Annotated in this window: 116 protein-coding genes, 1 tRNA gene and 1 riboswitch (2 of these 118 cut by a window edge); of the genes, 53 read left to right on the top strand and 64 right to left on the bottom strand. The window is 57.9% G+C overall.

Annotated features, from left to right (window positions below; translation table 11 throughout):
• From bamC to KVQ82_RS22820, 4 genes are all read left to right on the top strand, one after another.
• A protein-coding gene (gene bamC / locus KVQ82_RS22835; protein ID WP_041070366.1) for an outer membrane protein assembly factor BamC crosses the window boundary here: on the top strand, positions 1-512 show its end. The gene continues 604 nt to the left of window position 1, outside the view; 512 of the gene's 1116 nt are visible here — the last part of the coding sequence; the start codon falls outside the window, past its left edge; it ends in the stop codon at positions 510-512.
• Between the two features lie 4 nt (positions 513-516).
• A complete protein-coding gene (locus tag KVQ82_RS22830; RefSeq protein WP_041070364.1) occupies positions 517-1278 on the top strand; it encodes an MBL fold metallo-hydrolase in 762 nt (253 codons plus the stop codon).
• Positions 1279-1306: 28 nt separating this feature from the next.
• A complete protein-coding gene (gene purC, locus KVQ82_RS22825; protein ID WP_007963288.1) occupies positions 1307-2020 on the top strand; it encodes a phosphoribosylaminoimidazolesuccinocarboxamide synthase in 714 nt (237 codons plus the stop codon).
• Positions 2021-2104: 84 nt separating this feature from the next.
• Positions 2105-2194, top strand: a tRNA-Ser gene (locus tag KVQ82_RS22820).
• A 351-nt stretch (positions 2195-2545) separates the two neighbouring features.
• On the opposite strand, the gene KVQ82_RS22815 is transcribed toward KVQ82_RS22820, so the two are convergent.
• From KVQ82_RS22815 to KVQ82_RS22775, 9 genes are all read right to left on the bottom strand, one after another.
• On the bottom strand, positions 2546-4102 hold the full coding sequence (locus KVQ82_RS22815) for a glycosyltransferase family 39 protein (RefSeq protein ID WP_222016031.1): 1557 nt from the start codon (positions 4100-4102) through the stop codon (positions 2546-2548).
• Positions 4096-5226 carry a dTDP-4-amino-4,6-dideoxygalactose transaminase gene (gene rffA, locus KVQ82_RS22810; protein WP_222016029.1) on the bottom strand — a complete coding sequence of 377 codons (1131 nt, stop codon included), beginning with the start codon at positions 5224-5226 and terminating at the stop codon, positions 4096-4098. The genes KVQ82_RS22815 and rffA overlap by 7 nt, the downstream gene beginning before the upstream one ends.
• Positions 5227-5316: 90 nt before the next feature.
• Positions 5317-5691, bottom strand: coding sequence for an EamA family transporter (locus KVQ82_RS22805; protein ID WP_222016028.1), 375 nt, complete (start codon positions 5689-5691; stop codon positions 5317-5319).
• Positions 5691-6614: a hypothetical protein gene (locus KVQ82_RS22800; RefSeq protein WP_222016025.1), complete on the bottom strand. Its 924-nt coding sequence runs from the start codon at positions 6612-6614 to the stop codon at positions 5691-5693. The genes KVQ82_RS22805 and KVQ82_RS22800 overlap by 1 nt, the downstream gene beginning before the upstream one ends.
• Positions 6611-7276, bottom strand: a complete 666-nt coding sequence (locus tag KVQ82_RS22795) for an acetyltransferase (RefSeq protein WP_222016023.1) — start codon at positions 7274-7276, stop codon at positions 6611-6613. The genes KVQ82_RS22800 and KVQ82_RS22795 overlap by 4 nt, the downstream gene beginning before the upstream one ends.
• On the bottom strand, positions 7276-7908 hold the full coding sequence (locus KVQ82_RS22790) for a class I SAM-dependent methyltransferase (RefSeq protein WP_222016021.1): 633 nt from the start codon (positions 7906-7908) through the stop codon (positions 7276-7278). The genes KVQ82_RS22795 and KVQ82_RS22790 overlap by 1 nt, the downstream gene beginning before the upstream one ends.
• Complete coding sequence (locus KVQ82_RS22785) at positions 7889-8818, bottom strand: glycosyltransferase family 2 protein (protein WP_222016019.1); 930 nt, start codon at positions 8816-8818, stop codon at positions 7889-7891. The genes KVQ82_RS22790 and KVQ82_RS22785 overlap by 20 nt, the downstream gene beginning before the upstream one ends.
• Positions 8818-9510: a WbqC family protein gene (locus KVQ82_RS22780; protein WP_222016017.1), complete on the bottom strand. Its 693-nt coding sequence runs from the start codon at positions 9508-9510 to the stop codon at positions 8818-8820. The genes KVQ82_RS22785 and KVQ82_RS22780 overlap by 1 nt, the downstream gene beginning before the upstream one ends.
• 586 nt (positions 9511-10096) lie before the next feature.
• Positions 10097-10288: a DUF1508 domain-containing protein gene (locus KVQ82_RS22775; RefSeq protein WP_041070360.1), complete on the bottom strand. Its 192-nt coding sequence runs from the start codon at positions 10286-10288 to the stop codon at positions 10097-10099.
• 276 nt (positions 10289-10564) lie between these two features.
• Between KVQ82_RS22775 and KVQ82_RS22770 the strand changes: the two genes are divergently transcribed.
• The 6 genes from KVQ82_RS22770 (at position 10565) to KVQ82_RS22745 (ending at position 16253) form a co-directional block, all read left to right on the top strand.
• Positions 10565-11530, top strand: coding sequence for a glycosyltransferase family 2 protein (locus KVQ82_RS22770; RefSeq protein ID WP_222016015.1), 966 nt, complete (start codon positions 10565-10567; stop codon positions 11528-11530).
• A gap of 3 nt (positions 11531-11533) precedes the next feature.
• The gene (locus tag KVQ82_RS22765; RefSeq protein ID WP_222016014.1) at positions 11534-12244 is read left to right on the top strand and encodes a bifunctional 2-polyprenyl-6-hydroxyphenol methylase/3-demethylubiquinol 3-O-methyltransferase UbiG; all 711 of its coding nucleotides are present in this window, start codon (positions 11534-11536) and stop codon (positions 12242-12244) included.
• Positions 12241-12627 carry a GtrA family protein gene (locus tag KVQ82_RS22760; protein WP_108184368.1) on the top strand — a complete coding sequence of 129 codons (387 nt, stop codon included), beginning with the start codon at positions 12241-12243 and terminating at the stop codon, positions 12625-12627. Before KVQ82_RS22765 ends, KVQ82_RS22760 begins: the two co-directional genes overlap by 4 nt.
• The gene (locus KVQ82_RS22755; RefSeq protein WP_222016012.1) at positions 12624-14708 is read left to right on the top strand and encodes a DUF6311 domain-containing protein; all 2085 of its coding nucleotides are present in this window, start codon (positions 12624-12626) and stop codon (positions 14706-14708) included. The genes KVQ82_RS22760 and KVQ82_RS22755 overlap by 4 nt, the downstream gene beginning before the upstream one ends.
• A gap of 88 nt (positions 14709-14796) precedes the next feature.
• Positions 14797-15717, top strand: coding sequence for a LysR substrate-binding domain-containing protein (locus KVQ82_RS22750; RefSeq protein WP_041070352.1), 921 nt, complete (start codon positions 14797-14799; stop codon positions 15715-15717).
• 170 nt (positions 15718-15887) lie between these two features.
• Positions 15888-16253, top strand: a complete 366-nt coding sequence (locus tag KVQ82_RS22745) for a 5-carboxymethyl-2-hydroxymuconate Delta-isomerase (RefSeq protein ID WP_222016010.1) — start codon at positions 15888-15890, stop codon at positions 16251-16253.
• A gap of 3 nt (positions 16254-16256) precedes the next feature.
• On the opposite strand, the gene KVQ82_RS22740 is transcribed toward KVQ82_RS22745, so the two are convergent.
• Both KVQ82_RS22740 and KVQ82_RS22735 read right to left on the bottom strand, forming a co-directional pair.
• Positions 16257-17192 carry a LysR family transcriptional regulator gene (locus KVQ82_RS22740; protein ID WP_086792009.1) on the bottom strand — a complete coding sequence of 312 codons (936 nt, stop codon included), beginning with the start codon at positions 17190-17192 and terminating at the stop codon, positions 16257-16259.
• Between the two features lie 200 nt (positions 17193-17392).
• Positions 17393-18574: a cyanate transporter gene (locus tag KVQ82_RS22735; RefSeq protein ID WP_222016008.1), complete on the bottom strand. Its 1182-nt coding sequence runs from the start codon at positions 18572-18574 to the stop codon at positions 17393-17395.
• A gap of 269 nt (positions 18575-18843) precedes the next feature.
• On the opposite strand from KVQ82_RS22735, the gene rnd reads away from it, so the two are divergent.
• The 3 genes from rnd (at position 18844) to KVQ82_RS22720 (ending at position 21318) form a co-directional block, all read left to right on the top strand.
• On the top strand, positions 18844-19977 hold the full coding sequence (rnd, locus tag KVQ82_RS22730) for a ribonuclease D (RefSeq protein WP_041070344.1): 1134 nt from the start codon (positions 18844-18846) through the stop codon (positions 19975-19977).
• The gene (locus KVQ82_RS22725) at positions 19974-20267 is read left to right on the top strand and encodes a YcgL domain-containing protein (RefSeq protein ID WP_003222599.1); all 294 of its coding nucleotides are present in this window, start codon (positions 19974-19976) and stop codon (positions 20265-20267) included. The genes rnd and KVQ82_RS22725 overlap by 4 nt, the downstream gene beginning before the upstream one ends.
• A 118-nt stretch (positions 20268-20385) precedes the next feature.
• Positions 20386-21318 (top strand): D-2-hydroxyacid dehydrogenase, encoded by a 933-nt coding sequence (locus KVQ82_RS22720; RefSeq protein WP_041070342.1) that lies wholly within the window; start codon positions 20386-20388, stop codon positions 21316-21318.
• A gap of 81 nt (positions 21319-21399) precedes the next feature.
• Here KVQ82_RS22720 and KVQ82_RS22715 read toward each other — a convergent pair whose 3' ends face one another.
• Positions 21400-21993 (bottom strand): nitroreductase family protein, encoded by a 594-nt coding sequence (locus tag KVQ82_RS22715; RefSeq protein ID WP_047292309.1) that lies wholly within the window; start codon positions 21991-21993, stop codon positions 21400-21402.
• Positions 21994-22158: 165 nt separating this feature from the next.
• Between KVQ82_RS22715 and KVQ82_RS22710 the strand changes: the two genes are divergently transcribed.
• A complete protein-coding gene (locus KVQ82_RS22710; RefSeq protein WP_086792005.1) occupies positions 22159-22608 on the top strand; it encodes a YcgN family cysteine cluster protein in 450 nt (149 codons plus the stop codon).
• Positions 22609-22644: 36 nt separating this feature from the next.
• The gene (locus KVQ82_RS22705) at positions 22645-23874 is read left to right on the top strand and encodes a hypothetical protein (RefSeq protein WP_222016005.1); all 1230 of its coding nucleotides are present in this window, start codon (positions 22645-22647) and stop codon (positions 23872-23874) included.
• 87 nt (positions 23875-23961) lie between these two features.
• On the opposite strand, the gene KVQ82_RS22700 is transcribed toward KVQ82_RS22705, so the two are convergent.
• The 4 genes from KVQ82_RS22700 to KVQ82_RS22685 all read right to left on the bottom strand — a co-directional run bounded on the left by KVQ82_RS22700 (position 23962) and on the right by KVQ82_RS22685 (position 26205).
• Positions 23962-24339 (bottom strand): DUF2892 domain-containing protein, encoded by a 378-nt coding sequence (locus KVQ82_RS22700; RefSeq protein ID WP_222016002.1) that lies wholly within the window; start codon positions 24337-24339, stop codon positions 23962-23964.
• An 82-nt stretch (positions 24340-24421) separates the two neighbouring features.
• On the bottom strand, positions 24422-24892 hold the full coding sequence (locus KVQ82_RS22695) for an RNA methyltransferase (RefSeq protein ID WP_007911337.1): 471 nt from the start codon (positions 24890-24892) through the stop codon (positions 24422-24424).
• A 205-nt stretch (positions 24893-25097) separates the two neighbouring features.
• Complete coding sequence (locus tag KVQ82_RS22690; RefSeq protein ID WP_003222612.1) at positions 25098-25469, bottom strand: YajD family HNH nuclease; 372 nt, start codon at positions 25467-25469, stop codon at positions 25098-25100.
• Positions 25470-25518: 49 nt separating this feature from the next.
• Positions 25519-26205 (bottom strand): spermidine synthase, encoded by a 687-nt coding sequence (locus KVQ82_RS22685; RefSeq protein WP_041070327.1) that lies wholly within the window; start codon positions 26203-26205, stop codon positions 25519-25521.
• An 81-nt stretch (positions 26206-26286) separates the two neighbouring features.
• Between KVQ82_RS22685 and KVQ82_RS22680 the strand changes: the two genes are divergently transcribed.
• Positions 26287-26571 (top strand): hypothetical protein, encoded by a 285-nt coding sequence (locus KVQ82_RS22680; protein ID WP_041070325.1) that lies wholly within the window; start codon positions 26287-26289, stop codon positions 26569-26571.
• On the opposite strand, the gene KVQ82_RS22675 is transcribed toward KVQ82_RS22680, so the two are convergent.
• Positions 26568-27041: a cyclic nucleotide-binding domain-containing protein gene (locus tag KVQ82_RS22675; RefSeq protein WP_041070525.1), complete on the bottom strand. Its 474-nt coding sequence runs from the start codon at positions 27039-27041 to the stop codon at positions 26568-26570. The two genes, KVQ82_RS22680 and KVQ82_RS22675, sit on opposite strands and share 4 nt — an antisense overlap.
• 206 nt (positions 27042-27247) lie before the next feature.
• Positions 27248-29302 (bottom strand): S9 family peptidase, encoded by a 2055-nt coding sequence (locus KVQ82_RS22670; protein ID WP_222016000.1) that lies wholly within the window; start codon positions 29300-29302, stop codon positions 27248-27250.
• A 1286-nt stretch (positions 29303-30588) separates the two neighbouring features.
• Between KVQ82_RS22670 and ltrA the strand changes: the two genes are divergently transcribed.
• The 4 genes from ltrA to KVQ82_RS22650 all read left to right on the top strand — a co-directional run bounded on the left by ltrA (position 30589) and on the right by KVQ82_RS22650 (position 34229).
• Positions 30589-32286: a group II intron reverse transcriptase/maturase gene (gene ltrA / locus KVQ82_RS22665; protein WP_222015997.1), complete on the top strand. Its 1698-nt coding sequence runs from the start codon at positions 30589-30591 to the stop codon at positions 32284-32286.
• A gap of 95 nt (positions 32287-32381) precedes the next feature.
• Positions 32382-32879, top strand: a complete 498-nt coding sequence (locus tag KVQ82_RS22660) for an MFS transporter (protein WP_086791999.1) — start codon at positions 32382-32384, stop codon at positions 32877-32879.
• 16 nt (positions 32880-32895) lie between these two features.
• Entirely contained in the window at positions 32896-33672 is a 777-nt protein-coding gene (locus KVQ82_RS22655) for a class II glutamine amidotransferase (RefSeq protein WP_007969599.1), read from the top strand.
• Between the two features lie 14 nt (positions 33673-33686).
• The gene (locus tag KVQ82_RS22650; RefSeq protein ID WP_007969600.1) at positions 33687-34229 is read left to right on the top strand and encodes a DUF2937 family protein; all 543 of its coding nucleotides are present in this window, start codon (positions 33687-33689) and stop codon (positions 34227-34229) included.
• A 145-nt stretch (positions 34230-34374) separates the two neighbouring features.
• Here KVQ82_RS22650 and KVQ82_RS22645 read toward each other — a convergent pair whose 3' ends face one another.
• The gene (locus KVQ82_RS22645; RefSeq protein ID WP_222015995.1) at positions 34375-35289 is read right to left on the bottom strand and encodes a LysR family transcriptional regulator; all 915 of its coding nucleotides are present in this window, start codon (positions 35287-35289) and stop codon (positions 34375-34377) included.
• Between the two features lie 158 nt (positions 35290-35447).
• Between KVQ82_RS22645 and KVQ82_RS22640 the strand changes: the two genes are divergently transcribed.
• The 4 genes from KVQ82_RS22640 to KVQ82_RS22625 all read left to right on the top strand — a co-directional run bounded on the left by KVQ82_RS22640 (position 35448) and on the right by KVQ82_RS22625 (position 39165).
• Positions 35448-36734, top strand: a complete 1287-nt coding sequence (locus KVQ82_RS22640) for an MFS transporter (protein WP_222015993.1) — start codon at positions 35448-35450, stop codon at positions 36732-36734.
• Positions 36735-36797: 63 nt separating this feature from the next.
• The gene (locus tag KVQ82_RS22635; protein ID WP_222015991.1) at positions 36798-37550 is read left to right on the top strand and encodes a 5-oxoprolinase subunit PxpA; all 753 of its coding nucleotides are present in this window, start codon (positions 36798-36800) and stop codon (positions 37548-37550) included.
• Positions 37547-38251: a 5-oxoprolinase subunit PxpB gene (pxpB, locus tag KVQ82_RS22630; protein ID WP_222015989.1), complete on the top strand. Its 705-nt coding sequence runs from the start codon at positions 37547-37549 to the stop codon at positions 38249-38251. The genes KVQ82_RS22635 and pxpB overlap by 4 nt, the downstream gene beginning before the upstream one ends.
• On the top strand, positions 38248-39165 hold the full coding sequence (locus KVQ82_RS22625; RefSeq protein WP_222015987.1) for a biotin-dependent carboxyltransferase family protein: 918 nt from the start codon (positions 38248-38250) through the stop codon (positions 39163-39165). The genes pxpB and KVQ82_RS22625 overlap by 4 nt, the downstream gene beginning before the upstream one ends.
• 88 nt (positions 39166-39253) lie before the next feature.
• Here the strand turns inward: KVQ82_RS22625 and KVQ82_RS22620 are convergent, their stop codons facing one another.
• Both KVQ82_RS22620 and KVQ82_RS22615 read right to left on the bottom strand, forming a co-directional pair.
• Positions 39254-40432 (bottom strand): VWA domain-containing protein, encoded by a 1179-nt coding sequence (locus KVQ82_RS22620; RefSeq protein ID WP_027614532.1) that lies wholly within the window; start codon positions 40430-40432, stop codon positions 39254-39256.
• A gap of 12 nt (positions 40433-40444) precedes the next feature.
• Positions 40445-41290, bottom strand: coding sequence for a MoxR family ATPase (locus tag KVQ82_RS22615; protein ID WP_003222636.1), 846 nt, complete (start codon positions 41288-41290; stop codon positions 40445-40447).
• A gap of 202 nt (positions 41291-41492) precedes the next feature.
• Between KVQ82_RS22615 and KVQ82_RS22610 the strand changes: the two genes are divergently transcribed.
• Positions 41493-41723 (top strand): DUF4160 domain-containing protein, encoded by a 231-nt coding sequence (locus KVQ82_RS22610; protein WP_097086717.1) that lies wholly within the window; start codon positions 41493-41495, stop codon positions 41721-41723.
• Positions 41711-42208, top strand: coding sequence for a helix-turn-helix domain-containing protein (locus KVQ82_RS22605; RefSeq protein WP_041070304.1), 498 nt, complete (start codon positions 41711-41713; stop codon positions 42206-42208). The genes KVQ82_RS22610 and KVQ82_RS22605 overlap by 13 nt, the downstream gene beginning before the upstream one ends.
• Here KVQ82_RS22605 and KVQ82_RS22600 read toward each other — a convergent pair.
• Complete coding sequence (locus KVQ82_RS22600; RefSeq protein WP_108181972.1) at positions 42205-43281, bottom strand: DUF748 domain-containing protein; 1077 nt, start codon at positions 43279-43281, stop codon at positions 42205-42207. The two genes, KVQ82_RS22605 and KVQ82_RS22600, sit on opposite strands and share 4 nt — an antisense overlap.
• A gap of 127 nt (positions 43282-43408) precedes the next feature.
• On the opposite strand from KVQ82_RS22600, the gene cysK reads away from it, so the two are divergent.
• Positions 43409-44383: a cysteine synthase A gene (gene cysK / locus KVQ82_RS22595; RefSeq protein WP_041070300.1), complete on the top strand. Its 975-nt coding sequence runs from the start codon at positions 43409-43411 to the stop codon at positions 44381-44383.
• A 184-nt stretch (positions 44384-44567) separates the two neighbouring features.
• A complete protein-coding gene (locus tag KVQ82_RS22590; protein ID WP_047292347.1) occupies positions 44568-45506 on the top strand; it encodes an aspartyl/asparaginyl beta-hydroxylase domain-containing protein in 939 nt (312 codons plus the stop codon).
• A 260-nt stretch (positions 45507-45766) separates the two neighbouring features.
• On the opposite strand, the gene KVQ82_RS22585 is transcribed toward KVQ82_RS22590, so the two are convergent.
• Positions 45767-46291: a hypothetical protein gene (locus tag KVQ82_RS22585; protein ID WP_313902811.1), complete on the bottom strand. Its 525-nt coding sequence runs from the start codon at positions 46289-46291 to the stop codon at positions 45767-45769.
• A gap of 473 nt (positions 46292-46764) precedes the next feature.
• Here KVQ82_RS22585 and KVQ82_RS22580 point away from each other — a divergent pair, with 473 nt between their 5' ends.
• On the top strand, positions 46765-47628 hold the full coding sequence (locus KVQ82_RS22580) for a DMT family transporter (RefSeq protein WP_222015985.1): 864 nt from the start codon (positions 46765-46767) through the stop codon (positions 47626-47628).
• A 135-nt stretch (positions 47629-47763) separates the two neighbouring features.
• On the opposite strand, the gene KVQ82_RS22575 is transcribed toward KVQ82_RS22580, so the two are convergent.
• Positions 47764-48657 carry a DMT family transporter gene (locus tag KVQ82_RS22575; RefSeq protein WP_086791982.1) on the bottom strand — a complete coding sequence of 298 codons (894 nt, stop codon included), beginning with the start codon at positions 48655-48657 and terminating at the stop codon, positions 47764-47766.
• A 219-nt stretch (positions 48658-48876) separates the two neighbouring features.
• Here KVQ82_RS22575 and aceK point away from each other — a divergent pair, with 219 nt between their 5' ends.
• The 5 genes from aceK (at position 48877) to KVQ82_RS22550 (ending at position 57085) form a co-directional block, all read left to right on the top strand.
• The gene (gene aceK / locus KVQ82_RS22570) at positions 48877-50598 is read left to right on the top strand and encodes a bifunctional isocitrate dehydrogenase kinase/phosphatase (protein ID WP_222015983.1); all 1722 of its coding nucleotides are present in this window, start codon (positions 48877-48879) and stop codon (positions 50596-50598) included.
• A 180-nt stretch (positions 50599-50778) separates the two neighbouring features.
• Positions 50779-54690 carry an ATP-dependent RNA helicase HrpA gene (hrpA, locus tag KVQ82_RS22565; protein ID WP_222015981.1) on the top strand — a complete coding sequence of 1304 codons (3912 nt, stop codon included), beginning with the start codon at positions 50779-50781 and terminating at the stop codon, positions 54688-54690.
• A gap of 319 nt (positions 54691-55009) precedes the next feature.
• Positions 55010-56131 (top strand): beta-ketoacyl-ACP synthase III, encoded by a 1122-nt coding sequence (locus tag KVQ82_RS22560; protein WP_222015979.1) that lies wholly within the window; start codon positions 55010-55012, stop codon positions 56129-56131.
• A 106-nt stretch (positions 56132-56237) separates the two neighbouring features.
• The gene (locus tag KVQ82_RS22555) at positions 56238-56852 is read left to right on the top strand and encodes an RNA polymerase sigma factor (RefSeq protein WP_086791978.1); all 615 of its coding nucleotides are present in this window, start codon (positions 56238-56240) and stop codon (positions 56850-56852) included.
• Positions 56846-57085, top strand: a complete 240-nt coding sequence (locus tag KVQ82_RS22550) for an anti-sigma factor (protein ID WP_222015977.1) — start codon at positions 56846-56848, stop codon at positions 57083-57085. Before KVQ82_RS22555 ends, KVQ82_RS22550 begins: the two co-directional genes overlap by 7 nt.
• Positions 57086-57253: 168 nt before the next feature.
• On the opposite strand, the gene KVQ82_RS22545 is transcribed toward KVQ82_RS22550, so the two are convergent.
• Positions 57254-58576 carry a putative porin gene (locus tag KVQ82_RS22545; RefSeq protein ID WP_007966005.1) on the bottom strand — a complete coding sequence of 441 codons (1323 nt, stop codon included), beginning with the start codon at positions 58574-58576 and terminating at the stop codon, positions 57254-57256.
• Positions 58577-58854: 278 nt separating this feature from the next.
• Between KVQ82_RS22545 and KVQ82_RS22540 the strand changes: the two genes are divergently transcribed.
• Complete coding sequence (locus KVQ82_RS22540) at positions 58855-59979, top strand: GNAT family N-acetyltransferase (RefSeq protein WP_222015975.1); 1125 nt, start codon at positions 58855-58857, stop codon at positions 59977-59979.
• A gap of 106 nt (positions 59980-60085) precedes the next feature.
• Here the strand turns inward: KVQ82_RS22540 and aqpZ are convergent, their stop codons facing one another.
• The 5 genes from aqpZ to KVQ82_RS22515 form a co-directional block, all read right to left on the bottom strand.
• Positions 60086-60781: an aquaporin Z gene (gene aqpZ / locus KVQ82_RS22535; RefSeq protein ID WP_041070268.1), complete on the bottom strand. Its 696-nt coding sequence runs from the start codon at positions 60779-60781 to the stop codon at positions 60086-60088.
• 349 nt (positions 60782-61130) lie between these two features.
• A complete protein-coding gene (locus KVQ82_RS22530) occupies positions 61131-62963 on the bottom strand; it encodes an ABC transporter ATP-binding protein (protein ID WP_047292369.1) in 1833 nt (610 codons plus the stop codon).
• Between the two features lie 88 nt (positions 62964-63051).
• On the bottom strand, positions 63052-63609 hold the full coding sequence (locus KVQ82_RS22525) for a peptidylprolyl isomerase (protein WP_041070262.1): 558 nt from the start codon (positions 63607-63609) through the stop codon (positions 63052-63054).
• A gap of 3 nt (positions 63610-63612) precedes the next feature.
• A complete protein-coding gene (locus KVQ82_RS22520) occupies positions 63613-64416 on the bottom strand; it encodes an alpha/beta fold hydrolase (RefSeq protein WP_108181979.1) in 804 nt (267 codons plus the stop codon).
• A 14-nt stretch (positions 64417-64430) separates the two neighbouring features.
• Positions 64431-65354: a LysR family transcriptional regulator gene (locus tag KVQ82_RS22515; RefSeq protein ID WP_041070257.1), complete on the bottom strand. Its 924-nt coding sequence runs from the start codon at positions 65352-65354 to the stop codon at positions 64431-64433.
• A gap of 49 nt (positions 65355-65403) precedes the next feature.
• On the opposite strand from KVQ82_RS22515, the gene KVQ82_RS22510 reads away from it, so the two are divergent.
• The 3 genes from KVQ82_RS22510 to KVQ82_RS22500 all read left to right on the top strand — a co-directional run bounded on the left by KVQ82_RS22510 (position 65404) and on the right by KVQ82_RS22500 (position 67732).
• Positions 65404-65718 carry a 3-phosphoglycerate kinase gene (locus tag KVQ82_RS22510; RefSeq protein WP_222015973.1) on the top strand — a complete coding sequence of 105 codons (315 nt, stop codon included), beginning with the start codon at positions 65404-65406 and terminating at the stop codon, positions 65716-65718.
• Between the two features lie 231 nt (positions 65719-65949).
• Positions 65950-66549: an FMN-dependent NADH-azoreductase gene (locus KVQ82_RS22505; protein ID WP_047292378.1), complete on the top strand. Its 600-nt coding sequence runs from the start codon at positions 65950-65952 to the stop codon at positions 66547-66549.
• A gap of 325 nt (positions 66550-66874) precedes the next feature.
• Positions 66875-67732 (top strand): carboxylate/amino acid/amine transporter, encoded by an 858-nt coding sequence (locus tag KVQ82_RS22500; protein WP_095667226.1) that lies wholly within the window; start codon positions 66875-66877, stop codon positions 67730-67732.
• Between the two features lie 89 nt (positions 67733-67821).
• Here the strand turns inward: KVQ82_RS22500 and KVQ82_RS22495 are convergent, their stop codons facing one another.
• Positions 67822-69120 carry a mechanosensitive ion channel family protein gene (locus tag KVQ82_RS22495; RefSeq protein WP_095667225.1) on the bottom strand — a complete coding sequence of 433 codons (1299 nt, stop codon included), beginning with the start codon at positions 69118-69120 and terminating at the stop codon, positions 67822-67824.
• A 191-nt stretch (positions 69121-69311) separates the two neighbouring features.
• On the opposite strand from KVQ82_RS22495, the gene KVQ82_RS22490 reads away from it, so the two are divergent.
• Positions 69312-70664, top strand: coding sequence for a DEAD/DEAH box helicase (locus tag KVQ82_RS22490; protein ID WP_222015971.1), 1353 nt, complete (start codon positions 69312-69314; stop codon positions 70662-70664).
• A 62-nt stretch (positions 70665-70726) separates the two neighbouring features.
• Here KVQ82_RS22490 and KVQ82_RS22485 read toward each other — a convergent pair whose 3' ends face one another.
• The 4 genes from KVQ82_RS22485 to KVQ82_RS31685 all read right to left on the bottom strand — a co-directional run bounded on the left by KVQ82_RS22485 (position 70727) and on the right by KVQ82_RS31685 (position 73703).
• Positions 70727-71326, bottom strand: coding sequence for a hypothetical protein (locus tag KVQ82_RS22485; protein ID WP_222015969.1), 600 nt, complete (start codon positions 71324-71326; stop codon positions 70727-70729).
• A gap of 12 nt (positions 71327-71338) precedes the next feature.
• Positions 71339-71923: a papain-like cysteine protease family protein gene (locus tag KVQ82_RS22480; RefSeq protein WP_222015967.1), complete on the bottom strand. Its 585-nt coding sequence runs from the start codon at positions 71921-71923 to the stop codon at positions 71339-71341.
• 264 nt (positions 71924-72187) lie between these two features.
• Positions 72188-72463 carry a hypothetical protein gene (locus KVQ82_RS22475; protein WP_222015965.1) on the bottom strand — a complete coding sequence of 92 codons (276 nt, stop codon included), beginning with the start codon at positions 72461-72463 and terminating at the stop codon, positions 72188-72190.
• 199 nt (positions 72464-72662) lie between these two features.
• Positions 72663-73703 (bottom strand): hypothetical protein, encoded by a 1041-nt coding sequence (locus tag KVQ82_RS31685; protein WP_012723149.1) that lies wholly within the window; start codon positions 73701-73703, stop codon positions 72663-72665.
• A 112-nt stretch (positions 73704-73815) separates the two neighbouring features.
• On the opposite strand from KVQ82_RS31685, the gene KVQ82_RS22465 reads away from it, so the two are divergent.
• The 3 genes from KVQ82_RS22465 (at position 73816) to istB (ending at position 76615) form a co-directional block, all read left to right on the top strand.
• Positions 73816-74079, top strand: coding sequence for a hypothetical protein (locus tag KVQ82_RS22465; protein WP_012723150.1), 264 nt, complete (start codon positions 73816-73818; stop codon positions 74077-74079).
• 239 nt (positions 74080-74318) lie between these two features.
• Positions 74319-75869, top strand: coding sequence for an IS21 family transposase (istA, locus tag KVQ82_RS22460; RefSeq protein WP_032657045.1), 1551 nt, complete (start codon positions 74319-74321; stop codon positions 75867-75869).
• Positions 75866-76615, top strand: a complete 750-nt coding sequence (istB, locus tag KVQ82_RS22455) for an IS21-like element helper ATPase IstB (RefSeq protein ID WP_012723152.1) — start codon at positions 75866-75868, stop codon at positions 76613-76615. The genes istA and istB overlap by 4 nt, the downstream gene beginning before the upstream one ends.
• Positions 76616-76819: 204 nt before the next feature.
• On the opposite strand, the gene KVQ82_RS31880 is transcribed toward istB, so the two are convergent.
• The 10 genes from KVQ82_RS31880 to KVQ82_RS22405 all read right to left on the bottom strand — a co-directional run bounded on the left by KVQ82_RS31880 (position 76820) and on the right by KVQ82_RS22405 (position 84731).
• A complete protein-coding gene (locus KVQ82_RS31880) occupies positions 76820-76879 on the bottom strand; it encodes a hypothetical protein (RefSeq protein ID WP_369426617.1) in 60 nt (19 codons plus the stop codon).
• A 199-nt stretch (positions 76880-77078) separates the two neighbouring features.
• Complete coding sequence (locus tag KVQ82_RS22445; RefSeq protein ID WP_012723153.1) at positions 77079-77459, bottom strand: hypothetical protein; 381 nt, start codon at positions 77457-77459, stop codon at positions 77079-77081.
• A gap of 121 nt (positions 77460-77580) precedes the next feature.
• Positions 77581-77775 carry a hypothetical protein gene (locus KVQ82_RS22440; protein ID WP_032657047.1) on the bottom strand — a complete coding sequence of 65 codons (195 nt, stop codon included), beginning with the start codon at positions 77773-77775 and terminating at the stop codon, positions 77581-77583.
• Between the two features lie 3 nt (positions 77776-77778).
• On the bottom strand, positions 77779-79068 hold the full coding sequence (locus tag KVQ82_RS22435; protein ID WP_012723154.1) for a cbb3-type cytochrome c oxidase subunit II: 1290 nt from the start codon (positions 79066-79068) through the stop codon (positions 77779-77781).
• A 3-nt stretch (positions 79069-79071) separates the two neighbouring features.
• Positions 79072-80529 carry a cbb3-type cytochrome c oxidase subunit I gene (locus KVQ82_RS22430; protein WP_260687726.1) on the bottom strand — a complete coding sequence of 486 codons (1458 nt, stop codon included), beginning with the start codon at positions 80527-80529 and terminating at the stop codon, positions 79072-79074.
• Positions 80522-81028 carry a hypothetical protein gene (locus KVQ82_RS22425; protein WP_012723156.1) on the bottom strand — a complete coding sequence of 169 codons (507 nt, stop codon included), beginning with the start codon at positions 81026-81028 and terminating at the stop codon, positions 80522-80524. The genes KVQ82_RS22430 and KVQ82_RS22425 overlap by 8 nt, the downstream gene beginning before the upstream one ends.
• Positions 81025-81387, bottom strand: a complete 363-nt coding sequence (locus KVQ82_RS22420; RefSeq protein ID WP_224265906.1) for a hypothetical protein — start codon at positions 81385-81387, stop codon at positions 81025-81027. The genes KVQ82_RS22425 and KVQ82_RS22420 overlap by 4 nt, the downstream gene beginning before the upstream one ends.
• Position 81388: 1 nt before the next feature.
• Positions 81389-82624 (bottom strand): molybdopterin-dependent oxidoreductase, encoded by a 1236-nt coding sequence (locus tag KVQ82_RS22415; protein WP_103388956.1) that lies wholly within the window; start codon positions 82622-82624, stop codon positions 81389-81391.
• A gap of 59 nt (positions 82625-82683) precedes the next feature.
• Positions 82684-83676 (bottom strand): beta-propeller fold lactonase family protein, encoded by a 993-nt coding sequence (locus KVQ82_RS22410; protein WP_012723159.1) that lies wholly within the window; start codon positions 83674-83676, stop codon positions 82684-82686.
• Between the two features lie 158 nt (positions 83677-83834).
• The gene (locus KVQ82_RS22405; RefSeq protein WP_222015963.1) at positions 83835-84731 is read right to left on the bottom strand and encodes a LysR family transcriptional regulator; all 897 of its coding nucleotides are present in this window, start codon (positions 84729-84731) and stop codon (positions 83835-83837) included.
• Between the two features lie 115 nt (positions 84732-84846).
• Between KVQ82_RS22405 and KVQ82_RS22400 the strand changes: the two genes are divergently transcribed.
• A complete protein-coding gene (locus tag KVQ82_RS22400) occupies positions 84847-86016 on the top strand; it encodes a TDT family transporter (protein WP_012723161.1) in 1170 nt (389 codons plus the stop codon).
• Positions 86017-86024: 8 nt separating this feature from the next.
• Here KVQ82_RS22400 and KVQ82_RS22395 read toward each other — a convergent pair whose 3' ends face one another.
• Positions 86025-86627 carry a uracil-DNA glycosylase gene (locus KVQ82_RS22395; RefSeq protein WP_032657055.1) on the bottom strand — a complete coding sequence of 201 codons (603 nt, stop codon included), beginning with the start codon at positions 86625-86627 and terminating at the stop codon, positions 86025-86027.
• Positions 86628-86678: 51 nt separating this feature from the next.
• Here KVQ82_RS22395 and KVQ82_RS22390 point away from each other — a divergent pair, with 51 nt between their 5' ends.
• Both KVQ82_RS22390 and cydB read left to right on the top strand, forming a co-directional pair.
• Positions 86679-88106, top strand: a complete 1428-nt coding sequence (locus KVQ82_RS22390) for a cytochrome ubiquinol oxidase subunit I (protein ID WP_012723163.1) — start codon at positions 86679-86681, stop codon at positions 88104-88106.
• A gap of 3 nt (positions 88107-88109) precedes the next feature.
• Positions 88110-89117, top strand: coding sequence for a cytochrome d ubiquinol oxidase subunit II (gene cydB / locus KVQ82_RS22385; RefSeq protein WP_012723164.1), 1008 nt, complete (start codon positions 88110-88112; stop codon positions 89115-89117).
• Positions 89118-89248: 131 nt separating this feature from the next.
• Here the strand turns inward: cydB and ppa are convergent, their stop codons facing one another.
• From ppa to KVQ82_RS22345, 8 genes are all read right to left on the bottom strand, one after another.
• Positions 89249-89800 carry an inorganic diphosphatase gene (gene ppa / locus KVQ82_RS22380; protein ID WP_012723165.1) on the bottom strand — a complete coding sequence of 184 codons (552 nt, stop codon included), beginning with the start codon at positions 89798-89800 and terminating at the stop codon, positions 89249-89251.
• 114 nt (positions 89801-89914) lie between these two features.
• Complete coding sequence (gene eno / locus KVQ82_RS22375) at positions 89915-91198, bottom strand: phosphopyruvate hydratase (RefSeq protein WP_012723166.1); 1284 nt, start codon at positions 91196-91198, stop codon at positions 89915-89917.
• A gap of 73 nt (positions 91199-91271) precedes the next feature.
• A complete protein-coding gene (locus KVQ82_RS22370) occupies positions 91272-91613 on the bottom strand; it encodes a hypothetical protein (RefSeq protein ID WP_032657050.1) in 342 nt (113 codons plus the stop codon).
• A 103-nt stretch (positions 91614-91716) separates the two neighbouring features.
• Positions 91717-91983, bottom strand: coding sequence for a hypothetical protein (locus KVQ82_RS22365; protein ID WP_012723168.1), 267 nt, complete (start codon positions 91981-91983; stop codon positions 91717-91719).
• Positions 91984-92025: 42 nt separating this feature from the next.
• Positions 92026-92349, bottom strand: a complete 324-nt coding sequence (locus tag KVQ82_RS22360; protein WP_012723169.1) for a DUF190 domain-containing protein — start codon at positions 92347-92349, stop codon at positions 92026-92028.
• 83 nt (positions 92350-92432) lie between these two features.
• Complete coding sequence (locus KVQ82_RS22355) at positions 92433-92798, bottom strand: hypothetical protein (protein WP_012723170.1); 366 nt, start codon at positions 92796-92798, stop codon at positions 92433-92435.
• Entirely contained in the window at positions 92795-94141 is a 1347-nt protein-coding gene (locus tag KVQ82_RS22350; protein WP_012723171.1) for a voltage-gated chloride channel family protein, read from the bottom strand. Before KVQ82_RS22350 ends, KVQ82_RS22355 begins: the two co-directional genes overlap by 4 nt.
• Before the next feature lie 80 nt (positions 94142-94221).
• A riboswitch (Fluoride riboswitch) is annotated at positions 94222-94294 on the bottom strand.
• 95 nt (positions 94295-94389) lie between these two features.
• Positions 94390-94713: a DUF190 domain-containing protein gene (locus KVQ82_RS22345; RefSeq protein WP_012723172.1), complete on the bottom strand. Its 324-nt coding sequence runs from the start codon at positions 94711-94713 to the stop codon at positions 94390-94392.
• 278 nt (positions 94714-94991) lie between these two features.
• On the opposite strand from KVQ82_RS22345, the gene KVQ82_RS22340 reads away from it, so the two are divergent.
• Positions 94992-95384: a transcriptional regulator gene (locus tag KVQ82_RS22340; protein ID WP_086791954.1), complete on the top strand. Its 393-nt coding sequence runs from the start codon at positions 94992-94994 to the stop codon at positions 95382-95384.
• Between the two features lie 78 nt (positions 95385-95462).
• Here KVQ82_RS22340 and KVQ82_RS22335 read toward each other — a convergent pair whose 3' ends face one another.
• The 3 genes from KVQ82_RS22335 to KVQ82_RS22325 form a co-directional block, all read right to left on the bottom strand.
• Complete coding sequence (locus tag KVQ82_RS22335; protein ID WP_222015961.1) at positions 95463-96332, bottom strand: DUF6279 family lipoprotein; 870 nt, start codon at positions 96330-96332, stop codon at positions 95463-95465.
• A gap of 71 nt (positions 96333-96403) precedes the next feature.
• Entirely contained in the window at positions 96404-97123 is a 720-nt protein-coding gene (locus KVQ82_RS22330) for a TorF family putative porin (protein WP_222015960.1), read from the bottom strand.
• Between the two features lie 206 nt (positions 97124-97329).
• Entirely contained in the window at positions 97330-97518 is a 189-nt protein-coding gene (locus KVQ82_RS22325; RefSeq protein ID WP_016985943.1) for a hypothetical protein, read from the bottom strand.
• Positions 97519-97868: 350 nt separating this feature from the next.
• Here KVQ82_RS22325 and KVQ82_RS22320 point away from each other — a divergent pair, with 350 nt between their 5' ends.
• The 3 genes from KVQ82_RS22320 to KVQ82_RS22310 all read left to right on the top strand — a co-directional run bounded on the left by KVQ82_RS22320 (position 97869) and on the right by KVQ82_RS22310 (position 100386).
• Complete coding sequence (locus KVQ82_RS22320) at positions 97869-98705, top strand: S1 RNA-binding domain-containing protein (protein ID WP_222015958.1); 837 nt, start codon at positions 97869-97871, stop codon at positions 98703-98705.
• 102 nt (positions 98706-98807) lie between these two features.
• The gene (locus KVQ82_RS22315; RefSeq protein WP_222015956.1) at positions 98808-99212 is read left to right on the top strand and encodes a DUF2177 family protein; all 405 of its coding nucleotides are present in this window, start codon (positions 98808-98810) and stop codon (positions 99210-99212) included.
• A 241-nt stretch (positions 99213-99453) separates the two neighbouring features.
• A complete protein-coding gene (locus tag KVQ82_RS22310) occupies positions 99454-100386 on the top strand; it encodes a DMT family transporter (protein ID WP_086791948.1) in 933 nt (310 codons plus the stop codon).
• Here the strand turns inward: KVQ82_RS22310 and KVQ82_RS22305 are convergent.
• On the bottom strand, positions 100331-101512 hold the full coding sequence (locus tag KVQ82_RS22305; RefSeq protein ID WP_222015954.1) for an MFS transporter: 1182 nt from the start codon (positions 101510-101512) through the stop codon (positions 100331-100333). The genes KVQ82_RS22310 and KVQ82_RS22305 overlap by 56 nt on opposite strands.
• 104 nt (positions 101513-101616) lie before the next feature.
• Here KVQ82_RS22305 and KVQ82_RS22300 point away from each other — a divergent pair, with 104 nt between their 5' ends.
• On the top strand, positions 101617-102510 hold the full coding sequence (locus KVQ82_RS22300; protein WP_041070227.1) for a LysR family transcriptional regulator: 894 nt from the start codon (positions 101617-101619) through the stop codon (positions 102508-102510).
• A 142-nt stretch (positions 102511-102652) separates the two neighbouring features.
• A complete protein-coding gene (locus KVQ82_RS31680; RefSeq protein ID WP_003184145.1) occupies positions 102653-102781 on the top strand; it encodes a PA1414 family protein in 129 nt (42 codons plus the stop codon).
• 120 nt (positions 102782-102901) lie between these two features.
• Here KVQ82_RS31680 and KVQ82_RS22295 read toward each other — a convergent pair whose 3' ends face one another.
• The 5 genes from KVQ82_RS22295 to speB form a co-directional block, all read right to left on the bottom strand.
• Positions 102902-103627, bottom strand: a complete 726-nt coding sequence (locus tag KVQ82_RS22295) for an MBL fold metallo-hydrolase (protein WP_222015952.1) — start codon at positions 103625-103627, stop codon at positions 102902-102904.
• A gap of 84 nt (positions 103628-103711) precedes the next feature.
• A complete protein-coding gene (locus KVQ82_RS22290) occupies positions 103712-105091 on the bottom strand; it encodes a sodium:solute symporter (protein ID WP_041070225.1) in 1380 nt (459 codons plus the stop codon).
• Between the two features lie 185 nt (positions 105092-105276).
• A complete protein-coding gene (locus KVQ82_RS22285) occupies positions 105277-106788 on the bottom strand; it encodes a cytosine permease (RefSeq protein ID WP_222015949.1) in 1512 nt (503 codons plus the stop codon).
• Positions 106789-106842: 54 nt separating this feature from the next.
• Positions 106843-107265 carry a nuclear transport factor 2 family protein gene (locus KVQ82_RS22280; RefSeq protein ID WP_222015947.1) on the bottom strand — a complete coding sequence of 141 codons (423 nt, stop codon included), beginning with the start codon at positions 107263-107265 and terminating at the stop codon, positions 106843-106845.
• A gap of 10 nt (positions 107266-107275) precedes the next feature.
• Complete coding sequence (speB, locus tag KVQ82_RS22275) at positions 107276-108226, bottom strand: agmatinase (protein ID WP_003222717.1); 951 nt, start codon at positions 108224-108226, stop codon at positions 107276-107278.
• Positions 108227-108583: 357 nt separating this feature from the next.
• On the opposite strand from speB, the gene KVQ82_RS22270 reads away from it, so the two are divergent.
• Positions 108584-109477, top strand: a complete 894-nt coding sequence (locus KVQ82_RS22270) for a LysR family transcriptional regulator (protein ID WP_041070221.1) — start codon at positions 108584-108586, stop codon at positions 109475-109477.
• 5 nt (positions 109478-109482) lie between these two features.
• Positions 109483-110079, top strand: a complete 597-nt coding sequence (locus tag KVQ82_RS22265; RefSeq protein WP_222015945.1) for a tRNA-uridine aminocarboxypropyltransferase — start codon at positions 109483-109485, stop codon at positions 110077-110079.
• Between the two features lie 144 nt (positions 110080-110223).
• Here KVQ82_RS22265 and KVQ82_RS22260 read toward each other — a convergent pair whose 3' ends face one another.
• Positions 110224-111414, bottom strand: the 3' portion of a protein-coding gene (locus KVQ82_RS22260; RefSeq protein ID WP_145593293.1) for an HlyD family type I secretion periplasmic adaptor subunit. Its footprint extends 171 nt past the window's final position; only the last 1191 of its 1362 coding nucleotides appear in the window; the start codon falls outside the window, past its right edge; its stop codon occupies positions 110224-110226.

The raw sequence follows: 111414 nt of genomic DNA, 5'->3' as shown, positions 1-111414 counted from the left end.
TCACCAACCGTTCGGTCAACACTGGCCTGGACGCCGCGCTGGTCGACGACATGCTGGCGAGCATGAGCCGGACCTCCGAAAAGGGTGGTTCGGTGTCGATGCTGGCTTCGCGTGATTTCGATACCCCAAGCCGTGTCAGCCTCAGCGAAGACGGTAGCGGCAACCCAGTGTTGAACGTCGGTCCGGATCTGGATCGTGCCTGGTCGAGCGTCGGTCGTGCGCTGGAGCAAGGTCAGTGGCGCGTTGAAGACATCAACCGCAGCCTGGGCCTGTACTACATCAACCTGGCCGAAAAAGCCGAGAAGAAAGACGAGAAGCCTGGTTTCTTCAGCAGCCTGTTCGGCAGTGCGCCGACCAAAGAGGAAGTTGAAGCCCGCGCCGAGCGTTATCAGGTTCGCCTGAGCAAGGTCGGTGAAAACGTTCAGGTAACCGTCGAGAAGAACATCAACACCGTTGCGCCGGCCGATGTGGCCCGCAAAGTGTTGAGCGTGATTCAGGACAACCTGGGCTGATCACATGCGCTTTGCCGTTCTCGGCAGCGGTAGCCAAGGGAACGGCACGCTGATCGCCAGCGCTGATACGTATGTGCTGGTGGATTGTGGTTTTTCCCTGCGGGAAACCGAAAAACGCCTGTTGCGCCTGGGTGTGAACCCGGCGCAATTGAGCGCGATACTCGTAACCCACGAACATGCCGACCACGTGCATGGCGTGGGTTTGCTGTCTCGGCGCTACAATCTGCCGGTCTACCTCAGTCGCGGCACACTGCGCGGGATGCGCAAACCGATCGAACCCGCAGGCTTTCTGGCCGGCGGCGAGCAGTTGCAGATCGGCGCTCTGAACATCGGGGTCATTGCCGTGGCCCATGATGCGCAAGAGCCGACTCAGTATGTATTCAGTGACAACGAGCAGCGGCGCTTCGGCCTGCTGACCGACCTGGGTTCCTACTGCGAGCGGGTGCTGGACAGCTATCGGGATCTCGATGCATTGATGATCGAGTCCAACCATTGTCGCGACATGCTGGCACGTGGTCATTACCCGTACTTTCTCAAGCAGCGGGTGGGCGGCGAGCTGGGACATTTGAACAACCATCAGGCGGCATTCCTGGTGGCCGAGTTGGGGTGGCAGGGCTTGCAGCATCTGGTTCTCGCCCACCTGAGCAGCAAGAACAACCTGCCGCAGCTGGCCCGGCAATGTTTTGTCGACACCCTCGGGTGCGACCCGGACTGGCTGCAACTGGCCGATCAAGATTCAGGGCTAGACTGGCGCCATATCGCCTAGCCCATCTACTTAGCAAGCGGAGCCCATCATGGAAAAACGTGAAGAACTCTACCGCGGCAAAGCCAAATCGGTTTACAAGACCGATGACGCTGACCGCTTGATCCTGCTGTTTCGCAACGACACCTCGGCGTTCGACGGCAAGCGCATCGAGCAGCTCGACCGCAAAGGCATGGTGAACAACAAGTTCAACGCCTTCATCATGCAAAAACTCGAAGCGGCCGGCATCCCGACCCAATTCGACAAACTGCTGGGCGACAACGAGTGCCTGGTGAAGAAGCTGGACATGATCCCGGTCGAGTGCGTCGTGCGTAACTACGCCGCTGGCAGCCTGGTAAAACGTCTGGGCGTCGAAGAGGGCATGAAGCTCAACCCGTACACCTTCGAACTGTTCCTGAAGGACGACGCCAAGGGCGACCCGTTCATCAACGAATCCCACGTCGTGGCATTCGGCTGGGGCACCGCCGAGCAACTGGCGCGCATGAAAGAACTGTCGCTGAAGGTCAACGAAGTCCTGAGCAAACTGTTCGACGACGCAGGCCTCTTGCTGGTGGACTTCAAGCTTGAATTCGGCGTGTTCAGCGACGGCTCGATCGTCCTGGGCGACGAGTTCAGCCCGGACGGCTGCCGTCTCTGGGACAAGGACACCAAGAAGAAGATGGACAAAGACCGCTTCCGTCAGGGCCTCGGTGACGTCATCGAAGCTTACGAAGAAGTCGCCAATCGTCTGGGTGTACCGCTTTAATCGACGCAAGCATCTGATAGCACGGAGAAAATTTTCGAAAGAGGGTTTGCTTTCGGCAGAAGTGTTGTTATGATGCGCGCCGTTGGAGAGATGCCAGAGTGGCCGAATGGGACGGATTCGAAATCCGTTGTACCTTCACCGGTACCTAGGGTTCGAATCCCTATCTCTCCGCCATTATTGAACAAGACAAAGCCCCCGTAATCATTGCTGATTACGGGGGCTTTTTCGTTTTCGGTCGCCAGGATTCGTGTTGTGCGGGCTGATGCCTCCAGGCTTTGACTTTATGCCGATCGGGATGGGCCTGTAGGCGCTCTGGCGGCGTCTACAGGGGCTGAGCGGATCGATCCGGGTCGTATCAATATTGGTAAGACGCATGGGTGAGCAGCCCGGAAGGGGGGGGGCTTGGGCTGCTATAGCTTGCACTTACGAGGGGGGGGGCAACCAGAGTGGCTCTGGCTGCTGTCTCCGATAACGGTTATACAATTCTCGTCGATTTTTTGCGTTAGTCACCGCTTACCGAGTGAGTTACTTGCATTGCGAATCCACGTGGCTGGCCAGTTTATAGATCGTTCCACCAAACGTTCCGTAGGACTTTTCTGGCGAATTGGCAATGGTCGCAACGGCTCCGTAGAGCCTGGAGCCTTCAACCGCCTCCTTGATGGTTTCTGAGCCCGGTAGGTCTGTTCTGGTGGTGGTCATGAGGATGTCGGGCGGACAGGACTCCAGAGCGCGTTGCAAGGCGTGTGCATTGAACCCGTACCTGATTGCCATGGCATTCAGGTGATCTGATTTGTATGCGGGGGGCATTAGCCCTGTCAAAGGGTAGAGGGAAAACATAAAGCCGCTGATGCTTAGTGTACTTCCAGGTGGAGCGGCTTTCAGGATGGCATCGGCGGCCAGTAAATAGTTGGACTGGGCAACCGCTTCAGGTCTCCATGCCGTGTTGGCTATGCCTGCAAGATTTTCCTTGGTGCCTGACCAGATGTTGGAGAGCAGAACAAATTTGGGCCAAAGCAGAGGCACGCACGCCGCAATTAATCCTGCTGAGATTACGACTCTCACTTTTTCAGGTTGCGGGCTGATCAGGTAATGCCAGGCCAGTGCGCAGATACCCGCCAAGCCTGGAAGGCAGACAGCGAAGTGGTAGGGAAAACCTATTTTTGTAATGGGTTCCAGCAAGGGGACGGCTGCAATGGCGACCCAAAATAATAAGCGATTCAAAGATGCTGAGCTTCGCTGATGCACGGTATGCACAATCAGTCCGAAAGCTGCGGCCCCTGTAATGCCGAGTGCGATACCTGCCTCTTTGGCTGAAGCAGTGCCATTTGAAATCAGCAGAGGGATCGTCTGATCTTTCATTGAGGCATAAAAGTCACCGGCATGTACGTACGCGTCAAGGAACGCCTGCATTCCACCGCGCGAAATCAGTACCGCGCCAATGATGATGGCACCTGTCAGTACACCACCCATGGAGAATCTGGTAAGTGTTCGCCAGCCATGGGTGATCAGGATGCTGATTGCCCCGACGACCACGAACGGTATGAACGTTTCTCGAAGCAAAACCGAGATCGCGCTCAATCCCCCGATCCAGAGCCAGGACGGCGAGTCCTTCGATATGTTTCGAGCCCATAGCAGTGCGATGAACAGTGGGATATAGGCCGAAAATATGCTGTTCTTGAATCCTGATTGAATGAACAGAGGCTGATTCATCAAAAAGAGGAATATAGCCGCTATCAGCGTGGCTCCCAGTCGGCTCTGTGATTGCTGTTCGATTACTTTGTAAAAGAGCAGCCCGGCCACCAAGGCGACAATCAAATCGACGAGTCGCAGAAACATCAGATGATTGACTGACAAATCAAAAACCCAAGATAGGAGCATTGGGTAAAGCATCAATGTCCCTGAATCGGGTAGCCCATGTCCGGTGGACAAGCTTGCAAAAATGATCTGCGAGAAATAGGCAAATACACCTTCATCTGTGGAAGGCAATGAGCCTAGAACGCTAAGTCGCGGCAACCCTGTCGCCAAGATAACGACGAACCAGCAAAGGGCCTGCTGGCTTGATTTGGTGCAATGACTCAGCATGAAAGCATCTCTACGACTTTGATTTGCTGGGCTTCAGTGATACCGACCCAAAGTGGCAGGCGAACCAGGCGTTCGGACTGGTCATCGGTGACTTCCAGGCTGCCATGTGTGCGGCCGTATCGCCGGCCCGCAGGAGATGAATGCAGGGGAACGTAGTGGAAGACCGAACTGATCTCCTGGCTCCTGAATTTCTCAAGGACAACTTGGCGATCAATGTCGGGTGCCAGCAACACGTAATACATATGAGCGTTATGTTGGCATTCTTGAGGAATTATCGGGCGTCGCAGAATGCCGCGCGCCTCCAGAGGCGCCAGTAATTCGTGGTAGCGGTTCCAGCTGGCAAGGCGCGTCTGAGTAATGCGATCAGCTTCCTCCAGCTGTGCCCAAAGAAACGCAGCGATCAATTCCCCGGGAAGAAAAGAAGAGCCGACTTCTTGCCAGGTGTATTTATCGACTTCGCCTCTGAAGAAACGGCTGCGGTCTGTACCCTTTTCACGAATGATCTCGGCGCGCAACGCCATCTGTGGATCGTTGACCAGAAGAGCGCCACCCTCACCGGAAATCACATTTTTGGTCTCATGGAAGCTGTAGGCGCCCAAGTCACCGATGCCACCCAATGCGCGCCCCTTGTACGTAGCCATTACACCTTGAGCTGCATCCTCAACTACTTTGAGATCGCGTCGCCGGGCGAGTGTCATGATGCTGTCCATCTCGCAAGCGACGCCAGCGTAATGGACTGGGACGATGGCTTTGGTTCGATCAGTGATGGCTGACTCAATTAGATTTTCGTCGAGGTTCAGGGTGTCTTTGCGGATATCGACAAAGACTGGGACGCCCCCTCGCAAGACAAAGGCGTTTGCGGTGGAAACAAATGTGTAGGAGGGCATGATGATCTCATCCCCTGGCTCAATATCCAGAAGCAGCGCAGCCATTTCCAGGGCAGCGGTGCATGAGTGGGTCAGCAGGGCTTTGCTGCAACCAGTTCGCTGCTCCAGCCAGTTGTGACAGTGCTTCGTAAACGGTCCGTCACCGGCCAAGCGGCCATTGAAGTGAGATTCGGCAATGTAATAAAGCTCCTTCCCGGTCATGTGTGGCCAGTTGAATGGAATCTTGTTTTTGCTCATTTTGAATTCGCTCCGATCTCAAAGATGCACAGTACTGGCCAGCTTTGAATGAAAACTGGGAAGGCCGCCTGATTAGGGGGCAGTGGGGTGTCATCCACGAGCAGCCACCACTGTGCCTATGACAATAAGAGAAACCCCTATTACTTTTTGTAGAGTCATGGGCTCGCTTAAAATCCATGTCCCCAGAATAAGCACGACAACAAAGTTAATGCTCATGAACGGGTAGGCGTGGCTCAAGTCGAATTTCGACATGGCAGCCATCCAGGTGATGGAGGCGAGGAAACCCGCTAAAAAACCGGAAAATACACCAGGGTCCATTAGTAAGTGGACCATGAACTTGAGTTTTCCGAAAAGATCTTCCGGCAAGGCGCCAAAGCGTGAAATTCTCCATTTCAGCATTAGTTGCCCGTACACAGTAAATATAATTGTGGCGAATATATAAAGGTAGTCGAGCAAGCGAGCCATTAATTGCGCTCCAGAATAGCTAGCCCGAATCCGGATTTTCCGTAGCCATTGCCGTTATACAACATGTATCTTTTTCCCTTGTGATCGAACACAAACGGGTACTCAATCATTTCGGAGTCCCAGCCCTCCGACGATGCGTCAATGCTGACTTCATTCAGTGCGAGTCGCCATTGAGTGCCTGCATCAGTAGTTGCATATCCGATACGATACTTTTCGCCGTTTCCACTGCGATATGAAAACCACATTTCCAGTCCGCCCAGAGGGTTTTTTGCAATGGTGGGGCGAGAAAAAGCCTGCGCGACTCCCACTTCAAAAGGGATTGCCAGGCCGTTACGGTGCCAGTTATCACCGTCATTGGAGTGAGCCGAGTTGATGATGTGGATCATTTCACCATTGCCGGAATCCCAGGTTCTGGTCGATCCATACCACATGTCAAAGCCACCATCGGGATTTTCGACCACCCAGGGATAGGACAGGCTGATGGGATCGGTCTCATCGATGCCCATGAACGGAGTATCGCGGTCAATGCTCAGTGTGGCGTCTGAGTTGACAATCAGTCTGCCGACATCCCCTCGCCAGTGTTGCTGTCCGGACGATTGCCAGCCCATGAAAAGCATGTACCGAACGCCGTCGACCGTGTAGCAGTTGCCGATGCTCACGCCGTCGGCATAGAAACTTCCCTTTGGACCATGCTCGAAAAACGGTAGAGGGTGTTCCTTGACAACTTTTAACTGTTCGATATCGATGTCAACGGCACCGACGGAGGAGCGATTTTGGCTATCCCTCCCGCTGAAAAAAACTCTAAAAGTATCATCGTGCAAAAATACCGGAAGCGGATTGGCTGCATGAGATAGCAACTTCGGATGACGGTTTTCGCCTTCGACGGTAAACAGTCGTCCGAGTTTTCGCCATGTCGGTTTCATAATTTTCTCAACTTACTGCTTGGCACTCTTGAGCGCTCGGTGGCTTGACCGATATATACACCTTCCGCCTCTGCGTCTGCCAAGAGCAATGTGCCTGCGCCTATCACGCATTTGTCCTCTACCTTTATATGGTCGCGCAGTGTTGCGTTGACACCAATAAAACACTGCTCGCCAATATGAACACCGCCTGAAATTACTACATGCGAGGCGATAAAAGTATGGTCCTGGATCGTGGAGTGATGGCCGATATGGTTGCCACTCCAGAGCGTGATGTTATTGCCGATTGACACGAAAGGCTGGAGGGTGTTGTCTTCAAGAATAAAACAGTTGTCGCCGATAAGCCCCTCGTTGAGTACAGTTGCACGACTGCTGATGTAATTGGCGAGAGTATAGCCGAGCACCTTGGCTGCCAGATATTTCTCTTTACGCACCGCGTTGAGTTTGGAGTAGCTCAAGGCGATGAACATGTCATGGGTTTCTACTGGGTAGCGGGAAAGAATATCTTCAAATGCAACGACTGGCAGCCCGCAAAAAGTAGGAGCTTGAATATACTCGCTGTCGACTGTGAAGGCGACTACTTCAAAGGAGGAGTCTGTGCTGAAATAAAAATGTGCCAGTTGAGCAATATCGCCTGATCCAAATATTACTAGTTTTCTTTTCATCACGTCTTCCTTACCAGAATGGTGAATTCATAAAGTCCATAGTCATGGAGCAAGGCGACCTGTCGGGAATAGCGGCGTTTGCACAAATCAAATAACAGGCAAGGGTCGGAGTAGTACAGGTCGTCGCGCTTTTTATCTTCGTCGGAGTATGAAGTCAGGCAGTTGAAGGCGAAGCCGTAACGACTTGCTTTATCCATTACATCCAAGGTGTTTTCAAGGTAGGCCCGCCACTCTGCGTCGGACCGTCCCAAGCGAACATTGAAGATCCCACTGGCAACAATATAGTCCATCAGGCTGTCAGGTTCGGATGCGGTAATGAATCGCGCTGCCTGCATTTTTGCATAGCGTTGTTTGGCGACATTGATCATGTCGCTGGAAACGTCGATGCCAAGGTACGAAAATGAGTGGCATTGTTTATTCAGGTAGTCAACAAGTGCGCCGTATCCGCAGCCAAGATCACCGATTGAGAACGCCTGCGGATCATTGATTATTTTGCACAGTTGTTCGAATCGAAGCGCCTGGCCCTGTTCACCGTTCCAGTCAACTCCATTTGGGGTTTCGCCATGTAGTGCGAGCTTTTTCGAGTAGTAACTTGCTACTTCGTCGAGCAATTCAATCTTGTCGTTTTGCATAAATTTGCCTCACGATGGTGTAGGGGCGCTGTTTCGACTCGGAAAAGATCTTCGAAAGATAGATGCCCACGACGCCAATAAACGAGATGACCATGCCGCCAATTAGCCAGATGGACGCCATGACTGACGTCCAGCCACTCATCGGCGTCGCCAGCACTAGCCAATGAAGGATCAGATAAGCAATATAAAGGACAGCAAAAAAAGAAATAGAAATGCCAATATAGAAGATGCCAACCAGCGGGGCATTACTGAACGAAGTCACAGAGTTAACCAATACAGACATTTTTCGTCTGAAGGTATAAGTCGTTTGACTGGTGTTGCCTTTTTTTACCGTTTGCGCTTGCTGGTTAAAACCGGTGATATGCCAAAGTCCTGCCATGAATACTTCACGCTCCTCATGGCGTAGCAAGGCATCCACATAGCGACGAGTCATCAGTCTGGCGGTGATGATGTTTTCCGGCAGTGCCAACCCTGTCAGCGCTTGAAAGAAGCGATAGAACCAGCGGCCGCTCCAGCGTTCGAACCAACCACCCTTGCGTTGCTCCTGTACGCCATAGACCACATCACAGGATTGCTGTTGAAGCTGCTCGGAAAAGCTGGTCAAGTATTCAGGCTCCTCCTCCAGATCGCTGTCTATCAGGAAAACTTTCTCTCCATTGGCGTGTGCCAACCCAGTCATCATTGCTTTGTGATGACCGAAATTACGTGACAGGTCAACCAATACAACATGGTGATCTCGCTCGGTAAGAGAGATAGCAATGTCAAGGCTGTTGTCGGGGGAACCGTCATTCACCAAGACGATTTCATAGTCTTCCCCTACAAGGCTTATTGCCGCAGCGCTGGCACGTGAATAAAACTCTTCTATATAGGCCGCAGATTGATAAAGGGTGGCGACGATCGAGAGCTTCATCAATTAACATGCCTCATCTGGCGATGGGAATTTTCCCCGCAGTTAAATAATAAGTCGAGAATCGTAACGCCATGGGTGAACTCTCCCCATAACTGTGGGTACTCCGGGTAGCCAGCGTAGTCATACCAAGTGAGCTTTATATTTCGCGTGTCGAAAATCTGTTCATCGATATAATTTCTGGCCGCCGGGCCGGAGATGTATTCGGTGCCTCCTGCCTGAGCACAGAGGTCGGCAAGACGCTCGGTTTTGCCTTCGATTAACGTGTAGTCGGAGGAGCGAGTGAGCGTGGTTGTTATTTTAAGGTAATCGCAGATGGCCTGGATAAAGTTCTGGTTAAGTTCGGAAATAGTGGCGTAGGAATTGCTCAGATATAGTGGCTCAAGCCATTCGGCAATTTCCTGGAAGTGGGGCGCACGACTGTAGTTTTGAAGCAGGGATCTCCAGTGAATGGCGGCCCATTCGTTTCCATCAATTTCAGTGTCCTTGATTTTCTGGTGGTATTTTCCTTTCACCAGAACGGGCACTGTTAGCCACTGAACACCTTGAGGCGTTTTGATCTGATTGCGGTTTCGCCAGTCACGACGCGTATATTGCATGTCGTCAAATAGAATAAATTCATCTACCGATGCGATCATGTCAAAATACCCTTTCCAAGGTATGTAGTTAGATTGGAGTATCGCAACTTTTTTCAAAGTATCATTCCTTGGTTTCGATGAGGCTTGCTTGAATGATTCGGCTGATGTGAAATAATAAAGAATGGACTTTTTGCAAGTTAATAGAAAACAAACTATTGGTAGTGCTGTTTCTCCACTTCTTGACGCAGGCATGTTAATCCGCGAAGGAGGAGGCGTCACCCTTTTCGTCGAGATTTTTTCCCTGGAGCATCGCTGGAGAAGGGAGGGCGTGAGCAGTCAGAATGCATTCTCCGACCTCGGGCAGGGCAGGTCGTCCTACCCTGCCCGGGGGGCGTTGAAGCCGGGCACGCCTCGCTCTGGGGGGCGCTACTATCTAGTGGATTTGGAAAGCAAGTTGGGTCGTGGGGAAAGTGACTTCGTTGCAGTAAAACTCAGCTTGTTATGGCTATAAGCAGTTCGACATGTTGATTGTATTGAAGGCATTTTTTGTAGAAAACCCCAGTGCAAAAGGCTGGGGCTTTCTGTTCAGCAGGCGCTGGACCATTCCCATGATCGGGCGGTCATAGTCGGAATTATCCGCCTTGTCATTGCATGTCTATTGCATTCGGCTTGTTGTTCTTGGGCACCTGGCAGAGTTTCTGATTCAGATTTCCTTCACCGGCGTATCGCTCTGCACACCCTTGATCAACTCGATCACATGTAAACAGTCAGCTTTGTTCACATAGGACTCGCCACTGGCAACCGTCTCGTGGTTTCCCGCCCGCAGCCGCCAGCGCCATTGGCCTTTGCCGGTGCTCGGGGTGCCTCGGGATTGCCTGTAGATCTCGAAATACATTCAGTTCGCTCCTTGCGATGGTGTTTGCGACAACCTGTGTGTCGCATCGACGCAAGCCTAGCGGAGCGAGTTTTTTTCGCTATCGGGCATTTGTTTCCAATCGTTGGCAGATGTTTCTGAGGAGTGCGGGCTAGAGCGTGCGCAATGGCGTCTGGATTGGCCGGAATGTCGCCATTTGCGCCTTGCAAGGTTAACGGCGCTACTGCTTAATACGGGACGGCTCATGGCGTCGAAAATGCTTCGACGACCGACAAACACTATAAAAAGAGCATTCCCTTGACTGAGCATGGAACAGCACAGGCCACACGGGTCACGTTATCGCTGATTATCCCGGTTTTTAATGAGGAGGACAGTCTCGACGCGTTCATTCTGCGCATCGACGAAGTCTTCCGGCAGCAGACCTCGATTGCTCTAGAGCTGGTGTTCGTCAATGACGGCAGTACCGATGCCACGCTTGAGGGGCTGCTGGAACGGCAACGGCACGACTCGCGTCTGCGCATCGTCGATCTGAGCCGTAACTTCGGCAAAGAGGCCGCCTTGTCCGCTGGCCTCCAGATCGCCACCGGGCAGATCGTTGTCCCCATCGATGCCGACCTGCAGGACCCGCCCGAAGTCATTCTGCAAATGATCGAGCGCTGGCGCGAAGGCTATGAAGTCGTGCTCGGCCACCGCATCAGTCGCCGCAGCGACACCTGGGCCAAGCAGACTTCCGCCCACTGGTTCTATCGCCTGCACAACAAGATCGCCGAGCAACCGCTGCCTGAAAACGTCGGTGATTTCCGCCTGATGGACCGTTGCGTGGTCGACGCCTTGCTGACCTTGCCCGAGTCTCGGCGCTTCATGAAAGGCCTGTTTGCCTGGGTCGGGTTTCGCACCACCCATGTGGATTACGAGCGGCCCGAACGCGTGGCGGGGCAGAGCAAGTTCAACGGCTGGCGGCTGTGGAATTTTGCCCTGGAGGGCATCACCAGTTTCAGTACCGAACCGCTGCGAATCTGGACTTACATCGGCGCGGCGGTGTCGCTGGTCTCGTTTGCCTTCGCCATTTTTATTGTGGTGCGCACGCTGATCCACGGCGTCGACATGCCCGGTTATGCCTCGTTGATGGTGGCTGTGACGTTCCTCGGTGGCCTGCAGTTGATCGGCATCGGCGTACTCGGCGAGTACCTGGGGCGCACTTACATCGAATCCAAACGCCGGCCGGTTTTTCTGGTGCGTCGCGTCTATGACCCCAAGGACTGATACATGGATCTCAAGGAAACCGACATCCTCGGCGACAGCATCGGCGAGCATTGGTATTACTGCTCCAAAGCGGCGGCAACGCGTCGCCTGCTCGGTGAGGCACCGATCACGCGGATTCTCGACGTGGGCGCCGGATCGGGTTTTTTTTCGCATCATCTGTTGACCCAAACCTCGGCGCAGGAGGCGTGGTGCGTTGACATCAGTTACCCCGCCGATTCCGATGCGAGCACTGCCGGCAAACCGGTGCATTATCGCCGCGATATCGACGCCGTCGACGCGGATCTGGTGCTGCTGATGGACGTGCTGGAGCATGTCGACGACGACCTCGGCCTGCTCAAGGCTTACGTCGATAAAGTGCCGTCCGGCAGCCGTTTTCTGATGACCGTGCCGGCGTTTCAGTTTCTGTGGAGCGGGCATGACGACTTCCTCGAACACAAACGCCGCTACACCCTGGCGCAGTTTGAAGCCCTGGCCCGTGACGCCGGCTTGACTGTGCAGCGCGGTGCCTACTTTTTCGGTGCGGTTTTTCCGATCGCGGCGGTCTTGCGTTTGCTGCCCCAAGGCCCGCAGGCCGCCGCGCCGCAGTCTCAACTCAAACGTCATCATCCGTTGGTCAACGGCGTGCTCAAGACCCTCTGCCGCCTTGAACTGCCGCTGATGGGCATGAACCGTCTGGCCGGTCTGAGCGTGTTTGTGCTGGCGTGCAAACCGTGACTTCAGCCGATAGATCGGCGTTGATCCAGCGCGGCTTGCGCTTTGCCGTGACCGGGCTGTTCGTCACCGCTCTGCATGCGCTGGTGGCGGTGCTGTTCATCAACTTCGTGGCCCCGCATCCGCCGTTGGCCAACGGTGTGGCATTCGCTGTGGCGACGGTGGTGTCCTACGTGATCAACACCACCTGGAGTTTCTCCGCGCGGCTGCATGGCAGAACATTGGTGCGGTTCATGCTGGTGTCCTTCGGCGGGTTCTTGCTGGCGATGTTCGTTGCGTGGGCAGCGCAATTGGCTGGACTGCACTATTTGCTGGGCATCGGTGCCGTGGCACTGATCATTCCGGCGTTCACCTTTGTGCTGCACAATTTCTGGACGTACCGATGAAAGGCTTGAACAAGCATCCGGCCTTGGCGCTGTTGCCAATCCTGCTGGGAGCGCTGGCGTTTTTTCTGGTGATCGGCCCGCGTGCCCTTGATCCGCAAAACATTGCCTGGCTCAAGGACGGCGACCCGGCGACGCATTACCTGGGCTGGGCGTTCTTTCGCCACTCGCCCTGGACCTTTCTGCTCGGGCTGAATCCGTCCTATGGAATGGAGTTGGGCAGTGCGATCATTTTTTCCGATTCCAATCCGTTACTGGCGTTGCTGTTCAAGCCGTTCAGTGCGTGGCTGCCGGAAACATTCCAGTACTTCGGCATGTGGTTGTTGCTGTGTTTCGTTCTGCAGGCCTGGTTTGCCTGGAAGCTGCTCGGACTGATCACCGACAATCCCGTGTTGCGCTTGCTCGGCACCGGGCTGCTGGTATTTTCGCCGCCGATGTTTCTGCGCACCGGTGGTCATCTTTCGCTGGCCGGGCACTTTCTGATTCTTGCGGCGCTGTACCTGGCGTTGCATCCGGCACTGCAGCGGCGGCGCCTGGCATGGGGCATGTTGCTGGCTGCGACAGCGCTGGTGCATGCCTACCTGTTGGGGATGGTGGCGCTGATCTGGGTGGCTGATCTGCTTGGCAAGCTGCGGGGCGGCAAGCTGATCCGCCGTCAGGTCCTGATCGAGCTGGGCAGTTTGTTCGCACTGGTGAGCGTGTGCTGTTGGCAGGCGGGTTATTTCAGTATTTCCGGTGGCGCGGTGAGCGGTGGTTTCGGCTTTTATCGAATGAACCTGCTGTCGCTGGTGGATGCGGACGGTTGGTCTTACATGTTGACTAACATTCCCACAGCCGGCGGCGATTACGAAGGCTTCAATTATCTGGGGCTTGGCGTGCTGTTGCTGGTGCCCTTGGCCTTGATTGGCGGGTACCGCAGCGGCATTTCGCTGAAGGCACTGGTGAGCCGTCGTCCGTTGCTGTTCTGGGCGTTGATCGGGTTGACCTTGTTCGCGCTGTCGAACCATATCGGCGTCGGCCTGCAGACCTTCAGTTATCCGTTACCGAAGTTTGTGGTGAAGCTTTCGAATATTTTTCGTGCCTCGGGTCGGATGTTCTGGCCGGTGTTTTACGTCATTGTGATATTGCTGACTTATCTGGTGGTGCGCGGCTATCGAACGCGAGTCGCCATGGGGCTGCTGGCGCTGGCGTTAATGGTGCAAGTCACCGACACCCGGATTGCCTGGGCAGGTTTGAGAGCAGCGAAAATGCTGCCCGAAGCGTCGGCCTGGGCCAGCCCGATGCATGATCCGTTCTGGGCCAGTGCGGCGGCGCACTACAAGAGCATCCGTGCCGTGATGCCGAAAAATCAACCGGACCAGTGGCAGGCGATTGCCGATTTCGCCGCCACCCATGGGCTGAAAACCGATGCCGCCTACCTGGGGCGTACGAGCCCCCAAGCCCTGGAAAAGCTGCAGCGCACGACGCAAAGCCAACTTGCCAATGGCCAGTACGACCCCGACTCGCTGTACATCCTTGATGACGATGCGCTGATGCTGGCGGTAAAAAGCATTCGCAGCGACAGCGATCTGTTGACCCGGGTCGACGACTTTGTCGTGCTGGCTCCTGGCTGGAAACACTGTGATCAATGCCTGGCGATGGTCGATCAGGGGCGAGCGCTGTCGCCGATACCCTTGAGCCAGCCGGGGCTGGTGCAGACGTTCAACCGCAGTACTCGACAACTGGTCAAAGGCTGGTCCACACCGGAAGCCTGGGGCACCTGGAGTGACGGACAGGATGCGCAACTGCTGCTGCGCGTGGCCCCCGGGTCGCATGCGCTGGTGATTGAGGCGCTGGCGTTTGCCATGCCGCCGAACCTCAGTCAGCGGTTGATCGTCAGCATCAATGGCGTCGAGGCGTTGTCGACGCGTCTGACCCAGGTGCAGGGTAATCGGCTGGAAATTCCGCTCAGCGCGGCGCAGGTCGCCGAGGAGTATCTGAATGTCCAGCTGCATCTGCCAGATGCGGTCAGCCCGAAAAAACTCGGCTTCAATGACGATGCGCGAGTCATGGGGCTGGGATTGCAAACCCTGACGGTGCAGTGAAATTGTCGAACAAACCGCCAATCGTCTGATAGACGCCGATCCCAAGGACTTCATACACTGCCAGCAGTCTGGGGATCGGGGGCAATGGATGAATCGAAATGAACTACGCAAGGCCGACATCAACCTGATGGTGGTGTTCGAGACCTTGATGCTCGAACGCAACGTGACCCGGGCGGCGGAGAAGCTGTTTCTCGGCCAGCCGACCATCAGTTCGGCGCTCAATCGCTTGCGCGCGATGTTCAATGACCCGCTGTTCATCCGCGTCGGCCATCGCATGGAACCGACCGCCCGCGCCGAAGAGTTGTTCAGGTATCTGTCGCCGGCGCTCGACTCGCTGTCGGTGGCGCTGAGCCTGACCCACGACTTCGACCCCGCCGTGAGCAACATGACGTTCCGTATCGGCCTGTCCGATGATGTCGAGTTCGGCCTGTTGCCGCCGCTGTTGCGGGCATTGCGCCAAGAGGCGCCGAGCGTGGTGTTCGTGGTGCAACACGTCGACTACTGGCGCATTCCCGATCTGCTGGCTGCCGGCGACATTACCGTCGGCATCAGCCAGACCCGTGGCTTGCCGGCCAATGCCAAACGCAAGCTGCTGCGGCATATCCAGCCGAGCATCCTGCGTGCCGACGCCTCGGATTCGCCGCTGACCCTCGACGAATACTGTTCACGCCCGCACGTACTGGTGTCGCACACGGCCAACATCAGCGGCTATGCCGATGAGTGGCTGGCGGAAATCGGTCGCACCCGGCATGTGGTGTTGTCGGTGCCGCAATACAGTGCGCTGCCGGCGTTGCTCGCCGGTACCGATCTGATCGCCAGCCTGCCGGACTACACCGCCGAAGCCATGGCGGCTTCTGGTCGATTGTTCAAAGAACCGTTCCCGTTCAAGACCCCGATGCTGGATCTGTCGATGGTCTGGCTCAGCCATGTCGACAGCGATCCGGCCGAACGCTGGCTGCGTTCGCGGCTTGAGGCATTCATGAGCGAACGGCCACTGACCGCGCCCTGAATTCCACCACAAATCTCCCCTGTGGGAGCGAGCCTGCTCGCGAAAGCGCAGTGTCAGACAATATTGATTTGACTGAGACGTCCTCATCGCGAGCAGGCAAAAACCCGCACGGGAGCAGGGCAATGCTGTGGTATATGTACGACCTTTCTGCCGACTGACTGGAGCACCCCATGCCACATCTGCACATGGAATACACCGCCAACCTGCCGCAATTGAACGCGGATGTGGCGTTGATCCGGCTCAACAACACGCTGGTGGGTTCCGGTCAGTTCGCGGCGGAGTTCGATATCAAAAGCCGGGCGGTGAAGGTCGAGACTTTCAAGGTGGGCACCGGCATGGGCGAACGCGCCTTTGTCCACGTGAAGCTGGCGCTGCTCAGCGGTCGTTCGCCGCAAATCAAGAAGCAGCTCTCGGAAAGTCTGTTGGCGGTGTTGCAGGATCTGTGCGAGTGGCCGGATGGGGTTGAAGTGCAGCTCTGTGTGGAGTTGCTCGATATCGACCGCGATTCCTACACCAAGACCGCCATCGGCGTGTAGGACTCAGGCCGCTTCCAGCTCACTGCAGACCTTGATCACCTGCTCGCGCAGCCAGACGTTGGCGCTGTCCTGATCGGCGTTCTGGCTCCATTGCATGTCGAGGGTGAACCCCGGCAGGCCGTTCGGCGCTTCGCAATGATTGAACACCGCGTCGTTGGTCAGCAGACGCTGGATGCGCCGGGGCAGGGTGAGGATGAAGTCGGTGCCGGTGATCATTTTCAGCGCCGCGCTGTAGCTGTTGGAGCGCGCAACGATCTGCCGTTTCTGCGCCTGGCGCGCCAGCCAGCCGTCGACCATGTTGGTGGTCGATGTCCACGGTGTCGGAAACACGTGTCGGCGCTCGGTGAAGGCCTGCAGGCTCAGACGCGGTTCCAGTGGTGTGGCGCGTTTGTCGAAGACGCAGACCAGATCGTCTTCCAGCAGCATTCGCGACTTGAGGTCGGTGTGGCTGCGGTGGAAGTTGGGGCCGAAACAGATCACCAGATCGAGGCTGCCGTCGCGCAGTTCGTCGGCGGGCACATCGGTCTCGAACTTGTGCATGTTGACCACCACCGGCAAATCGTCGAAGTCGAAACGCTTCAACAGGCGCGGCAACACCAGTTGCTCGAAGTATTCCGGCGCACAGATGTTGAAGGTTTTCGCTTGGTGGGTCGGGTCGAAGGCCGGGGCACCGGCGTGGCACAGGTTGATGCTTTCGAGAATTTTCTGCACATGGCCGTACATGGTGCCGGCCTTGTAGGTAGGGCGCATGCCTGTGCGGGTGTTGATGAACAGATCGTCTTCGAAACTGGTGCGCAATTTTTTCAGGCAGTAGCTGACAGTGGACTGGCTGACGCAGAGCGTCTCCGAGACATCCGTGACGCTGCTTTGCTCATACACGGCGATAAACACCATGAGGTCCTGCATGTCGAGCTTTCGAAGCAAGTTACTGTTCAGCATCCGTTCCGTCTCGCTGTGCTCCTTGCGCTGAATCCGCGCAAACGTGTGCGCATGATCGTAACGGAACGATGGTGCCAGGACAAAGCCTTGTAGGACGATTCAATGTCAGTTGTGGGACAGAAAGTTTTAGCAACACGACGTCGCCAGATAAACCGCAAAAAGATGGCAAGAAGCCTCTAGCCCGGCGATGGTATCTGGCTTCAACGGATGTGTCGGGCGAACTGCCGAGGGTCGAAACGCAGCACGATCAGCAACATCACCATCATTACCGCAGTCAGCGACCACCAGGCCCATTCGAAGCTGCCGAGCCGGTCGCGGATCATTCCGGCCAGCAGCGGCGAAAGCCCGGCGATCAAGTAGCCGATACCTTGCACGAATGCGGTCAGGCTGCCGGCGCGCTGCGGGTTGTCGAGGTGATCGAGTGAGACGATCAGGCTCATCGGGAACAAGCCGCCGATGCCCAGCCCCAACAGGCACGGCCACAGCAGGCTGAGGTGTTGCGGACTGAGGACCAGCCCGCAGAAGCCTGTAATGATCAGCAGCAGTAAAGCTGCCAGGACCGCGCGACGATCACGGCTGCGGTTGGCGATGGCCGGCGTCAGCAGCCCGGAAATGACCTCCATGGCGGTCAGAAAACCCAACAGTAGCCCGGCATCCTGTTCGTTCCAGCCTTGTTCCACGTAATACGGCGCCAGCCACGCGAGTACGCAGGTGTAGGACGCCGTGCCGAGGCCGAAGAAGATGGCGAGCAGCCAGGCACGGGAATTACGTGCGAAGGATTCTTTTCCTGCAGCGGTGTTCTGGATGGATGACGAGGGCGACTGTGTCCGCCAGACCAGCAACGCGAGCAAAGAAAGTGCCGCCCAGATCGCTAGCCCGATACGCCAACTGCCGGACTGCACCAGCACCAGCGGCGACAACGAGGCGGCCAGGGCGGCGCCGCCCATGATCGACGTGACATACAGGCCCATGCACAGCGCCACATGGTCGGGGAAGCGTGACTTGATCAGCGCCGGCATTAACGCCTGAATCAAAGCAATGCCAATCCCCGCCAGCACCGCGCTGCCAATCAACGGCGGCGCCGAATCGAGCCACAGCCGCGACAGCGTCGCCAGTCCGATAATCAGCAGCGACAGGATCACCGCGCGTTGCTCGCCCAAACGTCGACTGATGCCAATACCGAAAAACATCGCCAGTCCCATCGCCATCACCGGCAGCATGGTCAGCAGCGAAGCCAGGCTGAAACTCAGTGCAATGTCGCCGCGTATGGCCGACAGCAAGGGACCGACGGCGGCCATGGACGGGCGCAGATTCAGCGCGACGAGGATGATCCCGAACATCAGCCAGACAGCGGGGCGGGTGGTGGTGCGGACGTTTTCCATCGGCAGACTCTGGAGTGCGGAGGCCGCTGATTAGGCGGTGCGGCGCACTTATCGGCAAATCAGATTTCCCGAGCATTATTTAAAAACTAAATATCACTCTCCCCGTGTAGGAGCTGCCGCAGGGTGAGGTTCGGATTCATCTTGTTGATCACGCTGTCAGACTATTCTTTATCTCTGGCAGGATATTTCGTTACAGCTCTGGTCCTGCGCAGGCGCGTAAAACGCCGGCGGCGATATATACTGCGCGCCATTCTTCAAGGGAGAGCCGTGTGGCCATCGATATTCACTGGATTCGCGACAACGAAAGCCTCGCGCAGCTTTGCGCCGAGTGGCAGCAACTGCCGTTCGTTGCCCTCGACACCGAATTCATGCGGGTCGACACCTTCTACCCGATTGCTGGTTTGCTGCAGGTCGGTGACGGCAAACGCGCCTACCTGATCGATCCGCTGACCATCGACGCCTGGCAACCGCTGGCGGCGCTGCTGGAAAACCCGGCGGTGCTCAAAGTCTTGCACGCCTGCAGCGAAGACCTCGAAGTGCTGTTGCGTCTGACCGGCAGCTTGCCGGCGCCGTTGTTCGACACTCAATTGGCCGCGGCCTATCTGAACCTCGGGTTCTCGATGGGCTATTCGCGGCTGGTGCAGGAGGTGCTCGGTATCGAGTTGCCGAAGGGCGAAACCCGTTCCGACTGGTTGCAGCGTCCGCTGTCCGACACGCAGATCAGTTACGCCGCCGAAGACGCGGTGCATCTGGCGGAGGTTTTCGTACAACTGCGGCCGAAACTGTCTGACGATAAGTTTGCCTGGGTGCTGGAGGACGGCGCCGAACTGGTGGCCAACCTGCGCCGTGAAACCGACCCGTACGAGGTCTATCGCGAAGCCAAGTTGGCGTGGAAACTGTCTCGTGCGCAATTGGCGGTGCTGCGTGAGTTGTGCGCCTGGCGTGAAAAAGAAGCCCGCGCCCGTGATCTGCCGCGCAACCGCATCGTCCGTGAACACTCGCTGTGGCCGCTGGCCCGCACGCAACCGGACAACCTCGCCGCTCTGGGCAAGATCGAAGACATGCACCCGCGTACCGTGCGTCAGGACGGCCAGTTTCTGCTTGATCTGATCAAGCGCTCTGGCAGTGTGGGGCCTGATCAATGGCCGCCGGCGGTGCCGGAGCCGTTGCCGGTCGAAGCCGCTGCGCTGATCAAGCAACTGCGCGCCCTCGGCCAGGTCGAAGCCGAGCGTCTGGGCATCGCGCCGGAACTGATGCTGCGCAAGAAAACCCTCGAAGCGCTGGTTAAAAGCGGCTTCCCCGAGGGCCCTTATCAATTGCCTGAGTCGCTGCGTGGCTGGCGCCGCGAACTCATGGGCCAGAAGCTGCTCGACAGCCTGGCCACCGCCGGAGAACAGCCTTGAAACGTATTTGCTCCATTTACCAAAGTTCGAAGAAACCCGGGATGTATCTTTATGTGCTCAAGAGCGATGCGCTTGAGCGCGTGCCCGAGGCGCTGATGGCGGCCTTCGGCAAGGCGAAGCATTCCTTTGACCTGGTACTGACCCCCGAGCGCACACTGGCGCGCGAGGACATCACCGTGGTCCTGGAAAACCTCGACAAGCAGGGCTATCACCTGCAGATGCCACCGGCCGAGGACGAGTACATCGAACACCTGCCCGAAGAGTTGCTGCGACGCAACGACCCGGTCTGATCTGCGAGGCCCTGTTCTGGGCCTCTTGCCACCCTGGAACTGATTTTACGGCGACGACCGCCACGAAGGAGCACGGCTCTTTCGGCGGTTGCCTGCACGGTTTGCGAAAGGTTTGAAGATGCGCGTTCTGATTGCTGAACACGACCACGCGGTGTACGCCCGGCTACTGCGCCAGATGGCCCCCGAACTTGAAGTCCTGACCAGTGGCGACTCTGCCGAACTGGCGCGTCAGGCTGCCGATTGCCCGGTGTGGCTGGGGCAGCCGGACCTGTTGGCGACCCTGCTGCGTCAGGGCCACCAGCCGCAATGGCTGCAATCGACCTGGGCCGGCATCACGCCGCTGCTCGCTGATGGTCTGCGCCGCGATTACCGCCTGACCCGCGCGGTGGGGATCTTCGGTCAGGTGATGGCCGAATACGTACTGACCTACATGCTCGGTCACGAACGGGAAGTGCTGGCGCGCCTGGTCAGCCAGGTCGAGCGCAAGTGGGATAACCGCACCGGCCAGAGTCTGGTCGGGCGCAAGGTGCTGATCGTCGGGACCGGCGATATCGGTCAGAGTGTGGCGCAGTTCCTGCTGCCGTTTGGCGTCGAGTTGTACGGCATTGCCAGCAGCGCGCGTGAGCAGGCGCCGTTCATCGAAGTCGGTTCGATGGCCGATCTGCCACGGCTGGTGGGCGCGGTCGATTACGTGGTCAACCTGCTGCCGAACACTGCGCACACCCACGATATCTACGATGCGGCGCTGTTCAAGCAGTTCAAGCCGACCGGGTTGTTCATCAACGTCGGACGCGGCGTGGCGGTGGTGGATGCGGATCTGGTGGAAGCCTTGAAGGAAGGGCATCTGGCCGGTGCGGTGATCGACGTTTGCCGTCAGGAGCCGTTGCCGCAACGCCATCCGTTCTGGACTGCCTGGGGCCTGCTGCTGACTGGACACAGCTCGGCGCCGACGTCGCCGGCGTTGATGGTGCAGTTGTTCGTCGAGAACCTGAAGGCGTATCAGGCGGGAGAAGCGTTGCGCGGGGAAGTGGATTTCAACCGCGGTTACTGAGGTGTAATCAAAAGATCGCAGCCTTCGGCAGCTCCTGCATTGATCCCAGTAGGAGCTGCCGAAGGCTGCGATCTTTTGCGTTTAAAGGGTGAAGTTGCCTTCCGCCGCCAGCTCGCTCAGCGGACGACGCGGGCTCGGCTCCTCACGGGCCTGCAGGTACTCGGCCAGGGTCGCCTTGTCACCCAGCTTGCCGACAGCGACCGCCGCATGCAGCGCATAACCTTGCGGAATATTCAGCTCCTTGCGGGTCAGCTCCTGATCGAAACCGGCCATGCCGTGGGTGTGCCAGCCGCTGATGCTCGCCTGCAGCGCCAGGTGGCCCCAAGCGGAGCCGGTATCGAAGGTGTGCCACAGCGCCGGGGTCTCTTCGCTGGCACCGGGTGCGGTGAAGGTGGTTTTCGAAATCACGATCACCAGCGCCGAAGCGTGTTGCGCCCAGCTGCGGTTGAATTCATTCAGCAGCCCCAGGAAGCGTTCCCAGTTCGGCGTGTCACGGCGCGCATACAGAAAACGCCACGGCTGCGAGTTGTACGCCGAAGGCGCCCAGCGTGCGGCTTCGAAAAAACTCAGCAGGGTTTCTTCCGGGATCGCTTCGCCGGTGAAGGCACGAGGCGACCAGCGATCGGTGAACTGCGGGTGAATGGCGTAATCGGCAACGCGAGGGTTGGCACTCATCAAAAGATTCCTTGCTGTGTTTGCGTCATGAATTCGTGGCAAAACCCTACTGGGCGGCGATTCGGCTGACAAGCGCGATTTACCGACAGTCGCCAGCGCTTGGCCCGCAGGGCCTTGGGCACTAGACTGGCGGCCTTTTCACCACCTGATGTTGATGCTTGAGCCATGGCCGCCAAAGTCGAACCGTTCTGGAAACGCAAAACCCTCGAGCAACTGGATCACGAGGAATGGGAATCGCTGTGCGACGGCTGCGGTCTGTGCTGCCTGCAGAAACTCGAAGATGAAGAAGACAACAGCGTCTACTACACGCGCATCGCCTGCAAACTGCTGGACCTGAAGACCTGCCAGTGCAGCGACTATCCGAATCGCATCAAGTTTGTCCCGGACTGCATTCAGCTCACTCCGGGCCAGGCCGAATCATTTAAATGGCTGCCGCCGACCTGCGGTTATCGCCTGGTCAGCGAAGGCAAGGACCTGCCGCTGTGGCACCACTTGGTGTGTGGCGATCGTGACGCTGTGCACCATGAACGGATTTCCCAGTCCGGGCGTATGCTCGCCGAAGGCAGCGTGCCGGAGGATGACTGGGAAGATCACCTGATTTTCCGCGCCGGTTAAGCACCAAGGGTTTCCAGGATTCAACAAGGAGTGTGTATGGCTGGGGGATTGCTGCGGGCATTGCTGATGGCCCCGCTGGCGCTAAGCGCACCGGTGTGGGCGGCAAAGAAAGTCGATCTGGATTACCACGTGCGCCTGCTGCCGCAAAGCGATCAGGCCGAAGTGCGCCTGACCGTGGCCAAGGGCGAAGCGGTACGCAGCCTCGATTTTGACCTCGGTGATGGCAGCCACTACAGCGACTTCAAGGCCGATGGTCAGTGGCAATTGTCTCCGGGCAAGCATGCTCGGGGCCTCTGGCGTCCGAGCGGCGACAAGCCCAGCCTGACTTATCGCGTCAGCATCAGCCACGGCCGCAAGAGCGGCAGCTTCGACACGCGCATGACCCCGACCTGGGCGCTGCTGCGCGGTGATGATCTGGTGCCGCCCGCCAGGCTCGATCAGCAGGATGGCGTCGAGCTGGTGTCACGTCTGCAATTCGAACTGCCCAACGGCTGGCAAAGCGTCGAAACCGCCTGGCCGCGCATCGGCAAAAACACATTTCGCATCGACAACCCTTCACGCCTGTTCGACCGCCCGACCGGCTGGATGCTCGCCGGTCACCTCGGCAGCCGCCGCACGCGCCTGGGCGAAACCGAAGTCACCGTGGCTTCGCCGCAAGGGCAGGGCATGCGCCGCATGGATGTGCTGACGCTGCTGACGTTCGTCTGGCCGCAGGTGCAAGCGGTCTATCCCCGGCATCCGAAAAAACTGCTGATTGTCGGCGCCAACGACCCGATGTGGCGCGGCAGCCTCGGTGCACATGAATCGATCTATCTGAATACGCGTTTGCCGCTGGTCAGCGAGAGCGGCAGCAGTGCGCTGGTGCGTGAGCTGGCGCAGGTGTTCGGGCGCATCAACGATGAACATCGCAGTGACTGGATCAGTGAAGGCTTTGCCGAGTACTACGCGATCGAACTGGTGCGGCGTGCCGGGGGCATGAGCGATGAACGTTATCAGGCGTTGCAGGCGAAATTGACCCGGGACAGTCAGAAGGTGACGACGTTACGCGGCGAGCAGATCAGTGCGGCGCAGCTTGCAAAAGCGGTCATTGTCTTGCAGGAACTGGATCGCGAGATTCGCTTGAAGACGCGCAACAAGCGTTCGCTGGATGATGTGTTGCGCGGGGCGATGCATCTGGGGGCGGTGAGTACCAAGGAGTTTTTGCAACTGGCCGAGAGTGTTCTGGGTGAGTCTTCCAAAGTCCTCGATACCGTGTTACTCCAGTAAAGATCAAAAGATCGCAGCCTGCGGCAGCTCCTACAGGGGAAACGCATTCCACATGTAGGAGCTGCCGCAGGCTGCGATCTTTTGCTTTTAAACCCCGGCTTTCGGTGATTTCACCGAATCATCACCGGTAACGGTGGCGGTCTTGGTCGCCGCCTCGGCATTGGCCTTGAGCTGGCTCAGTTCTTCACCGGCGCGCTCGATCTTGGCACGCACGTTGTTCATGTCCTGACGGCTTTTTTCCAGCAGGCTCTTCACCGAGCTGTGCCCGGTGATGCCACGGGCCATCGCCACGCCGCCAATCGCCACTTGAATCAGACCGAACACGCCGCCACGGCGCAGGCCCTTGCCGACCATGATCACGCCACCGGCCAGCGAGCCGATGCGCTCCCAGCCCTGGACGTTCTGCTCGGTCGGGCTCTGGAACGGGGTGGAATCGATACGTTGGACGCGTTTGAGTTCGGTCATGATCTGTCTCCCAGGCAATGTGCAATAGATAGATAAGCTGACTGCCGCAGCGCCCGGCTCGTTCCATCGGATGTGCGACGTTTCAGCGGAATTTCGGCCCCGAGCGGGTGTTCAGGCCTTTGGCCATGCGGTCGTAGAGCACCACGTTGACTGTCGCTGCCAGATTCATGCAGCCGGTGGTCGGGATGTACACAACGTCTTCGCACCAGTCGCGGATCTCTTTATCCAGCGAGCCGTCTTCCGGGCCAAAGATGTATAGCGCGCGATCCGGGTGGGTGTATTCCGGCAGCGGGCGGGCGCCCTCGACCAGTTCCACGGCGACCGGGACGCAGTTGAGCGGGAGGATCTTTTTCAGGTCGTCGATGCCGATCAGCGGGATGTCGTAGTGCACACGCTTGGTGTCGGTGACGAAGTCGGCGGCGCGTTCATAACGCTTGCCGGTGTAGAACACCGACGCCACGCCGTAACAGCCTGCGGCGCGCATCACCGAACCGACGTTCTCCGGTGACTTGGGGTTGTACAAACCAATGCAGCTGTAACGTTTGTCTGCCACGAGCGGGGTGCCTTCGGGAAAAAGAGGGCGATTATACGGGGATTGGGGGAGGGCGGGCAGATTCGAGATCTGTGGTGTCTGGTCTGGCCTCATCGCTGGCAAGCCAGCTCCCACAGGTATCTCGGGTGTTCACAAAATTTGTGAGCGACCAAAATCATTGTGGGAGCTGGCTTGCCAGCGATGGGGCCAGTAATGGCAATGAAGATCAGTCTTCTTTTTTCATCAGGCCGGCGAGGGCGGCAAACGGGTTATGCGTGGCCTTGGCGATTTTTGGTGTGCTCAGCGAGCCGTCGCCGAAATACTGCTGGTCGGTGTAGCGCGAGTGCTCATTGTCGTGGCAATACAGGCACAACAGTTCCCAGTTCGAGCCGTCCTGCGGGTTGTTGTCGTGGTTGTGATCGCGGTGGTGTACGGTCAGTTCGCTCAGGCGCTTGCCGGAAAACTCACGGGCGCAGCGGCCGCAGACGTGCGGGTACATCTTCAGGGCCTTGTCGCGGTAGCCCATTTCCTTGTCGCGCTGGTTGTCGGCAAGGATGCGATCGAGCTTCGACGTGTTGGTCGGGGTGGACGAACTCATGGGTTCACCTTAGTAAAAAGACTAATGACGGTTATGTGCAGAGTTTAGCTCAGCCCTTGAGCTTCTCGGCAATCCAGATCGTGTGGCGGGTGCCCTTGTTGCCGTGGGCGAACACCTGGACTTCCTCGGCCTTGAAACCGGCCTTCTTCAATTTGTCGGAAAACTGCCGGTCAGCGCTGGCCGACCACACCGCCAGCACGCCCTTGGGCCGCAGGGCCTTGGCGCAGGCGTTCAGACCGGCGGCGGAATACAGCCAGCTGTTGGCCTTCTGGGTCAGGCCTTCGGGACCGTTGTCGACGTCGAGCATGATTGCGTCGAAGCCGTTCGGCTCGCTTTGCAGGACCTTGGCGACGTCGTCCTGGCGGATCACCGTGCGCGGATCGAGCAGTGGGCGCCCGGACTTTTCCCCGAGCGGGCCGCGGTTCCACTCGACCACGCCGGGCACCAGCTCGGCGACCACCACTTCGGCGCTCTTGCCCAGATGCTTGAGTGCCGAGGCGAGGGTGAAGCCCATGCCCAGACCGCCAATCAGCACCCGTGAATTCGGCCGTCCGGCCACCTTGCGGCAAGGAATCTCGGCCAGCGCATCTTCCGAACCGTGCATGCGCGTGTTCATCAATTGCCCGCCGTCGCCGCCCTGAATCTTGATGACGAAATCCTCGCCATACTCGAACAGGCACAGGGCGCCGCCGCTGTCAGGGATCGGCGTGGTGTCGAGCAGAACGAAACGTTTCATGGAAATCTCTACAAGGGGGGAAGGCAAGCAGGCCCGTTGGGAGTAGCCTGAACGCAGACTAGAGGCCAAACGGAGCCCTTGATGAAGCGCACCATTCTAACGGCCATTGCCCTGGCCGCGCTCGCGATTACTGCAGTGCAGGCGCAGCAGACCATTCCGGTCAGCCCGACGCCGCAACCCGGCTCGCCGGGTACCGCCACGCCGACCCCGTATCCGCAAATCACCCCGATCAGCGCACCGAAGGCCGGCGCCGGCAGTGGCAGCCCGCCGCTGGTGCCAATCGAAATGCCCAGCCCGCCGAGCAAGGATCAACCGGTGCCGGGCATCGAGCCGAACAGCACCAAGGCCAAATCCCCTGGCGGTTAAACCTGTTGCGCCGCCAGTTGACCGTCGGCCATGCGCAGGCGTTTGGAAAGGGACACGGCGAGGGCGCGAATGATCTTGGCGGCGATCTTCGGCGCGTCGTTGAGCATCTTTTCCAGTGAGTCCTTGCCCAGGTTGAGCAGTTGGCAGTTGCTCGCCGCGACGCAGGTCGCCGAACGGCGCTCACCATCGAGCACGGCCATTTCGCCGAACGCCCGACCGCTGCGCAGGGTGGCCATGGTGATGACCTGGCCGTCAGGGCCAGTTTTCTGCACCGCGACCTGACCGGTGTGGAGGATGCACATGAAACTGCCGGCATCGCCCTCACGGAAAATCGCTTCACCTTCAGCCACGGTGCTGATGCTGAAGTAGCCCGAGGCCGCGGCGAAGTCCGCCAGTTGCAATTGATCGAACAGGCCACAGTCCATCAGCCAGTCGCGGATTTCGTTGTTCAGTAAGGTCGGTTCTGACATGTCGTTGCGGTCTTTATTGTTTTCACATTTTCAAGGCACTACACGATCCCCTGTAGGGGCTGCCGAAGGCTGCGATCTTTTGATTTTGAAAGGCAAGATCAAAAGATCGTCCGATCGCGGCCCGAGCCTTCGGCAGCTCCTACACGGGTTCATGAGTATCGGCCTCCTGGGTCTGGAGTTAAGACCCAAGTGACCGATGGAGTTCCTCAGGCCAGGCCCAAAACCTTGAACACAAATGCATATTCGAGCGCTACGTCACGTAATCCCTGATAACGCCCGCTCATTCCGCCATGCCCGGCGCCGAGTTCGGTCTTGAGCAGCAGCACGTTGTCGTCGGTCTTGGTCGCGCGCAGTTTCGCCACCCACTTGGCGGCTTCCCAGTACTGCACGCGGCTGTCGTTGTAGCCGGCGATCACCAGCATTGCCGGGTAAGCTTGCGCGGTGACGTTTTCGTACGGCGCGTACGCTTTGATCCGCTCGTAGACGTCCGGCTCTGCGGGGTTGCCCCACTCGTCGTACTCGGTGACGGTCAGCGGCAAATCGGGGTCGAGCATGGTGTTGAGCACGTCAACGAACGGCACTTCGGCAATCGCCACGCCGAACAGGTCCGGACGCTGGTTCAGCACTGCGCCAATCAACAAGCCGCCAGCGCTGCCGCCGCTGATCGCCAGTTTCTCGGCGGTGGTGATGCCGTTGAGGATCAGGAATTCGGCGCAGGCAATAAAGTCGCTGAAGGTGTTGTGCTTGTGTTCCTGTTTGCCGGCGCGGTACCACGCTTCGCCCAACTCGCCGCCGCCACGCACGTGGGCGATGGCGAAAGCCATGCCGCGATCCAGCAGGCTCAGGCGCGCGTGGGAGAACCACGGGTCGAGGCTGGAGCCGTAGGCGCCATAACCATACAGATACAGCGGCACCGGTTTGCCGACCATTTCGCGTTTCATCACCAGACTGATCGGCACCTGCGTGCCGTCCGGCGCGGTGGCCCACAGGCGTTGGCTGACGTAGGCGTCGGCGTCGAACGGGCCGAGCACCGGGGTTTCTTTCAGGACGGTTTGTTCGCCGCTGTCCAGCCGTAACTGCCGCACCTGCGCCGGACGGTTCAGCGCCTCGTAACGCAGGCGGATGCGGTCGCTTTCGAACTCCAGGCTGTTCTGCACATAGAGGCTGTAAGCCGCGTCCGGTAATTGCACGCGATACGGCGTCTGGCCCTGTGGATGAACTTCAATGATCGGCAGACCGCCTTCGCGCAGGCTCAGGGTCATGGCCGCGGTGTTCAGCGTCACGCCGTCGAGCATCACTGTGTCGCTGTGCGGGATCAGGTTCTGCCAGTCGGCTTCGTTCGGCACCACACCGGTGTCCGGCGCCTGATACAGGGCGAAGTTGATGCCGTCGCGGTTGGTGCGGATGAACCAGGTGCAGGCGCCATCCAGCGCGCCGTGGTCGACATCGTATTCGTGATCCTCGACCCGGGGCGCCAGGCAGGTGAAGGGCAGGTGCGGCTGATGCGCGTCCAGGGCCCAGACTTCGCTGGTGGTCTTGCTGCCCAGGGTCAGCAGCAATTGCTGCTCGGAACTGGAGCGGTAGCAATGCAGGAAGAAACGTCCGTCCGGCTCATGGAACACTTCTTCGGCAGCGGTGCCGTCGAGGCGATAGCGAAACAGCTTGTGCGGGCGATGGGTGTCGTCGAGCACGCCGAAGAACAAGGTCAGGCTGTCGTTGGCCCAGGTCATGCTGCCGTCGCAGTCCTGGAATTCCAGCTCGCTGACCTTGTCGCTGGCCAGTTCCTTGACGAACAGCGTGTAGATCTCGTCGCCCGAAGCATCGACGCTGTAGGCCAGGCGCTGGTGATCCGGGCTGATGCTGAACGCGCCGAGCGAGAAGAAGCCGCCATTGGCCAGCACGTTCGGGTCGAGCAGCAGTTGCTCGCGGCTTTCGTCGAGGGTCAGGCTGTCGTCGGCCGGACGCGGGCAGCGGTAATGCCGGGCGTATTCGTCACCCGCCGTGGTGCGCGTGTAATACAGATACGGCCCCCACGGCGAGGGCAGGGACAGGTCGGTTTCGAGGATCCGGCCCTTGATCTCTTCGAACAGGCTTTCGCGCAGGGCGGCCTGATCGGCGGTCTGTGCTTCCTGATAGGCGTTTTCAGCCTTGAGGTAGTCGAGCACCGCGTCGGTGTCGCGTTCCTGCAGCCAGGCATACGGGTCGGCACCGGCAGCCTTGCGGGCGATCGGGGCGCGGATGACGTGGGCGGATTCGGGCATGGAAGGCTCTCGGACAATATTCGGAATAAAGGTTTTCGCAGATCGTGAAACCATCGCACTCTCCTGTGGGAGCGAGCTTGCTCGCGAAGGCGTCCTGTCAGATGACATTTGTTTCACTGACCCGACGCTTTCGCGAGCAAGCTCGCTCCCACAGGGTTTGCTGTTGGCCGTCTGGCATTGGGACAAGCCTGACGGGCGAAAAGTCGTTACTATAAGCGCCTCTGTGCGACACGCGTAGCGTGTCTTCAAGACTTCGAGGTGGATGGTCATCTTGAAGGGCTGTTCGATTACAGCCAAGGCTGGAGTACCCAATCTCCGGAATAAAAATCCATCAAAGAAGTCCACTGCCTTCAAGGACTTACCGTTGCGGCGGGGCATGCCCACAGTCGATCAGCATTCGACACAATCGACTGGGAAAGGATCTTTTCTTTCTAGAATGCATCTTCAATCTTCGGTTCTCACAGAACCTCACCCCTGCGGGATAGAATCCCCGCAAGGGTTTTCTCCTGCTTCGAAACAGGAGGAAACACTTTTCTGAGCATGCTGACTCTGTCAGTTCCTGCTTATCCCTCTGAAGACTCGAGCGAAAGCTCTGTCTGTCATTGTCCATCCAGCTTGCTTGCAAGTTGGCAGCGGACTCGTTGTACGACCAACGATAGCCTAGGAAGACATGCGTCATTGGCAACGATGAGGTGTGAAGCTTTTCCAACAACGTAGCCCCTGAAAAGGTCTGCAGCCACCGTGAGGGGATGTAGAGATGCTCGGAGCTGAACCGGGTTGAGGCGCCAGGCTGGTTGGCATGGGCAACATATGTGAACTGCTGATAAACGTCGTAATTATAAACAAGCCAAAACAGCTGTCAGGCTTGAGCCAAAAGGCAAAGTGATCGGATATCTCTGTAGAGGCTGGAGATACGTCGTCATCAGAATCACCGGCGAAAAGGCAGGCCCTAACCCAATCGTGTGACAGGCAGGGAACGTGGTAAGCCCGTATGGCTGCCTTCGGGCAGGTGAACCGCAAGGGGATCTGTTGGCTGTGCGGGTATGGGATCGCAGAGAAAGCGAAAGTCGATCTGTAATGGATCGAATAGGGGTTGGAACATCACCCCACGGGAAACCGGGCAGACTTCTGCGTGGTCTTTCGTCGCATGAACTCTGACTGAGCCTGTCTCAATAATCTCAGAAACCTGCAGTTTAGGTTTCCCATTTATCCAGCCCTGACGGGACGTCCATTCCCGTCAGGGAATGCGTACGTCTTCAGCTCAGGCAATTTGAGAGGAAGGCAGCATGAAAGTACACAGCCCTACGGCCGTGTCTGCGCCTTCCGGCGCTCCGCAGCAATGGCATGACATCGATTGGTGGCGTGTTCAGCGGAATGTCCGGGCGATGCAGTTACGGATTGCGAAGGCTTGTCGGGAAGGCAATTGGCGCAGGGTTAATTCCCTGCAACGAATGCTGACCCGCTCTAGTTCGGCCAGATATTTGGCCGTTCGGCGAGTCACTGAAAACCAGGGCAAGCGCACGGCGGGAGTCGACCGCGTGCTCTGGGATACACCCGATGCCAAATGGAAAGCGGCAAACGGGTTGAAGCGCCACGGATACAAACCACGGCCTTTAAGGCGTGTGTTCATTCCGAAGTCAAACGGAAAGGAGCGCCCACTGGGCATTCCGACCATGACTGACAGGGCCATGCAGGCTCTATACCTTCTAGCTCTGGCGCCCATTGCAGAAACCACCGGAGATCCGAACAGCTACGGCTTCAGGATCGAGCGCTCTACCGCAGACGCAATGGGACAGCTGTTCATCTGCTTATCCAAGAAGGTTTCGGCCGAATGGGTACTGGAGGCGGACATCAAAGGTTGCTTTGACCACATCAACCATGACTGGCTGATCGTCAATGTCCCTACGGACAAAACGATCCTCCGGAAATGGCTAAAGGCTGGAGTGATTCATAAAGGTCAGCTTCAGGCAACGGATGCCGGTACGCCACAGGGCGGGATCATCTCGCCAACCTTGGCAAATATGGTGCTGGATGGATTGGAGTCACAGCTCAAGCAACATCTGGGCGTGACAAAGGCCAAGAAGCTGAAAATCAATGTGGTGCGCTATGCGGATGACTTTGTGATTACCGGAAACTCGAAAGAGATGCTGGAGAGCGAAATCAGACCTTGGGTGGAGAAATTCCTCGCTTTGCGAGGATTACAGCTGTCACTCGAGAAAACCCGTGTGGTTCACATAGACAAAGGTTTTGACTTTCTGGGATGGAATTTCCGCAAGTACGAGGGAAAGCTCCTGATCAAGCCAAGCAAGAAAAACGTGAAAGCGTTCTATCGCAAGGTGAAGGACGTCATCAGTACCAACAAAACGGCAAAGCAAGAGGATCTGATCCAACGGCTGAATCCGATACTGCGTGGCTGGGCGATGTACCACCAGCCAGTAGTTGCCAAGAAGGCGTTTAGCAGAATGGATAACTCTGTTTTCCATGCTCTCTGGCGTTGGGCGAAAAGGCGACATCCTAATAAATCGTTGGAATGGGTCAGGAGAGGTTATTTCCAACCCCATGAAGGCAGAAGTTGGGTGTTCGCCACCATGGCGATGAGGACGGACGGGACGAAAGCAATAGCTCCCCTGTACTCAATAGCGAGCACTGCGATCGAGCGGCATAGAAAGGTGAGCGGGGAATACAACCCCTTCGATCCCTCCATGGAGGAAATGGGAGAGAAATTACGAATGGTGCGTATGCTTAAAAAGCTGAAGTATCGGAAACAGATCGTAAGTCTCTTTCAAAGCCAAAAAGGTCTATGTCCGCTGTGCAAGCAACCGATTACCAAGGAAAGCGGGTGGCACGACCATCACGTAATCCACCGCTCGCAAGGCGGTGGAGACACCTTGGATAACCGAGTACTATTGCATCCAGTTTGTCATCAGCAGCTACACAGCCGTGGATTGACAGTAAACAAGCCGGCTCCAACCGGGGCTTTCTAAAGACTTGAGCCGTATGCGTTGAAAGGCGCACGTACGGTTCTTAGGGGGAGGCAGACCAGTAATGGTCTGTCTCTACCCGACTTGCCTGCCTTGCCATGGACACCATGACCGAGAACGACTATCTGATCGCCTGGGGCCTCTACGCCTTCGCCGCTGTGGGCTGCCTGTTGGTATGGATGCGCCTGACCCGCTGGATGTGGCGCTGGCTGCGCGAGCCGCTGCGGGTGCTGATGGCGGTGTTGCTGTTCAGCCCGACCATCATTGATCCGGTGAAAGCCAAGGTTGCACCGTCGATCGCCATTACTGCGCTGGATCTGGCCTTCAAGGTCGGCAACAACGCCTGGCGGGCGATTTCCGACCTGTTCATGTACGGCATGATTGCGTTCGGCATCTACCTGATTTTCGTGCTGATCCGCTTCCCGATCGAACGCGCCTCACGCGCCCGTCGCGAGCAGGCCGAAGCCGCCAAGGCCGCGGCGCGTGCCGATGATCGCGACGACGATCAGCCGTTCGGCGCTGCCGGTGATGACCGTTACGGTCGCCCGCCATTGCCGAACAACCCGCAGCGCATGCGCGTCGAGCCGCGTCTGTAACCACGAGAGTCAGCACATGTGTGAATTACTGGGCATGAGTGCCAACGTGCCGACCGATATCGTGTTCAGCTTCACCGGCCTGATGCAGCGCGGCGGGCGTACCGGCCCGCACCGCGACGGCTGGGGCATTGCCTTCTATGAAGGGCGCGGTCTGCGCCTGTTTCAGGACCCGGCCGCCAGCAGTGAATCGGAAGTCGCCAATCTGGTGCAGCGCTATCCGATCAAGAGCGAAGTGGTCATCGGCCACATTCGTCAGGCCAACGTCGGCAAGGTCTGCCTGTCCAACACCCACCCGTTCGTCCGCGAACTGTGGGGCCGTAACTGGTGTTTCGCGCACAACGGCCAGCTCGCCGATTTCACCCCGATCAAGAGCTTCTACCGCCCGGTGGGCGACACCGACAGCGAAGCGGCGTTCTGCGATTTGCTCAACCGCGTGCGTGCAGCCTTCCCGGAACCGGTCGATATAGAAGTGCTGCTGCCGGATCTGGTCGCCGCGTGTGCTGAATATCGCAGCAAAGGCGTGTTCAACTGCCTGCTCAGTGACGGCGACTGGCTGTTCTGCTATTGCTCGACCAAACTGGCACAGATCACCCGGCGCGCACCGTTCGGCCCGGCGCGGCTCAAGGATGTCGATGTGATCGTCGATTTCCAGGCGGAAACCACGCCCAATGACGTGGTTACGGTGATCGCCACCGAGCCTTTGACCGAAAACGAAACCTGGACCCGTTACCAACCGGGCCAATGGAGCCTGTGGCGACGCGGCGAATGCGTCAGCCAGGGCACGACCGAATAAAGGATCTCTCCTCGATGTTGCTCAGTTATCTACGGCTGGTGTTGTTTGCGGCGGGCCTGTTGATCGGTGTCCAGGTGCCGGGGTTCATCAACGATTACGCCAAACGCGTCGAAGCCCATCTGATCGAAGCGCAGACCGGTCTGCGCGGTTTTCAGGGCACCGCCGAGCAGTTCTTCAAGGGCGATTTGCAGGCGCTGGTCGCGCATTACCGCGCCAGTGACGACCCGGTGTTTCGCAGCGATGCCGACAGCCTGAGCACTTTGCTCAACCGCCAGACAGCGCTGGATAAACAGTTTCAGGCGATGCAGGGGCCGTGGTACATCCGCTTCCTGCAAGTGGTGCTGGCCGCCGACCCGGACATTCGCAAGGAAACCTGGAACGGCTACAGCTACCAGATCCTGCTGACCCCGGAAGCGATGATCTGGGGCATGAGCGGCGCGTTGCTGCTGTCGTTCGGCATCGAGTGCCTGATTCGTCTGATTGACTGGGTGGTGCTGGGTGGCCGGCGTTTGCGCCAGAGCCGCCCGATTGAAGATCGCGACGTGCGCGGCCTCTAAAGCTTGCAAGGTTCCTGTGGCGAGGGGATTTATCCCCGATGGGGCGCGAAGCGGCCCTCAATGGTGTGTCAGATAAACCTGATTGTTCGGGTTTCAGGACTGCTGCGCAGTCCATCGGGGATAAATCCCCTCACCACAGGTGAGATTACTGAGTGAGGGTGACGTAGTTTTCACCGACCTTGCGCGCATACCCCGCCAGCACCTGCTGACACAACGTCACCATCTCCTCGACCCACTCCACGCCAACTCGCCACGACACCACCACCTGCAGATTCGGCGGGCGTTGGTCGATGTCGAGCAAAGTCAGTTCACCCCGCGCCAGTTCCTCGGCCACCAGCACCGGCGGCAATACGCCAATGCCGAATCCATCACCTAACAACCGGGTAATCGCCGACACTGAATTCACGCAGTTCAGGCGTGGCGCGAGCACGCCGTTGGCCTGCATCAGCGCCAGCAGGTCCTGGTGCGGTCGGGAGTTTTTCGAATAAGTGATGATCCGTTCCTGCGCCAGCTCACCAAGGTCGGCGTACTCGCGGTTGTAGATCGAGTTGCTGGCGACGATCCAGCCCAGCGGATGGCTGGCCAGCTCGAGGCTGCGCACGCTTTCGTGGCGCACCAGATCGGTTTGCAGAACGATGTCGAGAAAGCCTTTTTGCAGCTGATCGCAGAGATTCAGCGAGGTATCCGCCACCAGCTCGATTTCCACCCGCGGATACCGTTCGGTCATCTGCGCCACCAGCGGGCTGAGCCAGGTGTGAATCACCGTGTCCATCACCCCGATACGCACCCGGCCGACCTTGCTCGAACGGGTCTCGATTGATTGCTTGAGCGCCGACATCGTATCGAGCATCTGCTCGGCGTAATCCAGCACCTTCAGGCCTTCGGGCGTCAGGCTGACGCCGCGTGAGTCGCGCAGAAACAGCTTCACCCCCAACTCGCCTTCGAGCACCGCGATGCGGCTGGAAATCGACGCCTGGGTGGTGAACAGCTTGTCGGCGGTCAGGCGAAAACTCTTCAGCCGGGCGACCCAGACAAAGGTCTCGAGAAACTTCAGGTTCATGGCAACGGCTCGGGTGACAAATTTTTCTTATGCCTAAGGCGGGTTTTTATTCGTTGGACGCAGCAGGGCCGGGCGACGAAAAATCGGCGCATCCGGTTCCCACGATAGGCGTCGTCGGAACTTCGAACAAGACCAATAAAAGCCTGCGGAGACTTGCCATGCGTGCGCCCGACACCCTCGACCTCCCCAAGAACACGGCCCGCCCCGGACCGTTCGACTGGTATCGCAACATCAATCAGCAGGAACGTCGTACCTTCTGGAGCTGCAAGATCGGCTATGGCCTGGACGGCATGGACACGCAGATGCTCAGCTTCGTGGTACCGACCCTGATCGCCATGTGGGGCATCACCACCGGACAGGCCGGGCTGATTCACACCAGCACCCTGATCGCCTCGGCCATCGGCGGGTGGGTGGCGGGGATTCTCTCCGACCGCATTGGCCGCGTGCGCACCCTGCAACTGACGGTGCTGTGGTTCGCCTTCTTCACCTTCCTCTGCGGTTTCGCGCAGAACTACGAACAGCTGCTGATCGCCCGCACCCTGATGGGCTTCGGATTCGGCGGTGAATGGACCGCCGGCGCGGTGCTGATCGGTGAAGTGATCCGCGCCAAAGATCGCGGCAAAGCGGTGGGCATGGTGCAGAGTGGTTGGGCGTTGGGTTGGGGACTGACGGCGATTCTGTATGCGCTGCTGTTTTCGCTGTTGCCGCCGGAAGAGGCCTGGCGGGCGCTGTTCATCCTCGGCATCGTTCCGGCGATTTTCGTGATCTTCGTGCGGCGGCTGGTGAAAGACCCGGAGATCTATCGCGAAGCCAAGGCGGCGCAAACTCCGGAACACCCGGCGAAGTTCTACGAGATCTTTGCCCCGGGCATGCTGTTCACCACGTTCCGCGCCTCCTTGCTGACCACCGGCGCGCTCGGCGGTTACTACGCGATCACCTCGTGGCTGCCGACCTTCCTCAAGAATGAACGCGGCTTGAGTGTGCTCGGCACTGGCGGGTATCTGGCGATGGTGATTGTCGGCTCCTACGTCGGCTATGTGATCAGCGCTTATCTGACCGATCTGCTGGGACGTAAAAAGAACTTCATCCTGTTTGCGGTCGGTTCGTTCACCATCGTCTTGCTGTACACGCAGATGCCGGTCAGCAACGGGGTGATGCTGTGGCTGGGCTTTCCGCTGGGCTTCTTCGCCTCAGGGATTTTCAGCGGCATGGGCGCGTTTCTCACCGAGCTGTTTCCAACGCGGATTCGTGGCTCGGGGCAGGGTTTCTGCTACAACATCGGCCGGGCGCTGGCGGCTCTGTTCCCGCTGCTGATTGGCCTGCTCAGCCAGAAGGTGCCGCTGAGCGTGGGTATCGGTGCGTTTGCTGCGGTGTCCTACGGCGTGGTGATTCTTGCGGCGTTGAGCCTGCCGGAGACCCGTGGCAAGCAACTGGATGCGCAGTAACTGATAACCTGCCGGGCAAGCGTCCTACAGATAAAAAGACAAGAAGCTACAGGAGTGTTCACCGTGAGCCGCCTGCTATTGAATTGCGACATCGGCGAGAGTTTCGGCAGCTGGACCATGGGTCTGGACGCCGAGGTCATGCCCTTCATCGACTGCGCCAACGTGGCCTGCGGCTTCCATGCCGGTGACCCGAGCATCATGCGCAAGACCGTCAGTCTGGCCCTGAGCCACGGCGTGCAGATCGGCGCACATCCGGCCTATCAGGATCTGGTTGGCTTCGGCCGGCGTTCCATGGCTTATTCCGCGCAAGAGCTGCAAGACATCCTGCATTACCAGATCGGCGCGCTCGACGGCATTTGCCGCGCGCAGGGCGGGCGAGTCAGTTACGTCAAACCCCACGGCGCGATGTACAACGACATGATGGCCAACCCGGCACAGTTGCGTGCGGTGATTCAGGCCGTCGCTGCTTACGATCGCAGTTTGCCGCTGATGTTGATGGCCACCCGCGACAACGCGGCGGCGCAACAGCTCGGCGACGAATATGGCGTGACCCTGTGGTTCGAAGCCTTCGCCGACCGCGCCTACGACAGCGCCGGCCGACTGGTGTCGCGGCAACTGCCGGGCGCGGTGCATCACGAACCAGAAACAATCATCGAACAGGCCCTGACCATCGCCCGTGGCGGTGAACTTGTCGCCAGCGACGGCAGTGCGCTGCATCTGCAGGCCAACACCTTGTGCGTGCATGGCGACAACACCAGTTCGGTGGCCGCCGTGCAGCGCATTCGCGAGGCCCTGAATCAGCAGAGTGTGCCATGAACCCACGGATTGAAGTGGTGGCGGTGGATTGCCTGATGCTGCGCCTGTTCGATGAAATCGCCGAAGCCAACATGCCGTGGATGCTCGCCGCCAGTGAGCGCTTGCGTGCGGTGTTTGGCGCGCAGTTGATCGATCTGGTGCCGTCTTACACCACGTTGATGGTGCATTACGACCTGACCGCGCTGAGCCCGAGTCAGGCCCGTGAATTGATCGCTGAAGCGTTGATCGATCTGTCGCCGAACGCTCGAACCAGCGGCCAGTGCCATGTGTTGCCGGTCTGGTACGACCTGAGTGTCGGCCCCGAACTGAGCCTGTTGGCGCAGCGCAGCGGGTTGGCGGTGGAGGAGGTGATTCGCCGTCACAGCGCTCGTGAATATCAGGTGTTCGCCCTCGGCTTCGCACCGGGATTCGCCTTCATGGGGCTGGTGGAAGAAATCCTCGCGGCGCCACGTCTGGACACCCCGCGCAAGAAAGTCGCGGCCGGCAGCGTCGGCATCGCCGAACGGCAGACCGCGGCTTATCCGGTGGTGTCCCCCGGCGGCTGGAATCTGATCGGCCGTACCCCGGCGAAACTGTTCGACCGTCATCGCGACGGCTACAGCCTGATGCAACCCGGCGACACCGTGCGTTTCGAAGCGGTGAGCCACGCCGAGTTCATCAACCTGGGCGGTGATGACACACCGCTGGAGGCGCTGGCATGAGCCGACTGACGATTGAAGCCAGCACGCCGCTGTGTTTGTTGCAGGACGCCGGGCGTTTTGGCGTGCGCCATTTGGGCGTGACTCAGGGCGGCGCGGCAGATTGGTGTTCGATGAGTTGGGGCAATTGGTTGCTCGGCAATGCGCTGGATCTGCCGGTGATTGAAATTACCCTCGGCGGGTTTGCCGTGGTGGCACAGGAGGATTGCCTGCTGGCGCTGGCCGGGGCGGATCTTGGTGCGCAGATCGATGGGCAGGCGCTGGCGCCGTGGCGCAGTTTCAAACTGGGCCAAGGGCAAACATTGAGGTTCACCCAACCGCTGCTCGGCGCGCGGGCTTATCTGGCCGCGCCCGGTGGTTTCGACGCGCCGCAGGTGCTGGGCAGCAGCGCCACGGTGGTGCGCGAAGAACTCGGTGGATTGGATGGTATGGGGTTACCGCTGACCAAGGGCGCGACGTTGAGTTATCGCGGTGCGGTTCTGCAGGTGCGTGAAGTGCCGCTGGCGCATCGACCTGATTTACGGCTGGATACGCCGCTGGATCTGGTGCTCGGCGCACAGATCGGTCAGTTCAGCGGACAGAGTCTGTTCGATGTGTTCAACAGTCCGTGGACGCTCGACAGTCGCGCCGACCGCATGGGCATTCGGTTGCTGGGCAAGGCGTTGCAGTATCAGGGCCGGCCGATGATTTCCGAGGGCATTCCGCTGGGCGCGGTGCAGGTGCCGCCGGACGGGCAGCCGATTGTCTTGCTCAATGATCGGCAGACGATTGGCGGGTATCCACGGTTGGGAGCGTTGACGCCGTTGGCGCTGGCGCGACTGGCGCAATGTCTGCCGGGGGCGCAGGTGCGATTGAGGCCGGTGGTGCAGGAGGTGGCGCACTGCGAGCATGTCGAGTATTTGCAGCGCTTTGGTTGAAGATCAAAAGATCGCAGCCTGCGGCAGCTCCTACATGGAAACGCGAATTTCCCTGTAGGAGCTGCCGCAGGCTGCGATCTTTGGCTTTTTACTTGGACAGAAACCGCATCCCTTCCTCAAGCCCACGCAACGTCAGCGGATACATCTGATCCTCGATCAAATCGCGCACGATATTGGTCGACGAGGTATAGCCCCACGTGTCCTTCGGATACGGATTGATCCAGATGAGCTTCTTGTACTTCTCCATGAAGCGCTGCATCCACAGGTAGCCCGGCTCTTCGTTCCAGTGCTCGACGCTGCCGCCGGCCTGGGTGATTTCGTAGGGCGCCATGGCGGCGTCACCGATGAAGATCACTTTGTAGTCGGCGCCGTACTTGTGCAGCAGATCCTGCGTCGAGAAACGCTCGGACGTGCGGCGCATGTTGTTCTTCCACACCGACTCATAAATGAAGTTGTGGAAGTAGAAGTACTCCAGATGCTTGAACTCGGTCTTGCACGCCGAGAACAGCTCCTCGCAGATCTTCACGTGAGCGTCCATCGAGCCGCCGATGTCGAATAGCAGCAACAGCTTCACCGTGTTGCGCCGCTCCGGGCGCATCTGGATGTTCAGCAGGCCGGCATCCTTGGCGGTGTGGTCGATGGTGCCGTCGATGTCCAGCTCTTCCGCCGCACCCTGACGGGCGAATTTACGCAGACGACGCAGGGCGACCTTGATGTTGCGCGTGCCCAGCTCCACCGAATCGTCGAGGTTCTTGTACTCGCGCTGATCCCAGACCTTGACCGCTTTGCCCTGACGCTTGCCGGCATCGCCGACCCGAATGCCTTCCGGGTTGAAGCCGCCGGAGCCGAACGGGCTGGTGCCGCCGGTGCCGATCCATTTGTTGCCGCCGGCGTGGCGTTCCTTTTGTTCTTCGAGGCGCTTCTTGAACTCTTCGATCAGCTTGTCCAGACCGCCGAGGGACTGGATCTGCGCGCGCTCCTCATCAGTCAGCGAACGCTCGAATTCCTTGCGCAACCAATCTTCGGGAATCAGCGCCTGCAAGTGATCGTCGAGCTTTTCCAGGCCATTGAAGTAGGCGCCGAACGCACGGTCGAACTTGTCGAAATGCCGTTCGTCCTTGACCAGAATCGCCCGCGACAAGTAGTAGAACTCGTCCATGTCGGCGAAGGTTACGCGCTGCTTCAGCGCGTTGATCAGGTCGAGCAACTCGCGCACCGACACCGGCACCTTGGCGGCACGCATTTCATTGAACAGGTTGAGCAACATGGCATCAGCCTCTTAGCGAGAACCGCGACGGCTCATGAACGCCAGGCGCTCAAGCAACTGCACGTCCTGCTCGTTCTTCACCAGCGCACCGGCCAGTGGCGGAATGGCTTTGGTCGGATCGCGCTCGCGCAGCACTGCTTCGCCGATGTTGTCGGCCATCAGCAGCTTCAGCCAGTCGACCAGTTCCGAGGTCGACGGCTTCTTCTTCAGGCCCGGCACCTTGCGCACGTCGAAGAACACGTCCAGCGCTTCGCTGACCAGATCTTTCTTGATGTCCGGGTAGTGCACGTCGACGATTTTCTGCAGGGTGCTGCGGTCGGGGAAGGCGATGTAGTGGAAGAAGCAGCGGCGCAGGAAGGCGTCCGGCAGCTCTTTCTCGTTGTTCGAGGTAATGATGATGATCGGGCGCTTCTTGGCCTTGATGGTCTCGTCGATCTCGTAAACGTAGAACTCCATCTTGTCGAGTTCTTGCAGCAGGTCATTCGGGAACTCGATGTCGGCCTTGTCGATTTCGTCGATCAGCAGGATCACCCGTTCTTCGGACTCGAACGCCTCCCAGAGCTTGCCTTTTTTCAGGTAGTTACGCACGTCGTGGACTTTTTCGTTGCCCAGTTGCGAGTCGCGCAGACGGCTGACCGCGTCGTACTCGTACAGGCCCTGATGGGCCTTGGTGGTGGACTTGATGTGCCAGGTGATCAGCTTGGCGCCGAACGATTCGGCCAGTTGCTCGGCGAGCATGGTCTTGCCGGTGCCCGGTTCGCCCTTGACCAGCAGCGGCCGCTCCAGGGTGATGGCGGCGTTGACCGCCAGCTTCAGGTCATCGGTGGCGACGTAGGCCTGGGTGCCTTCGAACTTCATCTGCTAATCCTCGAACGGTAACGCCGACCTGCACGGGCAGGGCGGGGGCGAAAAAATCGGATGCCCCGACTATAACGCGCAGCCCGGTCGACTGTGAACGCAGACGGCTTATTCAGTCTCTGAATGGGGCGTCACATGTTGACTCGGTTTCGGCCAGAGGCCAGTATTCGGGTATCGCCGATTTGGCGATAGTCTGTCGGGCATGACGACTAAATACCGATTTCGCGACAAATACCGCATTCAGTTACGTGAGAAGGATCACCCGCCACCCCATGTCCACTTGATCGGTGGCGGTGTGGACGTGATGCTGAGCCTTGAAACCGTCGAAGTCATGACGGGCAAGGCACCGCCGCTGATTATCAAGGAAGCGCTGGCTTGGGTTGCGGCTCATCAAGTGCAACTGCTGGAGGACTGGAAACGATGTTACCCATGAAAAGGCCTCGTCTGACGGCTGTGCAGGCACTGTCAGGTTTTCGATTGAAACTGACCTTTATTGATGGTCAGGATCTGACCCTTGACCTGAGCCGAGATATCCACGCTTATCCAGGTCTGCAACCATTGCTTGATCCCGAAGTGTTTGCGGCTGCGACCCTTGACGACAATGGCTGGACGGTCGAATGGCTTGAGCCCGATATACAGATCGGCGCAGACACGCTTTATATGGATGCGCTGGCCCAAAACACTGTCGATGAAAACACTCGGATTTTCATCGATTGGCGTGCACGTACCGGACTCTCACTGAATCAGGCAGCCGAGGCGCTGGGTGTCAGTGCCCGCAGCATCAGCAGATACAGTAATGGGCGGGAGGCGGTGCCAAGGTCATTAGCCTTGGCTTGTCTTGGTTGGGACTCATTGCAGCAAAAGTCCACGCTGGCGGCTGAAGAGTCTGGTCGATATGTCGTTAATCGTAAGAATTAGCCCGCATCCGGCTTCGGCCGCTCATACCGCGCATTGAAAGCCTGAATGAAGCCATTACGCAAAATCTGCAAAAACGCTTCGAACGCACTGATGTTTTGCTGATGCACGTTGCCACTGAGTTCGACCTTGGTGGCGAACTGGTTTTTGGCCTGGTTCTTCAGCACGGTTTCCGTGCCGCCGACGATGGCCTCCCAGACGGAGCGGAAGATGCTCTTGTCCTTGTTTTCCACGTCCTGCTGCCAGTTGAACACCTCGACGTCACGCAGCAAGGGTTTGATGTAGCCGCTGACCTGGGCTTTTTTCGCCTGGGCCTCGATGACGACGTCGCCATGGCCGGCGTTGAAATCGAACTTGCCGTAGGCCGAGGCAAAGTCGTTCATGCTTTTGAGTTCGATGTCGCGGGCGCGCAGGCGGAACTGGAAGTCTTCGAAGTTGCTCAGCGGATCGAAGGTGGCGCTGGTCTCCAGCGGTGCATGGCCGAGCAGTTTTGCCTTGCCTTCGAAACGGGCGTCGCGTTTGCCCTGTTTGTCGACCACGTTGGTCAGGTTGTAGATGCTCGCCTCGACGTTGCTGGCGTTCATGTTGACCGGCGGTTTGGAGTTGAAATTGCGGAAAGTGATCTTGCCGTCGTGGATCTGCACCTCGTCGAGAGTGATCGGCAGCAACTTGCCCAGTTGCGCCCGCCAGTCGGTGCCTTTACCAGTCTGCGAGTTCTGCTTGTTGGGGCCGCCATCGACGAAGTTGATCTCGGGATTGAAGAACTGCACCTGCGCCACCACGGCATGGTCGTACCACAGCGAATGCCAGCTGACCGCCAGATCGATCACGGGCGCATTGACGAACGGCACCGGCACCTTGCCGTCGACCTTGACGATTTTCAGGCCGTTGATCTTATAAGCGCCGCGCCAAAGGGCCAGATCGACATCGGTGATCTGACCGCGGTAATCGCCCATGTCGGCGAGCTTGCCGTTCAAGTAATCGCGTACCACGTAAGGCAGGGCGATGTGCAGGGCGATCAGCAGCACGACGATGATGGCGAAAATTCCGATGGGCCAGCTGTAGCGACGCTTCATGGCGGTAGTTCCCGAACGATGTAAGCGATTGACTGTTGCGCGTCGCAGACGTTCGACCCGACTGGACTGCGTCAGGCAACAGGCATACCTTGAAAGGCTGAATTCAACGCTGCATAAGGACCCAGCCATGAGCCGCATTTTCGCTGACAACGCCCATTCCATCGGCAATACGCCGCTGGTGCAGATCAACCGCATCGCGCCGCGTGGCGTGACCATTCTGGCCAAGATCGAGGGACGCAACCCCGGTTATTCGGTCAAATGCCGAATCGGCGCGAACATGATCTGGGACGCCGAGAGCAGCGGCAAACTCAAGCCGGGCATGACCATCGTCGAGCCGACGTCGGGCAATACCGGCATCGGTCTGGCCTTCGTTGCCGCCGCCCGTGGTTACAAATTGATGCTGACCATGCCGGCCTCGATGAGCATCGAGCGGCGCAAGGTGCTCAAGGCCCTCGGCGCAGAACTGGTCCTGACCGAACCGGCCAAGGGCATGAAAGGCGCAATCGAGAAGGCTGCCGAGATCGTTGCCAGTGATACCGGCAAATACTTCATGCCGTCGCAGTTCGATAATCCGGCCAACCCCGCGATTCACGAAAAAACCACCGGTCCGGAAATCTGGAACGATACTGACGGCGCTGTCGATGTACTGGTCGCAGGTGTCGGGACCGGCGGAACCATCACCGGCGTTTCGCGGTATATCAAGAATACCCAGGGCAAACCGATTCTGTCGGTCGCGGTAGAACCCGTCTCTTCGCCGGTGATCAGCCAGGCCCTGGCAGGAGAAGAGATCAAGCCAAGCCCGCACAAGATTCAGGGAATTGGCGCCGGTTTCGTGCCGAAGAACCTCGATTTGTCGATGGTTGACCGGGTGGAGCAGGTCACCGATGACGAGTCCAAGGCCATGGCGCTGCGCCTGATGCAGGAAGAAGGGATCCTGTGCGGGATCTCATGCGGCGCGGCCATGGCCGTGGCGGTGCGTCTGGCCGAAAAGCCGGAAATGCAGGGCAAGACCATCGTGGTGATTTTGCCGGACTCCGGTGAGCGGTATCTGTCGAGCATGTTGTTCAGCGATCTGTTCACCGAGCAGGAGAATCAGCAATAGTCGAATTGACTCAGATCAGCCGGGGTTCAGGATCTTTATGCTAATAAATGCTTTGTTGCGCAATTCTTAACACTGAATCTTGGGTTCAGCGGGTTTTGCCCGAGGCCGGTAGTGTTTATCATGGCCGGCTGCCATGCCGGCTAAAGGGCATTGCGCAGCGTTGTCTTTATTCAAGGAGTCGTTGATGACCTTTTCGTTAGCCGCCAAGGTGTTGGTGTTGCTGCTGTTTGTGGGCAGCATCCTCTATGTGCATTTGCGCGGCAAGGCGCGTTTGCCGGTCCTGCGTCAGTTCGTCAACCACTCGGCGCTGTTCGCCCCGTACAACGCGCTGATGTACCTGTTCTCCGGCGTGCCGTCCAAACCATATCTGGATCGCAGCAAGTTTCCGGAACTGGATGTGCTGCGCGATAACTGGGAAACCATTCGCGACGAGGCCATGCATCTGTTCGATGAGGGCTACATCCGCGCGGCCGAGAAAAACAATGACGCTGGTTTCGGCTCGTTCTTCAAGAAGGGCTGGAAGCGTTTCTACCTCAAGTGGTACGACAAACCGCTGCCGTCGGCCGAAACCCTGTGCCCGAAAACCGTGGCGCTGGTCAGTGCGATCCCTAACGTCAAAGGCGCGATGTTCGCGCTGTTGCCCGGTGGCAGCCACCTGAACCCGCACCGTGATCCGTTTGCCGGCTCGCTGCGTTATCACTTGGGCCTGTCGACGCCGAACTCCGACGACTGCCGGATCTTCGTCGACGGTCAGGTCTACGCCTGGCGCGACGGTGAAGACGTGATGTTCGACGAGACCTACGTGCACTGGGTGAAGAACGAAACCGAACAGACTCGCGTCATTCTGTTCTGCGACGTCGAACGCCCATTGAGCAACCGTCTGATGACCCGCATCAACCGCGCCATCAGCGCCTGGCTGGGACGTGCCACCGCTCCGCAGAACCTTGATGACGAACGTGTCGGCGGCATTAACCAGGCTTATGCCTGGAGCAAGAGCTTCAGCGACAAGTTCAGTGGCGTGGTCAAACAGTGGAAACGCCGCAACCCCAAGGCTTACCGCATCCTGCGTCCAGTATTGGCGGTGCTGGTGTTGACGTTGCTGGGGTATTGGCTGTTTGGTTGAGGCTGGGTGTTGAAATAAAAAAACCGCTCCTAGTGAGCGGTTTTTCGTCTGCTGATAAATCTACAGTCGGCCAGCGGCGAGTACATTCGGCTCTTCGCTTTCAGTGCCCTTTATCAGTAACTGCAGCAGACGCCTCTGACTCGCAGTGAGCGTTATCTCACCGGATTTTTTGCCGAGAGGAGGTATCTCTTTTCTGGAGGACGGCTTCTTTGTTGATTTGCTCATTTCTCCTCCTGTGTTGATCGTTAATTGAACAGTTTTCACGATACTAGGTTCTCCAGGGTTTTGACAAGGCGGCCACCAGTGTCGAAGCCGAAGCCAAGCTCTTGATAGTGTGAAATCGCGCCCTTCAAAGGTTCTTGGATCTCGAGAACCTTGCTGCCTATGAGTTGGGCGTATTGTTCAATCACAATCATCGCCAGTGCCCCGATACGTCTTTTTAACGGATGGGATTCGTAGGGGCGTCCCTCCAGGCGCACAATTCGTATTCTGTTTTTGCTGGCATTTGGATTTGCGAAACACAGCCCGCACAGTTCCTCTTCAAACCAGATAGCGATGTCCAGAGATAAAGGCTCTCGACCTTTCCACTCAATGACCTCATTCCAGCAAAAGTGCTGGTCTCTCCAGAGGGTTGATGCCTGAAGTGCTTGTTGGTCGATAGGTTCGAAACGTACTTTCGACAAATCGATGGCAGTCGGACCATGGCGTTCCAACTGAAGCTGTAGTTGAAGGGTAACGATAGCAGCCTGCTTCCGCGCCTCTGACCGATAGACCTGATACCGCAAATATGTCCGTTCCCTTGGCATGTGATCCCGAGCATTCCCTGTCTCCCCATCAATGGGCCTATCCGTTGCTCATCAGCCTATTCACCTCGCCGCCAACTGTCCCTGCTGGCCCTTTGTCCAAATCGTTGCAATCCATGTCCCACGCTGGTTATAGTCGGCGCTCGTGAATCAGCTGATTCACTTTCCAAACCCCTCAAAAAAGATCAGCCCCAATGCCTGCATCCCTCATCAACGCGGTAGTCGATTCAGCGGTCAACGCTGGCGTCGTGCCGTGCGGGAATCAGCAGCCTGGGCAGATCAGTCATTACCCTCCACCTGTCAGTAGCACGCCGGTGTGCGTCGTCGTATCACCGCCGGGCGTTGGCGTTTCGGGCTGATCGGCATTCTTTGCTGACCCCCTGCGCCCGCCAGAAACACCTACTGAATTTCAGCCTCGGCTGAGTTGGCTATTTGCCTGACTACAGGTGGTATTCATGTTTGTCCTTTCGAAACAATCCGCGCTCGCGGCGATGTCCACGAGCCTGTTCGTTCTGCTGTGGAGCAGTGGTGCGATCTTCTCCAAATGGGGCCTGGCCCATGCCTCGCCCTTTGCTTTTCTATTGATTCGCTTTGTGATCGCCCTGTGCGGGCTGCTGCTGTTGACGCCGCTGCTCAAGTTGAAGCTGCCAAAGGGCGGCAGGCCGATGCTGTTTGCGATTGCAACGGGCCTGGTGTTGTTGGGCGCGTATCAGATTTTTTATCTGTTGGCGCTCAACACCAAAGTCACGCCGGGGGTGATGGCGACCATCATGGGTGTACAGCCGATCCTCACCGTGGTGTTGATGGAGCGGCAGCGCTCGGCGAGCCGGATGTTCGGTCTGGCGCTGGGCTTGGCGGGGCTGATCATGGTGGTTTACCAGGGGATCGGTCTGGCGGGGATGTCCTGGGCTGGCATGCTGTTTGGCCTGCTTGCACTGGCGAGCATGACTCTGGGTTCGATCATGCAGAAACGCATCACCGACAATCCCCTCGGCACGCTGCCGGTGCAATACCTGGCCGGACTGTTGTTGTGCGGGATATTTGTGCCGTTTCAACCGTTCCACTTTGAGCACAGCGCCGGTTTCATCGTGCCGGTGTTGTGGATGGGGCTGGTGGTGTCGGTGCTGGCGACGCTGTTGCTGTACCGCCTGATCGCTCGGGGCAACCTGGTGAACGTCACCAGTCTGTTCTATCTGGTGCCAGCGGTGACGGCGCTGATGGACTATCTGATTTTCGGCAATCGTCTGGCGGCGCTGAGTGTGCTGGGGATGCTGTTGATCATAGTTGGGCTGGCGTTTGTGTTCCGTAGAACTGCTTGAAAACCTTCAGGCCGCCCCGGGCATTTTCAGTGTCTGGGCCGGCCTCTTCGCGGGCAAGCCCGCTCCCACAATTGGAATGCATTCCTCCTGTGGGAGCGGGCTTGCTCGCGAAGACTGACTTATCGACGCCGCAAATCAGCGGGCGGTTGCTACCGCCGGCTTCAACACCAACCACAACGCCAGCGCAATCAACACCCCTCCGTACAAGTGAGCCATCGACAGCGGCTCATCCAGCAGCAACGCACCCCACAACACGCCGAACGCCGGGATCATGAAGGTGACGGTCATCGATTTGACCGGGCCGATGGAACTGAGCAAGCGGAAATAGATGATGTAGGCGAACGCCGTGCAACCCAGACCCAGGCCCAGCAGCGACAGCCAGACGTTCCACCCACCCCAGCTTGCCGGAGGGGCGGTGATCACGCTGTAGCCGAACAGCGGCAACAGAAACAGCGAAGCGCCGAGCATGCTGCCCACCGCCGAGAGACGACTGTCGAGTCCACCGCTGTGATCCAGCCAGCGTCGCGTGAGAAATCCGGCGAAACCGTAGCAGGTGGTGGCAAGCAGGCAGGCAAGGGCGCCCATGAGCAATGGCAGATCGAAAGCCACCGGCCCTGCACGCGTCAGCACACCGACACCGAACAAGCCGAGAAACACCCCAGTCAGCTTCGCGGCAGTGAGTTTTTCACTGAAAAACAGCCCGCCAATCAATACGCCCATCAACGGCGTGGTGGCGTTAAAGATTGCCGAGTAACCGGCGGGCAACACCTGCGCCGCGACCGAATACAGCGTTGCCGGAATCCCCGAATTGATCACGCCCAGCAACATCACGGTTTTAAGCTTGCCTTTGAAGTCCCAGCTGATGCGCATCAACCCGAGAATCACCAGCAGCCCGACGGCCGCTATCGACACCCGAAAGAACGCAGTCGGAATGGTGCCGATGACCGGCGCAATAATGCGCATGAACAGGAAACTCGCGCCCCAGATGGCTGCCAGCGACAGCATGCGGAAAATATCGACAGCGCTCACGATGGCACTCCTTCCTTGATCGGGACGAGAGTGTTGCCGAGCGCCCCGGCGATGGCAACCGCTAATCGGGCATTTAATTCTCAGCAGTGGGTTGCCTGGTGAAAAATGCCAGCGATGTGCGCTGGCGTTCCGGTTTTGGCAGAAATTGCACTTCACCTGCACCCGGTTCCGTGGCTAAGCTCAGGCACAGATTTCCAATTGCACGCCGAGGTCTCATCTATGCCGCAGCAATGGCCAGCCACCGACATCGCCCGCATGATCCTCGATGGCTTTGACGATTACCGCGAGCACTTCCGGCGGATTACCGATGGCGCGCGCGAGCGCTTCGAGCAGGCGCGCTGGCAGGAAACGCAGACCGCCTCGGCGGCGCGGATCAATCTCTACGAGGAAAAGGTCGGCGAAACCATCGCCCGCCTGCGCGAGCATTTCGACGACGAGACGTTGATGAATGTCGGCAGCTGGCCGTTGGTGAAAAGTGCCTACATCAGCGTGATCGACCTGCGCTTCGACGATGAGCTGTCCGAGACCTGGTACAACTCGATCTTCTGCGGGCTGTTCAGCCACGACCTGATCAGCGACGGCTGCATGTTCATCCACACCACCCGGCCGAGCCTGCGCCGCGCCCGGGCTGCGCAAACCCGCACCTACAAGCCGCAGGGCCAGTTGTCGTCGATGCTTGCAAGCATCTTTGCCGACTACCGTTTCAGTGAGGATTACGCCGATCTGCCCGGCGATCTACAGCGCCTCGAAGCGCAACTGCGCGAGAATTTGCCGGACTGGGTGTGCAAGGATCCGGAGCTGAGCGTCGAGCTGTTTTCCTCGGTGCTGTACCGCAACAAAGGCGCCTATCTGGTCGGGCGCATCTACACCCGCGACGAGCAGTGGCCGCTGGTGATTCCGCTGCTGCACCGCGAAGGCCGCGGGATTCAGATCGACGCGCTGATCACCGACGAAGCCGATGTGTCGATCATCTTCTCTTTCACCCGTTCGTATTTCATGGTCGATGTGCCGGTGCCGGCCGAGTTCATCGGTTTCCTGCGGCGCATTTTGCCGGGCAAGCACATCGCCGAGCTGTACACCTCGATCGGCTTCTACAAACACGGCAAGTCCGAGTTCTACCGCGCGCTGATCAATCACCTGGCCAACACCGACGATCAGTTCATCATGGCGCCGGGCGTGCGTGGCATGGTCATGAGCGTGTTCACCCTGCCGGGCTTCAACACCGTGTTCAAGATCATCAAGGACCGTTTCTCACCGTCGAAAAACGTCGACCGGGCGACGGTGATCGAAAAATATCGTCTGGTGAAAAGCGTCGACCGCGTCGGGCGCATGGCCGATACCCAGGAATTTGCCGACTTCCGTTTTCCACTGAGCAAGTTCGATCCGGCGTGCCTGGAAGAACTGCTGGAAGTCGCGCCGTCGACGGTCTCGGTCGAAGGCGACACGGTGCTGATTCGCCACTGCTGGACCGAGCGCCGTATGACCCCGCTCAACCTCTATCTGGACAACGCCAACGAAGCGCAGGTGCGCGAGGCGCTGGAGGATTACGGGCTGGCGATCAAGCAACTGGCGGCGGCCAATATCTTCCCCGGCGACATGTTGCTGAAGAACTTTGGCGTCACCCGTCACGGGCGGGTGGTGTTTTACGATTACGACGAGATTTGTTTCCTGACCGAAGCCAACTTTCGCCACATCCCCGCGCCGCGCACCCCCGAGGACGAAATGGCTTCCGAGCCGTGGTACTCGATCGGGCCGCTGGATGTGTTCCCTGAAGAGTTTCCGCCGTTCCTGTTCGCCGATGCCAGGCAGCGCAAACTGTTCGATCAACTGCACGGCGAGTTGTACAACGCCGATTACTGGAAGGGTCTGCAGGAGGCGATTCGCGCCGGCAAAGTCATCGACGTGTTCCCTTACCGCCGCAAAGGACTGGATAACGAATAACCCGTTGTCACCTCAATCCTGTAGGAGCTGCCGCAGGCTGCGATCTTTTGACTTTGATTTTTAAAAACAAGATCAAAAGATCGCAGCCTGCGGCAGCTCCTACAGGGGAAGCAGGTCAATCGAGAGCAAATCTGCGACAATCCGCCCCCTGCACATATAGACGACCGAATTGCGTACCCGATGACCGACGAATCGCCCTCCATCGACAAACTGCTGAAAAACCTTGATCACGCCATGCTCGCCGACCGTCATCGGCTGCGGCGGCAGTTGCTCGAGCTGCGCAAGAAACCCGACGAGGCCAAACTGGCCCAGTGGGTGACGCGTCTGCAGGCGTCCAGTGATCAGGTGCTGGCGCGCCGTGCCAGCCTGCCGGTGATTCGTTACGACGACAGCCTGCCAATCGCCGCCAAGCGCGATGAGATCAAGGCTGCGCTGGAGAAGCATCAGGTTCTGATCATCGCCGGCGAAACCGGTTCGGGTAAAACCACCCAGTTGCCGAAAATCTGCCTGGAAATCGGTCGCGGTCAGCATGGCTTGATCGGCCACACCCAGCCGCGCCGAATCGCGGCACGCAGTGTCGCCAGTCGGGTCGCTGAAGAACTCGGTACGCCACTGGGCGCGCTGGTCGGTTATCAGGTGCGTTTCGAAGATCAGAGCGATGCCAACACCCTGATCAAACTGATGACCGACGGCATCCTGCTGGCGGAAACCCAGAACGACCGTTATCTGGAACGCTACGACACGATCATCGTCGACGAAGCCCACGAACGCAGCCTGAACATCGACTTCCTGCTCGGTTACCTGAAAACCCTGCTGCCGCGTCGTCCGGACTTGAAAGTCATCATCACCTCGGCGACCATCGATCTGGAGCGCTTCTCCAAGCATTTCGATGACGCGCCGATTGTCGAGGTGTCCGGCCGCACCTTCCCGGTTGAAACCTGGTATCGCCCGCTGACGCTTGAGCAGGATGAAGAAGGCAACCGCGTCGAAGACGACCTGACCGTGGATCAAGCAATCCTCGCCACCCTCGATGAGATCGCCGCCTACGAGCGTAGCGAACGCCGCAGTCCCGGCGATGTGCTGGTGTTCCTGCCCGGCGAGCGCGAGATCCGCGATGCCGCCGACATGCTGCGCAAGGCCCAGCTCAAACACACGGAAATCCTGCCGCTGTACGCGCGCCTGTCGCCGGCGGAGCAGCAGCGGATTTTCCAGTCGCACCCGGGGCGCCGCGTAGTGCTGGCGACCAACGTTGCCGAGACCTCGCTGACTGTGCCGGGCATCCGTTACGTGATCGACAGCGGCACCGCGCGCATCAGTCGCTACAGCTACCGCGCCAAGGTGCAGCGTCTGCCGATCGAAGCGATTTCCCAGGCCAGCGCCAATCAGCGTAAGGGTCGTTGCGGCCGGGTCGAGCCGGGGATCTGCGTGCGGCTGTACAGCGAGGAAGATTTCCTCGGTCGCCCGGAATTTACCGATCCGGAAATTCTGCGTACCAACCTTGCTGCCGTGATCTTGCAGATGCTGCACCTGCGCCTCGGTGAGATCACCGCGTTCCCGTTCATCGAGCCGCCGGACGGCAAGGCGATCAGCGACGGTTTCAACCTGCTGCAAGAGCTCTCGGCGGTGGATCGCAACAGCCAGCTGACCCCGCTCGGTCGCCAACTGGCGCGTCTGCCGGTGGACCCTCGCATGGGCCGCATGCTGCTGGAAGCGGCAAAACTCGGCAGCTTGCAGGAAGTGCTGATCGTCGCCAGCGCCATGTCGATTCAGGACCCGCGCGAGCGTCCGCCGGAGCGTCAGCAAGCGGCGGATCAGGCCCACGCGCAGTGGAAGGACAGCGATTCGGACTTCGCCGGTCTGGTCAATCTGTGGCGTGGTTTTGAAGAACAGCGCCAAGCGCTGACGGCCAGCCCACTGCGTAACTGGTGCCGGAAGAATTTCCTCAATTACCTGCGCCTGCGCGAGTGGCGCGATTCCCATCGCCAGTTGAGCCTGATCTGCCGCGACATGCAGTTGAGCCTCAACAAGGAACCGGCGGATTACCCGAAACTGCACAAAGCGGTGCTGGTCGGCCTGCTCAGTCAGATCGGCCAGAAAACCGAAGACGGCGATTACCTTGGCGCCCGTCAACGGCGCTTCTGGATTCATCCGTCGTCAGGCATCGGTAAGAAACGCCCGCAGTGGCTGATGACCGCCGAACTGGTGGAAACCACCAAGCTCTACGCGCGCATGGTCGCCAAGATCGACGCCGACTGGATCGAGCCGCTGGCCGGGCACCTGATCAAGAAAAACCACTTCGAACCGCACTGGGAGAAGAAGCGCGGCCAGGTTGTGGCCTACGAGCAGATCACTCTGTTCGGGCTGATCGTGGTCGGTCGCCGTCCTGTGCATTACGGCCCGGTGGATCCGCTGGTCTCGCGTGAGCTGTTTATCCGCGAGGGCCTGGTGCGTGGCGAGATTCAGTCGAAAGCCAAATGCCTGAGCGCCAACAAACAATTGCTCGAACAGCTCGACGAACTGGAAGCCAAGGCACGGCGCCGCGACATTCTCGCTGACGAAGAAACCCTGTACGCGTTCTACGATGCGCGGTTGCCGGCGGAGATTCACCAGACCGCGACCTTCGACAGTTGGTATCGGGTCAACAGCCAGAAGAACCCGCAGCTGCTGATCATGCGCGAAGAGGATGTACTGGCCCGCGAGGCCAGTGAGGTCACCGCGCGCGACTACCCGGACACGCTGCACATTGGTGATCTCGAACTGGCGCTCAGTTATCACTTTGAACCCAATCACCCGCGCGACGGCGTGACCCTGCGCGTGCCGGCACCGCTGCTGCCGATGCTGCCGCCGGAGCGTCTGGAATGGCTGGTGCCGGGGCTGATCGAGGCCAAGTGCATTGCACTGGTGCGCAATCTGCCGAAAGCCCTGCGCAAAAACTTCGTGCCGGTGCCGGATTTCATCAAAGCGGCGTTGCAGCGCATGACCTTCGCTGAGGGCTCGTTGCCGCAATCGCTGGGTCGCGAACTGCTGCGCATGACCGGCGCCCGAGTCAGCGATGAGGCTTGGGCGGAAGCGGCGCAGCAGGTCGAAAGTCATCTGCGGATGAACCTGGAAATCGTCGACGGCCAGGGTAAGTTCCTCGGTGAGGGCCGCGATCTGGCCGAGCTGACCGCGCGTTTTGCCGAAGCCAGCCAAGCGGCATTGGCTGTGCCGCAGAGTGCGAAAAGTCAGCAACCGGTGGAGGCCAAGGTCTTCGCCCCGGTGGCGGAAAAGACCCAGCAGAAGATTGCCGGATTGTCGATGACGGTCTATCCGGCGCTGGTGGAAGAGGGCGGCACGGTCAAGGAAGGGCGGTTCTCGACCCCGGCCGAAGCCGAGTTCCAGCATCGCCGCGCCTTGCAGCGGCTGCTGCTGCAGCAACTGGCGGAGCCGGCGAAGTTCCTGCGCAGCAAACTGCCGGGTATCACCGAGTTGGGCCTGCTCTATCGCGAGCTGGGCCGAGTGGATGCGCTGGTCGAAGACATTCTGCTGGCCAGTCTCGACAGCTGCATTCTGGAAGGCGAAGACCCGTTGCCGCGTGACGGCGCCGGGCTCGCCGCATTGGCTGAACGCAAACGCGGCAGCTGGACCGAACACGCCGAGCGCGTGGCGCGGCTGACGCTGGAGATTCTCAAACTGTGGCACGGCCTGCAAAAACGCTTCAAGGGCAAGATCGATCTGGCGCAGGCTGTGGCGCTGAATGACATCAAGCAGCAAATCAGCCATCTGGTGTATCCGGGGTTTGTCCGGGAAACACCGATGCAATGGCTCAAGGAGCTGCCGCGCTATCTGAAGGCGGTCGAGCAGCGTTTCGAGAAACTCGGTGCGCAAGTACAGAAGGATCGCGTCTGGAGCGGTGAACTGGCCGGCCTCTGGGCGCAATACCAGACCCGCGCGGCGAAACATGCCCAGGAAGGCAAACGCGATCCGCAGTTGGAGTTGTACCGCTGGTGGCTGGAGGAATACCGGGTGTCGCTGTTCGCCCAGCAGTTGGGAACGAAAGTGCCGATCTCGGACAAGCGGCTGAGCAAGCAATGGAGTCAGGTCGAGGCCTGATCCCGCGACTGGCAAGGACTTTGTAGGAGCTGCCGAAGGCTGCGATCTTTAGATTTTGCTTTTTAAAGGATCAAGATCAAAAGATCGCAGCCTTCGGCAGCTCCTACAGGGAGTGCGTTTAGCGGGAGAGGCGCCAAAACCTTGGGTTTATGGCAAACTTCGCGACCATAAACGCCGGTTTCGTGACCCAGAGCCTTCGGCCGGGTCACGTGGCGGAATAAAGCGATGCCAGGTCAGCGTCCCCGGACGGGAACAGACCCTTTGTGTGTTGGTACGTCGGTGCCAGCGCTTTCTGCCTGAACAGATTAGAGAAACGACCATGCATAACGTCGTCATCAGCGGCACCGGCCTGTACACCCCGGCCAACAGCATTTCCAACGAAGAGCTGGTGCAGTCTTTCAATACCTACGTCGCGCAGTTCAACGCCGACAACGCCGATGCCATCGCCCGCGGTGACGTCCAGGCGCTGACCGAATCCAGCGCCGCGTTCATCGAAAAGGCCTCCGGTATCAAGAGCCGCTTTGTCATGGACAAGGACGGCATTCTCGATCCGCAACGCATGGCCCCGCGTCTGCCGGAGCGTTCCAACGACGAATGGTCGGTCCTCTGCCAGATGGCCATCGGCGCCGCCGAACAGGCGTTGCAACGTGCCGGCAAGACCGCCGCCGACATCGACGGCGTGATCGTCGCCTGCTCCAATCTGCAGCGCGCCTACCCGGCCATCGCCATCGAAGTCCAGGAAGCACTGGGCATTCAGGGCTTCGGTTTCGACATGAACGTGGCCTGCTCCTCGGCGACCTTCGGCATTCAGGCTGCGGCCAACAGCGTGCAACTGGGTCAGGCCCGGGCGATCCTGATGGTCAACCCGGAAGTCTGCACCGGTCACCTGAACTTCCGCGACCGCGACAGCCACTTCATCTTCGGCGACGCCGCGACGGCAGTCATCATCGAACGCGCTGACCTGGCGACCTCCAAGTACCAGTTCGATGTGGTCAGCACCAAACTGCTGACCAAGTTCTCCAACAACATTCGCAACAACTTTGGTTTCCTCAATCGTGCCGCGGAAGAGGGCATCGGTGCCCGTGACAAACTGTTCGTGCAGGAAGGCCGCAAGGTGTTCAAGGATGTCTGCCCGATGGTTGCCGAGCTGATCGGTGAGCATCTGGAAGAGAACAAACTCAACGTCGGCGACGTCAAGCGCTTCTGGCTGCACCAGGCCAACCTGAGCATGAACCACCTGATCGTGCGCAAGCTGCTGGGTCGTGAAGCCACCGAAGAAGAAGCCCCGGTGATTCTCGACACCTACGCCAACACCAGCTCTGCCGGCTCGGTGATTGCCTTCCACAAATATCAGGACGATCTGGCCGCCGGTTCGCTGGCCGTGCTGAGCTCGTTCGGCGCCGGTTACTCGATCGGCAGCGTGATTCTGCGCAAGCGCTGAGTGCGCCTGAAAAGATCGCAGCCTGCGGCAACTCCTACACTGATCTCTGTAGGAGCTGCCGCAGGCTGCGATCTTTTGCTTTCGACCATCTGAAAACGAGGCGCGCATGGCCGCAACGGACGACACCCAACTGCTCGAACGCCTGTTGGCCGGTGAGCAAAGAGCTTTCAAGGAACTGGTCAGTACCTACCAGAGCGCCATGCGCGCCGTGGCTTACGCGATTGTCGGCCAGCGCCATGTCGAAGAAGTGGTGCAGGACGCCTGGCTTTCGGTGGTGCGCCACATCGGTAGCTTCGAGGGCCGTTCCAGTCTCAAGACCTGGCTGCTGACCATCACTGCCAACTCGGCCAAGAGCCGCTACAAACAAAATCGTCGCGAAGTCTTGATGGATGACCTGCCGTCACCCCACGGCACCATCGACGATGATCGCTTTTCTCCCGGTGACGGTCATTGGCTAGTGGCGCCGTTCGCCTGGCATCAGGACACGCCGGAAGCCTTGCTGACGGAAAGCGAATTGCGCGACTGCCTGGAGCACACCTTGCTCAGCCTGTCGGAACTGCAAAGCAGTGTTTTGCTGCTGCGCGAGCGTCAGGGCCTGGAGCTGGAGGAGATCTGTAATCTTCTGGAGATCTCGCTCTCCAATGTCCGTGTGCTGCTGCATCGTGCGCGGCTGAAAGTCTTCGCCACGGTGGAGCATTTTGAGGAGACCGGCGAATGCTGACCTGCAAGGAACAAGTAGCGCGCTCCAGCGATTACCTCGATGGCCAGTTGAGCTTTCGCGAGAGACTGTTGGTGCGCCATCACCTGATGTTCTGCCCTAACTGCCGGCGTTTCATTCGCCAGATGCGTTTGATGCAGGCCACGTTGAAGGCGATGCCGGAGAAAACCGAGGCGGGTATTGACGCTTTGGCCGAACGCCTGGCCGAGCAACGCCGCAAAGATAATCTCCTGTAGGAGCTGCCGGAGGCTGCGATCTTTTGATCTTGTTTTCAAGGATCAAAAGATCGCAGCCTTCGGCAGCTCCTACAGTGTCTTTGCATCCTGCAAAAAATAGCCCGACGCGGACGAAACGAACGGATGATGGGGATCGTCCCGCCCGCGTCAGGCTACAGGTGACGCTTTTTAGAACTTCGCTTCCGCATCCAGCTGCAGGGTATTGGTGTCTGCGTCACGCTGGGTACGGCTGGAGAAGTCGGCCTTGGTCAGGAAGTAGGTCGCGCCGATGGCGAAGTTCTTGTCGATGTCGTAACCGACCTTGAACTTGTGGCCGCGCGAACCGGTGGTGCCGTTGGCGAAGTCGGAGTCGGTGAACGCGCCGACCACGGCGTCACGCTGTACGTCACGATAGTTGTAGTCCAGGTTCAGGCCGAAGACTTTCGACTTGGCGCCGACCAGCCACGCAGTGTCGGCATCGGTCACCGCATCGTTGTTCTTGACGTACTGGCCGTAGAACGACAGCGGCATTGGCAAACCACCGATATCGATCTGGCTGAAACCCTCGTACAGACGGAATTCGTTGTTGGCCGAGTTGCCGTTGACCGACAGTGCGCACGGTGTGGACGTCCCGGTGCAACGGCTGTCCTCGTCGTTCTGGTAGGCGTAGACGCTGCCGCCCAGGGTCAGTTTCAGGTTGTCGGTGATCGCGAAACGGCTGCCCAACTGCCCGGCAGTCAGACGCAGGTCGTGACGGAATTGCACGCCTTCGCCGTCGACGTTGTCCTTGAGGGTGTAGTTACCCAGGCTGCCGAACAGTTCGGCGCTGCTGCCCAGCGGGTATTTGTAGGTCACGGCCAGACCTTCCGGGTTGATGTCGCTGTCCCAGATCACATCGCCCATGCTGACCCACGGTTGCAGCATCTTGCCGCCGATCACGTGCAGGTTCTTGATGGCATCGGGGTGGTAGTCGATGTAACCCAGATCGAGCCAGATCTGCTTCTTGTCGAAGTAGTTGTCCATGTCCTGGTTGGTCGAACGGGCATCGTCACCGCCGCCGGTGGCAATACGGATACCGGTGTCGACTTGCGGGTTGATCTCGGTGTAGGCGCCGAGGCGGGCACGGATACGCTGGCGATCCTTGTCGCGACCACCGTTGTTGGATTCACCGTCGATCTTGACGGTCTCCTGACGGATACGCACATCACCCTTGAACTGGGTCTTGGCGGCCCAGGCAAGTTTCTGGTCGAAGGAGCTCAGCTCATTGGTTTTCTTCGCGGTTGCCGCGATTTGCTCGTTGGTCTCTTGCTGCGCCTGCTGCGCGATTTGCTGAGCCTTCTGATCCTTGGCCAGTTCAGTTTGCAGTTCAATGTACTGCGCCTGGGAAATGGAACCGTTAGCCTTGAGCATGTCGAGCAGTTTGGCGTCGACTGCAGCACTGGCCGGAACGCTCATGGCCAGCAACAGGCCACCGCACAGGGCCGCCGCAGTTTTCGTGGAAGCAAGACGCATAGCAATCTCCGAAGATGAGAGGGATGGCTGAACCATCCTGGGCACACCGACGCGCACGTCGGAAAACAGTGTCCGGGTAGAACCCGGCGCTCTAAAAACAGGAGCGAGTATCGCGATGGTTTATGACAGAGCAGTGGCTAAGTGATGTCATGTCGATGACGATGCAAAGTCTTCGTGAACTATCGAGCCAGAGCACTGCCGCCCGAATGAGCGTGTGCAATGGAAGCTGATCAGCGATACTCGCGGGGCTTTGACGCCAAGAAGTGGAGAGCCAGTTGATGCCGTTGCAACGTGTGCAAAACCTGTCAGAAATCGCCCCCGCGACCTGGGATGCGCTGGTGCCCGAGAACCAGCCGTTTCTGCGCCATGCGTTCCTCGGCGCACTGGAAGACAGTGGCAGCGTCGGCCCGCACACCGGCTGGCAACCCGAGCATCTGCTGCATGTTGAAGGCGATCGGTTGATCGCCGCGCTGCCCAGTTATCGCAAATGGCATTCCTACGGCGAGTACGTCTTTGATCACGGTTGGGCCGATGCCTGCGCCCGCGCCGGGATCGATTACTACCCAAAGCTGCTGACAGCGGTGCCGTTCAGTCCGGTCAGTGGCCCGCGCTTGCTGGCGGCGAATGTCGAGGACGGATTCGAACTGCTCAAGAGCCTGCCGGGTTATCTGGAAATCGAAGAACTTTCCAGCGCACACATCAATTTCACCGACCCGTTCACCGACGCCGCCATGGCCGAGCAACCTGGCTGGCTGCAACGCATCGGCTGTCAGTACCACTGGCAGAATCGCGGTTACCGGGACTTTCAGGATTTTCTCGACGTGCTCAGCTCGCGCAAGCGCAAGCAGATGCGCAAGGAGCGCGAGCAAGTGGCGGGGCAGGGCTTCGAGTTCGAATGGCTGGAAGGGCGTGAGCTGGACGAGGCGCAATGGGATTTTGTCTACGCCTGCTATGCCAACACTTATGCCGTGCGCCGACAGGCGCCGTACCTGACGCGCGAGTTCTTCAGTCTGCTGGCTGCGCGGATGCCGGAGGCGATTCGGGTGGTCTTCGCCAGACAGGGTTCACGGCCGGTGGCGATGGCCTTCAGTCTGGTCGGGGGTGACAGCTTCTATGGACGCTATTGGGGATGTCTGGCCGAGTTTGACCGGCTGCATTTCGAGACGTGTTTCTATCAGGGCATGGATTACGCGATCGCCCAGGGGTATCAGCGCTTCGATGCGGGGGCCCAAGGGGAACATAAACTGATTCGCGGTTTTGAACCGGTCATCACCCACTCGTGGCACTACCTGCGCCATCCCGGGTTGAAAGCGGCGGTGAAGGATTTTCTGCAGCAAGAGCGCGCCGGCGTCCTTGCCTATGCCGAAGAAGCAAAAACTGCCTTGCCCTACCGCCAAACCTAGATCCCCTGTAGGAGCTGCCGGAGGCTGCGATCTTTTGATCTGGTTTTTTGAACCTCAAGATCAAAAGATCGCAGCCTCCGGCAGCTCCTACAGGGAGGTGGTGGTTTCAGGATTCCTCTTTACCCAGCCAGCGATAGATTCCGCCGCCCACCACCGCGCCCAGCAGCGGCGCGACCCAGAACATCCACAACTGCGCGATCGCCCAGCCGCCGACCATCAGCGCCGGCCCAGTGCTGCGCGCCGGGTTGACCGAGGTGTTGGTGACCGGGATCGAGATCAGGTGAATCAACGTCAGACCCAGGCCGATGGCGATCGGTGCAAGGCCCGCCGGAGCGCGTTTGTCGGTAGCGCCGAGGATGATGATCACGAACATGGCGGTCATCACCAACTCGGTGACAAAGCCTGCGGCCATCGAGTATTTGCCCGGCGAGTGCTCGCCATACCCATTGGAGGCCAGACCTGCGGCAATATCGAAACCCTCCTTGCCGCTGGCAATGTGCGCAATCAGCGCCGCGGCGAGAATCGCGCCGAGCACCTGCGCGATGATATAGGCGGGCAACTCTTTGGCCGGAAACCGGCCGCCAACGAACAGACCGACCGAGACGGCCGGGTTGAGATGACATCCGCTGATGTGGCCAATGGCGAACGCCATGGTCAGCACCGTCAGACCAAACGCCAGGGCCACCCCCAGCACTCCAATGCCCAAGGGCGAAGACGCAGCGAGCACTGCACTGCCGCATCCACCCAGAACCAGCCAGAACGTACCCAACAACTCAGTGACTGAACGTTTGAACAGAGACATGAGAGAGTCCTTGATAGGCGTGCTATCGAGACTGTATCGAGTTGTGCTTCCTTGCAGATTTACGACAGGCTCCCTGCTGGAGCCTTGGCTGAGTACAGCAGGCTTTGGATGGATTGCCAGCAGGCATGAAAAAACCGCCAGAGCCCGTGGTTGGCGGGCTGGGGCGGTTTTTTGGCGGACAAACATTGTGTGGCGAGGGAGCTTGCTCCGCTGGACAGCGAAGCTGTCCCAAAACTATCTGCACCGGTAGTGTCAGACTCGCACAGTTGGCGGGCTTTGCGCCTGCTGCGCAGTCGAGCGGGAGCAAGCTCCCTCGCCACAAAAGTTCACAAAGTCAGGGTTTTTGTGATCAATCGATCCCGACAAATCCTCCGGTCTGGTGCGCCCACAACCGCGCATACAAACCGCGATGCGCCAGCAGTTCGGCGTGGGTGCCGCTCTCGGCGATCTTGCCGTTTTCCAGCACCACCAGCCGATCCATGCGGGCGATGGTCGAGAGGCGGTGAGCGATGGCGATCACGGTTTTGCCTTGCATCAGGGTTTCCAGGCTTTCCTGAATCGCCGCTTCGACCTCCGAGTCGAGTGCCGAGGTCGCTTCGTCCATGATCAGGATCGGCGCGTCCTTGAGCAGCACCCGGGCAATCGCGATGCGCTGGCGCTGGCCGCCGGACAGTTTCACCCCGCGCTCGCCGACGTGCGCGTCGAAACCGGTGCGGCCCTCGGCGTCCGACAGCAACGGAATGAACTCGTCGGCGCGAGCCTTGTGCACCGCATCCCAGAGTTCGGCGTCGGTGGCGTCAGGCTTGCCGTACAGCAAGTTGTCGCGGATCGAGCGGTGTAGCAGGGAGGTGTCCTGCGTGATCATGCCGATCCGTGCGCGCAGGCTTTCCTGGCCGACTTCGGCGATGTTCTGCCCATCGATCAGGATCCGTCCACCCTCGACGTCGTACAGGCGCAGCAGCAGGTTGACCAACGTCGATTTGCCGGCGCCGGACGGCCCGATCAAGCCGATTTTCTCGCCCGGTTTGATGGTCAGGTTGAGGTCGCCGATGATGCCCTTCTTCTTGCCGTAGTGAAAATCCACATGCTCGAAACGCACTTCGCCACGGGCCACCGCCAGCGGTTTGGCCTGTTCGCGATCAGTGACGCTGACCGGTTGCGAAATGGTCTGCAGACCGTCCTGCACCATGCCGATGTTTTCGAAGATGCCGGTGACCACCCACATGATCCAGCCGGACATGTTGACGATGCGAATCACCAGACCTGTAGCCAGCGCGATAGCGCCGACCGTGATCAACGACTGCGTCCACAGCCACAGCGCCAGCGCGGTGGTGCCGACGATCAGCAGGCCGTTCATGGCGGTGATTGCCACGTCCATGCTGGTCACCACGCGGCCGGCCATCTGCGCCTTGACCGTCTGTTCCTCAATGGCTTCCCTGGCGTAATGCTGTTCAAAGTTGGTGTGGGCAAACAGCTTCAGTGTGGCGATGTTGGTGTAGCCGTCGACGATCCGCCCCATCAGTTTCGAGCGCGCATCGGAGGCCTCCACCGAGCGATCCTTGACCCGTGGCACGAAGTAATACAGGGCGCCGATGTAGGCGGCGATCCAGGTCAGCAGCGGGATCATCAGGCGCCAGTCGGCTTCGGCGAACAGCACCAGCGAACTGATCGCGTAGATCACCACATGCCACAACGCGTCGACCGCTTGCACGGCGGAGTCACGCAGCGAGTTGCCGGTCTGCATGATGCGTTGGGCGATGCGCCCGGCGAAGTCGTTCTGGAAGAAATTCAGGCTCTGTTTGAGCACATAGCTGTGATTCTGCCAGCGGATCATGCTGGTCATCCCCGGGCTCAGGGTCTGGTGCACCAGCAGGTCGTGCAGGCCGAAAAAGATTGGCCGCAGTACCAGGGCAACCACCACCATCCACGTCAGTTCGAGGGCGTGGTCGCTGAAGAAATTCGGGTTGGGCGTGCCCTGGGCCAGGTCGATGATGCGGCTCAGGTAACTGAACAGCGCCACTTCGATCAACGCAGCAAACAGACCGACCACCAACAGAGCGGCAAAGCTCGGCCAGACTTGTTTCAGGTAATAGGTATAGAAGGGCAGCACGCGATTGGGCGGAGCCGCCGTCGGAGCGTCGCGGAATATGTCGATCAGTTGTTCGAAACGGCGATAGAGCATCAGATAACCGCCCGGAGGCCGGGCTCTCCTTTTATCGGTGTGAGCGGCGTGGCGTCAGGCCTGCGCCGCTCGAAACGCCCTGTACAGCTTAGTCGATGACTTTGGCCGACTTGATGATCACAGGGTCGGAAGGCACGTTCTGCATGCCCTGTTTGGTGGTGGTTGGCGAGTTGACGATGATGTCGACCACGTCCATGCCTTTGACCACTTTGCCGAATACGGCGTAGCCATCACCCTGGTCGAGGAAGTCGTTGTCCTTGACGTTGATGAAGAACTGGCTGGTCGCCGAATCGGGTACGGAGGTGCGCGCCATGGACAAGGTGCCGCGAACGTTGGCCAGACCGTTTTTGTGTTCGTTCTTGATCGGCGCCTTGGTTTCTTTCTGCTGCATCTGTGGCGTGAAACCGCCGCCCTGAGCCATGAAGCCCGGGATCACGCGGTGGAAAATGGTGTTGGTGTAAAAGCCGCTGTTGACGTAATCCAGAAAGTTTTTGGTACTGATCGGCGCCTTGACCGGGTCCAGTTCGATTTCGATCTGGCCGTTGGTGGTGTCCAGCAGCACGTGCGGCGCTTTGGCCGGGGTGGCAGCCATCAGGTTGGCAGCGAACAGCACGGTGCCGGCGGCGAGGGCGAGTTTTTTCAGCATGGGTCAGTGATCCTGAGATTGAATGTCGGCTGCGGCGAGAAACTCCAGCAGCGTTTGATTGAAGCGGTCGGGTTGATCGAGCGGGGTGGCGTGGCGCGAATCGGCGATGACCACCAGCCGCGCATCGGGCAGCAGTTTTACATAGGTTTCTTTCAGCGCCACCGGTGTGTAGTCACGGTCGGCAGTGACGATGAGGGTTGGACAGGTCACCCGGGAAAGTCGTTCCTGAACGCCCCAGCCAACAATCGCATCGAAGCTGGCGAGATAAGCACGTTTGTCGTTTTTTGCCCAGCGTTCGGACATTTTCTGCCGCAAATCAGCCTGTTCCGGTTTCGGAAAAAGTTTGCCGCCCAGCGCCTTGCCGATGGTTGCCAGGCTTAGCACACGCATCAGGCTCCAGCGTTTGAACCACTGCCAGTAATCGTCGCGGCTGCGGAGTTTGACTTCGGGGGCGCTGTTGACGATGGTCAGGCTTTTGAGCCTTTGCGGCTGATCGACGCCGAATTGAAAGCCGATCATCCCGCCCATCGACAGGCCGACGTAATGCACCGGACCGAGGTGCAAGTGGTCGAGCAACGCCAGCAGGTCAGCGCTGAAACCGGCGATGCTGTAGCGCTCGCGGGGTTTGTCCGAGCGACCGTGACCGCGTATGTCCGGGACGATCACCCGGTAATGCGCCGACAGTGCCGGAATCTGCATTTCCCAGTCCAGGGTGCTTGAGCCGAGCCCGTGAACCAGCAGCAACGGCGTACCGTGGCCATATTCCTCGTAGTGCAGGCTGCAACCTTCGTGCTCGAAATACGCCATCGGTGAACTCCGTGTCAGGCTTGTTCGGGGGCGGCGAACGGTGCGTCCAGCGGCAAGGTGTCGAAGGTACGCAGCAGTTCGATGAGGATTTGTGTCGCCGGGCCCAGCGGTTTGTCCTTGTTCGAGTACAGATAGAAACTCGGGTTGCGGCTGCCGCCCTGAACCAACGGTAGCAGCTTGAGCGTGCCTTCCTTCAATTCACGTTCGATCATGTGTCGGGGCAACCAGGCGAAACCCAGGCCGCTGCTGACGAACGTTGCGGCAGTGGCAAGGCTGCCGACCGTCCAGCGCTGTTCGGCACCCAGCCAGCCGACGTCGCGTGGCTGCTGGCGCCCGGAGTCGCGAATCACCACCTGCATCTGGGTTTCCAGATCCTGGAAGCTCAGTTCGCGATTGAGCCGATGCAAGGCGTGGTCCGGGTGGGCGACGGCAACAAATTCGACATCGCTCAATTCCGCACCGAGATAGCCGGGAATGCTCAGACCGGTGATCGCCAGATCGGCCACGCCTTCCAGCAGCACTTCTTCGACCCCCGACAACACTTCCTCGCGCAGCCGCACGCGGCAGCCACGACTTTGCGGCATGAACGCGGTCAGCGCCCGGACGATACGTGCGCTCGGGTAGGCCGCATCGACCACCAGCCGCACCTCGGCCTCCCAACCTTGCTCCATGTGGTGGGCGAGGTCTTCCAGTTGGCTGGCCTGTTTCACCAGTTGCCGCGAGCGGCGCAACAGTACGCCACCGGCTTCGGTGAGCACCGCCTTACGCCCGTCAATGCGCAGCAAGGGCACGCCGAGCTGGTCCTGCATGCGGGCGACGGTGTAACTCACCGACGATTGCGAACGGTGCAGTGCCTCGGCGGCTTGGGCGAAGCCGCCGTGATCGACCACGGCCTGCAATGTTCGCCATTGATCAAGGGTCACGCGGGGCGCTTTCATCAATAGCTCCTCTTGTCCTAAGCTGGCCGTCCCTCATGGAGACTGGCAAATGAAAAAATTCTGTTGTGTGTTGCTGGCGCTGCTGCCGATGTCAGCGTTTGCTTACCCGATCGATGTGCAGAAAAATCTCAATGGCTTGAAGATCGACTACGAAACCTATGACACCGACAAGGACATCGGCTCCATAAAAGTGGTCAACTTCGGTGATGTCGATGCCGTCTGCAAAGCCGTTTTCAACAATGGCCCGGAAGCGCCACGTACGCGCAACATCGAAGTCCCGGCCCGCAAGCATACGAACGCCACGGCCAAGTTCTCTCGCGAGATCATCAGGCTGCGCATTGAACTGAGCTGCAGCCCGAAATAACACCGTCAATCCCTTGTGGGAGCGAGCTTGCTCGCGAAGTGGCCGTTTCAGTCGACATCATTGTTGAATGACACACCGCTTTCGCGAGCAAGCTCGCTCCCACAGGGGCTAAGTGCATCTAAACGAATTATTCGATGCTTTGCAGCAATTATTTGCGCTTTTTCATCGATACAACCCTGTTTAACCTTCACTCCATCGACCTACAACATTCTCGGATGGAGACTACACACCATGTCCCGCGTTCTGATCATCGAAAGCAGCGCCCGCCAGCAAGACTCGGTTTCCCGTCAACTGACCCAGACGTTCATCAGCCAGTGGAAATCCGCGCACCCCAACGATCAGATCACCGTGCGTGACCTCGCCGTGAACCCGGTACCCCACCTGGACGCCAATCTGCTGGGTGGCTGGATGAAGTCTGCCGAACAGCGCAACGCCGACGAACAATCGTCGCTGGATCGCTCCAACGAATTGACCGAAGAGTTGCTGGCCGCCGACGTATTGGTGATGGCAGCGCCGATGTACAACTTCGCGATCCCGAGCACTCTGAAAGCCTGGCTCGACCACGTGCTGCGTGCCGGTGTGACCTTCAAGTACACCGAAACCGGCCCGCAAGGCCTGCTCAGCGGCAAACGTGCCTACGTACTTACCGCTCGCGGCGGGATCTACGCCGGCGGCCCGGCCGACCACCAGGAACCGTACCTGCGTCAGGTCATGGGTTTCATCGGCATCCACGACGTGACCTTCATTCACGCCGAAGGCATGAACCTGGGCGGCGACTTCCAGGAGAAGGGCTTGAATCAGGCCAACGCCAAACTGTCCCAAGTCGCTTGATGGGTTAATCGCCAGATAATCGCCGCTTGTTTAAGTGACCTGGCGCAACCCCTTCAAGGCTCTACGCGCATCGAACCTCCCTTTGCACTTGTTGCTCCTGAGTGCTGTAGCCCGATTGAACGCTTTAGCGAGATCGGGCTTTTTTTTGCCTGGGATTTCTCTGATTCACTGCTCTCCCTGTAGGAGCTGCCGCAGGCTGCGATCTTTTGATGTTGTTTTTTACAATCAAAAGATCGCAGCCTGCGGCAGCTCCTACAGGGGATTTTGTGTTGGTTGCGGAATGTAAAACCGGCTATCGTCGCCGCCATTCGAAACAGAGGCGACCATGGGCTATCTACTTTTTGTCACGCTGATCCAGGCGTTTTCCTTCAGTCTCATCGGCGAGTACCTCGCCGGGCATGTCGACAGCTACTTCGCGGTGCTGGTGCGCGTGGTGCTGGCCGGGCTGGTGTTCATTCCGTTGACCCGCTGGCGTTCGGTGGAACCGGCGTTCATGCGCGGCATGCTGCTGATCGGCGCGTTGCAGTTCGGCATCACCTATGTCTGCCTGTACCTGAGCTTTCGCGTATTGACGGTGCCGGAGGTGCTGCTGTTCACCATCCTCACGCCGCTGCATGTGACGCTGATCGAAGACGCGTTGAACCGCCGCTTTAATCCATGGGCGCTGGTGGCCGCTTTGGTAGCGGTGGGCGGTGCGGCAGTGATTCGTTTTGATCGGATCAACCCGGATTTCTTCATGGGTTTCCTGTTGCTGCAACTGGCCAACTTCACCTATGCCGCCGGCCAGGTGTTGTACAAGCATCTGGTGGCGAAACACCCGAGTGACCTGCCGCATTACCGGCGTTTCGGCTTCTTCTACCTCGGGGCTCTGGCGGTGGTGTTGCCGGCGTTTCTGCTGTTCGGTAAAGCCAACTTCCTGCCCGAAGCGCCGCTGCAATGGGGCGTGCTGGTGTTCCTCGGCCTGGTCTCCACCGCGCTGGGCATGTACTGGTGGAACAAGGGCGCGTGCATGGTCAACGGTGGCACGCTGGCGGTGATGAACAACCTGCATGTGCCGGTGGGGCTGCTGCTGAATCTGCTGATCTGGAATCAGCATGAGGAACTGGGAAGGCTTTTGCTTGGCGGGAGTGTCATCCTGGCGGCCGTATGGATCAGCCGGTTGGGTATCCGCCGCACCGCATGACCCGGTGTAGGAGCTGCCGAAGGCTGCGATCTTTTAATCTTTAAAATCAAAAGATCGCAGCCTTCGGCAGCTCCTACATGAATTGTGGGTTACATGAGGTGTTTCTGTGGTTCCGCAATGTGCGCCGAACCCAGCACCGCCGGCAACAACCCCGAACGCAAATCCCCGCCGCTCGGCTGCTGATACAGACTCAAGCCAAACTCTGGCAGCACCGCCAGCAGATAATCGAAAATATCCCCCTGAATCCGCTCGTAATCGGCCCACACCGTGGTAGTCGTGAAGCAGTAGATTTCCAGCGGAATGCCCTGCGCCGTGGTCTGCATCTGGCGCACCATGCAGGTCATGTTCGGCTGGATCTCGGGATGGCTTTTCAGGTAGGCCAGTGCATAAGCGCGGAAGGTGCCGATGTTGGTCATGCGCCGACGGTTGGCCGCCATTGCCGCTACATTACCCTGCGCCTCGTTCCACGCTTTGAGTTCGGCTTTCTTGCGGCCCATGTAGGCGGTCAGCAGGTGCACCTGGGAGAGCTTTTCTTCTTCATCGTCGCGGATGAAGCGCACGCCGCTGGCGTCGATGAACAGGCTGCGCTTGATCCGTCGTCCACCGGACTGCTGCATGCCGCGCCAGTTGCGGAACGATTCGGACATCAGGCGCCAGGTCGGGATCGAGACGATGGTCTTGTCGAAATTCTGCACCTTGACCGTGTGCAAGGTGATGTCGACCACGTCGCCATCGGCGCCGACTTGCGGCATTTCGATCCAGTCGCCGACCCGCAGCATGTCGTTGCTGGTCAGCTGTACGCTGGCGACGAACGACAGCAGGGTGTCCTTGTAGACCAACAGAATCACCGCCGACATCGCACCCAGACCGGACAGCAGCAACAACGGCGAACGGTCGATCAGGGTGGCGACGATGATGATCGCGCCAAACACGTACAAGACCATTTTCGCCAGTTGCACATAGCCCTTGATCGAGCGGGTGCGCGCGTGTTCGGTGCGCGCATAGATGTCCAGCAACGCATTGAGCAGGGCGCTGACCGACAGCAGCAGGAACAGGATGGTGAAGGACAGCGCCACGTTGCCGAGGAAGGTCATCGCGGTTTTGCTCAGTTCCGGCACCAGGTGCAGACCGAACTGGATTACCAGCGATGGCGTCATCTGCGCCAGACGCTGAAACACCTTGTTGTGGCGAAAGTCGTTGATCCAGTGCAGCGCCGGCTGGCGCCCGAGCATGCGGCTGGCGTGCAGGATCAGATAGCGCGCCACTCGTCCGAGGATCAGCGCGATCACCAATAGCAGCATCAGCGCCAGGCCGGATTGCAGGAACGGGTGCTTTTCGAGGGCACCCCAGAGGTCTTGGGCGTTGAGCCAGAGCTGTTTGAAATCCATGTGAGCAACGATTCTTCTGTAAGACGCGATGGGCGATTAGAGCATTTAAGACGCTGTGTATTACCGTTGGAGACAAATCGAGCAACAAAAAAGCCACTGATTACGCCCGTTTGTATAAAGAAACTCGGCCTGAGCGCTCGAAACCGGTAACCTATGCAGCTGTTTTTTTGCATATCTTCGAGGTAGCACCCGTGTTTTCCCAATTCGCCCTGCACGAACGCCTGCTCAAAGCCGTGGCCGAGCTGAAATTTGTCGAGCCAACGCCTGTGCAAGCAGCGGCCATTCCGCTGGCGCTCCAGGGGCGTGACCTGCGGGTGACGGCGCAAACCGGTAGCGGCAAGACCGCCGCTTTTGTCCTGCCGATCCTCAACCGCCTGATCGGCCCGGCGAAGATTCGCGTCAGCATCAAGACCCTGATCCTGCTGCCGACCCGCGAACTGGCCCAGCAGACCCTGAAAGAAGTTGAACGCTTCTCGCAGTTCACCTTCATCAAGTCCGGCCTGATCACCGGCGGTGAAGACTTCAAGGTGCAAGCGGCGATGCTGCGCAAGGTGCCGGACATCCTGATCGGTACCCCGGGCCGGATGATCGAGCAACTCAACGCCGGCAACCTCGACCTCAAAGAAGTCGAAGTGCTGGTGCTCGACGAAGCCGACCGCATGCTCGACATGGGCTTCGCCGAAGACGTACAGCGTCTGGTCGACGAATGCCCTAACCGTCAGCAGACCATGCTGTTCTCCGCCACCACTGGCGGTTCCGGCCTGCGCGAGATGATCGCCAAGGTGCTGAACAACCCTGAGCACCTGCAGCTCAACGCGGTCAGCCAGCTGAACTCGACGACTCGTCAGCAGATCATCACTGCCGACCACAACCAGCACAAAGAGCAGATCGTCAACTGGCTACTGGCCAATGAGACCTACCAGAAGGCCATCGTCTTCACCAACACCCGCGCCATGGCCGACCGTATTTACGGCCGCCTCGTGGCTCAGGAATACAAGGCGTTCGTGCTGCACGGCGAGAAAGACCAGAAGGATCGTAAACTGGCGATCGATCGTCTGAAGCAAGGTGGCGTGAAGATTCTGGTTGCCACCGACGTCGCGGCCCGTGGTCTGGACGTGGATGGTCTGGATCTGGTGATCAACTTCGACATGCCACGCAGCGGCGACGAATACGTGCACCGCATCGGTCGTACCGGTCGCGCCGGCAACGATGGTCTGGCGATCTCGCTGATCTGCCACGGCGACTGGAACCTGATGTCGAGCATCGAGCGCTACCTGAAGCAGAGCTTCGAGCGCCGCACCATCAAGGAAGTCAAAGGCACCTACGGCGGGCCGAAAAAGGTCAAGGCCTCCGGCAAAGCCGTCGGCGTGAAGAAGAAAAAGACCGACGCCAAGGGCGACAAGAAGAAAACCGCCGCCAAGACCCCGACCAAGCGCAAGAGCGCCAATCGGCCGAAGCCTGATTCGCTGGTGAGCAGCGACGGCATGGCCCCGCTCAAGCGTCGCAAGCCGGCTGAGCCAGCGGCTGAGCCAGCGGCTGAGTAAGGCGTTTCGCAGGCCAATAAAAAACCCGGACAGTGTCCGGGTTTTTTTATGCGCTGGGTCTGTCAGTTCCCCAACTGTCCGCTGGTGTCCGCGTCAAAGCGCTGTCTGGCGCGATCTGCCGCCGGTTTGAGCAGCGCGAGCAGCGCGGCTTCGCTGTACAGCCGTGAGTCGCCCAGCTCTTTTGGCGTCGGCTCAATCGGGATCAGCACATCCTCACCGTCCGCATGCAGCCAGATCGCCACGACGTGCAGCGCCGAGACAAACAGCACGCGCAGTTCAACGGTTTTGCCTTGCAATTGCGGCGCCTGTTCCGCCAGTTTCAACGCGCCCACGGTGTCGGCGGCCCGGGTGCCGTGGTTCAGCGAAGCGAACTCGACATGGCCACGCACCTCGGCCAGTTGCGCATCGGCAATGCTCACGTCGTCGGCAAACACCAAGTAATGCCAGTCACCGACGCGTGCGTCTTTCAAACCCTTGCCCTGGCTCAGATCGTCGAGTGTCAGCGAGTAGCCGCGATAGGCTTCGCTGAGGCTGACTTTGGCCGGTGTCGCGTTGGCGAACTGACGGTTGATACCGAAGCCCTGGTTTTGCAGCGCGGCTTGCAGCACCGGACGCAACGTCTGTACGCCGTTGGAAGGCGCCTTTGGATAAGTCAGTTGCATGATGTTGCCCTCCTAGTTTTTTGCGGTGAAGTAAGTGTGAGTCCAGTTGCCGCCGCCGTTGTACGAACCCGGGAATGAGTTCAGCGCGCGGGTCGAATAACCGTAGATCGAGTCGGCAACCAGCACATAGTTGCCGTTGGTGCCGTAGATCGTCAGGAAGTGCGCACCGCCACCGTACCAGGCACAGCGCAGGCCGACCGGGCGGCCCATGTTGATCTGGTTCTGAATGGCCGACATCTGCAGCGAACCCTGATTCATGCCGTTGTAGCTGCGGGTGGTTTGCAGGGCTGAATCCAGATAGCCGTAGACGTTGCACGGTCCTGGCTGGCTGCAGCAATTGCGATCCAGTTGGGTGCTGGCGACGCCGCACTGGGTCCAGTTTCCAGTGCCGTAATAGTTGCCGACCGAAGCGGAAACCGCGGCCCAGCACCAGTTGGTCTGAGTCTGTTTCTGCATGCTGAAGTTGAGGCTGGCAGTGGCCAGTGCGGCGGTTTGTGCAGTGGCTTGAACCTCGACCAGTTGCGGGTCGAGCAGATGGCCGACAAGGCACCTTGGCAGGCTCTCGCCGGTGAATGATGTGGCTTGAGTGGTTAACATTTTTTCAGTCCTTCATGAATGAAAACAAGCGTCCAGCTTGTGATTGTGTTGCGGTATTGCCGAGCGATCGGTGGGTAACGGTTTTCATCTGCGATGAACGGTGCCGATCTCCTTGCTCGATGTAACCTTAGTCTGGATATGCGTTTATGCAAGAAAATAAATGCACAAATGCATTTTTAAGATCAAAAGATCGCAGCCTTCGGCAGCTTCTACAGGGTCTGGTGTAGGAGCTGCCGAAGGCTGCGATCTTTTGATCTTGTGCTTTTAGCTGTCGGTTTTTTTCTCAGCCGAGTCCAGTTCCTTCAAGCGCTGATCAATCAACTGGCACTTGTCCGGCAGATCGGCGCTGGCCGTGCCCAAGTCCATCTTCTGCAACTCGGCATTGATTTCCTTGGCCTTGGCCGGATTCTGTTCGGTGAGCTTGGCCACTTCCTTGGCCAGTTGTTCGCGTTTGGCGGTGGCCTCTTCTGGTGTGCAGGCCCAGACCGGCAGGGCGCAGGCGAGGGTGGCGGCGAGGGTGAGTTTGAGCAGGGTTTTCATGGGGCAGGCCTCCGTTCCGGTTAAGGCGGGTTATTGGGTGGAGGCCTGGATGCGACGAAAAGTTCAGAGTTGTGGCAAACTGGGAAATTGCAACCCATTTGACCAGCCATTTGCATTCGACTTGACCAGTCGTTTGCATCGGAAGTGACCAGGCATTTGCATTGGACTTGACCACTCGCCTAGCGAGTCATTTGAAAGGCTAAAGCAGCGGTACTGGTGGCACTGTCTGTGGCGCGCCATCGATGATGCACATCCATCCCCAAGTTCTCAGTGCCGACGTCTTCTTAAACTCCTCGACCAGCTCGGCCGCAATTTCCCCTATGTCCGTCCGCAACTCGAACTGAGGGCGCATTGCGTGCAAAACGTCAATTCCCATGTCCCCGGCAAGCAGCTTGCACATCAGCTTATTACGAAGCTTCCAAGGTAGGGCTTTTCCGCGCCTTTCCGGATGCTGGTAAACCATGGTGTTCAAATGCGCCGACGCGTGGATGTAGTCAGCGCTGCTCATCCAGATATGCAGATGGGCAGGCACTCCAAGGGGTAGGACGTTGAACACGAGCCAATCGATTAGGCCAACGGCAACACCGCGCGCTTGAAGCTCCATTGCCAGCATCAGAAGTACTTTGTGCAAGGTGCCTGCTGCCTTGATAGCAACGGTTTTTCGACCTAGGAGATCTGCTTCGACCACTATCGCGATCAACGCAGCGAGGGCATCCAAGCTTGCCCTGCGTTCGAGTTTTTCGAGTAGAACTTGAGTGATTGGTTCGCGCTGAACACTGTCCCAAATCATGTTGCTGGTGCTGCGATAAAGCACCAGTTGGACATCGGTATTTAACGCACGGAAGTAGCTGTCGAAGCTGATTTTCTGTTGCCGGGAGATCAGCTTCATCAAAGTCCATATGGGATGATTCAGGTCGCGGGACGATCCAGGTGCTAGCAGTTCCACCCTACTCAAGGTCTTGGCCTTGGGGGAGATCATTTTCTGTTCGTACCTAGACCACTTGCTTCGGTAATGCCGGATCGTGCCATTCGTATTTCTTCGAAATGACTCTTTTTCGAAATACAGCTCAAGGGCATAGGCAGTTTTGAGGCCTGTCCGCTGCCTCAGTCCTTCGAACCAGTAGCCCACTGCGAGCATTTCCACTGTGTTGCTTCGGGGGCGGCTATTTTCCGGAATTTGTTCGCGCAAGCTGCCTGCGAACTCCGAATAAATGTTTGCAATTCTCTTAAAATCAGACACTTAAAAATCCCCGAACGATCTTTGTACCGTAAAAAATGTAGAAGTCTTACGGCTGGAGCGCAAGGGGGCGGTTTATTACTATCAACTGTGACCAAACCGGACATTAAGTGCGATGCGCGAGCCCCTTGAAATCCAATTTCTGTCATTCGAATTAGAGCTCGACCTCAAACAGCGATATGGCCTGATGGTGGGTGGCAGCGCGCTGTGGAGAGAGTTGGGTTACACATCGTACGACGCGTTTCGTAAAGCTAAACAGCGAGGGACAATTGAGGTGCCGCTATTTGAAGTGCCTAATCGTCGGGGGTTCTTTGCTCTGTCCAAAGAGGTCGCTTGGTGGATTGCTACGCAGCGCTGCGCACGGCAGCAGGCCGTATGAACTAAGCATATGAGGAGTATCACAATGAGATCAGGATAGGAGCTAGCCGGTGGATTTGGAGCACAAAAAAGCCCAGGGGTGGAGCCCTAGGCTTTTTTGATGGTGTTAGGTTTCAGCCCTACGCGCCGTCATTCTGTGTTCCCTCGCGTTCGGCGTCAAGTCGATCACATTCCGTTTGTCTGCAATTTTCACACGGCGCGACCTGTGAGGTGTTCACACACCTGTCGCGAGGAGAACATATGAGGCTGCCAATAAGTACGCAGCGCGAGGTGCTACGCCTTACGAGCGACCCCAAGCTGTCGAATAGGGCTATTGGCCTATTAGCCAAAGTGTCCCATAACACTGTTCGCACCATTCGGGATCAGTTGGCACAGTGTGGACAAAGCTGGGAAGAACTGAAGCACCTTGACGACAAAGCGCTGGCGGAGCGTCTGCATACCCAGCCAAAAGTCTCATCTCAAAGGAAGGCTTACCCGTCATGGCCTGCCATCCATGAACAGCTAAAACTTCCTGACATCACCTTGGAACTCCTATGGCAAGAGTTTCGTACAAGCGAGCCAGAAGGCGTGTCTTATGCTCAGTTCACACGGATTTATCGTGAATGGGTCAATAGGCAAAAGCTGAGCATGCGACAGACTCACCTCCCCGGAGACAAGTGCTTCGTGGACTTTTGTGGCAGGACAATGCCTGTGACCAACCCGGATACTGGAGCAATCAGCCAAGCTCAGGTGTTCGTGGCAACGCTAGGTGCCTCGGGATACATTTTTGCCACCGCCGTGAGAAGTCAAACGATCCCAGACTGGCTCAGATGCAACATTCTGGCCCTGGAGTTCTTCGACGGGGTTCCACGGTTCGTTGTGCCTGATAATTTGAAGTCAGCAGTGACGAAAAACACGAGAGATGTGGTGACCCTAAATCGTGCCTACGCCGAGTTTTCTGAGCACTACGGATTTCAAATTTACCCCGCCAGACCGCGTAAACCGCAAGACAAGTCGCTAGGTGAGATTGCTGTTCAACTGGTACAAAGATTCGTTCTCGCAAGGCTGAGAGCGAGCACCTTTTTTTCCTTAGAAGAGCTCAACGAGAAAATCAGCTACTGGGTTGATGAGCTAAACAGTCGAATCACTCGAACGTACCCTAAGAGCCGAACCAGCCGCTTCCTTGAGCTTGACTATCCAGCCCTCAAGCCGCTCCCAGAACATAAGTACAGCTACAGCAAGTGGGTGTATCAGGTTAGGGTAGGCAGCGACTACCACGTACAATTTGAAGAGCACAGCTACTCGGTTCCTTACCACTTCGCGAATCTTCTTGTCGATTTGCGCGTGCGAGACGATTGGCTCGAAATCATTCATCAGCGCCGTCTCATCGGCTCGCACAAGCTCAATCGTCAGCGGGGCACTAGCACTCTCAAAGAGCACTTGGCCCCGAATCACAGATATTTCCAGGACTCCCAGCCGGAAGCTCTGATTGTCTGGGCTGAGACTATTGGGCCGGAAACGCTCCGTTTCGTGAAGGACAACCTCAACCTGCGGAAAGATTTCTCGACCGGTTTGAAGGTCGTTGTTGGCCTGAAACGTGACGTTCGCAAAGGGGCAATCACACCGTCACGCCTTGAGTCCGCGTGCGGCTATGCGAATAGCTTGAACATCCTAAGTTCTGAGCGGCTGCGTTCGATCCTTCGGAACGAATCTGACCTGCGCCCCAACTACCGAAGATCCGCCCCCTTGGTCGAACACGCCAACATACGTGGTGCTGAATACTACGCCTCACAGGGAGATGAGCCGCTATGAAGTCAATCCTCGATACTGCCCAAAACCTTATGTCTCTTGGTCTGCACGGGATGGCAGCAGCCTACGAGCGTCAGCTTGAAACACCGGCGCTGCTGAAAGAACCATTCGAAACAAGGCTTGGTTTAATGATGGATGCCGAAAATAGCGAGCGTGAGAGCAGAAAGGTTGGACGTTTGCTAAAGAACGCAAGGCTTCGTGAGAATGAAGCCACAATAGACAGCATTGAATTCAAGGCGTCTCGAGGCATAGACCGCAATACGGTCATGTCCCTTGGTGAGTGCGAGTGGTTAGCGCGACGTCAGAATGTGATCATCACGGGCGCTACGGGCACTGGCAAAACCTGGCTCGCTTGCGCACTCGGAAACCAAGCCTGCCGCCTTGGGCGAGCGACGCTGTATCGCACTGCCACGAAGCTTTTTGAAGAGATCTCACTTTCTTACGCTGACCACACCACGCCTAAACTACGTCGGCATTTGATCCGCGCAGAATTATTAGTCATAGATGATTTGGGCATCGGTGGCATTGACGCCCAGTTGGGCCCGTTCCTCCTGGACGTTATCGACGAGCAGTCACAGAACGGCTCATTGTTGATTACAAGTCAGTACCCTAAAGAAAAATGGTATGACCTGTTCTCCGACCCCACGATTGCCGATGCAATTCTTGACCGTATCGTTCACAAGTCCCACGTTATAGAACTGAAAGGCGAATCAATGCGAAGGATCAAAAGTCGCAAACGGTTGCAATAGGATCCGGTGTTTATCCAGGTGGGCAATACGAATGCAATTGGTCAAATTGAATGCAAGCAGTTGGTCAAATGCAACGCAATCACCTGTTTTTTCAATAATGTATAATTGGCGGGATTAAGATTTTTGCTATGCTCTTTGAATCATCCTACCTTAATCAGATCTGAGGGTTGAAACCTTTAGTAAGTCCCAGCCCCAGTGCTAGCCCTATTTAAATTTAACAGTCCAGAGGTGATCCAGCTGGGTTGTGCAAATGGGGCTTAGCATCTGGCGCTTCATACCCCAGTATGGCGTTATGGGAACATCTCAAGAGCGTACGGTGCCTCGGCCCCATTTTACGTTGATCTGATCCATCATGCTTTGTGAGGCGCAGCGGCCGCACGTTGGCGGAACTATCAGGTAGTTAAACTTCTAGTTTGCGCCACTGACAAAGCCAGGGCGCATGCTAGCCTGTTAATTAATGAGGTTACGGTTTAGCAACGTGCCAGACTTGGTTGACACCGTCGCCGGTTGTATCCCCTGGCTTGGTATCTTTGACCCAGCTGTAAAGTGGCATGCCTTTGTAAGCCCATTGTTTTGTGCCATCGTCTCGAGTGACGACAGAATAATCATGATCCGCTTTGGCGTTTGCCGACACTGCCAGAGGTGGCCAGTTTGCAGCGCATGGCCCAGTGCAGACCGACTTGCCCGAGGTGTCCTTACCGAACGTGTACAGAGTCATTCCTTTCGCGTCTACGAGTACTTTTCCCTTGTCTGTTTCAGCAACCTTGACTGGCGCGTCGGCGAACGCAAAACCAGATATGCAGCAGACGGCAACAGCAGCGGTGAGGATCATTTTTTTGAACATACGTATTCCTTTGGTTTTTGTGAATTTTTGTAGGCTCGCCTGCTATTTGAAATAGTACGCGACCAGACAGTAGACGAACGCCAGACAGTTCTATTCCAGTTCCGTAAAAAACTTCCCAATATTATGTTTTACCGGAACCCTGATCTTTCCCCCCCTGTTGATCCAATGGCGTTCTTATTTGAGCAAAACGACGTTCACGCTCAAGCATCACGAGCTTGGGCGCCTCACTCCACAGCCGAAGTTCAGGGCTGACCCACCAAGCTACAACGAATGCAGAAACGATCAGGGTCATCACAATTACCATTGAAGCAAACATGATTCACTCCTGCTCGGTAGGTTGGTATAGCGTACGCAAATAGGTAACTACAGCAGTTCGTTGTTCGTCCGAGAGCACTGCTTTCCAGGGAGGCATTGCCGTACCTGGTATGCCTTCACGCAAGACGTTCTCCAGATACGCCGTGTTGCCTTTCTTCTCCCAGAAGTTCGCGGGGCGTGGGGAGAGCCCGCGAGATGCAGGCCCATTGCCCTGGCCACTGGCACCGTGGCAGCTAGCACAATTGGTGGAAAATAGAGACTGCCCAAGCGCTACGTCGCTAGACGGCAAGGCGCGCTCGTCCGCTGTATGCAGGCTTTGCACATAAAGCGTGAGTGCCACCAGCGTTGAGTTATCAAGGTCTCTCCAAGCGGGCATTGCTGTCCCGGGCCTGCCGTTCCACAAAACATCGGCTAAATGCCGGGTTGTAAATTGTGCATCGCGCAGGTTAGCCGGACGTGGCAGCAACGTCGGCGCCGCTAAGCCATCACCTGTTCCACTCGGACCATGGCACCCGGCGCAGTTCTCCGCGAAAGCCGCTTGTCCCAGACGTAATGCGATCGAGCGGTCATTTGCGTTAGTAGGTATCACAAAGCCAGGCACTGGCCCATCCAAGCGAGGTCGCGCGGCGATTGCATCTTGGCTTACATTGAGTGACGCCGACATTTCTTCATCTGCCATGCTGTCGTGCGACATCGCGTTACTGCTCTTCTGGGTTGATTGTTGAGCGTCAACCTGCGCCTGAAGCGGATCGTCATAACCCGAAACTTTTCTAGCTCTACCAAGCGTCTGTAAGTAGGCAACGAGGTCAATTCCATCCGATGTCGGTTTGTTGGCATCACCTTTAAACAACCAGGGATAGCCAGGCATTACAGAGTCACGAACGACATATCGAGGATTGAATAGGTGGGTCAGATGCCAATCATTACTTCGTACCTCGGTTTCCCGAGCTAAATCAGGACCAATGCGGCGAGTCCCCCAGAGTTGTGGGTAGTCGTATTTCGTTTCCCATGCTTCAGTGGGCGCCCCCCAGCGACTGACGTCCTGAGCTACGAATCGTACTTGTTGAGTATGACAATAACCGCACCCTTCGCGGGCATATACAATGCGCCCTCGTTCTTCTTTCGCGGAATACTGTTGCATGTTGGCAGGTGCACGGGCCTCGATTTCCTTTTGCAGTTGCTTCCCAGGCAATATCCCGAGCAGCATAAACGACAAGATAAAGAAGCCGATACCGGCTACAAATATGATCAGATAGGCGCTATTGAACAGGCGATGCTTGGTAACCGTTTGCATACCTTAAACTCCCGCTAACGTAGGGTGAATGACGGGAGAGGTACTTACGGCAGCACCGTTGTTTCGGGCTCCTGTAGTTAGGCCCAGGAAAAACGCGATGAAGCCTGCCAGAATCGGCAATCCGCTTAGGTCTCTGATCCACCAGTACGCCAGAGATGCGCGTACAGAGTCCATCCACGGCGCGGTGGTTTCCCATATTTGTGCCTGTACCAAACCGCCGGCCGTTAGTGTGGTGAACATGGCCAGTAGGCCGATAGTTATCAGCCAGTAAGCCCAATTCATCGCCGCTGCGCTGTAGCGGTTGTTTTGTATACGCTGCCAGGCATGGGCAATCCCGCCAGCGGCAACGAAGGTTGCAAAACCCAGCATCGCGAGATGCGAATGGCCAATTACCCAATCGGAAAAGTGAGTCAATCGGTTGACCGGCATCAGAGCCTGGAACGCGCCCTGCAAACTGACGATTAAATAGAACACCGTGCCCGTCCAGACAAACCTCAGAGGGACATCGCTTGCGACTGTCGAAGCTTGGCCTCGCAGTGACATCAGTTGGTTGAATACAACTAGTATCACGTCCATGCCCAAATACACGGAGGCGATAATGGCCGCCTTCTGCGCGTCCATGGGGATAGCCGAATAGACGTAATGGTGAGTGCCATTGAGCGGATAAAAAAAGAATAGAAACCAGAAACCGATCATTGACAAAAAGTGGCTATAGATAGGTCGATTGGTGGCGGCCGGAATAATGTAGTAAGAGATCGCAAGTACAAATGGCGTAACGAACAAACCCACTGCGTCGTGAATCCAAAGCCCGCTGAATGCAGCACCTTGCGCGCCGGGGATAAATGCAGGCGCGAAATTTCCTACTGGATATGCAAGCAGCGTAAATACGGCTCCGCCGATCAGGTACCAAGCCGAAATATACAAGCCTCCTCGTTGCCGCTTAAGCAAGAAAGGCCCCGCGAATTGGGCACATACCAAAATCAGACCGAGTACTACCACTAGGTCCACGATCATTGGGAACTCCGCCCATTCTAAAGACTGTATTGCGAACCATGGGCTATCGAGCCCGAGGGAAATAAGTAACCATCCGGGCAAAAGGACACCAAGATTCCAAATATAGAAAATGACCCAGCCCAATCTGCGACTGAACACCGGGCGATCAGCCAGGCGCGGGACCATGTGGTAACAGAACGCAAAGAAAGCATTGGCAAGCCAACCAAAAAAAATACCTTGTGTGTGATCGAACCTCAGGCGACCCCAGGTCAGCGCTGCGTGGCTACTCAGCAGATCGGGCATTGTCAGCTTCAGAGCAACAAGCAGGCCCGCAAGAGCTGATAGAAACAGTGTGATCACTGCTGCATAACCGTGGGCTTTGATAAGATCGTAATCAATGCGCGGCAAAATATCCGAGGGTTGATTCGCGTCTAGAGCATGCTCTGTTCCAGCTATCAGTCTACTCATGGCTTAGCTCCTTCAACGAAACGGTTTTGGAGCGGCTTAGAATCCATGCTGCCGTTCCTGATCGCTCCTCCGGCGTCAGTGTTATGTCCGTAGGCCCTGCAGAATAACCATCCCATCCTGGTTGGGGATGGGAAATGGCAGCGACCATGACAGCCAATGCTTCGTGATTAAGCGGCTTCGTCCCAATTACAGATTTATATCGTGCAAGGACTGCATTCCAGCTAGGACCTACCGAACGTTGAGTCGCGTCATGACACCCTGCGCAACGCTGTTGGACCACAATTGCGCCTGCGCCGACCAATGCAGTGGTCAACTCGACCTTATCTGTTGAGTCCACTCGCGACGGGAGAGCATCTCCTCGTCGGGTGATATCCGAGGCGCCGTGGGTGCCGATGACCTTCCAAGATATCAACGTGCCGAGCGCCAATACACCAATCAACATAGCCAATGCAGTTCGGGAAATCCCATGGGCCGATGTGTCGCGAACAGGATCACTCATGGTGTCTCCTTGCCATTGAAGAACATCAGATAATCGATGATTGGTTGTACGGCTTCGTCGGGGATGGGCGCTCCATATTCGTCGCGCATTTTGGCGACCTCAGCCGCCCAGGTTTTACGCGGAAATGCAGGTTGGTTGGTAACGTAACGAGGAGAATGGCAGATCACGCATTGTGCCAGAAATTCGCTGCGCCCCGGACCGTCCGGCAAGTAGGGCTCGTCGTGGGGAACAGTGATTGAGTGCACGGGAGCACCAAAATCGACCTTCGGTTCCTCGGCCGCAAAGGCGCTTGGTATCCAAATAGGTAGGCTACACATCAAGGCAAAAAAGAGCATTCTAGGCTGGAGAAATGTCGTCATCTCACACCACCATTCCAGTGGTTTGTTCGATAACCCGGCGCGCATAGCCTCCCCGATTCCACTGGGTGGTCAGTTGACCTTGCCCGGCGCGGTTGGTGGCGCGGACCTTGAACGTGTATCGGCCTTTGTCAAGGGGGGTCCATACGAAGCGCCACCGACGCCAAGAGAACCGGCCGATCTCGGGGTCGAGCGTCGCATCTGCCCAAGTACGCCCGCCGTCAACTGAAACCTCAACCCGAGCGATACCATCGCCGCCATCATTGGCTAAGCCCTCTAGCATGTATGGATGATTTACAAGCAATAGTTCTTCGGGTTCTGGACGTACGAATACGGAGTGAGTGACAAAGCGGTTGATGGGTACCGTTTTCTTGGAGAGGTTTCCTGGCTCCTCGTTGATCTCTGGATTATCAGGAATTCGGTAGGCTTGGTTCATCCAAATATTGCTTAAAGGTTTATCTAGCACCTCAATGTGAGCCAATGATTTAATCCAGTAAGTCGCGTACCAACCGGGTACCACTAAGCGCAATGGAAAGCCATTGAGCATCGGCAGTGGTGCGCCATTCATTGCGTATGCAACCATCACATCACCATCATTGGCATGGTCAAACTTCAATGACTTCACGATCTTTGGCAAGCCTGGCATTGGCGACTCATCCAGCCCAGAAATTGCCACCTCGACTGCTCCTGCTTTAACACCTGCACGATCAAGGAGGTCCTTGAGGCGAACGCCTGTCCACTGTGCATTTCCCATCGCGCCAAATTGCCATTGCCCACCAGGAGGTTTAGGACCAAACAAGCTTCTGGCATTGCCTGAACATTGGTTCATGGCCACCAGTGTCACGGGCTCGAACTCGTTGACCAAGGCATCAAGAGAAAAAGACTGAGGATTGGCAACCTGGCCATCGAGACGCAGTCGAAAGGTTCGCGTATCGACCTGAGTTGGATACCCCGACAGATGCCACCGAACAAAATAGGCTTCGTTAGGCGTCAGGTCCTGGCGAAAATAATGCAGCGGCGTTTCCAACTGCGGCGGACGATCAGTAATCAGAATCAGTCCCGTTTTCTCTGGAAAACGTACAAGGCGTCGTTCGGACTCTGCGGATTCGATCCTATCTAGTTGCGCCAAGTCCGTTCCAGAAAGGGCTTGGCGCGGAAGCAGGCTAGCGAGACCAGCGCTAGTGGCCAACCCGAGTAAACGACGGCGATTCATCATCCAGAACTCATCACTTCCATTCATTATTATTCACCAGGTCGTGGAGTATCAGCAGGCCCTCGAGAAGGCCTGCGTTGTTTCGATCAGTCAGCCTTGAGCGTCGATACCACCTTGTTGCTGGCGAGATCGACGGTGGAGATGCTCAGGTCCTCGTTGAGGACATAAGCCTTCGACTTGTCTTTGGTGAAGACAATGGCCTGGCGGGGTGCCTTCAAACCGGTCACAGTGGTCGTCACTTTCAGCGTTTTGGTGTCTATCACTGACAGGGTGTTGTCACCCAGGTTACCCGAGTAGACGTGCAGTCCGTCTGGAGTCAGGGCTGCACCGTAGGGGTCTTTGCCCACCATAACGGTGGTTGTGATAGCGCGTTTTTGAGTGTCGACAACTGCGATGCTGTTACTGCCGCTGTTAGCCGCGTACAGCGTATTGCCGTCGGCCGATATGGAGATGGCGCGCAACTTGTTGAAGCCAGTGATCTCACCTTCGATCTTATTGGTCTTGCTGTCGACCAGGGTGATTTTGTCGCCAAGAAAGTTGGTGACATAGACGGTTTTGCCGTCAGGGCTTACTCGGATGCCTTGGCGCGGTTGGGAGAAGCCAGGTACCACAGCTACTGGTCGTTGGTGATCAAGGTCAATAACCGACAAGGTGCTGGCGGCCTCGTTGTTGACGTAGAGCAGGCTCCCATCCTTGCTGAGCGTGGTACCAAAAGCACCTGCACCTAACGGAAGATCTGCGATGACTTTTAATGTTTTGGTGTCGATCTTACGAACGACCCCTAAGCTGCTGTCGGAAAGGTAGAACACATCGCCGTTTGGAGAAAAGACAATGTTGCGTGGCGTGATATAGCCGGTGAGAACCTGACGAACCTTGCCGGTTTTCAAGTCGTAGACCACCACGTCAGGACGCTGACTGTAGGAGACTACGGCTGTCGATTCGTCAGGGCTGACAGCCAGTGAGTTGTTATGAATATCACCATCGAAGGTCCAGCGATCTTCCGCTGCCGACGCACTCATTGATGCGGCGAGCGCGATACCCAACGCCAGTGCAGTCACTGTTTTCTTGATCACATTCATCAGAGGTTCCTCACAAGGGGCAGCCAGGCGTGAGATTGCGCCTTGGCAAATGCAGCTCGCTGATTGCTGCTAGACAATGAGTTGACCTTAAGCGCTTGGGATAAATTCCGAAAACAAGTTGTTGTGGTAGTAGTTACCTACTTTTCAAATAGATTTCGTTAGCTTTGGCTCGCAAACTGAGTGCAACTTTGCCAGAACCGTTCAAGTCCGGACGAGATGAATTTTTCCCGGTGGCGGATCAGAAAAAAGCGCCGGCTCAGCCCAGGCAACGCATGCGGCAGTTCAATCAGGTCTTGAGAAGTCAGCAGATCCCGAACGACCCTGCTCGACAGGCAACTGATGCCGATGCCTTGTGCAAGGACGTGTTTGATGGCTTCTGAGCTGCCGATCTGGCGGGTTTCAGCGAGGTCGTGCAGGTGACGCAACAGCAACTGTTCGACTTCCTCCCGAGTGCCCGAGCCAGGTTCGCGGAGAAGCCACTCAGCAGTACGCAGGTCATCAAGGGTGACCTGCGACTTGAGTGCTAAAGGGTGACGTTGGCCCGCTACAATGAGCAGTTCATCTACAAGCCAAGGTTCGGCACTCAGTTCGGGCAAGTGGCACGGTCCCTCAATCAGTCCCATATCAATCTCGAAATCTGCGACCTTCCGGGCGATAGCCATGCTGTTGGCCATATCAACATCGACCCGCAGGTGCGGAGCCGATTGGCGTAACTCGCCAAGTATCAATGGCAAAACATAGTTGCCTATAGTGGTACTACAGCCTACCCGCAAGCGAGTCTTCAGCTCTGCATGCCCTGGAAGGAAGCTGTTTTCTATCTGCAACGCGTTCTCAAGCATGCTTCTGGCCTGGGGCAGTAATGCTTGGCCGTTATTGTTTAACACCAAGCGTTTGCCTACGCGATCGAAAAGCCGGATATCCAAGGCGCTTTCCAACTCGTTGAGTGCGGCGCTGGTGGCCGATTGCGAAAGTGACACAGCGATGGCCGCGCTGGTGGTGCTGCCCTGTTGCGCAATGGCGCAGAAGATTTGCAATTGACGTAGGCTTAACTTCAATTTTCTACCTCTTTAACAGGTAACGTAAACCTATACTATCCGTTTAGCCGCTAACCTCATCAAGCTATACTTCAGGCAAGTCACATTGAATGAACACTGAAGCGGGAGCGCGAAAATGAGTGATACACGACTCGCAGCGATTATGGGCGGCAGCCATCCACTGGCAGCATTGTCCAATCCACGAGAAGCGATCCGGCAGTTCACACCTAACTGGTTCGCCGCCACGATGGGCACCGGGATTCTGGCTCTGGCTTTGGGCCAACTGCCATTTGCCGCGCAGTGGCCCAAAGTGTTAGGTGAAGCCTTGTGGTTTTTCAATATCGCGTTGTTTTGCCTCTTTACGGTGTTGTACGCAAGCCGCTGGGCCCTGTTCTTTAATGAAGCCAAACAGATCTTCGGTCACTCCACCGTGTCGATGTTTTTTGGAACCATCCCCATGGGGCTGGCGACAATCATCAACGGATTTCTCCTTTATGGCTTGCCACGCTGGGGGGATGGGGTTGTCGCTTTAGCTGAAGTCCTGTGGTGGATCGATGTCGCCATGGCGTTGGCGTGCGGGGTTCTGATCCCGTTCATGATGTTTACCCGCCAGCAGCACAGTATCGACCAGATGACAGCAGTATGGCTGCTACCTGTGGTTGCGGCCGAGGTAGCCGCCGCCAGTGGTGGGCTACTGGCGCCGCACCTTGCTGATGCGAGTGCACAGTTCACCCTGTTGATCACCAGCTACGTGCTATGGGCATACTCAGTGCCCGTTGCCTTGAGTATTCTGGTGATTCTGCTGCTGCGCATGGCATTGCATAAATTGCCTCATGAGAGCATGGCGGCATCGAGCTGGCTTTCATTAGGGCCCATTGGTACTGGTGCGTTGGGGATGCTGGTACTCGGCAGCGACGCTCCGGCGATCTTCGCCGCTCATGGAATGGCCGGCATCGGAGGCGTTGCCGAGGGCATTGGCTTGATCGGTGGTGTGCTGTTTTGGGGGCTTGGATTGTGGTGGATGGTTTTGGCGCTGCTGATTACCGGTCGCTACTTCAGGGAGGGTATTCCTTTCAACCTCGGCTGGTGGGGTTTCACCTTTCCGCTAGGCGTGTATGCGGTGACTACCCTTAAATTGGGCTCCATGTTGCACCTCGCGTTCTTCAATTTTGTGGGCGTGGTACTGGTATTGCTGCTTGCGATCATGTGGATCATCGTCGCGGCCAAAACTTTGGTAGGCGCGTATCGCGGCAACTTGTTCATCTCGCCCTGCATCGCCTCGCTGAACAAGATGAGCAAACCCTGAACCTTTGGCTACTCAATCGACTGTTTGGCGTCACGCAGCGTGGATAGGATGCGTTGCCGAACACTCGGGTGAGTGCAAACAGAAAGCGGGCTGGGGTGTGGCATCTCGAGCAATGAGATATCGGGAAAGGCGTGTCGAACCCGCAGCATCGCCTGCTGAGCGACACGTCCGGCAAATACGACAGTCGCGAGATCAGGAAAATGCGGAAGCAGCGTGATTAGCTTCTCAATTCCCTCCTCAATTTGCGCCCTGCGGAGCGACGCCTTGGGCTTTTCAAGATCGGGCAGCCAAGGATATAGATTCCAGATAACGGTCTCTCGGCGTTCCAACCCAACCTGTTCCATGAAACTTTTGAGGTTGCGTTGTGCAGGCCCCGGATTGTCTCGTGAGACATACCGTGCACGACTGACCGTTCGCGCGGGTGACTCTAGCAATATCAATATTTTGGCGTAGACGCCGCCATCCAACGGATCGAAATACGGCAAGGTTTTGTCGCCCGTGGACTGGGAAATCACCCAGCGCGTCAGTTGCGCAACGTTCGGCATCAGCAGAAAAATTTCTCGCGCTTCAAGCGAAATCCCGAGGGGGGCGGTGCCTTGGTGAGTCGACACTGACAAGACGCTTCCTCTATTGATACGAAATTGCCATTAGGAGGCCACGATATGTTCGATCTTCAAGCTCTTGACCTCGCGCGAATGCAGTTCGCTTTCACCGTTTCATTCCACATCCTGTTCCCGGCAGTTACCGTCGGGCTGGCTGCTTATCTAGCAGTGTTGGAAGGTCTTTGGTTGAGGACGCATGACAATACCTATCGGACCTTATACCACTTTTGGATCAAAATCTTCGCAGTCAACTTCGGTATGGGTGTGGTGTCAGGATTGGTCATGGCGTATGAGTTCGGTACCAATTGGAGCAGATTTTCGTATTTCGCCGGCCCTATAACGGGGACCCTACTGACCTACGAGGTACTGACGGCTTTCTTTCTTGAAGCTGGATTCTTGGGTGTGATGCTTTTTGGTTGGAGTAGAGTCGGCCGTGGCCTACATTTCTTTTCTACCGTGATGGTGGCCGTTGGCACCTTGGTTTCCTCGTTCTGGATTCTCGCCTCTAATAGCTGGATGCAAACCCCACAGGGCTTCAAAATTGATCATGGTCAAGTGATTCCGATGGACTGGCTGAAGATTATCTTCAATCCGTCTTTTCCTTACCGCCTGGTGCACATGTCGATTGCTGCCTTCGTGGCAACGGCGTTCTTTGTCGGCGCTTCAGCAGCCTGGCACCTGTTGGGAGGTCGCGATAACCCGGCCGTCCGTCGAATGTTATCAATGGCGATGTGGATGGCGTTGATTGTGGCGCCGATACAAGCCGTGGTGGGCGATGCTCACGGGTTGAACACTTTGGAGCATCAGCCGGCAAAAATTGCGGCAATAGAGGGCCACTGGGAAAACGTGGGCAATGAGCCGACGCCGTTGATCCTGTTTGGCTGGCCCGATATGAAGGCTGAGAAGACCCGGTTTTCCGTCGAGATTCCCTACTTGGGCAGTTTGATCCTTACCCACAGCCTGGATCGTCAGATTCCTGCCTTGGCATCCTTTGCGCCGGAGGATCGCCCCAACTCGACTATCGTGTTCTGGTCGTTCCGTATCATGGTTGGCTTGGGAATGCTGATGATTTTCACTGGACTGTGGAGTCTATGGTTGCGAAAGCGCGGCACGCTCTACCGGTGCCGCTCGTTCTTATACTTCCTGATGCTTATGGGGCCGTCAGGGCTGATCGCCCTATTGGCCGGCTGGTTTACCACTGAAATCGGTCGTCAGCCTTGGGTAGTGTATGGACTGCTGCGCACTGCCGATGCTTCGTCGAACCATAGCGTGGCGCAGATGAGCATTACCTTAGTGCTGTTTGTCCTGGTTTATTTCGCGCTTTTCGGAACCGGCTTGGGCTACATGATGCGCCTGGTACGTAAAGGACCCCAAAATCACGAAGGCGACGCGCTTAGCCACGGTGGGCCTGGCCATCTGCGAACACCTGCCCGTCCTCTATCTGCCGCCCACGGTGGCGATGCTGATAGCCATCACAAGGGGCATTGACTCATGGGCATTGATCTTCCGCTGATTTGGGCCGTGATCATCATCTTCGGCATCATGATGTACGTAATTATGGACGGCTTTGACCTAGGGATTGGCATTCTTTTTCCTTTCATGAAGGGCTCGGGCGATCGCGACGTAATGATGAACACGGTCGCGCCTGTCTGGGACGGCAACGAAACCTGGCTCGTGCTTGGCGGCGCGGCGTTGTTCGGCGCCTTCCCGCTGGCCTATTCGGTGGTCCTGTCGGCCCTGTACCTGCCGCTGATTTTCATGCTGTTCGGGCTGATTTTCCGCGGCGTGGCCTTCGAGTTCCGTTTCAAGGCCACTGACGAGAAGCGCCACATCTGGGACAAGGCCTTTATCGGCGGCTCCCTGGTGGCGACCTTCTTCCAGGGCGTGGCGTTGGGCGCCTACATCGACGGCCTCCCGGTGGTCGATCGCCAGTACGCCGGGGGCGGCCTAGACTGGCTGACGCCGTTCAGTCTGTTCTGCGGCGCTGCGCTGATAGTTGCGTATGCCTTGCTTGGCTGCACCTGGCTGATCATGAAAACTGAAGGCGTGCTGCAAAAAGCCATGCATAACCTGGCCCGTCCTTTGACGTTGGCACTGCTGGCTGTGATCGCCGTGGTCAGCTTATGGACGCCGCTCGCCCATGGCGATATCGCTGCACGCTGGTTCTGCCTACCGAACCTGTTCTGGTTCCTGCCGGTGCCAGTCCTAGTGTTGGTGACTATGTGGGGGTTGTTCAGGGCCGTGGCGAGCAGTGCTCACTACGCGCCTTTTATCTTGACCCTGGTATTGATCTTTCTGGGTTACAGCGGCCTCGGCATCAGCCTGTGGCCGAACATCGTCCCACCGTTGACGTCGATCTGGGATGCCGCAGCCCCCCCGCAAAGCCAAGGTTTTATGCTTGTAGGTGCTCTGCTCATTATCCCGATCATTCTGGGCTACACCATTTGGAGCTACTCCGTGTTCCGAGGAAAGGTTAACGATCAGGCAGGCTATCATTGAGTGAACTGACACCCTTTAAATGCCTCGGGAATCTCTAGTCCGTTCAGGAATGCAGTCCTTGGGTTACTTCGCCATCAGTGACATTATTGCAGTGCTTGGAGCGTAGCTCGGTACACAGGTGGCCACATCCTTTAATGTGGCGAGTGGTCCCCCTTTTTTGGTTTATACGTAGCTACCGATTTGCGAATCTCTTCTCGGGCCTCATCTGCGCTCCCCCAACGGCCCATCTTTACCCACTTACCCGGCTCCAATGCCTTGTAGCTTTCGAAGAAGTGCTGGATCTGTGCGAGGAGTAATGCAGGGAGGTCAGAGAATTCCTTTATGTTGCTGTACACAGAGCTTAGTTTTTCATGAGGCACCGCGATCACCTTGGCATCCGCTCCAGCTTCGTCCGTCATGTACATCACGCCAACCGGGCGACTACGAATGACAACGCCAGGCGATACCGGGTAAGGGCAAATCACCAAGACGTCCAACGGGTCTCCGTCATCGCTCAACGTATTTGGAATGAACCCGTAGTTGGCCGGATAGAACATGGGCGTGCTGAGGAAGCGGTCTACGAAAATTTGTCCACTCGGCTTGTCCACCTCGTACTTGATCGGCGAGTGGTTTGCAGGAATCTCGATAACGGTGAAGAAGTCATCGGGGATCGCGTTACCAGCTGGAATATCCGTGTAGCTCATGCTCATATCTCCAAGCGTCTAGGAAAGGCCAATGCCACTGACGTTTTTGCCAACAGCGATATGTGGTTCGTTTTTTACGGTAACCAGTACAACAGGTTTACCGGCTATAGGCCGTCAGCGCACGAATGCATCATGTCCTGCATAAAACGCATGGCTGCCAAGATGCTCTTCTATTCTCAGAAACTGATTGTATTTCTCGACCCGCTCCCCTCGACATGGAGCGCCCGTCTTGAGATGGCCAGTACCCATGGCAACAGTCAGATCTGCGATGAAGCTGTCTACAGTCTCCCCGCTACGATGAGAAACCATAGCTCCCCAATTTGCCCCGTAAGCCATTACGATGGCGGCTTTGGTCTCAGTCAGGGTTCCGATTTGATTGGGTTTAATCAGTACAGCATTGGCGACGTTTTCTTTGATGCCTCGTTGAATCCGTTCGACGTTGGTGACAAACAGGTCATCTCCAACCAACTCGATCCGGTTACCCAGCGCAGCATTCAATTGCTTCCAGCCCGACCAATCGTCTTCCGCGAGGCCATCTTCCAGTACCGCAATCGGGTACTTGTCGACCCAGGAGGAATAGAGACTAATCAGCTCTTGAGCATCGACCTTACGACCTTCAGAGCGCAGATGGTAAAGACCGTTCTCATAGAAACCGCTGGATGCTGGGTCGATAGCGATCTCGATCTGAGATCCAGGGGTATAACCGGCCCTTTCAATTGCCTTAATGATCAGCTCAATGGCATCTGAGTTTTTCTTGAGCGTCGGCGCAAAGCCGCCTTCATCTCCGACCGCTGTTGAGTAGCCGGCGTCCTTAAGCACCGCTTTCAGCTCGTGGTACACCTCAGCGCCCCAACGCAAGGCTTCCTTGAAACTGCCAGCCCCTGTAGGTGCAATCATAAATTCTTGGAAGTCAGGGCCTTGCCAGTTTGCGTGAACACCGCCATTGAGAATATTGAACATTGGGACGGGCATTCTTGCTGCTTGCTCGCCGCCCAGATATTGGAACAAGGGCACTTTCATCGCAGAAGCCGACGCTCTGGCTACGGCGAGGCTGACGCCCAAGATGGCGTTTCCTCCAAGCCTAGACTTATCAGGTGTTCCATCCAGCTTAATCATCAGATGATCAATCTGTTCCTGGTCAACTGCATCCTGGCCTCTCAGAGACTCAAGTATTTCGGTATTCACATTGCTAACGGCCTTTAACACTCCTCTGCCGGAATACCTCTTTGGATCATGGTCACGCAACTCAACAGCTTCGTGAGCGCCTGTAGAGGCACCGGACGGGACTGAAGCCCGGCCCAGTGTTCCGCACTCCAAGGTGACGTCGACTTCAACGGTAGGGTTACCGCGTGAATCGAGAATTTCACGTGCATGAATAGCCTGGATTTGCGTTTTCATTGATTTTCTCCAAGGGACGATTCGGGAACGTCATTAACCATGTGAATAAGTCGAGAGGCCTCGATTTCGGAAGTCAGCTCTCCATGAGTATTCTGAACAGCTGCACTGCCGACACCGCAATTGCGGGAACCAAGAAGCCTCCAATAATTAGCTCAGGAATCTCTCCCACCAAGGGCATGAATTGCCCTCCCTTTGCCATCTGGAAAAGCTCCAGCATTTGGTTTGACGCAACCATCACAGAACAGCAGTACGCAGTCTGGGCTTGTAGCATGGCCCGCCTTTGATCTAGCAGATGAAACGTCAGCAACGACACTCCAATGCTTACGATGAAAAGCGCGACGAATTCATAGACGGATCCTGTAAAAAGCCTGCCCATCACAAGCCCGAATACGATGCTCAGCATCACTGCGCTCATGTGGTATCCCATTTCTCTAAAGTGGTTTTGATGAGCCGACGTCGGTGAGTTCCATTTCGCAATCTCATCTTTGGATTGCCCACCACCATCGCGCTCGTAACGTTCAACGTTGCTGTGCTCTCAGCTCGTAGCCAGGTACGCAGGTGATGGTCACGTCTGCCTTGCAGGATTTCTCACTGGGCATGCGCATCGTGACCAAGGCGCCTTCGAGCGAGGTGACGATGTACCAACCCTCGCTCGATACCTTTTGGCTGCCTGCAATGCCCGCCAAAAAAAGCGCCCAAAAAACCAGTCCTACGAGGAGCGGCCTGTTGTCACGAGCCCAGTTGACGGGGGCTGGCTGTGGACGCAGGTTATAAATTCGGTACATGGCGTTTATCCTTTTTACTGGTTGTCCAACAAACCGTGGTTTTCAGCTTTTCGCCTGGCCCACTCGACCGTACTCGATGGGCAATTTGATAAAGCTCAGCGAAAACGCCTCCTTGGCCAATGCTTCCAGCAACTTCTCGCACCCGGGCTCATCAGTGGATATCGTCACTGTGACCGGATGATCAGCACCGCTGAGGAAATGCGCGGTATGCAAATGTCCTAAATGATCCAGGCCTTCCGTACCGCTCACCAGCGTCGCTCCCAACATGCCCTCTCGTTTGGCGAACTCAACCAGCCACTCCCCGAGTGGAAGATGCTGGTAGTTGGTACTCTGTTCAGTGAAAAACGTCAGTTGAAAGCCATTCATGGCAACATCCTCTAATGTGGCGAGAGCGACCAACGGTTAGTCGGCTATGCCTCTTCATTTGCGAACTGTTTCTTCGAACTGAATTACAAGGCTTCACTGAGCGGTAACTCGCATAAGAGAAGAACTGCTCGCACCTTGCGCAACTCGTCAGCGTGGTCGCGCAGGAAGGTGCGCAGCTTGACCTCTGTATCCAGCAATTCCAGACACTGCGGATGACGCATATCACCAAGCTCCGGGTGATGATGGGAAATGCGATGGCCCGTCAAATAGCCCGCAGAAATCGGTTTGAGCATGACCTGATCAATCTTGGCTTTCTGCGCGACTTTAAGAAGGTGTTGGGCAAGTGCGGGCGCACTCAGGTGATGCCAGAAATTTGTAACTCGAGCCCGACTAGCGCCAGGGAAATAGAGCTGCAAAGCTGTCAGGCGATCTTGGCGATGTTCGGTCATTTCTCTTCCCCAATAAAAGTCACTTTGCGCTCGCTGGCGGATTCACTTTGAGCATGAAATTGCTTGATATCGGAGAGCCGGATTTCCTTCGGCAGAGGACGGTGATGCTTGCTGTGACCGACGCGCTGGGCGTGATAGATCCCGGTATGCCCGGATACGAGGTAACTTGCGATACAGGCAATGGCTGCAAGCGGAGCAATTTCAGGCCCGAAGAGCTCCATGGCCATGACAATGGTTGCCAGTGGCGTATTAGCTGCACCAGCGAAGACAGCGACAAAACCGATACCAGCCAGCATGCCGAAGGGAAGATGTAAGAGGGGCGCTAGCGCGTTCCCCAAGGTGGCTCCAATGTAAAACAGCGGAGTGACTTCGCCGCCCTTGAATCCAGTCCCCAGGGAGACAACGGTGAACAACATCTTTCCAAGCCAGTCCCAAGGAGCCATTGGCATTTGAAAGGATTGGACGATGCTCGGAATCCCCAGTCCGATGTACTTATCGACATCGGTGTAATGGTTGCTACCAAGCGCCCACACTGCCACTGCGATCAGAAGGCCGCCGGCGAATGGTCGTAATGGCGAATAGGAGATAAGTCGTTTAACGAAAGCCCCTAGCTTATGGGTGGTCGTCGCGAATAGCAGGCCAGTGAGGCCGAAGATAATCCCAGCGGCGACCACAGCCATGACGCTCCAGAGCTGCACGGGAACCACTTCGCCAATGACGTAATGCGTATGAACCACTCCCCAGGCTTTCCCCACCTGGTCAGCAACGATTGCCGCAACCACGCAAGGGAAAAGCGCGTCGTAACGCATGCGTCCGATGGCCAACACTTCAAGTCCGAACAAAGCCCCGGCAAGAGGGGTGCCGAAGACGGACGCAAAGCCAGCACTGATACCGGCCATGAGAATCACCCGGCGATCTTCGCGGCGTAGCCGAAAGACATGCGTCAATTGATCCGCAAGAGCGCCGCCCATCTGCACCGCCGTTCCCTCACGTCCCACAGATGCACCGAAGAGGTGGGAAACCACGGTTCCGATTAGCACCATCGGCACCATGCGCAAGGGAATAGTCTTTTTAGGATCGTGGATCTCATCGATGATCAGGTTGTTTCCGGCATCAACTGGTTTGCCTATCAGGTGATACGCAAGTCCCACGGCAAAGCCAGCAACTGGCAGGAGCCAGAGCACCCAGGGATGGGCTTCTCGCCACTGGGTGGCATGATCCAAAGAAAGGAGGAATAACGCAGAGGCAGAGCCTGCCAAAAGAGCTACAAGACCAGCAAGCGCAAGCCATTTCGCAATATAGGGCAGTAAGTCGAGTTGTTCAGGTCGTCGAAATTTAGACATTTGGCCAGCCACAAAAATGTAAGTGGGCCTGACCAAAAAGGGGATTCTGGGCGCGAACGCCTACAGACCTGGTTGATCAGGTTTCTGTAGGCATCATCAGCTGCTACGGGCACAGCGGTTGGTTAATGGAGGAATGCCATCTCCAATGAGCCGATCTTAGCGAGCTCTGTCCAAAATGTAAAATCGTGTTTCGGAGCACGAGGCAAGCGTAGGCGTCTTCGAGTCACCGCTTATGAAAGCAGGCCAGACTAGGTGACTTCTGTTCCGGCGAAGCCCATCTCAACTGGGGTTTTTATGTAAAATAACGAGATATCTTCAAGCTCCAATCGCTTGAATAACTGCACAGATTCGTCCTCGGTAATGGCCATACGAATTTCGGTAGGCTGATCCGCTAGTTCAAAAAAATGCGAGGAATGCAGCCGGCCGGTATGCCCAAAGCCTTCGATACCTGTGGACAGAGTCGCACCCCGCAGTCCCATTTCTTTCGCCAAATCAACGATCCAGTCGCCGAGCATCTTTCCCTGATAGCGACGATTCTGTTGAGTAAAGAAAGTGACCAGAAAACCTTTCATGTTCCTCTCCTAAGCGCGTGCTGATTATTTGATAGGACAGAAGCCCGGCAGCCGTCATTGCCACCCGGGCAGGATTCACACTGGCATCAAGCGCACTGGTCAAGTCGGATGCAAACGACTGGTCAAGTCGAATGCAAATGGCTGGTCAAGTTCATGCAATTGCCCACAAACAGCATGTCGGTCGCTCGCTGCGGAAAATGCAGCTGAACGGCTGCGGTGTGTCCGGGTCACAACCTATGACAGTGGCCCAAATCACGCGCACCGGAGGTTGAATCAGGATGACGACTTATAACTGGGATTTGATTGAACGCTTGCTGCATGAAGTGCAGAACAGTGCAGGCGAAAGTTTCGCGCCGCGAAAATATGCCGAGGACTACGCAGCAGAGAAAGCCAGTGCGGGCGAGCCGATCGAGAATCTGGATCACCTGAAAACGGTGGCCTGCGAGTACGAGAAGTTACTGCTGGACCGTGGGTTCATCGAACCGCGTCCGGATCATGAGGGCAGCACCGGTAACAATTTCATACTGACCCCGCGGGGTTCCAGCTTGTTGAGCCTGATCGACAGCAGCATTCCCGGCAATGATCATCCGCGGCAAGTGCTGGATGAGCAGGACGATGCGCTGGATGAAGCGACATTCGATGAAGTGGCTTCAAAGGCGCAGATTGCCTGAATGTCAAAGATCGAAGGCTCCGGCAGCTCCTACACATAACCCTGTCGGAGCTGCCGAAGGCTGCGATCTTTTGATCTTCTATTCCTGCTTTACTGCCTTCAGACACTTCAAATCATTGAAGTCCTTACGCACACCCTCGATCTTCTTCAACAACCGCTGACGCTGCTGCGGCGTACTCTCGGCCATCAGATCCACCGCCAGCGAACGCGCCTGCGCTTCGGTGTTGGCGTAGGCTTTTTGGTAATCCGCTGTCCATAAACGCTCGCGGTTGACCAGAAGTGTCTCGATTCGTTGTGGGAATTCCGGACTCTTGCGCTGAGCAACGGCATTGCTGAACTGCTGCTGCCAGTGGGCGCGGTTGGCGATCCATTGGGTATTCTGATCGCCCAGGGCGGTCGACCAGGCCATTACCCGTTGTTCCTGAGTGACGCTCAACGGACCCAGCCAGTCGGTCAGGCGCTTGTCCATGCGTGCGCCGCGTTCGGCAATCTGTTGCGCCAGCGGCGGTTTAACGTATTCCTTTTCACGTTTGCGCAGATCCTTGGCGAACGCGTCGTTCATTTCCGCCACTTGTTTGTCGTCCAGCCCTTGCAGTAACTCGATGGCCGACGGTGTGATCTGGCGTGCTGTTTCGGCGATGGCCTGTTTGGCCTCTTCGGTTCGCGCTTGCAGCGCAGCGTCGGTCACCTGATTGGTTTCCACCATGTTCTGCAAACGGTCCAGCCAATCGAGGTAGCCCGGCAATTGTGTGGTGCAGTGCCAGTTCAGGTGCTCCTTGAGCCGTTCGTTGAACCAGTCTTTTTGCTCGCCGTTCATGTCCAGGTAGTCGCCGAGCGTCCACGGGATGATCACGTCGAGGTTGCGGTAGGCCAGGCCGACACGGCTGCAGGCGCCGAGGGCAAGGGTGAAGATCAGCAGGGTGGCGAGGTGTTTGAACCAGCGAGACATGAGCGAATCCTTGCGAGAGCCTGACGTCTGATTCTCATGTGAACGCAGGAAGCTCCCGGCAGTTCAGCCCATCAATAGAATGCGCGCTCGGCCTTGAGCGTCACCAGTCCGTCGCACTGACTGTTGTGCCCGGAATACGCCGAGCAATCGCTGCCACTGAGGTTGGAATTGCTGTAGATCAGGTCGAGATCGACGCCCATGAACGGTCGGGAAAATTTCACCGACCAATCGGTAAAACTGCTGACATAACCACCGTCCACTGACACCGGCGTGTTCAATTGATGGGTGGTGTATTTCATGCTGATCCCGATGCCGAACGGCTGATTGCCACCCAGATCGGCGAACAGCGTGTTGTTCTGTTTGTCCGGGTCGTTGCTGACGGCTATACCGAAACGGCTGCCGAGCAGGGTCAGGCCGCCGAACAGCTCCTGGCTATCGAGGGTATCGACCTTGGGATAGCTGTAGTGGATCATCCCGACTTCGTAGCCGAGGGTCTGATCGAAAGGTTGTTTGAAGCCGACGTAGGAGTCGATTTCCAGGTTCTTGCCCGGGGTCAGGCCCATGCTCGGCGCGTATTGGCCGACATACAGGCCGCTGTCGTGGCTCAGATCGAGGCCGCCGTGGAACGAGCCGACGGCTGCCGGCTTGACCAGACCTTGGGCCATGCTGCGGCTGGGCGTGGTGCCGAGTTTGAGGTCGAAGTCGCCGAGCTCGCGCTGGAAAATCTGCGCGTGCACCGATGACCAGGCCAGTAGGCCCACAAGCAATAAACAGGAATTTGATTTGAGCATGCGTCACTCCATGAACAGCGAGGGCAGGGCTGAGCCTGCTGAAACGCTTGATCCAGACGCGTGCAAGGATACCGGCGAATGCTCGGCAATGCTGGCCGTTCGTCGATTTTCAAAAGATTGATTAAACAGAAGTGAGGGTGTTGCGCGGGTGCCTGTCCAGACGCTTCGAAGCTCAAAGCGTCTCAGGACGGGTGTTTTACCGGGTGTTACTTCTTGCCCAGGCTGATCTGCTTGGACGGGCCGAACGTCTGGCCGCTGACGCCTTTGGCAATTTGTTGGATTTCGCCGCCGGACTTGAGGAACGCTGCGATTTGATCATTGATCGATTCGCTGGTTTCGACGGCTGGAGCTGGCTTTGCTTTGCTGGTGGATGCTTTTACACGCATGGCGGCCATTAACCTGTAGAAAAGTAACTCGGCCAGGCATCGTACAGGAATAACTTGACAATTGCTTGATAAATATCCCCGGGAATAACTGAGTGTGCGGGTGGATTATTCTCGCTTAATTATTCGAAATATCCGCCTAAGCCACTGTTTTAAATAACAACATTTATTGCTCGTTACTGAAAATGTAAGCCGTGAAACGCTGCGTCAGGTGCCGCACTGGCCTGACGAATGGCGAGTCGCTTGCGCCAAACCAAGGAAAATCAAGGTGCCCAGAGGATTTTCTTCGCCCGGCTGCTCGTTCGGCGAACGAGACCGGCAAAACCGGGTAGAATGCCGCCACGCAATGAGGGTTTTGGAAAATGGCTTTAGTCGGGCGTTACAACAGTTTGCAAGTGGTTAAACACACTAACTTCGGTTTATATCTGGACGGCGGTGCTGACGGCGAAATTCTTTTGCCCAACCGTTATATCCCTAAAGATATTCCCAGCGAAGATGAAGACTGGCTCAACGTATTTATTTATCTGGACAGCGAAGACAAACTTCTCGCTACCACTGAAAAACCAAAAGTTCAGGTCGGCGAATTTGCCAGTCTGAAAGTGGTTGAAGTCAACAGCATTGGCGTGTTTCTCGATTGGGGCCTGCCAAAAGATCTGTTGCTGCCGTATTCCGAAGAAAAGCGGCAGATGACCGCTGGCGAGTACTGCGTGGTGCACGTGTACCTCGATAAACACACGCGCCGCATCACCGCGACCGCACGTCTGGATCGCTACCTCGACAAGACCCCGGCCAACTACAGCGCCGGTCAGGAAGTTGATCTGCTGGTGGCTGAAGCCTCCGACATGGGCTTCAAGGCGATCATCAACAACAAGCATTGGGGCTTGATCCACAAGAATGAAATCTTCAAGTTCATGCGCTCCGGCATGCGCGAGAAGGGTTTCATCAAGGAAGTGCGCGCCGACGGCAAGATCAGCCTAAGCCTGCAACCGGTAGGTCAGGAAGCGGCGAGCAGCCTCAGCTCGAAAATCCTCGCCAAGTTGCGCGAAAACAATGGCACGCTGGCCGTCAGCGACAAGAGCGATCCGGCGTTGATCAGCAGCCTGTTCGGCGTCAGCAAGGGTAACTTCAAGAAGGCCATCGGTTCGCTGTACAAGGAAGGCAAGATCGTCATTCATGCTGATCGCATTGAACTAACCTGAGTGACCGTTGGCCCCATGTAGGAGCTGCCGCAGGCTGCGATCTTTCGATCTTCAAAGGCAAAAGATCGCAGCCTGCGGCAGCTCCTACATGAGGGTTTGCAGATGAAGAAAGCGTTGATTGCCTATGGCGCCACACTGCTGGCGTTTCTGTTGCTCGACGGTATCTGGCTCGGCGTATTGATGGCGCCCACCTACCGCGAGCTGCTCGGTTCGCTGATGCTCGAAAAACCGCTGCTGGTTCCGGCAGCGGTTTTTTATTGCCTGTACGTTGTTGGTTGCGTGCAGTTTGTGGTGTTGCCGGCGCTGAGCTGGCAACGGGCGGCACGAATGGGCGCGTTGTTGGGGCTGGTGGCGTATGGCACGTATGACCTGACCAATTGGGCAACGTTGCGTGGGTGGTCGGTTCAGGTGAGTTTGATGGATTGGGCGTGGGGGACGTTTGCCACGGCTGTTGCCTGCTCGGTTGGTTTCCTGGTTGCGAAGCGATTTGTGAGGTCAGCTGCATAATCCTGGTTGTCTGGGCAGACGCCTTCGCGAGCAAGCTCGCTCCCAAAGGGGAAGTGCGGTCGACTGTGGGAGCGAGCTTGCTCGCGAATGGCGGCGCAGCCGACAACCATTCACCTGTGACGTTACTGACGCATCCAAAGTCTTTTTCAGACGGCTTTTTTTGCCCGACTGATTGATAATCCCCGACACAGATTTTCGACCAGTGGATGGCTGCCATGTTGTGTGTGTTCGAGGTGTTGCGGTGAGTGTCGAGCGGCGCAATGCCGACGGGTTTGCCTTGCAGGTGATGATCGGCCTCTGCCTGATCTGGGGCGTGCAGCAAGTGATGATCAAGTGGGCCGCGCCGGACATCGCGCCGGTGATGCAAGCCGCCGGGCGCTCGGGGATTTCTGCGCTGCTGGTGGGCCTGCTGCTGTGCTGGAAGGGCGGTTGGGATCAGGTGAGCAACACCTGGCGCGGCGGACTGCTGGCCGGCGCGTTGTTCGGTCTGGAGTTCTTCTTCATCGCCGAAGGTCTGCAGCTGACCACCGCCGCGCACATGTCGGTGTTCCTCTACACCGCGCCGATTTTCACTGCGCTCGGCGTGCATTTCCTGTTGGCCAGCGAGCGCTTGCGACCGCTGCAGTGGCTGGGGATTCTTCTCGCGTTTGTTGGTATCGCCATTGCCTTCGCCGGCGGCGTGTCGTGGGACAACCTCGACCGGCGCATGCTGCTGGGCGATGCGTTCGGTGTCATTGCCGGCGCCTGCTGGGGCGCGACCACCGTGGTGGTGCGCGCCTCGCGTCTGTCAGAGGCGCCAGTGACGCTGACCCTGTTCTATCAGTTGATCGTCGGCTTCGCTGGCCTGCTGTTGATCGCGTTGTTCAGCGGCCAGATCAGCCACGTCAGCCTGACCCCCGTGGCGGTGGCCAGCGTGTTGTTTCAGGGTCTGGTGGTGTCGTTTTTCAGTTACCTGACCTGGTTCTGGCTGCTGCGCCGCTATCTGGCGGCCAATCTGGCGGTGTTTTCGTTCATGACGCCGCTGTTCGGCGTCACCTTCGGCGTGCTGCTGCTCGGTGAAGCATTGAGCGTGAACTTTGTCATCGGCGCGGTACTGGTGTTGCTGGGCATCACTTTTGTCAGCGCTGAGCAGTGGGTGCGTCGGCGTTTGCGCCAAGCCCTCGGCCAGCGCTGACTGACTGCAAGGCCAGCCCACCGGCAATCAGCAGACCGCTGCCGGCGATCACCAGCGCCGGTTGCAAGCCGCCGCTGAAATGGCTGCTCAGCGCCGCCAGCAGCGGGCCGCTGAGCTGGCCGACGGCAAAGCACGCCGTCAGCAGCCCGGCGTTGCGCTGGGTGCTGTGCGGCGCCAGTTCCCGCGAGCGTTGCATCACCAGTTGCATGCAAGCGAGGAACGGCATGCCGCACAACACCACCCCCAGCGCCAGGCCATAACCGCTGCCCAACAGACAGGCAAAGACCCCGAGCGCTTGCAACCACAGGGTGGCGGTCAGCCAGTGCCGTGTGGTGTTCGGGTCGTGGCGTCGCAGGCTCACCAGCAACACGCCGATGGCCGCGCCAAGGCCGAAGCACGGCCAGAACAGATCGGCCTGCCATTGCCCGTGAAACTGCGCGTTGGCCATTTGCGAAAGGAATGTGGCCGGAATGATGTAACCCACGCCATACAGCGCATACACCATTGCCAGTCGCGGGATGCCGCGATTCGAGTGACTGGCATTGAGGGTGGCGACCGGCGTGTGGGTGCCCGGTTGCGGCAGGATTCGCACGATCCCCAGCAGCATCAGCATCGCCACGCCGGCATAGATCAGCCACAACGTGGCAGAGGTCTGGTTCAGCAGATGTGAGAACAGTGCCAGCAACCCGGTCAGAAAAATTCCCAGTCCGGGGCCGGCAAATACCAGCGCACCCAGCCGTGGCCGACCTGCCGCCGCTGCCAAAGGCTGACTCAGCGCCGTAATCATCACCAGCACCCAGGCACTCGCCACTCCGGTGCCGAAGCGCAGCAGCAAATGCGCCCAGAAACCGTTGGCCCAGAACGATGCCAGCGTCAGCACCACGCACAACCACAAACCGCCATGCAAACGCCGCTGCACTTGCGGCGGACGATGGGCGAACATCGCATCCACCGCGCCCAACAGATAGCCGAGGTAGTTGGCCGCGGCAATCAGACCGGCGGCCGTCAGATCAATCTGGCCTTCGCTGAGCAGGTGCGGCAGTTGCGGGGTGAGGGCGAAACGCCCGATGCCCATGGCCATCATCAGGGCGATTAAACAGGCGGATAAGCGAATCAGTGGCGACATGGTCAGGATTCCTTTAGAGGAGCAATGACCGTCAGGCTAGAACCGATTGACTTTCTTTAAAATTGAATAATAGTGAGAAACTTGTTCTGTTATGGAGAAGATTTGTGGAGTTCAGCCAATTGCGGATCTTTCAGGCAGTGGCCGAGGAAGGTTCGATCACCCGCGCCGCCGAGCGTCTGCACCGGGTGCCGTCCAACCTGTCGACCCGGCTCAAACAGCTGGAAGAGCAATTGGGCGTCGAACTTTTCGTCCGTGAGCGTCAGCGTTTGCAGTTGTCCCCTGCGGGAAAAGTCCTGCTGGACTACACCGGCAAGCTGTTTGCCCTGCGCGATCAGGCGAGTGCGGCGGTGATGGGCGGGCAACCGGCCGGGGATTTTGTCCTCGGCACGCTGTACAGCACCGCGGCGATCCATTTGCCGGCGCTGTTGGCGCGTTATCACAAGCAATACCCGGCGGTGAACCTGCAAGTGCAATCCGGGCCCAGCGGCGAGTTACTCGAAGGCCTGGTCTCCGGGCGCCTCGACGCGGCGCTGGTGGATGGCCCGCCGCAACTGGCCGGGATCGACGGTGTGCCGCTGTGTGAGGAGCGTCTGGTGCTGATCAGCGAGGCCGATCATCCGCCGATCCGCAGCGCCAAGGACGTCGAGGGCAGGGCGGTGTTCACCTTCCGCCATGGCTGCGCCTACCGCGCCCGGCTGGAGGCCTGGTTCGTCCACTATCAGGCGGCAATGGGCCGGGCGATGGAGATCGAGTCCTATCAAGGCATGCTGGCCTGCGTGATTGCCGGCAGCGGGGTGGCATTGATGTCGGAGTCGATGCTGGCCAGTCTGCCGGGGCGCGAAAGCGTCGCGGTGCATCCTTTGGCCGAGCCGTTCGCCAGTGCGACAACGTGGCTCATGTGGCGCAAGGGCATGGTCGGGGCCAACCTCAATGCCTGGATTGAACAGCAGCAAGCGCTCTATCCCGTGGCATCGAGTGAACCCCGGCGCACGGCGTGAACCAACCCATCGTAATTCTGTTCAATTCAGTAACAGATCATTGCGGATTTGGCCGAGCATTGCGTAGGACTTCGGACTATTATCAGTGCGAAGCGGCCTCAGAATTCCGGCCGCTCAGCACTACCCTGAAGGGGGCATGACGATGAAAGAGAAAATTCAGAACTGGCTGCACGATTTGGGTGTAGCCCTCGGCTTGATCGAACCGCCTCTGCAACCCGTACCGATCCGCACCGATGACGAACAGCGCCGGCGTCAGCCTCGCCGGCGGTAGTGCTCAAATAAAAGATCAAAAGATCGCAGCCTTCGGCAGCTTCCAGGGGAATGTGTTTCCTGTAGGAGCTGGCGAAGGCTGCGATCTTTTGCTTTTGTGGTGGAGCTCAAACTTCAGGCCTCAAGCGTGCCCGCGCAGCCATTGGTCAATCATCGAACGTAAATGCCCGCCGGAAAAACTGCCGAAATGCCCGCCATGCACGGTGCGGATCGGCAGCGCCTGCAAGCGCCGCAGGCTGGCGGCGTAATCCTGCAGATCGGAGTGGTAGGCGTCCTCGATCAACGGCCCGTCGTAGATGATGTCGCCGCTGAACAGGGTTTCGGTCGCCGCTTCATACAGGCTGATGCCGCCCGGCGAATGCCCCGGCGTGTGCAGCACCTGCAGCGTGCGGTTGCCCAGATCCAGCACGTCGCCATCCTCGACAAACCCGGTGGCCGGCGCGGCCTTCACCCGGTATTCGGCGTAGCACAGCGGACAGTCCGGGTGCGCCTCGAACATGTCGTCGCCGACAAAGGCCCGGCTCAGGTCATTCTCGCCGTCCGGCGCGGCGAGGATGTCGGCCTCGGCGCGATGCACCAGGCGTTCGGCGAATTCGTGATGCCCGGCGATATGGTCGAAATGGCAATGACTGGCCACCGCCACCAGCGGCCGTTCGGTGAGCCACGGCAGCTGCTCGCGCAGGCTGACCAGTCCCGAGCCACTGTCGAGCAGCAGATCCTTGTCGCGGCCCTGGATGTGCCAGAGGTTGCAGCGATAGAACGGGCGGATGTACGGCTCATGGATCAGCCGAATCCCGTCGCTCAGGTTCTGCACTTCAAACCACTGATCGCGCGAAACGATCTTCATAAACCATTTCTCCAGACGTAAAAAAACGGGTGTGGCAACCGACGCCACACCCGTCGAAGAAAGCATCAAGTCGTTACGTAAAGCTTAGATCGCGCTCGCCACCGTCGCCGGGCGAGGGGAGACCAGGCTGACCACCACAAAACTCACCAGGCCCACAGCCAGGCTGTAGTAGATCGGCGTGTTCGCATCCAGACCGTCCTTGAACATGAACAGCAGCGCGGTGGCGAAACCCAGGCCCATGCTGGCAATGGCGCCGGCGGTGGTCGCACGTTTCCAGAAGATCGCGCCGATCAGCGGAATCAGCATGCCGCCGACCAGCAGGTTGTAGGCCAGGGTCAGGGCGCTGATCACGTCATTCACCACCAGCGCAATCCCCAGCACCACGACACCGGTCAGCAACGTGAACAGGCGGTTGACGCCTAAGCTCGACTGTTTGCCGCCGCGCAGTTTCGGCAGCAGGTCTTCGGTCAGGGTGGTGGCCGCGGCGAGCAGGCCGGCGCTGGCGGTGGACATCATCGCCGCCAGTGCCGCAGCGATCACCAGACCACGGATGCCGTCCGGCAGCGACAGTTTGACGATGGCGGCGAAGGCGTTGTTGACGTTGTCCAGATCCGGGATCAGCACGTGCGCAGCCATGCCGATCAGCGCGCAGGCCAGCCCGTAGAGGATGCAGTAGATACCGGCGATGCTGCCGGCGTACTGCGCGACTTTGGCGGTCTTGACGGTGAACACCCGTTGCCAGATGTCCTGACCGATCAGGATGCCGAAGAAGTAGATCATGAAGTAGGTGATGATCGTGTCCCAGCCGATGGTGGTGAAGTTGAACGCCGCTGCCGGCAGCTTCAGCACCAGTTCGTCCCAGCCGCCGACGCGGTACAGGCAGATCGGCAACAGGATGAACATCAGGCCGACGGTCTTGATGATGAACTGGACGATGTCGGTCAGGGTCAGCGACCACATGCCGCCGATCGCCGAGTAGATCACCACCACGCCACCGCCGAGCAGCACCGAGATCCAGAACGGCAGGCCGAACAGCACTTGCAGCACGGTGCCGATGGCCAGGATCGAGGTCACGCCGATCATCAGTGCGTAGGCCAGCATGATCGCCGCGCTCGCCGAGCGGGCCATCGGGTTGTAGCGTTTTTCCAGCACTTGGGTAACGGTGTAGATCTTCAGTTTCAACAGCGGTTTGGCGAGGAACAGGTTCAGCGCGACGATGCCGCAACCCAGTGCCGCGCACAGCCAGAAGCCGGAAATACCATGCACATAGCCCAGACGCACGGTGCCGACGGTGGACGCGCCACCGAGCACGGTCGCGGCCATGGTGCCCATGTACAGGCTCGGGCCCAGGTTACGCCCGGCAACCAGAAAGTCCTCGTTGGTCTTGGCCTTGCGCATGCCGTAGTAGCCGAGCAACAGCATGCCGGCGGCGTAGATGAGGACGACGAATAAATCCAAAGCCATGATGGCGTGTCTCCGATTGTCTTTTTTATGTGGAACGCTGAATCGAATGCCTCTCTGTGGCGAGGGAGCTTGCTCCCGCTGGGCTGCGAAGCGGCCCCAACAGCTTCATTGCGACTGCTGCGCAGTCGAGCGGGAGCAAGCTCCCTCGCCACAAGAACTCCAATCCTTCAAATTTTCTGTGTGAATCAGGCCGCTTGGCGCAGTGCCGATTTTGCTTGCGCCGCCGCGCCTTGGCTGCGCACATCCTGCGGTCCAAACACCTCCCGCGGTTCCGGGAACAGGCTCAGCAGCGTCAGATACACCACCGACGCCAGGCCCAGGGTTACCGGCAGGCTGATGTCGATACCACCGGCCAGCTCGCCCAGCGGGCCGACGAACTGCCCCGGCAGGTTGACGAAGCACAGGCCGACCGCCGCGCTCGGGATCCATGCACCCAGGCCACGCCAGTTCCAGCCGTGGTTGAACCAGTAGCGTCCGCCTTGCTCGCCGCGAGTGAACACTTGCAGGTCATCCGGGCAGTAGAAGCCGCGACGCACCAGCAGGCCGATAATCATGATCACCATCCACGGGGTAGTGCAGGTGATGATCAGCACGGCGAAGGTCGACACGCTCTGCACCAGGTTCGCCGCAAAGCGCCCGATGAAGATGAAAGCAATCGACAGCACGCCGATCAGCAGCGTCGCCTTGACCCGCGACAGCACCCGTGGAAATACGCTGGACATGTCCAGCCCGGTGCCATACAGCGAGGTGGTGCCGGTGGACATGCCGCCGATCACCGCAATCAGGCACACCGGCAGGAAGAACCAGCTTGGCGATACCGCCAGCAGGCCGCCCACGTAGTTGTTCGCCGCGATGTAGTCCGGCGCCTTGATCGCGACAATGGTCGCGGTGCTCAGGCCGAACAGGAACGGGATGAACGTGGCGATCTGCGACAGCACCACGGCGGCCATGATTCGCTGCTTGGAGGTGTCACGCGGGATGTAGCGCGACCAGTCGCCGAGAAACGCACCGAAGGAAATCGGGTTGCTCATCGCCACCAGCGCCGCGCCGATGAACGCTGCCCAGAAGCCCGGTTGCCCGAGGTTCACGGTGCCTGCGTAGTTGACGTCGAAAGGACCGGCGAAGGCGAAGATGCCCAGCAGGAACAACAGGCTGGCGCTCCACACCGCGATCTTGTTCACCCACAGCAGAAAGCGAAAGCCGTAGATGCACACGGTCAGCACCAGAATCGCAAACAGACCGTAGGCCAGGCCCAGGGTCAGGTCGGTTTCCGGCAGACCGATCAGGCGTTTCGCCCCACCGATCAATGCATCGCCCGAACTCCACACCGAGAGCGAGAAAAACGCGATGGCGGTCAACAGCGACAGGAACGAACCGACGATCCGCCCGTGCACGCCGAAGTGCGCGCCGGAGGACACGGCATTGTTGGTGCCGTTGATCGGGCCGAACAGGCCCATCGGTGCGAGGATCAGCGAGCCGAGCAGCACGCCCAGCACAATCGCCCAGACACCGGCCTGAAACGACAGGCCGAACAGTACCGGGAAACTGCCGAGCACGGCGGTGGCAAAGGTATTGGAACCACCGAAGATCATCCGGAACAAGTCCGTCGGGCCTGCGGTGCGTTCGTGGTCCGGGATCTGTTCGACCCCGTGGGTTTCAATTTGCGTAAGGCTTTGGTCGTTGTTGTTGTTATTCATGATCTGCTCCGATCATAAAGGCGCGCTCATCGTGCGTGAGCGTCACCTGTTTGGCTAAGGGGGTGGCAGCCCTTCCGGCATTGCGGACAAATGTTCGTGGCAGGCCAGCCAATGGCCTTGTTGTTCTAGGCTCGACGTTTGTTTGCGGAAAACAATCGTCTCGCGCTCCTGGCTGAAGTGTTGCTCCCCTTGCATGCGCAGCTCGGTGGCCACGTCATGGATAAACACCGCCACGTCACCTTGCAGGCTGACGAAGGCGTTGCTCGAAGTGCACGACAGCACTTCAAAGCCATCCTCGGCGCGCCAGCTGTCCCACAACGCCTGATAGGCATCGCGCGACAGCAGCGGCTGTTCGAGGGTGTAAAACACGAAGCTTGCGTCGGCGCTGAACGCGTCGAAATAAGCTTCGCGATCGTTACGCGCGAAGGCGGACACCAGATCGGCAGCCGCTTTCAACACCTGATCACGTTCGTTCATGGCCGAACCCTCAGCGGTGGACCACGCCAGGCAGTACGCAGAGCATTTCGTACAGCAGGTTGGCGGCCAGCAGCGAGGTGTTGCCGGTGGTGTCGTAAGCGGGCGAGACTTCTACCAGATCGCAGCCGATCAGGTCGAGGCCCTGACAGCCGCGAACGATTTCAATCGCCTGAATGGTCGTCAGACCACCGATTTCCGGGGTGCCGGTACCTGGCGCCCAGGCCGGGTCGATACCGTCGATGTCGAAGCTCAGGTACACCGGGCCGCCGCCGACTTTCTCGCGCACTTCGGCCATCAGCGGCGCCAGCGACTTGTGCCAGCACTCTTCGGCTTGTACGACGCGGAAGCCCTGATCGCGGCTCCAGTTGAAGTCGTCAGCGGTGTAGCCCTGCGCGCGCAGACCAATCTGCACCACGCGGTCGCAGTCCAGCAGACCTTCTTCGACGGCGCGACGGAAGGTTGTGCCGTGGGCGATCTTCTCGCCGAACATGTGATCGTTGACGTCGGCGTGCGCATCGATGTGCACCAGACCGACCTTGCCGTGCTTCTTGTGAATCGCCCGCAGGATCGGCAGGGTGATGGTGTGGTCGCCACCCAGGGTCATCGGGATCACGTTGTGCTCGAGGATGTTGTCGTAGGCTTCTTCGATGATGCGCACGGCGTCGAGCAGGTTGAAGGTGTTGATTGCCACGTCACCGATGTCGGCAACCGACAGCGAGTCGAACGGCGCGGCGCCGGTGGCCATGTTGTACGGGCGGATCATCACCGATTCGGTGCGGATGTCGCGCGGCCCGAAGCGGGTGCCGGGGCGCAGCGAAGTACCGATGTCCAGTGGCACGCCAACGAAGGCAGCGTCCAGGCCGGCAGCGGTCGGTACATGGGGGAGTCGGAGCATGGTGGCGATGCCGCCGAAGCGCGGCATTTCGTTGCCGCCCAGTGGTTGGTGAAGAATCTTGTCCACGGGTAGGGCCTCATCGTCTTTGTTTTATTTATGTCGGCGCACCGTCGAGCACAGGTTCGGACGCCGCTGTGGGGCCGATTCTGCGAAATGTAGTGCGGCGGAAGAATCGCTACGGGCAAAAACTTAGTTCAGATTTTTCTAAACTAATGGCGATGCCCGGGATAGACTTCCCGAACCCGTACCGATACCCCGTGGCGAGGGGATTTATCCCCGATCGGCTGCGCAGCAGTCGTAAAGTCGTTGCTCGCGACTTCCCGGATAGATCGGTTTGCAGGCTTGGGGCGGCTTCGCCACCCATCGGGGATAAATCCCCTCACCACAAAGTCATCAGCGTTCGACAGATGTTTGGAGAGCCGCATGGCCAACGCTTTACCCGACCTGAAACTATTGCGCATCTTCGTCAGCGTGGTCCGGCATCAGGGTTTTGCCAATGCGCAGCAGGAACTCAACCTGTCGACCTCGGCGATCAGCACCTACATGAGCCAGCTCGAAGCGGCGCTTGGTCTGGTGTTGTGTCATCGCGGACGGGGCGGGTTCAGCCTGACCAGCAAGGGCGAGCTGTTCCATCAGGAAACCCTGCGCCTGCTGGCCGAACTTGAAGGTTTCGAGCAATACGCTGCTGCACTCAAGGGCGAACTGCGCGGTACGCTCAATCTCGGGGTGATCGACTCCACCGTCAGCGATAAGGCCTTGCCGTTCGCCGAAGCCATCGGCGCTTATAGCCAGGAGCACCCGGCGGTGCATTTGCACTTGTCGGTGATGAGCCCCTACGAACTGCAACTCGGTGTGCAGGACAACCGCCTCGATCTGGCCATCGGCGCGTTTTCCACGCGCATGAGCGGCCTGGTGTACATGCCGCTGTACCGCGAGCAGCACTGGCTGTATTGCAGCAGCCGCCATCCGTTGTTCCACGAGCGGCGGATTCCCGAGCAGGTCATCACCCAGCAACGCATGGTCGGCCGTGGTTATTGGAGTCAGGCGGAACTGGCGCGCCACGGTTTCAAACACAGCGCGGCGACCGTGGAAAGTATGGAGGCACAGCTGATTCTGGTGCTGTCCGGCGCCTACATCGGCTACCTGCCGGAGCACTACGCTCAGGCCTGGGCCGACAAAGGAGACTTGCGCGTGTTGCTGCCGGCGACCTTCGGTTATCAGGCGCCGTTTTCGATGATCATGCGCCGGGGCCGCAGCCGCGAACCGCTGATCCAGACCTTCCGTGATTTGCTTAAAGCTCAGCTCAATCAGGCATAAGAACCATGTCCAGACCCCAATGTCCGCGCTGCCTGCGTCCACAAAGCCACTGCCTGTGCCCGCTGATCCCGAACCTCGACAGCCGCACCCGCGTTCTGCTGTTGCAGCATCCGAGCGAGGTTAACCATGCGTTGAATACTGCGCGGTTGGCGGCGCTGGGTTTGGCCAATGCCGAGTTGATTGTCGGTGAGATATTCGAGGATCTGCCGGCGCTGCTCAATCGGCCGGGATATCAGGCGCGGTTGCTGTTTCCCGCCGACGATGCACAGCCGCTGCAGGCTTACCGCGAATCCGCTGAACCGTTGTTGCTGGTGGTGCCGGACGGCACCTGGCGCAAGGCGCGCAAGATGCTCCACCTCAATCCGCTGCTGGCGGCGTTGCCGCGGGTGACGCTGGCGCAGGGCGGGGTATCGCGCTATCGGTTGCGCAAAGCGCCGGGGCCGGGGGCGTTGTCAACGATTGAGGCGATTGTGCAGGCGCTGGACACTCTGGAAGCGCCGATGACGTTTGCGCCGTTGCTCAAGCCGTTCGAGGCGTTGATCGAGGGGCAGATTGCGGCGATGGGGGCGGAGGTTTTTCAGCGCAATCATGGCGACAGATAGTTGATGTCTGGGCTGGCCCCATCGCTGGCAAGCCAGCTCCCACAGTGTCCGTGTCGAACACAAAATCTGTGAGCACCTCAGAACCTGTGGGAGCTGGCTTGCCAGCGATGAGGCCAGTCAATTCACCACCAGATCCAGAAACTTCTACCGCTCGCGCATCGCCTCGGTCCGCGCTTTCAGCACCGGTTTCAGCAGGTAATCCAGCACACTTTTCTCCCCGGTAATAATGTCCACCGTCGCCACCATGCCCGGAATGATCAGCAGCGGTTTCACATCGCCGCCCAAATGGTTTTTATCGGTGCGCACCTGAATCAGGTAGAAGCTGTTGCCCTTGTCATCGGTAATCGTGTCGGCGCCGATCAGCTCCAGTTTTGCGCTCAGCCCGCCGTAGATCGTGTAGTCATAGGCACTGAACTTGACCATGGCTTTCTGGCCCGGATGCAGGAACGCGACGTCTTGCGGACGCACCTTGGCTTCGATCAGCAGGTTGTCTTCCAGCGGCACGATTTCCACCATGTCGCTGCCCGGCTGCACCACGCCGCCGATGGTGTTGACCTTGAGCTGCTTGATCACCCCGTGCACTGGCGAAGTCACGGTGGTGCGGCTGACGCGGTCGTCGATGGCGATGCTCGAGGCGGTGATTTTCGACAGGTCGGTGCGTTTCTGATTGAGGTCTTTGGCCGCGTCGGAGCGGAAGGTCTGCTCCGATTCGTCGATCTTGCTCTTGATCTCATTGATCGCCGATTCCGCCCGAGGAATCGCCAGGGTCGTCGCATTCAGCGAACCGCGAATCTCCACCGCGCTGCGTTTGAGTCGCAGGATTTCCACTGGCGATACGGCGCCGGTGCCGACCAGAGGCGACGACATGTTCATCTCTTGTTGCAACAGCGCCAGGCTGGAACTGTACTGACCTTGCTTGGAACGAAACTCCGCCAGTTCCTGAGTTTTCTGCCGCAGCTGTTCAGTGAGGGTGCGTTGTTCGCTGGCCAGTCGACGCTGGCGCTGGTCGTACAACGCACGTTCGTCTTCGGCCACTTGTGGCGCCTTGCTGACGACTTCGTCCGAGAGTTTCATCGGCCGCCCTTCGGCTTCAGCCGACAAACGTTCGACCTGCGCCATCAACGCATAACGGTCGGCCTCGCTCTCGCCCTTGTTCGACAGAAAACGCGTGTCATCCAGGCGCAGCAACTTGTCGCCCTTGTTCACCATTTGCCCTTCACGCACGAAAATCTCGGTGACGATCCCGCCCTCGAGGTTCTGGATCACCTGGACCTTGCTCGACGGAATCGCCTTGCCTTCGCCCATGGTCACTTCTTCAAGCACCGCGAACTTGGC

It is taken from the genome of Pseudomonas sp. AO-1, from assembly GCF_019775695.1.
In the GTDB taxonomy this organism is placed as follows: domain Bacteria; phylum Pseudomonadota; class Gammaproteobacteria; order Pseudomonadales; family Pseudomonadaceae; genus Aquipseudomonas; species Aquipseudomonas parakoreensis.
The sequence above is the reverse complement of the archived record's forward strand: the minus strand, read 5'-3'. Positions and strand labels throughout refer to the sequence as shown.

Bases quoted from the DNA above. Each gene is read 5' to 3' on its own strand.
- KVQ82_RS22330 (WP_222015960.1), bottom strand. From the start codon at position 97,123: ATGCTCAAATCAAATTCCTGTTTATTGCTTGTGGGCCTACTGGCCTGG.
- KVQ82_RS22440 (WP_032657047.1), bottom strand. From the start codon at position 77,775: ATGTTTGCTTCAATGGTAATTGTGATGACCCTGATCGTTTCTGCATTC.
- KVQ82_RS22550 (WP_222015977.1), top strand. From the start codon at position 56,846: ATGCTGACCTGCAAGGAACAAGTAGCGCGCTCCAGCGATTACCTCGAT.
- KVQ82_RS22365 (WP_012723168.1), bottom strand. From the start codon at position 91,983: ATGTACCGAATTTATAACCTGCGTCCACAGCCAGCCCCCGTCAACTGG.
- KVQ82_RS22400 (WP_012723161.1), top strand. From the start codon at position 84,847: ATGAGTGATACACGACTCGCAGCGATTATGGGCGGCAGCCATCCACTG.
- KVQ82_RS22580 (WP_222015985.1), top strand. From the start codon at position 46,765: ATGTTTGTCCTTTCGAAACAATCCGCGCTCGCGGCGATGTCCACGAGC.
- KVQ82_RS22800 (WP_222016025.1), bottom strand. From the start codon at position 6,614: ATGAAACCGACATGGCGAAAACTCGGACGACTGTTTACCGTCGAAGGC.
- KVQ82_RS22690 (WP_003222612.1), bottom strand. From the start codon at position 25,469: ATGAGTTCGTCCACCCCGACCAACACGTCGAAGCTCGATCGCATCCTT.
- KVQ82_RS22360 (WP_012723169.1), bottom strand. From the start codon at position 92,349: ATGAATGGCTTTCAACTGACGTTTTTCACTGAACAGAGTACCAACTAC.
- KVQ82_RS22530 (WP_047292369.1), bottom strand. From the start codon at position 62,963: ATGCTCTATCGCCGTTTCGAACAACTGATCGACATATTCCGCGACGCT.
- KVQ82_RS22505 (WP_047292378.1), top strand. From the start codon at position 65,950: ATGTCCCGCGTTCTGATCATCGAAAGCAGCGCCCGCCAGCAAGACTCG.
- KVQ82_RS22765 (WP_222016014.1), top strand. From the start codon at position 11,534: ATGGATCTCAAGGAAACCGACATCCTCGGCGACAGCATCGGCGAGCAT.
- aqpZ (WP_041070268.1), bottom strand. From the start codon at position 60,781: ATGTCTCTGTTCAAACGTTCAGTCACTGAGTTGTTGGGTACGTTCTGG.
- KVQ82_RS22620 (WP_027614532.1), bottom strand. From the start codon at position 40,432: ATGTTGCTCAACCTGTTCAATGAAATGCGTGCCGCCAAGGTGCCGGTG.
- KVQ82_RS22720 (WP_041070342.1), top strand. From the start codon at position 20,386: ATGCGCGTTCTGATTGCTGAACACGACCACGCGGTGTACGCCCGGCTA.
- istB (WP_012723152.1), top strand. From the start codon at position 75,866: ATGAAGTCAATCCTCGATACTGCCCAAAACCTTATGTCTCTTGGTCTG.
- istA (WP_032657045.1), top strand. From the start codon at position 74,319: ATGAGGCTGCCAATAAGTACGCAGCGCGAGGTGCTACGCCTTACGAGC.
- KVQ82_RS22715 (WP_047292309.1), bottom strand. From the start codon at position 21,993: ATGAGTGCCAACCCTCGCGTTGCCGATTACGCCATTCACCCGCAGTTC.
- KVQ82_RS22600 (WP_108181972.1), bottom strand. From the start codon at position 43,281: ATGAAGCGTCGCTACAGCTGGCCCATCGGAATTTTCGCCATCATCGTC.
- purC (WP_007963288.1), top strand. From the start codon at position 1,307: ATGGAAAAACGTGAAGAACTCTACCGCGGCAAAGCCAAATCGGTTTAC.
- KVQ82_RS22540 (WP_222015975.1), top strand. From the start codon at position 58,855: ATGCCGTTGCAACGTGTGCAAAACCTGTCAGAAATCGCCCCCGCGACC.
- KVQ82_RS22790 (WP_222016021.1), bottom strand. From the start codon at position 7,908: ATGCAAAACGACAAGATTGAATTGCTCGACGAAGTAGCAAGTTACTAC.
- KVQ82_RS22525 (WP_041070262.1), bottom strand. From the start codon at position 63,609: ATGCTGAAAAAACTCGCCCTCGCCGCCGGCACCGTGCTGTTCGCTGCC.
- KVQ82_RS22705 (WP_222016005.1), top strand. From the start codon at position 22,645: ATGGCTGGGGGATTGCTGCGGGCATTGCTGATGGCCCCGCTGGCGCTA.
- KVQ82_RS22625 (WP_222015987.1), top strand. From the start codon at position 38,248: ATGAGCCGACTGACGATTGAAGCCAGCACGCCGCTGTGTTTGTTGCAG.
- KVQ82_RS22795 (WP_222016023.1), bottom strand. From the start codon at position 7,276: ATGAAAAGAAAACTAGTAATATTTGGATCAGGCGATATTGCTCAACTG.
- KVQ82_RS22830 (WP_041070364.1), top strand. From the start codon at position 517: ATGCGCTTTGCCGTTCTCGGCAGCGGTAGCCAAGGGAACGGCACGCTG.
- aceK (WP_222015983.1), top strand. From the start codon at position 48,877: ATGCCGCAGCAATGGCCAGCCACCGACATCGCCCGCATGATCCTCGAT.
- KVQ82_RS22315 (WP_222015956.1), top strand. From the start codon at position 98,808: ATGAAGAAAGCGTTGATTGCCTATGGCGCCACACTGCTGGCGTTTCTG.
- KVQ82_RS22680 (WP_041070325.1), top strand. From the start codon at position 26,287: ATGAAGCGCACCATTCTAACGGCCATTGCCCTGGCCGCGCTCGCGATT.
- KVQ82_RS22605 (WP_041070304.1), top strand. From the start codon at position 41,711: ATGTTACCCATGAAAAGGCCTCGTCTGACGGCTGTGCAGGCACTGTCA.
- KVQ82_RS22555 (WP_086791978.1), top strand. From the start codon at position 56,238: ATGGCCGCAACGGACGACACCCAACTGCTCGAACGCCTGTTGGCCGGT.
- KVQ82_RS22710 (WP_086792005.1), top strand. From the start codon at position 22,159: ATGGCCGCCAAAGTCGAACCGTTCTGGAAACGCAAAACCCTCGAGCAA.
- KVQ82_RS22295 (WP_222015952.1), bottom strand. From the start codon at position 103,627: ATGAAGATCGTTTCGCGCGATCAGTGGTTTGAAGTGCAGAACCTGAGC.
- KVQ82_RS22610 (WP_097086717.1), top strand. From the start codon at position 41,493: ATGACGACTAAATACCGATTTCGCGACAAATACCGCATTCAGTTACGT.
- KVQ82_RS22515 (WP_041070257.1), bottom strand. From the start codon at position 65,354: ATGAAAGCGCCCCGCGTGACCCTTGATCAATGGCGAACATTGCAGGCC.
- KVQ82_RS22325 (WP_016985943.1), bottom strand. From the start codon at position 97,518: ATGGCCGCCATGCGTGTAAAAGCATCCACCAGCAAAGCAAAGCCAGCT.
- KVQ82_RS22755 (WP_222016012.1), top strand. From the start codon at position 12,624: ATGAAAGGCTTGAACAAGCATCCGGCCTTGGCGCTGTTGCCAATCCTG.
- KVQ82_RS31680 (WP_003184145.1), top strand. From the start codon at position 102,653: ATGAAAGAGAAAATTCAGAACTGGCTGCACGATTTGGGTGTAGCCCTC.
- KVQ82_RS22415 (WP_103388956.1), bottom strand. From the start codon at position 82,624: ATGAATGGAAGTGATGAGTTCTGGATGATGAATCGCCGTCGTTTACTC.
- KVQ82_RS22390 (WP_012723163.1), top strand. From the start codon at position 86,679: ATGTTCGATCTTCAAGCTCTTGACCTCGCGCGAATGCAGTTCGCTTTC.
- KVQ82_RS22670 (WP_222016000.1), bottom strand. From the start codon at position 29,302: ATGCCCGAATCCGCCCACGTCATCCGCGCCCCGATCGCCCGCAAGGCT.
- KVQ82_RS22290 (WP_041070225.1), bottom strand. From the start codon at position 105,091: ATGGCTTTGGATTTATTCGTCGTCCTCATCTACGCCGCCGGCATGCTG.
- KVQ82_RS22700 (WP_222016002.1), bottom strand. From the start codon at position 24,339: ATGACCGAACTCAAACGCGTCCAACGTATCGATTCCACCCCGTTCCAG.
- KVQ82_RS22355 (WP_012723170.1), bottom strand. From the start codon at position 92,798: ATGACCGAACATCGCCAAGATCGCCTGACAGCTTTGCAGCTCTATTTC.
- KVQ82_RS22775 (WP_041070360.1), bottom strand. From the start codon at position 10,288: ATGTATTTCGAGATCTACAGGCAATCCCGAGGCACCCCGAGCACCGGC.
- KVQ82_RS22370 (WP_032657050.1), bottom strand. From the start codon at position 91,613: ATGAGCGCAGTGATGCTGAGCATCGTATTCGGGCTTGTGATGGGCAGG.
- KVQ82_RS22285 (WP_222015949.1), bottom strand. From the start codon at position 106,788: ATGAATAACAACAACAACGACCAAAGCCTTACGCAAATTGAAACCCAC.
- pxpB (WP_222015989.1), top strand. From the start codon at position 37,547: ATGAACCCACGGATTGAAGTGGTGGCGGTGGATTGCCTGATGCTGCGC.
- KVQ82_RS22675 (WP_041070525.1), bottom strand. From the start codon at position 27,041: ATGTCAGAACCGACCTTACTGAACAACGAAATCCGCGACTGGCTGATG.
- KVQ82_RS22685 (WP_041070327.1), bottom strand. From the start codon at position 26,205: ATGAAACGTTTCGTTCTGCTCGACACCACGCCGATCCCTGACAGCGGC.
- ppa (WP_012723165.1), bottom strand. From the start codon at position 89,800: ATGAGCTACACGGATATTCCAGCTGGTAACGCGATCCCCGATGACTTC.
- KVQ82_RS22660 (WP_086791999.1), top strand. From the start codon at position 32,382: ATGGACACCATGACCGAGAACGACTATCTGATCGCCTGGGGCCTCTAC.
- KVQ82_RS22445 (WP_012723153.1), bottom strand. From the start codon at position 77,459: ATGTTCAAAAAAATGATCCTCACCGCTGCTGTTGCCGTCTGCTGCATA.
- KVQ82_RS22510 (WP_222015973.1), top strand. From the start codon at position 65,404: ATGAAAAAATTCTGTTGTGTGTTGCTGGCGCTGCTGCCGATGTCAGCG.
- KVQ82_RS22335 (WP_222015961.1), bottom strand. From the start codon at position 96,332: ATGTCTCGCTGGTTCAAACACCTCGCCACCCTGCTGATCTTCACCCTT.
- KVQ82_RS22425 (WP_012723156.1), bottom strand. From the start codon at position 81,028: ATGAGTGATCCTGTTCGCGACACATCGGCCCATGGGATTTCCCGAACT.
- KVQ82_RS22465 (WP_012723150.1), top strand. From the start codon at position 73,816: ATGCGCGAGCCCCTTGAAATCCAATTTCTGTCATTCGAATTAGAGCTC.
- KVQ82_RS22745 (WP_222016010.1), top strand. From the start codon at position 15,888: ATGCCACATCTGCACATGGAATACACCGCCAACCTGCCGCAATTGAAC.
- KVQ82_RS22485 (WP_222015969.1), bottom strand. From the start codon at position 71,326: ATGCAACTGACTTATCCAAAGGCGCCTTCCAACGGCGTACAGACGTTG.
- KVQ82_RS22655 (WP_007969599.1), top strand. From the start codon at position 32,896: ATGTGTGAATTACTGGGCATGAGTGCCAACGTGCCGACCGATATCGTG.
- KVQ82_RS22480 (WP_222015967.1), bottom strand. From the start codon at position 71,923: ATGTTAACCACTCAAGCCACATCATTCACCGGCGAGAGCCTGCCAAGG.
- KVQ82_RS22815 (WP_222016031.1), bottom strand. From the start codon at position 4,102: ATGCTGAGTCATTGCACCAAATCAAGCCAGCAGGCCCTTTGCTGGTTC.
- hrpA (WP_222015981.1), top strand. From the start codon at position 50,779: ATGACCGACGAATCGCCCTCCATCGACAAACTGCTGAAAAACCTTGAT.
- KVQ82_RS22420 (WP_224265906.1), bottom strand. From the start codon at position 81,387: ATGACGACATTTCTCCAGCCTAGAATGCTCTTTTTTGCCTTGATGTGT.
- KVQ82_RS22495 (WP_095667225.1), bottom strand. From the start codon at position 69,120: ATGGATTTCAAACAGCTCTGGCTCAACGCCCAAGACCTCTGGGGTGCC.
- KVQ82_RS22590 (WP_047292347.1), top strand. From the start codon at position 44,568: ATGACCTTTTCGTTAGCCGCCAAGGTGTTGGTGTTGCTGCTGTTTGTG.
- KVQ82_RS22645 (WP_222015995.1), bottom strand. From the start codon at position 35,289: ATGAACCTGAAGTTTCTCGAGACCTTTGTCTGGGTCGCCCGGCTGAAG.
- KVQ82_RS22430 (WP_260687726.1), bottom strand. From the start codon at position 80,529: ATGAGTAGACTGATAGCTGGAACAGAGCATGCTCTAGACGCGAATCAA.
- KVQ82_RS22805 (WP_222016028.1), bottom strand. From the start codon at position 5,691: ATGGCTCGCTTGCTCGACTACCTTTATATATTCGCCACAATTATATTT.
- KVQ82_RS22735 (WP_222016008.1), bottom strand. From the start codon at position 18,574: ATGGAAAACGTCCGCACCACCACCCGCCCCGCTGTCTGGCTGATGTTC.
- KVQ82_RS22320 (WP_222015958.1), top strand. From the start codon at position 97,869: ATGGCTTTAGTCGGGCGTTACAACAGTTTGCAAGTGGTTAAACACACT.
- KVQ82_RS22475 (WP_222015965.1), bottom strand. From the start codon at position 72,463: ATGAAAACCCTGCTCAAACTCACCCTCGCCGCCACCCTCGCCTGCGCC.
- KVQ82_RS22520 (WP_108181979.1), bottom strand. From the start codon at position 64,416: ATGGCGTATTTCGAGCACGAAGGTTGCAGCCTGCACTACGAGGAATAT.
- KVQ82_RS22350 (WP_012723171.1), bottom strand. From the start codon at position 94,141: ATGTCTAAATTTCGACGACCTGAACAACTCGACTTACTGCCCTATATT.
- KVQ82_RS22270 (WP_041070221.1), top strand. From the start codon at position 108,584: ATGGCCAACGCTTTACCCGACCTGAAACTATTGCGCATCTTCGTCAGC.
- ltrA (WP_222015997.1), top strand. From the start codon at position 30,589: ATGAAAGTACACAGCCCTACGGCCGTGTCTGCGCCTTCCGGCGCTCCG.
- eno (WP_012723166.1), bottom strand. From the start codon at position 91,198: ATGAAAACGCAAATCCAGGCTATTCATGCACGTGAAATTCTCGATTCA.
- KVQ82_RS22410 (WP_012723159.1), bottom strand. From the start codon at position 83,676: ATGAATGTGATCAAGAAAACAGTGACTGCACTGGCGTTGGGTATCGCG.
- KVQ82_RS22500 (WP_095667226.1), top strand. From the start codon at position 66,875: ATGGGCTATCTACTTTTTGTCACGCTGATCCAGGCGTTTTCCTTCAGT.
- KVQ82_RS22265 (WP_222015945.1), top strand. From the start codon at position 109,483: ATGTCCAGACCCCAATGTCCGCGCTGCCTGCGTCCACAAAGCCACTGC.
- KVQ82_RS22340 (WP_086791954.1), top strand. From the start codon at position 94,992: ATGACGACTTATAACTGGGATTTGATTGAACGCTTGCTGCATGAAGTG.
- KVQ82_RS22615 (WP_003222636.1), bottom strand. From the start codon at position 41,290: ATGAAGTTCGAAGGCACCCAGGCCTACGTCGCCACCGATGACCTGAAG.
- KVQ82_RS22750 (WP_041070352.1), top strand. From the start codon at position 14,797: ATGAATCGAAATGAACTACGCAAGGCCGACATCAACCTGATGGTGGTG.
- KVQ82_RS22560 (WP_222015979.1), top strand. From the start codon at position 55,010: ATGCATAACGTCGTCATCAGCGGCACCGGCCTGTACACCCCGGCCAAC.
- KVQ82_RS22345 (WP_012723172.1), bottom strand. From the start codon at position 94,713: ATGAAAGGTTTTCTGGTCACTTTCTTTACTCAACAGAATCGTCGCTAT.
- KVQ82_RS22435 (WP_012723154.1), bottom strand. From the start codon at position 79,068: ATGCAAACGGTTACCAAGCATCGCCTGTTCAATAGCGCCTATCTGATC.
- KVQ82_RS22305 (WP_222015954.1), bottom strand. From the start codon at position 101,512: ATGTCGCCACTGATTCGCTTATCCGCCTGTTTAATCGCCCTGATGATG.
- rffA (WP_222016029.1), bottom strand. From the start codon at position 5,226: ATGAGCAAAAACAAGATTCCATTCAACTGGCCACACATGACCGGGAAG.
- KVQ82_RS22650 (WP_007969600.1), top strand. From the start codon at position 33,687: ATGTTGCTCAGTTATCTACGGCTGGTGTTGTTTGCGGCGGGCCTGTTG.
- cysK (WP_041070300.1), top strand. From the start codon at position 43,409: ATGAGCCGCATTTTCGCTGACAACGCCCATTCCATCGGCAATACGCCG.
- KVQ82_RS22740 (WP_086792009.1), bottom strand. From the start codon at position 17,192: ATGCTGAACAGTAACTTGCTTCGAAAGCTCGACATGCAGGACCTCATG.
- cydB (WP_012723164.1), top strand. From the start codon at position 88,110: ATGGGCATTGATCTTCCGCTGATTTGGGCCGTGATCATCATCTTCGGC.
- KVQ82_RS22280 (WP_222015947.1), bottom strand. From the start codon at position 107,265: ATGAACGAACGTGATCAGGTGTTGAAAGCGGCTGCCGATCTGGTGTCC.
- KVQ82_RS22640 (WP_222015993.1), top strand. From the start codon at position 35,448: ATGCGTGCGCCCGACACCCTCGACCTCCCCAAGAACACGGCCCGCCCC.
- KVQ82_RS22785 (WP_222016019.1), bottom strand. From the start codon at position 8,818: ATGAAGCTCTCGATCGTCGCCACCCTTTATCAATCTGCGGCCTATATA.
- KVQ82_RS22545 (WP_007966005.1), bottom strand. From the start codon at position 58,576: ATGCGTCTTGCTTCCACGAAAACTGCGGCGGCCCTGTGCGGTGGCCTG.